Origin of the sequence: Rhodococcus artemisiae, assembly GCF_036327795.1 — a bacterium.
GTDB lineage: Bacteria > Actinomycetota > Actinomycetes > Mycobacteriales > Mycobacteriaceae > Rhodococcus > Rhodococcus artemisiae.
Genome location: NZ_JAUTXY010000013.1, coordinates 57,672 through 171,992 on the forward strand (window position 1 = coordinate 57,672; position 114,321 = coordinate 171,992).

112 protein-coding genes, 1 pseudogene and 1 riboswitch are annotated in these 114,321 nt (G+C 65.8%); of the genes and pseudogenes, 47 read left to right on the forward strand and 66 right to left on the reverse strand.

Annotated elements, in window-relative coordinates; translation table 11 throughout:
- Window positions 1-55: 55 nt before the first annotated feature.
- The 6 genes from Q7514_RS23485 to Q7514_RS23510 form a co-directional block, all read right to left on the reverse strand.
- A complete protein-coding gene (locus Q7514_RS23485) occupies window positions 56-1,432 on the reverse strand; it encodes an MFS transporter (RefSeq protein ID WP_330135673.1) in 1,377 nt (458 codons plus the stop codon).
- Window positions 1,433-1,468: 36 nt separating this feature from the next.
- On the reverse strand, window positions 1,469-3,025 hold the full coding sequence (locus tag Q7514_RS23490; protein ID WP_330135674.1) for a class I adenylate-forming enzyme family protein: 1,557 nt from the start codon (window positions 3,023-3,025) through the stop codon (window positions 1,469-1,471).
- A gap of 259 nt (window positions 3,026-3,284) precedes the next feature.
- The gene (locus tag Q7514_RS23495; protein ID WP_330135675.1) at window positions 3,285-4,472 is read right to left on the reverse strand and encodes a CaiB/BaiF CoA transferase family protein; all 1,188 of its coding nucleotides are present in this window, start codon (window positions 4,470-4,472) and stop codon (window positions 3,285-3,287) included.
- A complete protein-coding gene (locus Q7514_RS23500) occupies window positions 4,469-5,131 on the reverse strand; it encodes a PaaI family thioesterase (RefSeq protein ID WP_330135676.1) in 663 nt (220 codons plus the stop codon). Before Q7514_RS23500 ends, Q7514_RS23495 begins: the two co-directional genes overlap by 4 nt.
- A gap of 10 nt (window positions 5,132-5,141) precedes the next feature.
- Window positions 5,142-5,909, reverse strand: a complete 768-nt coding sequence (locus Q7514_RS23505) for an enoyl-CoA hydratase/isomerase family protein (protein WP_330135677.1) — start codon at window positions 5,907-5,909, stop codon at window positions 5,142-5,144.
- The gene (locus Q7514_RS23510) at window positions 5,906-7,090 is read right to left on the reverse strand and encodes an aromatic ring-hydroxylating oxygenase subunit alpha (protein WP_330135678.1); all 1,185 of its coding nucleotides are present in this window, start codon (window positions 7,088-7,090) and stop codon (window positions 5,906-5,908) included. Before Q7514_RS23510 ends, Q7514_RS23505 begins: the two co-directional genes overlap by 4 nt.
- Before the next feature lie 72 nt (window positions 7,091-7,162).
- On the opposite strand from Q7514_RS23510, the gene Q7514_RS23515 reads away from it, so the two are divergent.
- Window positions 7,163-7,774, forward strand: coding sequence for a TetR/AcrR family transcriptional regulator (locus tag Q7514_RS23515; RefSeq protein ID WP_330135679.1), 612 nt, complete (start codon window positions 7,163-7,165; stop codon window positions 7,772-7,774).
- Between the two features lie 33 nt (window positions 7,775-7,807).
- Window positions 7,808-9,313 (forward strand): carboxyl transferase domain-containing protein, encoded by a 1,506-nt coding sequence (locus Q7514_RS23520; protein ID WP_330135680.1) that lies wholly within the window; start codon window positions 7,808-7,810, stop codon window positions 9,311-9,313.
- A gap of 10 nt (window positions 9,314-9,323) precedes the next feature.
- Here Q7514_RS23520 and Q7514_RS23525 read toward each other — a convergent pair whose 3' ends face one another.
- On the reverse strand, window positions 9,324-9,992 hold the full coding sequence (locus tag Q7514_RS23525; RefSeq protein WP_330135681.1) for a GOLPH3/VPS74 family protein: 669 nt from the start codon (window positions 9,990-9,992) through the stop codon (window positions 9,324-9,326).
- 132 nt (window positions 9,993-10,124) lie between these two features.
- Here Q7514_RS23525 and Q7514_RS23530 point away from each other — a divergent pair, with 132 nt between their 5' ends.
- The gene (locus Q7514_RS23530; RefSeq protein ID WP_330135682.1) at window positions 10,125-12,017 is read left to right on the forward strand and encodes a propionyl-CoA synthetase; all 1,893 of its coding nucleotides are present in this window, start codon (window positions 10,125-10,127) and stop codon (window positions 12,015-12,017) included.
- Window positions 12,018-12,028: 11 nt separating this feature from the next.
- Here Q7514_RS23530 and Q7514_RS23535 read toward each other — a convergent pair whose 3' ends face one another.
- The 3 genes from Q7514_RS23535 to Q7514_RS23545 are packed head-to-tail and all read right to left on the reverse strand — an operon-like array spanning window position 12,029 to window position 13,793.
- On the reverse strand, window positions 12,029-12,286 hold the full coding sequence (locus tag Q7514_RS23535; protein WP_330135683.1) for a DUF3618 domain-containing protein: 258 nt from the start codon (window positions 12,284-12,286) through the stop codon (window positions 12,029-12,031).
- A complete protein-coding gene (locus Q7514_RS23540) occupies window positions 12,283-12,708 on the reverse strand; it encodes a phage holin family protein (protein WP_330135684.1) in 426 nt (141 codons plus the stop codon). Before Q7514_RS23540 ends, Q7514_RS23535 begins: the two co-directional genes overlap by 4 nt.
- Window positions 12,705-13,793, reverse strand: a complete 1,089-nt coding sequence (locus Q7514_RS23545) for a YihY/virulence factor BrkB family protein (protein WP_330135685.1) — start codon at window positions 13,791-13,793, stop codon at window positions 12,705-12,707. The genes Q7514_RS23540 and Q7514_RS23545 overlap by 4 nt, the downstream gene beginning before the upstream one ends.
- 73 nt (window positions 13,794-13,866) lie before the next feature.
- On the opposite strand from Q7514_RS23545, the gene Q7514_RS23550 reads away from it, so the two are divergent.
- The 5 genes from Q7514_RS23550 (at window position 13,867) to Q7514_RS23570 (ending at window position 16,955) form a co-directional block, all read left to right on the forward strand.
- Complete coding sequence (locus tag Q7514_RS23550; RefSeq protein WP_330135686.1) at window positions 13,867-14,373, forward strand: flavin reductase family protein; 507 nt, start codon at window positions 13,867-13,869, stop codon at window positions 14,371-14,373.
- 33 nt (window positions 14,374-14,406) lie between these two features.
- On the forward strand, window positions 14,407-15,171 hold the full coding sequence (locus Q7514_RS23555; protein WP_330135687.1) for a pyrimidine reductase family protein: 765 nt from the start codon (window positions 14,407-14,409) through the stop codon (window positions 15,169-15,171).
- Window positions 15,172-15,283: 112 nt separating this feature from the next.
- Window positions 15,284-15,856, forward strand: a complete 573-nt coding sequence (locus tag Q7514_RS23560) for a dihydrofolate reductase family protein (RefSeq protein ID WP_330135688.1) — start codon at window positions 15,284-15,286, stop codon at window positions 15,854-15,856.
- Between the two features lie 33 nt (window positions 15,857-15,889).
- Window positions 15,890-16,384 carry a CinA family protein gene (locus Q7514_RS23565; protein WP_330135689.1) on the forward strand — a complete coding sequence of 165 codons (495 nt, stop codon included), beginning with the start codon at window positions 15,890-15,892 and terminating at the stop codon, window positions 16,382-16,384.
- Window positions 16,385-16,466: 82 nt separating this feature from the next.
- Complete coding sequence (locus Q7514_RS23570; RefSeq protein WP_330135690.1) at window positions 16,467-16,955, forward strand: hypothetical protein; 489 nt, start codon at window positions 16,467-16,469, stop codon at window positions 16,953-16,955.
- Between the two features lie 19 nt (window positions 16,956-16,974).
- Here Q7514_RS23570 and Q7514_RS23575 read toward each other — a convergent pair whose 3' ends face one another.
- Window positions 16,975-18,774, reverse strand: coding sequence for an acyl-CoA dehydrogenase (locus Q7514_RS23575; RefSeq protein WP_330135691.1), 1,800 nt, complete (start codon window positions 18,772-18,774; stop codon window positions 16,975-16,977).
- Window positions 18,775-18,913: 139 nt separating this feature from the next.
- Here Q7514_RS23575 and Q7514_RS23580 point away from each other — a divergent pair, with 139 nt between their 5' ends.
- Window positions 18,914-19,387, forward strand: a complete 474-nt coding sequence (locus Q7514_RS23580; RefSeq protein ID WP_330135829.1) for a hypothetical protein — start codon at window positions 18,914-18,916, stop codon at window positions 19,385-19,387.
- Window positions 19,388-19,423: 36 nt separating this feature from the next.
- Here the strand turns inward: Q7514_RS23580 and tnpA are convergent, their stop codons facing one another.
- Window positions 19,424-19,840 carry an IS200/IS605 family transposase gene (tnpA, locus tag Q7514_RS23585; RefSeq protein WP_330135692.1) on the reverse strand — a complete coding sequence of 139 codons (417 nt, stop codon included), beginning with the start codon at window positions 19,838-19,840 and terminating at the stop codon, window positions 19,424-19,426.
- 23 nt (window positions 19,841-19,863) lie between these two features.
- Between tnpA and Q7514_RS23590 the strand changes: the two genes are divergently transcribed.
- Window positions 19,864-21,114 carry an RNA-guided endonuclease InsQ/TnpB family protein gene (locus tag Q7514_RS23590; protein WP_330135693.1) on the forward strand — a complete coding sequence of 417 codons (1,251 nt, stop codon included), beginning with the start codon at window positions 19,864-19,866 and terminating at the stop codon, window positions 21,112-21,114.
- Window positions 21,115-21,163: 49 nt separating this feature from the next.
- On the opposite strand, the gene Q7514_RS23595 is transcribed toward Q7514_RS23590, so the two are convergent.
- Window positions 21,164-21,787, reverse strand: coding sequence for a class I SAM-dependent methyltransferase (locus tag Q7514_RS23595; RefSeq protein ID WP_330135694.1), 624 nt, complete (start codon window positions 21,785-21,787; stop codon window positions 21,164-21,166).
- Window positions 21,788-21,915: 128 nt separating this feature from the next.
- Between Q7514_RS23595 and Q7514_RS23600 the strand changes: the two genes are divergently transcribed.
- Window positions 21,916-22,221, forward strand: coding sequence for a hypothetical protein (locus Q7514_RS23600; RefSeq protein ID WP_330135695.1), 306 nt, complete (start codon window positions 21,916-21,918; stop codon window positions 22,219-22,221).
- A gap of 108 nt (window positions 22,222-22,329) precedes the next feature.
- On the opposite strand, the gene Q7514_RS23605 is transcribed toward Q7514_RS23600, so the two are convergent.
- From Q7514_RS23605 to bla, 5 genes and pseudogenes are all read right to left on the reverse strand, one after another.
- Window positions 22,330-22,695, reverse strand: coding sequence for an FKBP-type peptidyl-prolyl cis-trans isomerase (locus tag Q7514_RS23605; protein WP_330135830.1), 366 nt, complete (start codon window positions 22,693-22,695; stop codon window positions 22,330-22,332).
- Between the two features lie 9 nt (window positions 22,696-22,704).
- Window positions 22,705-23,052: pseudogene (locus Q7514_RS23610) on the reverse strand (FKBP-type peptidyl-prolyl cis-trans isomerase); the annotation flags it as partial.
- 54 nt (window positions 23,053-23,106) lie between these two features.
- Entirely contained in the window at window positions 23,107-24,405 is a 1,299-nt protein-coding gene (locus tag Q7514_RS23615) for a citrate synthase (protein WP_132472328.1), read from the reverse strand.
- 220 nt (window positions 24,406-24,625) lie between these two features.
- Window positions 24,626-25,579, reverse strand: coding sequence for an aldose epimerase family protein (locus Q7514_RS23620; protein ID WP_330135696.1), 954 nt, complete (start codon window positions 25,577-25,579; stop codon window positions 24,626-24,628).
- Window positions 25,580-25,661: 82 nt separating this feature from the next.
- Complete coding sequence (gene bla, locus Q7514_RS23625; protein ID WP_330135697.1) at window positions 25,662-26,624, reverse strand: class A beta-lactamase; 963 nt, start codon at window positions 26,622-26,624, stop codon at window positions 25,662-25,664.
- 164 nt (window positions 26,625-26,788) lie between these two features.
- Here bla and Q7514_RS23630 point away from each other — a divergent pair, with 164 nt between their 5' ends.
- On the forward strand, window positions 26,789-27,664 hold the full coding sequence (locus Q7514_RS23630; protein ID WP_330135698.1) for a LysR family transcriptional regulator: 876 nt from the start codon (window positions 26,789-26,791) through the stop codon (window positions 27,662-27,664).
- On the forward strand, window positions 27,661-28,557 hold the full coding sequence (locus tag Q7514_RS23635) for a serine hydrolase (RefSeq protein ID WP_330135699.1): 897 nt from the start codon (window positions 27,661-27,663) through the stop codon (window positions 28,555-28,557). The genes Q7514_RS23630 and Q7514_RS23635 overlap by 4 nt, the downstream gene beginning before the upstream one ends.
- 9 nt (window positions 28,558-28,566) lie before the next feature.
- Here Q7514_RS23635 and Q7514_RS23640 read toward each other — a convergent pair whose 3' ends face one another.
- Genes Q7514_RS23640 through Q7514_RS23650 form a run of 3 tightly spaced genes read right to left on the reverse strand, consistent with a single transcriptional unit; the run spans window position 28,567 to window position 30,979 of the window.
- On the reverse strand, window positions 28,567-29,844 hold the full coding sequence (locus tag Q7514_RS23640; protein WP_330135831.1) for an MFS transporter: 1,278 nt from the start codon (window positions 29,842-29,844) through the stop codon (window positions 28,567-28,569).
- A complete protein-coding gene (gene pdxH, locus Q7514_RS23645; RefSeq protein ID WP_330135832.1) occupies window positions 29,841-30,491 on the reverse strand; it encodes a pyridoxamine 5'-phosphate oxidase in 651 nt (216 codons plus the stop codon). Before pdxH ends, Q7514_RS23640 begins: the two co-directional genes overlap by 4 nt.
- A 41-nt stretch (window positions 30,492-30,532) precedes the next feature.
- Window positions 30,533-30,979, reverse strand: coding sequence for a hypothetical protein (locus tag Q7514_RS23650; RefSeq protein ID WP_408016171.1), 447 nt, complete (start codon window positions 30,977-30,979; stop codon window positions 30,533-30,535).
- Between the two features lie 166 nt (window positions 30,980-31,145).
- Between Q7514_RS23650 and Q7514_RS23655 the strand changes: the two genes are divergently transcribed.
- From Q7514_RS23655 to Q7514_RS23670, 4 genes are all read left to right on the forward strand, one after another.
- Entirely contained in the window at window positions 31,146-32,273 is a 1,128-nt protein-coding gene (locus Q7514_RS23655; RefSeq protein WP_330135700.1) for a citrate synthase 2, read from the forward strand.
- 66 nt (window positions 32,274-32,339) lie between these two features.
- Window positions 32,340-33,461, forward strand: coding sequence for a phosphoserine transaminase (gene serC / locus Q7514_RS23660; protein ID WP_330135701.1), 1,122 nt, complete (start codon window positions 32,340-32,342; stop codon window positions 33,459-33,461).
- Between the two features lie 251 nt (window positions 33,462-33,712).
- Window positions 33,713-34,621 (forward strand): septation protein SepH, encoded by a 909-nt coding sequence (sepH, locus tag Q7514_RS23665; RefSeq protein ID WP_330135702.1) that lies wholly within the window; start codon window positions 33,713-33,715, stop codon window positions 34,619-34,621.
- 12 nt (window positions 34,622-34,633) lie between these two features.
- Entirely contained in the window at window positions 34,634-35,362 is a 729-nt protein-coding gene (locus tag Q7514_RS23670) for a DUF6928 family protein (protein WP_330135703.1), read from the forward strand.
- Window positions 35,363-35,374: 12 nt separating this feature from the next.
- On the opposite strand, the gene Q7514_RS23675 is transcribed toward Q7514_RS23670, so the two are convergent.
- From Q7514_RS23675 to Q7514_RS23690, 4 genes are read right to left on the reverse strand one after another with little or no spacing between them, the layout of a single operon-like run.
- Complete coding sequence (locus Q7514_RS23675; RefSeq protein ID WP_330135704.1) at window positions 35,375-35,647, reverse strand: DUF2537 domain-containing protein; 273 nt, start codon at window positions 35,645-35,647, stop codon at window positions 35,375-35,377.
- Entirely contained in the window at window positions 35,644-36,471 is an 828-nt protein-coding gene (locus Q7514_RS23680; protein ID WP_330135705.1) for a TrmH family RNA methyltransferase, read from the reverse strand. Before Q7514_RS23680 ends, Q7514_RS23675 begins: the two co-directional genes overlap by 4 nt.
- A 46-nt stretch (window positions 36,472-36,517) precedes the next feature.
- On the reverse strand, window positions 36,518-36,949 hold the full coding sequence (locus Q7514_RS23685; protein ID WP_330135706.1) for a MarR family winged helix-turn-helix transcriptional regulator: 432 nt from the start codon (window positions 36,947-36,949) through the stop codon (window positions 36,518-36,520).
- A gap of 46 nt (window positions 36,950-36,995) precedes the next feature.
- Complete coding sequence (locus Q7514_RS23690; protein ID WP_330135707.1) at window positions 36,996-38,465, reverse strand: NCS2 family permease; 1,470 nt, start codon at window positions 38,463-38,465, stop codon at window positions 36,996-36,998.
- A gap of 81 nt (window positions 38,466-38,546) precedes the next feature.
- Between Q7514_RS23690 and Q7514_RS23695 the strand changes: the two genes are divergently transcribed.
- Window positions 38,547-38,795 (forward strand): DUF2530 domain-containing protein, encoded by a 249-nt coding sequence (locus Q7514_RS23695; protein ID WP_330135708.1) that lies wholly within the window; start codon window positions 38,547-38,549, stop codon window positions 38,793-38,795.
- Window positions 38,796-38,821: 26 nt separating this feature from the next.
- Here Q7514_RS23695 and Q7514_RS23700 read toward each other — a convergent pair whose 3' ends face one another.
- The 3 genes from Q7514_RS23700 to Q7514_RS23710 are packed head-to-tail and all read right to left on the reverse strand — an operon-like array spanning window position 38,822 to window position 43,006.
- Window positions 38,822-39,370: a phosphatase PAP2 family protein gene (locus Q7514_RS23700; RefSeq protein ID WP_330135709.1), complete on the reverse strand. Its 549-nt coding sequence runs from the start codon at window positions 39,368-39,370 to the stop codon at window positions 38,822-38,824.
- Window positions 39,367-42,129, reverse strand: a complete 2,763-nt coding sequence (locus Q7514_RS23705; RefSeq protein WP_330135710.1) for a sacsin N-terminal ATP-binding-like domain-containing protein — start codon at window positions 42,127-42,129, stop codon at window positions 39,367-39,369. The genes Q7514_RS23700 and Q7514_RS23705 overlap by 4 nt, the downstream gene beginning before the upstream one ends.
- A gap of 1 nt (window position 42,130) precedes the next feature.
- A complete protein-coding gene (locus Q7514_RS23710) occupies window positions 42,131-43,006 on the reverse strand; it encodes a DUF3027 domain-containing protein (protein ID WP_330135711.1) in 876 nt (291 codons plus the stop codon).
- A gap of 95 nt (window positions 43,007-43,101) precedes the next feature.
- Here Q7514_RS23710 and Q7514_RS23715 point away from each other — a divergent pair, with 95 nt between their 5' ends.
- From Q7514_RS23715 to Q7514_RS23725, 3 genes are all read left to right on the forward strand, one after another.
- A complete protein-coding gene (locus tag Q7514_RS23715; protein ID WP_330135712.1) occupies window positions 43,102-43,893 on the forward strand; it encodes a glutaminyl-peptide cyclotransferase in 792 nt (263 codons plus the stop codon).
- A gap of 118 nt (window positions 43,894-44,011) precedes the next feature.
- Window positions 44,012-45,763 (forward strand): MFS transporter, encoded by a 1,752-nt coding sequence (locus tag Q7514_RS23720; RefSeq protein ID WP_330135713.1) that lies wholly within the window; start codon window positions 44,012-44,014, stop codon window positions 45,761-45,763.
- Window positions 45,760-46,254 (forward strand): DUF2771 domain-containing protein, encoded by a 495-nt coding sequence (locus tag Q7514_RS23725; RefSeq protein WP_330135714.1) that lies wholly within the window; start codon window positions 45,760-45,762, stop codon window positions 46,252-46,254. Before Q7514_RS23720 ends, Q7514_RS23725 begins: the two co-directional genes overlap by 4 nt.
- Before the next feature lie 98 nt (window positions 46,255-46,352).
- Here the strand turns inward: Q7514_RS23725 and Q7514_RS23730 are convergent, their stop codons facing one another.
- Window positions 46,353-46,763 carry a cold-shock protein gene (locus Q7514_RS23730; protein ID WP_330135834.1) on the reverse strand — a complete coding sequence of 137 codons (411 nt, stop codon included), beginning with the start codon at window positions 46,761-46,763 and terminating at the stop codon, window positions 46,353-46,355.
- A gap of 154 nt (window positions 46,764-46,917) precedes the next feature.
- Here Q7514_RS23730 and Q7514_RS23735 point away from each other — a divergent pair, with 154 nt between their 5' ends.
- The 3 genes from Q7514_RS23735 (at window position 46,918) to Q7514_RS23745 (ending at window position 48,606) form a co-directional block, all read left to right on the forward strand.
- Window positions 46,918-47,160 (forward strand): hypothetical protein, encoded by a 243-nt coding sequence (locus tag Q7514_RS23735; RefSeq protein WP_330135715.1) that lies wholly within the window; start codon window positions 46,918-46,920, stop codon window positions 47,158-47,160.
- Window positions 47,157-47,549 (forward strand): YccF domain-containing protein, encoded by a 393-nt coding sequence (locus tag Q7514_RS23740; protein ID WP_330135716.1) that lies wholly within the window; start codon window positions 47,157-47,159, stop codon window positions 47,547-47,549. The genes Q7514_RS23735 and Q7514_RS23740 overlap by 4 nt, the downstream gene beginning before the upstream one ends.
- A gap of 218 nt (window positions 47,550-47,767) precedes the next feature.
- A riboswitch (cyclic di-AMP (ydaO/yuaA leader) is annotated at window positions 47,768-48,009 on the forward strand.
- Between the two features lie 9 nt (window positions 48,010-48,018).
- Complete coding sequence (locus tag Q7514_RS23745) at window positions 48,019-48,606, forward strand: transglycosylase family protein (RefSeq protein WP_330135717.1); 588 nt, start codon at window positions 48,019-48,021, stop codon at window positions 48,604-48,606.
- Window positions 48,607-48,705: 99 nt separating this feature from the next.
- Here Q7514_RS23745 and Q7514_RS23750 read toward each other — a convergent pair whose 3' ends face one another.
- A complete protein-coding gene (locus Q7514_RS23750; RefSeq protein WP_132472358.1) occupies window positions 48,706-48,894 on the reverse strand; it encodes a hypothetical protein in 189 nt (62 codons plus the stop codon).
- A gap of 60 nt (window positions 48,895-48,954) precedes the next feature.
- Here Q7514_RS23750 and Q7514_RS23755 point away from each other — a divergent pair, with 60 nt between their 5' ends.
- Window positions 48,955-51,231: a helicase-associated domain-containing protein gene (locus Q7514_RS23755; protein ID WP_330135718.1), complete on the forward strand. Its 2,277-nt coding sequence runs from the start codon at window positions 48,955-48,957 to the stop codon at window positions 51,229-51,231.
- Window positions 51,232-51,246: 15 nt separating this feature from the next.
- Here the strand turns inward: Q7514_RS23755 and Q7514_RS23760 are convergent, their stop codons facing one another.
- From Q7514_RS23760 to Q7514_RS23775, 4 genes are read right to left on the reverse strand one after another with little or no spacing between them, the layout of a single operon-like run.
- Entirely contained in the window at window positions 51,247-52,614 is a 1,368-nt protein-coding gene (locus Q7514_RS23760) for an LLM class flavin-dependent oxidoreductase (protein WP_330135719.1), read from the reverse strand.
- On the reverse strand, window positions 52,614-53,351 hold the full coding sequence (locus Q7514_RS23765; RefSeq protein ID WP_330135835.1) for an ABC transporter ATP-binding protein: 738 nt from the start codon (window positions 53,349-53,351) through the stop codon (window positions 52,614-52,616). Before Q7514_RS23765 ends, Q7514_RS23760 begins: the two co-directional genes overlap by 1 nt.
- Window positions 53,327-54,187, reverse strand: coding sequence for an ABC transporter permease (locus Q7514_RS23770; protein WP_330135720.1), 861 nt, complete (start codon window positions 54,185-54,187; stop codon window positions 53,327-53,329). The genes Q7514_RS23765 and Q7514_RS23770 overlap by 25 nt, the downstream gene beginning before the upstream one ends.
- Window positions 54,184-55,251 (reverse strand): ABC transporter substrate-binding protein, encoded by a 1,068-nt coding sequence (locus Q7514_RS23775; protein ID WP_330135721.1) that lies wholly within the window; start codon window positions 55,249-55,251, stop codon window positions 54,184-54,186. Before Q7514_RS23775 ends, Q7514_RS23770 begins: the two co-directional genes overlap by 4 nt.
- Window positions 55,252-55,566: 315 nt before the next feature.
- On the opposite strand from Q7514_RS23775, the gene Q7514_RS23780 reads away from it, so the two are divergent.
- Entirely contained in the window at window positions 55,567-55,734 is a 168-nt protein-coding gene (locus Q7514_RS23780; protein WP_199233246.1) for a hypothetical protein, read from the forward strand.
- A 359-nt stretch (window positions 55,735-56,093) separates the two neighbouring features.
- Complete coding sequence (locus Q7514_RS23785; protein ID WP_330135722.1) at window positions 56,094-57,752, forward strand: DNA repair helicase XPB; 1,659 nt, start codon at window positions 56,094-56,096, stop codon at window positions 57,750-57,752.
- 10 nt (window positions 57,753-57,762) lie between these two features.
- On the opposite strand, the gene Q7514_RS23790 is transcribed toward Q7514_RS23785, so the two are convergent.
- From Q7514_RS23790 to Q7514_RS23800, 3 genes are read right to left on the reverse strand one after another with little or no spacing between them, the layout of a single operon-like run.
- Window positions 57,763-58,446 carry a response regulator transcription factor gene (locus Q7514_RS23790; protein ID WP_330135723.1) on the reverse strand — a complete coding sequence of 228 codons (684 nt, stop codon included), beginning with the start codon at window positions 58,444-58,446 and terminating at the stop codon, window positions 57,763-57,765.
- A complete protein-coding gene (locus Q7514_RS23795) occupies window positions 58,428-60,098 on the reverse strand; it encodes a sensor histidine kinase (protein WP_330135724.1) in 1,671 nt (556 codons plus the stop codon). The genes Q7514_RS23790 and Q7514_RS23795 overlap by 19 nt, the downstream gene beginning before the upstream one ends.
- A gap of 49 nt (window positions 60,099-60,147) precedes the next feature.
- Entirely contained in the window at window positions 60,148-61,575 is a 1,428-nt protein-coding gene (locus Q7514_RS23800) for a CitMHS family transporter (RefSeq protein ID WP_408016172.1), read from the reverse strand.
- Window positions 61,576-61,805: 230 nt separating this feature from the next.
- On the opposite strand from Q7514_RS23800, the gene Q7514_RS23805 reads away from it, so the two are divergent.
- Both Q7514_RS23805 and Q7514_RS23810 read left to right on the forward strand, forming a co-directional pair.
- Entirely contained in the window at window positions 61,806-62,474 is a 669-nt protein-coding gene (locus Q7514_RS23805) for a DUF3239 domain-containing protein (protein ID WP_330135726.1), read from the forward strand.
- Between the two features lies 1 nt (window position 62,475).
- Window positions 62,476-63,039, forward strand: coding sequence for a GNAT family N-acetyltransferase (locus Q7514_RS23810; RefSeq protein WP_330135727.1), 564 nt, complete (start codon window positions 62,476-62,478; stop codon window positions 63,037-63,039).
- A 4-nt stretch (window positions 63,040-63,043) separates the two neighbouring features.
- On the opposite strand, the gene Q7514_RS23815 is transcribed toward Q7514_RS23810, so the two are convergent.
- Genes Q7514_RS23815 through Q7514_RS23835 form a run of 5 tightly spaced genes read right to left on the reverse strand, consistent with a single transcriptional unit; the run spans window position 63,044 to window position 68,280 of the window.
- Complete coding sequence (locus Q7514_RS23815) at window positions 63,044-64,030, reverse strand: LLM class F420-dependent oxidoreductase (protein ID WP_330135728.1); 987 nt, start codon at window positions 64,028-64,030, stop codon at window positions 63,044-63,046.
- Between the two features lie 40 nt (window positions 64,031-64,070).
- Complete coding sequence (locus Q7514_RS23820) at window positions 64,071-65,417, reverse strand: LLM class flavin-dependent oxidoreductase (protein WP_330135729.1); 1,347 nt, start codon at window positions 65,415-65,417, stop codon at window positions 64,071-64,073.
- 43 nt (window positions 65,418-65,460) lie between these two features.
- A complete protein-coding gene (locus Q7514_RS23825; protein WP_330135730.1) occupies window positions 65,461-66,333 on the reverse strand; it encodes an ABC transporter permease in 873 nt (290 codons plus the stop codon).
- Window positions 66,320-67,192 carry an ABC transporter ATP-binding protein gene (locus tag Q7514_RS23830; RefSeq protein ID WP_330135731.1) on the reverse strand — a complete coding sequence of 291 codons (873 nt, stop codon included), beginning with the start codon at window positions 67,190-67,192 and terminating at the stop codon, window positions 66,320-66,322. The genes Q7514_RS23825 and Q7514_RS23830 overlap by 14 nt, the downstream gene beginning before the upstream one ends.
- Entirely contained in the window at window positions 67,189-68,280 is a 1,092-nt protein-coding gene (locus Q7514_RS23835) for an ABC transporter substrate-binding protein (protein WP_330135732.1), read from the reverse strand. The genes Q7514_RS23830 and Q7514_RS23835 overlap by 4 nt, the downstream gene beginning before the upstream one ends.
- A gap of 301 nt (window positions 68,281-68,581) precedes the next feature.
- Here Q7514_RS23835 and Q7514_RS23840 point away from each other — a divergent pair, with 301 nt between their 5' ends.
- Window positions 68,582-68,995, forward strand: a complete 414-nt coding sequence (locus tag Q7514_RS23840; RefSeq protein WP_330135733.1) for a VOC family protein — start codon at window positions 68,582-68,584, stop codon at window positions 68,993-68,995.
- A 103-nt stretch (window positions 68,996-69,098) separates the two neighbouring features.
- Here Q7514_RS23840 and Q7514_RS23845 read toward each other — a convergent pair whose 3' ends face one another.
- Together Q7514_RS23845 and Q7514_RS23850 are read right to left on the reverse strand one after the other, a co-directional pair.
- A complete protein-coding gene (locus Q7514_RS23845; protein ID WP_330135734.1) occupies window positions 69,099-69,590 on the reverse strand; it encodes an NUDIX domain-containing protein in 492 nt (163 codons plus the stop codon).
- Window positions 69,587-70,204 carry a GyrI-like domain-containing protein gene (locus Q7514_RS23850; protein WP_330135836.1) on the reverse strand — a complete coding sequence of 206 codons (618 nt, stop codon included), beginning with the start codon at window positions 70,202-70,204 and terminating at the stop codon, window positions 69,587-69,589. The genes Q7514_RS23845 and Q7514_RS23850 overlap by 4 nt, the downstream gene beginning before the upstream one ends.
- A 43-nt stretch (window positions 70,205-70,247) precedes the next feature.
- Between Q7514_RS23850 and Q7514_RS23855 the strand changes: the two genes are divergently transcribed.
- Window positions 70,248-71,171, forward strand: a complete 924-nt coding sequence (locus Q7514_RS23855; RefSeq protein WP_330135735.1) for a sigma-70 family RNA polymerase sigma factor — start codon at window positions 70,248-70,250, stop codon at window positions 71,169-71,171.
- Window positions 71,172-71,194: 23 nt separating this feature from the next.
- Here the strand turns inward: Q7514_RS23855 and Q7514_RS23860 are convergent, their stop codons facing one another.
- Window positions 71,195-71,860: a carboxymuconolactone decarboxylase family protein gene (locus tag Q7514_RS23860; protein ID WP_330135736.1), complete on the reverse strand. Its 666-nt coding sequence runs from the start codon at window positions 71,858-71,860 to the stop codon at window positions 71,195-71,197.
- Between the two features lie 108 nt (window positions 71,861-71,968).
- On the opposite strand from Q7514_RS23860, the gene Q7514_RS23865 reads away from it, so the two are divergent.
- Complete coding sequence (locus Q7514_RS23865; protein WP_330135737.1) at window positions 71,969-73,180, forward strand: pyridoxal phosphate-dependent aminotransferase; 1,212 nt, start codon at window positions 71,969-71,971, stop codon at window positions 73,178-73,180.
- A gap of 2 nt (window positions 73,181-73,182) precedes the next feature.
- The gene (locus Q7514_RS23870) at window positions 73,183-74,187 is read left to right on the forward strand and encodes an AraC family transcriptional regulator (RefSeq protein WP_330135738.1); all 1,005 of its coding nucleotides are present in this window, start codon (window positions 73,183-73,185) and stop codon (window positions 74,185-74,187) included.
- Between the two features lie 27 nt (window positions 74,188-74,214).
- On the opposite strand, the gene Q7514_RS23875 is transcribed toward Q7514_RS23870, so the two are convergent.
- Window positions 74,215-74,640, reverse strand: coding sequence for a VOC family protein (locus Q7514_RS23875; protein ID WP_330135739.1), 426 nt, complete (start codon window positions 74,638-74,640; stop codon window positions 74,215-74,217).
- Between the two features lie 166 nt (window positions 74,641-74,806).
- Between Q7514_RS23875 and thpD the strand changes: the two genes are divergently transcribed.
- Window positions 74,807-75,694 carry an ectoine hydroxylase gene (gene thpD, locus Q7514_RS23880; protein ID WP_330135740.1) on the forward strand — a complete coding sequence of 296 codons (888 nt, stop codon included), beginning with the start codon at window positions 74,807-74,809 and terminating at the stop codon, window positions 75,692-75,694.
- Here thpD and Q7514_RS23885 read toward each other — a convergent pair.
- The 4 genes from Q7514_RS23885 to Q7514_RS23900 form a co-directional block, all read right to left on the reverse strand.
- Window positions 75,678-76,538, reverse strand: coding sequence for a hypothetical protein (locus tag Q7514_RS23885; RefSeq protein WP_330135741.1), 861 nt, complete (start codon window positions 76,536-76,538; stop codon window positions 75,678-75,680). The two genes, thpD and Q7514_RS23885, sit on opposite strands and share 17 nt — an antisense overlap.
- Window positions 76,535-77,368, reverse strand: coding sequence for a MerR family transcriptional regulator (locus Q7514_RS23890; RefSeq protein ID WP_330135742.1), 834 nt, complete (start codon window positions 77,366-77,368; stop codon window positions 76,535-76,537). The genes Q7514_RS23885 and Q7514_RS23890 overlap by 4 nt, the downstream gene beginning before the upstream one ends.
- A 53-nt stretch (window positions 77,369-77,421) precedes the next feature.
- Window positions 77,422-78,507: a 3-deoxy-7-phosphoheptulonate synthase gene (locus tag Q7514_RS23895; protein ID WP_330135743.1), complete on the reverse strand. Its 1,086-nt coding sequence runs from the start codon at window positions 78,505-78,507 to the stop codon at window positions 77,422-77,424.
- 279 nt (window positions 78,508-78,786) lie between these two features.
- Window positions 78,787-80,160 carry an MFS transporter gene (locus Q7514_RS23900; RefSeq protein ID WP_330135744.1) on the reverse strand — a complete coding sequence of 458 codons (1,374 nt, stop codon included), beginning with the start codon at window positions 80,158-80,160 and terminating at the stop codon, window positions 78,787-78,789.
- A 329-nt stretch (window positions 80,161-80,489) separates the two neighbouring features.
- Here Q7514_RS23900 and Q7514_RS23905 point away from each other — a divergent pair, with 329 nt between their 5' ends.
- From Q7514_RS23905 to Q7514_RS23920, 4 genes are all read left to right on the forward strand, one after another.
- Window positions 80,490-81,182 carry a helix-turn-helix domain-containing protein gene (locus tag Q7514_RS23905; RefSeq protein WP_330135745.1) on the forward strand — a complete coding sequence of 231 codons (693 nt, stop codon included), beginning with the start codon at window positions 80,490-80,492 and terminating at the stop codon, window positions 81,180-81,182.
- 221 nt (window positions 81,183-81,403) lie between these two features.
- The gene (locus tag Q7514_RS23910) at window positions 81,404-83,140 is read left to right on the forward strand and encodes a bifunctional 3-(3-hydroxy-phenyl)propionate/3-hydroxycinnamic acid hydroxylase (RefSeq protein WP_330135746.1); all 1,737 of its coding nucleotides are present in this window, start codon (window positions 81,404-81,406) and stop codon (window positions 83,138-83,140) included.
- Window positions 83,141-83,165: 25 nt separating this feature from the next.
- Entirely contained in the window at window positions 83,166-84,038 is an 873-nt protein-coding gene (locus tag Q7514_RS23915) for an alpha/beta fold hydrolase (protein ID WP_330135747.1), read from the forward strand.
- Window positions 84,039-84,047: 9 nt separating this feature from the next.
- Entirely contained in the window at window positions 84,048-84,989 is a 942-nt protein-coding gene (locus tag Q7514_RS23920) for a 3-carboxyethylcatechol 2,3-dioxygenase (RefSeq protein WP_330135748.1), read from the forward strand.
- 13 nt (window positions 84,990-85,002) lie between these two features.
- On the opposite strand, the gene Q7514_RS23925 is transcribed toward Q7514_RS23920, so the two are convergent.
- From Q7514_RS23925 to Q7514_RS23950, 6 genes are all read right to left on the reverse strand, one after another.
- On the reverse strand, window positions 85,003-85,716 hold the full coding sequence (locus tag Q7514_RS23925) for a siderophore-interacting protein (protein ID WP_330135749.1): 714 nt from the start codon (window positions 85,714-85,716) through the stop codon (window positions 85,003-85,005).
- A gap of 100 nt (window positions 85,717-85,816) precedes the next feature.
- The gene (locus tag Q7514_RS23930; RefSeq protein ID WP_330135750.1) at window positions 85,817-86,185 is read right to left on the reverse strand and encodes a DUF6285 domain-containing protein; all 369 of its coding nucleotides are present in this window, start codon (window positions 86,183-86,185) and stop codon (window positions 85,817-85,819) included.
- Complete coding sequence (locus Q7514_RS23935; protein ID WP_330135751.1) at window positions 86,116-87,117, reverse strand: phosphotransferase family protein; 1,002 nt, start codon at window positions 87,115-87,117, stop codon at window positions 86,116-86,118. Before Q7514_RS23935 ends, Q7514_RS23930 begins: the two co-directional genes overlap by 70 nt.
- Window positions 87,108-88,292: an acyl-CoA dehydrogenase family protein gene (locus Q7514_RS23940; protein WP_330135752.1), complete on the reverse strand. Its 1,185-nt coding sequence runs from the start codon at window positions 88,290-88,292 to the stop codon at window positions 87,108-87,110. The genes Q7514_RS23935 and Q7514_RS23940 overlap by 10 nt, the downstream gene beginning before the upstream one ends.
- A gap of 293 nt (window positions 88,293-88,585) precedes the next feature.
- On the reverse strand, window positions 88,586-89,467 hold the full coding sequence (locus Q7514_RS23945) for a glycosyltransferase (protein WP_330135753.1): 882 nt from the start codon (window positions 89,465-89,467) through the stop codon (window positions 88,586-88,588).
- Window positions 89,468-89,559: 92 nt separating this feature from the next.
- A complete protein-coding gene (locus Q7514_RS23950) occupies window positions 89,560-91,986 on the reverse strand; it encodes an ATP-dependent Clp protease ATP-binding subunit (RefSeq protein WP_330135754.1) in 2,427 nt (808 codons plus the stop codon).
- A 130-nt stretch (window positions 91,987-92,116) separates the two neighbouring features.
- On the opposite strand from Q7514_RS23950, the gene Q7514_RS23955 reads away from it, so the two are divergent.
- The gene (locus Q7514_RS23955; protein ID WP_330135755.1) at window positions 92,117-94,417 is read left to right on the forward strand and encodes a DEAD/DEAH box helicase; all 2,301 of its coding nucleotides are present in this window, start codon (window positions 92,117-92,119) and stop codon (window positions 94,415-94,417) included.
- Between the two features lie 14 nt (window positions 94,418-94,431).
- Here Q7514_RS23955 and Q7514_RS23960 read toward each other — a convergent pair whose 3' ends face one another.
- The 4 genes from Q7514_RS23960 to Q7514_RS23975 all read right to left on the reverse strand — a co-directional run bounded on the left by Q7514_RS23960 (window position 94,432) and on the right by Q7514_RS23975 (window position 98,246).
- Window positions 94,432-95,322, reverse strand: a complete 891-nt coding sequence (locus Q7514_RS23960; RefSeq protein ID WP_330135756.1) for an oxidoreductase — start codon at window positions 95,320-95,322, stop codon at window positions 94,432-94,434.
- A gap of 64 nt (window positions 95,323-95,386) precedes the next feature.
- Entirely contained in the window at window positions 95,387-96,436 is a 1,050-nt protein-coding gene (locus Q7514_RS23965; protein WP_330135757.1) for a YeiH family protein, read from the reverse strand.
- Window positions 96,437-96,510: 74 nt separating this feature from the next.
- Window positions 96,511-97,194, reverse strand: a complete 684-nt coding sequence (locus Q7514_RS23970; RefSeq protein ID WP_330135758.1) for an ABC transporter ATP-binding protein — start codon at window positions 97,192-97,194, stop codon at window positions 96,511-96,513.
- Complete coding sequence (locus tag Q7514_RS23975; RefSeq protein ID WP_330135759.1) at window positions 97,191-98,246, reverse strand: ABC transporter permease; 1,056 nt, start codon at window positions 98,244-98,246, stop codon at window positions 97,191-97,193. The genes Q7514_RS23970 and Q7514_RS23975 overlap by 4 nt, the downstream gene beginning before the upstream one ends.
- 196 nt (window positions 98,247-98,442) lie before the next feature.
- Between Q7514_RS23975 and Q7514_RS23980 the strand changes: the two genes are divergently transcribed.
- The 3 genes from Q7514_RS23980 to Q7514_RS23990 all read left to right on the forward strand — a co-directional run bounded on the left by Q7514_RS23980 (window position 98,443) and on the right by Q7514_RS23990 (window position 101,499).
- Complete coding sequence (locus Q7514_RS23980; RefSeq protein ID WP_330135760.1) at window positions 98,443-99,636, forward strand: sensor histidine kinase; 1,194 nt, start codon at window positions 98,443-98,445, stop codon at window positions 99,634-99,636.
- Window positions 99,633-100,268: a response regulator transcription factor gene (locus Q7514_RS23985; protein ID WP_330135761.1), complete on the forward strand. Its 636-nt coding sequence runs from the start codon at window positions 99,633-99,635 to the stop codon at window positions 100,266-100,268. The genes Q7514_RS23980 and Q7514_RS23985 overlap by 4 nt, the downstream gene beginning before the upstream one ends.
- Before the next feature lie 94 nt (window positions 100,269-100,362).
- Window positions 100,363-101,499 carry an RNA polymerase sigma factor gene (locus Q7514_RS23990; RefSeq protein WP_330135762.1) on the forward strand — a complete coding sequence of 379 codons (1,137 nt, stop codon included), beginning with the start codon at window positions 100,363-100,365 and terminating at the stop codon, window positions 101,497-101,499.
- Between the two features lie 31 nt (window positions 101,500-101,530).
- Here Q7514_RS23990 and Q7514_RS23995 read toward each other — a convergent pair whose 3' ends face one another.
- Together Q7514_RS23995 and Q7514_RS24000 are read right to left on the reverse strand one after the other, a co-directional pair.
- Complete coding sequence (locus Q7514_RS23995) at window positions 101,531-102,400, reverse strand: oxidoreductase (protein ID WP_330135763.1); 870 nt, start codon at window positions 102,398-102,400, stop codon at window positions 101,531-101,533.
- Window positions 102,390-103,382, reverse strand: a complete 993-nt coding sequence (locus Q7514_RS24000) for an alpha/beta hydrolase (protein WP_330135764.1) — start codon at window positions 103,380-103,382, stop codon at window positions 102,390-102,392. The genes Q7514_RS23995 and Q7514_RS24000 overlap by 11 nt, the downstream gene beginning before the upstream one ends.
- Before the next feature lie 145 nt (window positions 103,383-103,527).
- Between Q7514_RS24000 and Q7514_RS24005 the strand changes: the two genes are divergently transcribed.
- Window positions 103,528-104,439, forward strand: coding sequence for a pseudouridine synthase (locus tag Q7514_RS24005; RefSeq protein WP_330135765.1), 912 nt, complete (start codon window positions 103,528-103,530; stop codon window positions 104,437-104,439).
- Window positions 104,440-104,477: 38 nt separating this feature from the next.
- Window positions 104,478-104,984: an SRPBCC family protein gene (locus tag Q7514_RS24010; protein ID WP_330135766.1), complete on the forward strand. Its 507-nt coding sequence runs from the start codon at window positions 104,478-104,480 to the stop codon at window positions 104,982-104,984.
- Window positions 104,985-105,005: 21 nt separating this feature from the next.
- On the opposite strand, the gene Q7514_RS24015 is transcribed toward Q7514_RS24010, so the two are convergent.
- Window positions 105,006-105,527 (reverse strand): flavodoxin domain-containing protein, encoded by a 522-nt coding sequence (locus Q7514_RS24015; protein WP_330135767.1) that lies wholly within the window; start codon window positions 105,525-105,527, stop codon window positions 105,006-105,008.
- Window positions 105,528-105,711: 184 nt separating this feature from the next.
- On the opposite strand from Q7514_RS24015, the gene Q7514_RS24020 reads away from it, so the two are divergent.
- Window positions 105,712-107,238: a CYTH and CHAD domain-containing protein gene (locus tag Q7514_RS24020; RefSeq protein WP_330135768.1), complete on the forward strand. Its 1,527-nt coding sequence runs from the start codon at window positions 105,712-105,714 to the stop codon at window positions 107,236-107,238.
- Between the two features lie 133 nt (window positions 107,239-107,371).
- Window positions 107,372-108,265 carry a universal stress protein gene (locus tag Q7514_RS24025; RefSeq protein WP_330135769.1) on the forward strand — a complete coding sequence of 298 codons (894 nt, stop codon included), beginning with the start codon at window positions 107,372-107,374 and terminating at the stop codon, window positions 108,263-108,265.
- A gap of 68 nt (window positions 108,266-108,333) precedes the next feature.
- Here Q7514_RS24025 and Q7514_RS24030 read toward each other — a convergent pair whose 3' ends face one another.
- Window positions 108,334-109,137 carry a VIT1/CCC1 transporter family protein gene (locus Q7514_RS24030; RefSeq protein WP_330135770.1) on the reverse strand — a complete coding sequence of 268 codons (804 nt, stop codon included), beginning with the start codon at window positions 109,135-109,137 and terminating at the stop codon, window positions 108,334-108,336.
- A gap of 53 nt (window positions 109,138-109,190) precedes the next feature.
- Window positions 109,191-110,633, reverse strand: a complete 1,443-nt coding sequence (locus Q7514_RS24035; RefSeq protein ID WP_408016173.1) for a bifunctional aminoglycoside phosphotransferase/ATP-binding protein — start codon at window positions 110,631-110,633, stop codon at window positions 109,191-109,193.
- Between the two features lie 192 nt (window positions 110,634-110,825).
- Between Q7514_RS24035 and Q7514_RS24040 the strand changes: the two genes are divergently transcribed.
- Window positions 110,826-113,249 carry a glycerol-3-phosphate 1-O-acyltransferase gene (locus tag Q7514_RS24040; protein ID WP_330135772.1) on the forward strand — a complete coding sequence of 808 codons (2,424 nt, stop codon included), beginning with the start codon at window positions 110,826-110,828 and terminating at the stop codon, window positions 113,247-113,249.
- On the opposite strand, the gene Q7514_RS24045 is transcribed toward Q7514_RS24040, so the two are convergent.
- Entirely contained in the window at window positions 113,250-114,275 is a 1,026-nt protein-coding gene (locus Q7514_RS24045; RefSeq protein WP_330135773.1) for an RNA-guided endonuclease InsQ/TnpB family protein, read from the reverse strand. It abuts the gene before it with no gap.
- Window positions 114,276-114,321: the final 46 nt, after the last annotated feature.

Consider the following 114,321-nt stretch of genomic DNA (forward strand, 5'->3'; position numbering starts at 1 on the left):
AAAACGGCTATTCACCGAGGGAGTGTCCGCGGTGAATAGCCGTTTACCGGACGGTCTATTCGGCTGCCGCCAAGGCCTGTGTTGCTGAGGCATCGTCGAGATCGGCACGCCGCGGGCGCTTTCCTCGCAGGGCCATCACACCGAGAATCACCACTGCCAGCAATGTCGGCACGATGGTCAGCAGGAAGATGTTCTGTGCCCCCAACCCGGCTGCAATCAGAACAGCCCCGATACTCGGGCCCGCGATCGATCCGATGCGTCCGATCCCCATCGCCCAGCCGACGCCTGTCGCACGCGCCGACACCGGGTACACCGTCGCTGCGATCGCAATGATGCCCGCCGAGCTGCCCGACATACCGAAACCGACTATGAACACTGCCACCAGAAGCAACCAGCCACTTCCGAGGAGGGCCGCCACCGCCGCGGTGAACACCGCGCCGAGTGTGTAGCCGGCCATCACCACCACGAAGCCGTTGCCGACCCGGTCGGTGATCCATCCGATTGTCAACGCACCCGTCATGCCGCCCAGATTGAACAACGCCGCAGCGACCAATGCCGTGGATGCACCCTGACCACCCTCACTGAACAGCGTCGGCATCCAGCTCAGCAGGAAGTAGATGACCAGGAAGTTGATCACGAACACAGCCCAGAGAAGTACGGTGTCGACCGCCTTGCCCTTTCGGAACAGTGCACCCACAGACGCCTTCGCCGAGGTCGCTGTTTCCAGCATGAATCCGGACACCGCAGTGACGGCCGCGCTCGGGGCGATCTCGTCGACGATTCGTGCCGCGCGTTCGTTCTCCCCGCGAGCTACCAGGAACTTCACGGATTCGGGAAGCCACCGGACCGCCACCGCGACCAGCAGCAGCGGCAACACGCCGCCGAGGACGAACAACGACTGCCACCCGAAGTGCGGAATGAGGAATGCTGCGGCGAAACCGCCGACGAACCCGCCGAGTGACATACCCGCAACTGTCACGGTCACTACTGTCGCGCGGATACGTGCGGGGCTGTATTCACTCACCATCGCAACAAGATTCGGTGTCACACCGCCGAGGCCGAGTCCTGCGATCACCCGGAGCACGATCAATGCGGTCATCGAAGTGACCAGGGCCGAGGCCAGTGTGAACACCGCGAAGATGACGGTACACACGATGATCATGCGGCGACGACCGTAGCGATCGGCCAGCGGTCCGAACACCAGACTGCCGACGACCATCGCACCCGTACTCAGCGCGAGTGCGTAGCCGAAGGATGCGGGCGAGACACCCCAGTCCTCGGACATCGCGGGAATGACGAATCCGATGAGTTGTGCGTCGATACCGTCCAGGATCGCGAGGCCGAGACATAGGGCGATGACGCGCTTCTGTAGTCGCGACAGCGGTGACGTATCGATGAGTTCGGTGATGTCCACATCGCGAGTAGCGCTCACGGTGGGTGTCCTCTCGGAGAAGGGAAGGAAATGTGACTAGGACGCGGAATTGACCGAGGGCACGCTACGAGGAACAGGGATTGCATCAGCCGGTGGAACCTGGAATCGCTCGCGCAGAGAAGCTTTTGCGAGCTTTCCCGAGAATGTGCGAGGTAGCGGCTCGTCGAGGGCAACCGCGTGCACCGGACGCTTGAACTTGGCAAGGCTTGCCGCCGAAACCGCCGTGATGTCGCCGACGATCTCCTCCGCCGGTCGTTGGCTGTGGAATACAACCATCGGAACCTCACCCCACCGGTCGTCCTTGACGCCGATCACCGCGAGGTCGACCAGCCCGTCGATCCCGTGGAGCGCATTCTCGATCTCGGCAGGATAGACATTCAGCCCGCCGGAGATGAGCAGGTCCTTACGCCGATCGACCACCTTGAGGAAACCACCCTCGTCCTGCAGGCCCAGATCGCCGGTTCGAAGCCACCCGTCGACGAAAGCGTCGGCCGTCGCCTCGGGCTTGTTCCAGTACTCCCGCATGACGTGCTCTCCCCGCACGAGGATCTCTCCGACCTCGTTCGGTCCCGCGAACCCACCATCGATGTCACCGATACGCAACTGAGTTCCGGCAAGCGCCAGACCCGCGAACCCCGGACGAGTACGCGCATCGCCATAGACCAGAGTCGAGGCCATGCCCGAGGCCTCGGTCAACCCATAGCATTGAACCATCGGCACACCACGACTGTTGTAGAAGTCGAGCAGGTCCAGGCTGATCGGCGCACCACCTGTACCTGCGAATGTGAACGCGGCGAGCTTGCGCCTGCCGAAATCGGGGAGTTGTGTCATGCGCTCCCAGATGACCGGGACGGTGGTTGTCGCGGTGATCTGCTCACGCTCGAACGTGTCGAGAGCAATGGCGGGGTCGAATTCGCGGAGCAGAACCATCGTTGCACCCGGCAATACCACGAGCTGCGCAAAGATCGACAACACCGAGCCGGTGTATACGAGCGGTGCAGAACACATGACACGGTCACGGCCGGAGATTCCGAAGTTGAGAACCTGGGCGATACCCGGGGCAAGCGCACTGCGATGGGTTATCAGCGCACCCTTCTGGACGCCCGTGGTGCCCGATGTGTAACAGATGAATGCGGGATCCGAGGCCTCGACGTGAACGTCGGGCGCCTCGCCGGGGTCGATCAGCGTCTCGTAGGCGCGGTGATCGCTGCCGCCGATCGCAAAGATCTCGAACTCGGTCTGGGCTGCAGCCACTTCGAGCAGAGAGGCAAGCTCGTTCTCCACGACCACAACCCGCGGAGCCGAGTCAGCGAGCATCGGGGCGAGCTCCTTGCCGATCAGCCGAAAGTTCAGCGGGACACTGATCGCGCCGAGCTTGAGTGTCGCCAGAATGATGTGCGCCAGTTCAGGGCGGTTGAGCATCATCACCCCGACACGGTCGCCCTTACGGACGCCACGCGCCGCAAGTCCCCGCGCCAACGAGTCGGTGATGGCATCCACTTCGGCCCAGGTCTGGGAGGTGTCACCGAAGACGATCGCTTGCTGCTCGGGGCGGTTCTTGCCCCAGTATCGAACCAGGTCGGCCAGATTCATTGTGGTCTCCTCGAGTTAGCCGTGGCGGCAGAGCCGGCTCTCATTCACGACGTCGAAAGGGTGCGTGCCCGCATTGTGCGGTGCGACCACCGCGGGCGAATCGCATTCATCGGGGGTGTGATCGCCGTCACGAGAGTCCCCTTGAATCTAACATCAATAGGTATTGGACACAAGAATATTCTGGAGGATCGAAACGCTCGCTATGCTGCTACCGCAACAATCGACGAAGTGCGACATCTGCACCGGCAGCAAGCCGAATTCACCGGCGAACAGCTACTTCCCGGAGAACATCATCCGTATCGGCACCGAGCTCCGGAGGTAATGCGGGAGCGAACTTCTCGCCGGCCACCCGCACAGGACTTGCGACGAACTCGAGCTCTCCGACACCCTCATAGTCGACGCGATACGTGCTGGCGCGGCTCGCGAAGTGAGGATCGGCGATCATGTCGCCGACGGAATTGACCGGCCCGCCTGCGACCTCGTTGTCGAGGAAGAGCGTAACCCATTCTGTACGGGTGCGTTGCAGGAAGATCTCCCGAAGCTCGCGATACACGAGGTCGGCCCGTGCGGGAGCTTCGGCATCCGTACCGGCGAGATCGATGTCGAGCAGATCCGGACGATCCACTGCGACACAGAAATTGCGCCAGAACTTGTCGACGTGCGACCCGAACAGCATGGCTTCGCCATCCTTGGTCCGATACGCCTCGAGGCGAGGCCAGTCGGGCAAGCGCCCGTCCGGCAACCATGTTGGGCGCGCGATCGAGCGATCCTTGTTGAGTTCGGCGTCCACCAGGTCGGGCATCCACGCCGCGGCCACATCGATTCCCGCAACCTCGAGTTGGCAGCCCTGACCTGTGCGACCGGCACGATGCACCGCCGCGAGCAAACCCATTGCGCCGTACGCACCGAGTGCATACATCGCCGCCGGTGGTGTTGTACCACCGGCAATGCCGTCGGTCGGAGGTTCCTCCGGCGTGCGAACATCGCGAAGTCCCGCATACGCGTCGAACACGGGACCCCCGGTGCCGAGTGTGCTGTACGGGCCGCCCGAACCCATTCCCGAAACCGTGCAGAAAACGATCCTCGGATTCGCCTCTCGCAGTTGGTCGTACCCGACCCCGAGCCACTCGAGGTAGCCGCCGCGCATGCCTTCGACGATCGCGTCGCAGGTGCGGGCAAGCTCGACGAACGCGCGCCTGTCTTCCTCGACACGAAGGTCGAGCGCGACGCTCTTCTTCCCTCGGTTCCATCGCAGGTGCATGAACGAGGGCCCGTCCTCGCCGCCGATCGCGCGGCTGCCCCCGATACGCACCGGATCTCCGAGCGGCCCTGATTCGACCTTGATCACTTCTGCCCCCAAATCGGCGAGATGCCCGCCGACGGATGCGGGCGCCAATTGCGCGACCTCGAGAATGCGCATGCCTTCGAGCAACGAGTAACCGCTCATACTTTTCTTCCTTCTGAAATATTCAGTGTCTGTTCCGCTTTGAGTTCGATCCAGAGACCGTCGGCATCAGCGACCAGCACATCGCCGTGATACATAGCACCCGTCATGAACCGTTTGCGGCCGTCCCGTCTCAGGTACTGGGCCTCGACGCGGAGTTCGACGTCGAGCGGAGCGGGTGCCCGGAAGTTCACAGTGAGATACGCCGTTCGTGCCCACGCGCGCCCGGAGTCGTTGGCAAGCCTTGCCATGATTTCGTCGAAGATCAACGGTGTGACACCACCGTTCATCGCGTACCGCCCTGCATGGAAGCGTCCGACGGTCACCCTGCCGCGCGCAGTCGTGTCCGTCACCTCGTCGATATGCAGCGGGGGCGCCAACGCCTGCCCCCTGCCGGCCAGATCCCAACGGTGTCCCGCGATCTGGTCGTCCTCCCCGACTTCGTATTTCCCCAGACTTCTCGCAACAGAACGAAGTTGCTCTGCGATGCTCCGCGCAGCGGCAGGATCGGTTCGCGACCGCGTGAAGGCTTCCTGCACCGCACGTACGGCGTCGACCAACTCGGCGAACTCGTCTCCGGCCTCGGCTGTCGGATCGAAGGGATCGTTCCAATCCGGATGCCAGATATCGACGGGCGCGCTCGAGTGCACCGTTGTGTCCATGATTCCTCTCTCAGTCGGTCCCCACGCGGGCACCGAAGAATTCCGTGAATATCTCACCTACGGCGCGAGTCCGCAGGGTGGTACGCGCGACCGTGTTCTCGCGGTCGTAGCGGCTGCGAAGGTCGTTGCCGTGCCCGGCGAGCAGAAGTGTCTTGATCTCCCGGATCGCCTCCGGCGGTTGCGCTGCGATCTGCCTCGCCGCCCCCAGCGCAGCCTCGAGAACGTCACCATCACCCGCGTATCGGGTGAGCAGACCCATGCGATGGGCCTCCTCACCAGGGACTACACGCGATGTCATGAGGAGATCCCGAGTCTGTCCGGAGCCGATCAGGGTGTCGAGAATCCAGGTGAGGTTCGCACCCCCGTACTTTGCTGCGGTGACGGTGAACTGTGTCGACGCCCCGCCGACCCGCAGGTCGGAGCACGCAGCGAGCAGTGTTCCCGCTCCGTACGACACACCGTCTACCGCCGCGATGGTCGGCTTCGCGAACTGGAGGTATCGCCAGAGCAGTTCCTCACGCTCGAGCATCGCCTCCAGGTTTGCCTCCGGCGACAAGGCCGAAAGTTCGTGCAGGTCGTATCCCGCCGAAAAAGCGCGATTGCCCGCCCCCGTGAGCACCACGACCCGCACATCGTCATCTTCCGCCGTGCGAGCGAGACACCGGTCGAGCGCTCGCTGCAGCGACAGTGAGATCGCGTTGTGCATGGCGGGACGATTCAATGTCAGGAGTAACACGCCTTGCGCGGGTGACGACTCGAGCAGCTCACTCGCGGTCATGTCGTCGCGGCGGCTTTCTTCCGCCGCTCCTCCGCGATTGCGGCGGCGTCGCGCGTGATCATTTTATGGAACACTTGTCCCGGCAATTCATTTCGTCCATACACGAGTTCGTCGACCTGCCCGTGTGCGACGTTGTCGGTGATCGTCTTCGTGACGAACCAATCTTCCTTGTGGAGGGTCTCCATCAGGAGTTCCCAATTCTTCTCGAGGATCCGCACCTCGCGTGGTGTGGTGGGCTCGGTCGGGGACAGTAACCTGATCGTGCAGTGCGACACGTTCGGATCGTCGACGTCGGGGACGATGGTCCAGACCTCGAAGTGATTCGGCTCGGTGACCAGCATCGTGCCGGGGTAGATCGTGTAATTCGCGAGGGAATAGTCGCGGACGTCGAACGAGTCGGGATCTGCGTCACGAACCTCCGTGATCGATTTGCGCGCCACGACGATTCGCCAGGACCTGTCGACCACGTCGAGTGCAGTGATGTTGCCTTCGAGGAAGTTGCACACCGTCTTGGTGTGCAACTGACACAGGTGGTAGGAGTCCTGCACGCCGTCGACCGCGATCTTCCAGTTCATGTCGAGTTTCCAGGTCTCCTTGCGGACCTGGAACGACGTGGCCATACCGGTGTCGGTGACCTCGGCGTCGTGTTTTTCGCCGAGAACCTGCGCAATGTCGAGTTCGGTGTCGACGGTCGGCACGACCCAGACGAGTCCGTGTCGCACTTCGCAGGGGAACTCGACGAGCCCGTACTGCGATCGGTCCAGCCCGTCGAACCCTTCCGAGTGCGGCATCCCGCGAAGCGCGCCGTCTCGGCCGTAGGCCCAGTTGTGGTACGGGCAGCTGAAGATGCGCTTGCATCCGGATTCGTCGAACTCGACCTTGGCACCACGGTGCCGGCACACGTTGGAGAACGCCTTGACGCTGCCGTCGCGCTGTCTGACCACCAACAACGGCGTGCCGATGAGTTCGGTGGTGACGAAATCGCCGGCATTCTTCAGCTCGTCGATATGCGCCACGATGTGCGGGAACCGACGCACCACGTCGCGTTCGAGGCTTGCCAGTTCAGAGTCGTTGAACACCGAGAACGGCACACGCAACATTTCGTCGGCGTAGTCGGTGCTGTTGTTGTCGACATGCGCGATCAGGCGCCGGGTGAGTTCGATCTTGTCTTCGCGCTGCATGAACCCAGAATGGCACATGAGACATATTGCGTCTAGTGTCTTAGTGGAGTTACCCGGCGGTATGGTTTGTGCGTGGCACAGAAGACCGAAGCAGAGACTGTCGACGTGAGCTCGGCAATCCTCGTCGCCGCCGAATCGTGTTTCGAGCAGTTCGGCATCGCGAAGACGACGATGGCCGACGTAGCCCGGGCAGCGAACATGTCCCGCGCCACGGTCTACAGATATTTCTCGGACCGCGAATCGCTCATCACGGCATCGATCGTTCGTCGGGCACGAATGAACATGGAGCCATGGCGGACGCGTATCCGGAAGTACCCGACATTCCGAGAGCGGGTCGTCGAAGGCCTGTGTGCCAACATCCGCAGGGGGCTTCGCGACCCGATGATCCACCTGCTCGTCTCGCCCGCCGAGGCAACACTTGCCACAACACTTCTCTCCACCTCCGGCAAGGCAGTCGAGCTGACCCGTGAACTGTGGGAACCGCTCCTCCACGAAGCACAAGAAGCCGGCGAACTGCGCCGCGACATCGACCTGGATCTGCTGTGCGAGTGGTTGTCCGAGCTGGAAATGCACTACATCAGCGCTCTCGGCGCCGATGCGGGATCGCTCGACCGGTTGCGCGACAAGCTGCGCATCTTCGTAGTGCCGTCCCTCATCCCCTGCGCACAACCACGCAACTCGTAGAGTCTCCCGTGGACTTGCAGACAAGGAGGCGATGTGGCCGGCAGCAGGATCTCGGCACAGCAGTTCATCGATGCGGTGCTCGACGAGGGCAGTTTCGTCTCGTGGGACGAAACCCCGGTCGACGTCCACCCCGACGACTCCTACCGCGCCGAGCTCGAACGTGCCGCTGAGAAGTCCGGGGTCGACGAGTCGGTACTCACAGGAGTCGGCACCGTCCACGGACGCCGGGTGGCGCTGATCGCCTGCGAGTTCGCCTTCCTCGCCGGATCGATCGGTGTCGCGGCATCCGAACGCATCGTCTCGGCGATCGAGCGCGCGACCACGGAACGACTCCCCCTACTCGCGTCTCCCACGTCGGGCGGCACGAGAATGCAGGAAGGCACGCTCGCGTTCGTGCAGATGGTCAAGATCGCCGCGGCCGTGGCAGCGCACAAGGCGGCGCATCTCGGCTACCTCGTCTACCTGCGCAACCCCACGACGGGTGGGGTGTTCGCGTCGTGGGGGTCGCTCGGGCATGTCACCGCAGCCGAACCGGGTGCGCTCGTCGGTTTCCTCGGACCGCGCGTCTACAAGGCCCTGTACCAGGAGGACTTCCCCGAAGGGGTTCAGACCGCGGAGAATCTCCATCGGCGCGGCGTGATCGACGGAGTGATCCCGCTCGAGGGCATCCGGCAGGTGGTGCACAGGCTGTTGCGCGTTCTCGTCGAACCGAATCACCCCGACACCACTGCCGAGCCGGCTCTCACCGATGTCGACGAGGTTCCCGACATTCCGGCCTGGCAGTCGGTGATCCTCACCCGCCGCCCCGAGCGCCCCGGGATCCGCCAACTGCTGCGACATGCGGCATCGGCGCAGGTGCCGTTGTCCGGTACCGGGGAGGGTGAAACCGACTCCACTGTGATGTTGTCGCTCGCACGCTTCCGCGGTGTGTCGTGTGTGCTGTTCGGCCAGGATCGCAACGGCCAATCGGCCGCAGCGCCCATGGGGCCCGGCGCGCTGCGAGAGGCACGACGCGCGATGCGTCTCGCCGACGAACTGCGGCTTCCACTCGTCCTCGTCATCGATACGCTCGGTGCAGCGTTGTCGAAGGAAGCCGAGGAACGTGGTCTCGCACCCGAGATCGCCCGCTGCCTAGCAGATCTCGTGACATTGCAGACCCCGACCGTGTCGGTGCTGCTCGGCCAGGGCACCGGAGGCGGCGCCCTCGCGTTGCTTCCTGCGGATCGTGTGCTGTGCGCGCAGCACGGCTGGCTCGCACCGCTTCCTCCCGAAGGTGCAAGCGCCATTGTGCACCGCGACACCACCCACGCCCCTCAGATGGCCGCAGCGCAGGGGATTCGGTCGAGGGACCTGTTGCGCGACAGGATCATCGATGGTGTCATTCCTGAACGCCACGATGCCGCAGACGATCCGATCGGGTTCCTCAAACGCGTGGGCGCCGCGGTCGCGCGCGAATTGTCCTCCCTCGCGGATGAGTCCGCCGACGATCGTTACCGCCGACGGATCGCCCGCTTCCGCAATCTGGGACTACCCACCTGACCTCGGGCGCTCAGCTGCTCGCCACCACCGCGGGTACGGTGACGGCGACGATGATCGCGGTGTTCACCGCATCGACCGCCTGACGAACTGCCTTACCCGCCCATTCTCCCTCTGATATTTCCTTGGCGCGCTCCGTAATCCGCTTCTTGTCCACGTCCGGGAAGACCTTCGGTGCCAGTTTCGTGGCCGAGAGCAACGAGATCAGCGCTGCCGTATGCGGCGACGGCGTCACCCCGTCGACCAGTACGGAATACAGCTCGCTGCGCACCTGCCGTTCATGACTCTCGTCGACGGCAGGCCAGCGCCGCGTCGGGAACAGCCCGAGGACCTTGCCGCGTTCCTCGCGAACCCACCCGTTCGCCACGACACGCTCCAGCATGATGTCCCGCAGGTTCTTACTCAGCTTCTCGATCGCTGCTGCCGGCTTCATCGGCTTCCGGCCACCGAGAAGCGCCACCGAATCGGCCAACAACGGGTCGGCAGGCGCAGTACCGCCGACCACCACTCGGCCCTTCCTGCCCTTCACTCCCCCTTCATCGAGGAGGACGGCGCCCGCGAGCGCCAATTCGAGGAGCACGGCGCCCGCGAGCGCACGGGGCAGGGTGATGCTGTCGACGATCGCCTTTCCGGACTCATCATCGAGCGCAAGAAGCAACAGATCTTCCGCAAGCAGAGGCATGGCCACACGGTACGTCCGTTCGCCGATCGATCGATACCACCCACCGCAGATGCTCCCATCCGGCCCCGTGCAGCGGACGGCGTCGAATAGGGTGGTCGCGGTCACGTCGATGTCGAGGAAGGACACGAACCGATGAGCTCGTACCAGGACGCGTTCCGGCAGAGCGTGGACGATCCGGAGTCGTTCTGGCTCGCAGCCGCGCAGGATGTCGAATGGGACACCGCCCCGACCCGCGCCCTCGACGACACGCAGGCCCCGTCGTACAAGTGGTTCCCCGACGGAACCCTCAACACGAGCGTCAACGCCCTCGACCGGCATGTCCACGCCGGTCACGGCGACCGGCCGGCGCTGATCTGGGATTCGGCGATGGTGCCTGCGAAGCGCACCTACACGTATGCGGAACTACTCGACGAGGTGGCCACGTTCGCGGGAGTCCTGCGCGACCAGGGTGTGGTTGCCGGCGATCGCGTCATCATCTACATGCCGATGATTCCCGAGGCCGCCATCGCGATGCTCGCGTGCGCCCGCATCGGAGCAGTGCATTCGGTGGTGTTCGGCGGTTTTGCGGCGAAGGAACTCGCCACCCGCATCGACGACGCGCAGCCGGTGCTGCTGGTGACGGCGTCCGGCGGTCTCGAGCCGGGCCGCACCATCGAGTACCTGCCGATCGTCGAGCAGGCACTGACGTTGTCGCAGACGCCGCCGCACACCGTGGTCGTGAAAAACCGCGAGCAGATTCCCGGTTCGGCAGCCGACTACAAGGCATCCTCGGCCGCATGGTTCGACTGGAACGCACTCGCCGCCGATGCCTCCCCGGCCGAGCCGGTGAGTGTGGCAGCGACCGATCCGCTCTACATCCTGTACACCTCGGGCACCACCGGGAAACCGAAGGGCGTCGTCCGCGACAACGGCGGCCACGCCGTGGCACTCACGTGGTCGATGCGCAACATCTACGACATCGCCGCCGGCGACGTCTGGTGGACCGCCTCCGACGTCGGCTGGGTGGTCGGTCACTCGTACATCGTGTACGGACCACTGCTGGCCGGAGCGACCACGGTCATGTACGAGGGGAAACCCGTCGGTACTCCCGATGCCGGCGCGTTCTGGCGGATCATCTCCGAGTACGGAGTCAAGGCACTGTTCACCGCCCCCACTGCCATCCGGGCGGTGCGCAAGGCCGATCCCGACGCCGAGGAATTGAAGAAGTACTCTGTCGACTCCCTGAACACGCTCTTCGCTGCCGGCGAGCGCCTCGACCCCGACACGTATGAATGGGCGACGAAGGTGCTGGGTCGTCCGGTTGTCGACCACTGGTGGCAGACGGAGACGGGCTGGGCGATAGCGGCGAATCTGCGCGGTCTCGATCCGATGCCGCTCAAGGCAGGCTCCCCCACCGTCCCGGTTCCGGGTTATCGCGTCGAGATCGTCGACGGCGAAGGCAAGCGGGTCGAGGCCGACACCGAGGGCAATATCGTCGTGAGATTACCGTTGCCCCCCGGCACCCTCACCGGGCTGTGGCGCGACGACGACCGCTACCGCCGCTCGTACCTCGATACCTTCCCCGGCTACTACCTCACGGGCGACTCGGGCTTCATCGACGACGACGGGTACGTGTTCGTACTCGGCCGCTCCGACGACGTCATCAACGTCGCCGGACACCGTCTGTCCACCGGCAGCATGGAAGCCGTGGTGGCCTCGCATCCGGCGGTCGCCGAGTGTGCCGTCGTCGGGATCCGCGACGAACTCAAGGGTCAGCGCCCTTCCGGCTACGTCGTACTCAAGGCCGGTGTCGACATCGACCCCGAAACACTTCGTCAGGAACTGGTGGCAATGGTCCGCGACCAGATCGGCGCCGTCGCGACGTTCCGCGACGTGACCGTTGTGGAGGCGCTGCCGAAGACCCGATCCGGAAAGATACTGCGGAAGACCATGCGGCAGATCGCCGATCACGAGCAGTACACCGTGCCATCGACGATCGAAGACCCGGCAGTGCTCGAAGCGCTCAGGGAGCAACTGGGCGGCTGACGGTCGGCCGGCTACGCTACCGATCCTCGCCGTCGTCGCCACACGACGACGGCGAGGGTCACGACGAGCGCCCCCGCAACCAACGCGACGAGGTCGGGCCGTTCACGGGCCGCTTCGACACGTTCGTCCGCCGCATGCTTGACACGGGTCGGTACGTCGAGCCGGTCGGTGAGTTCACCTACGGTAGCGGCAAGTTCGGCACGCTGTCGTTCGATGTCGGGCTCGGCCGCGCCGCTCGCCCCGTCCCCGTTCGTTGCGGACTCGCTCATCGCACTGCTCCCTTCGCTGCGGCGACATCGTCGCGGACACTGTCGATCGTGTGTTCAGGAACCGGCGGTGCAGCATTCTTCGCCTTGGACGCGCCGATCGCCGTGAGGATGCCACCGACAGCGAACACCACGACCGCAACGATCAATGCCGCCAGCCACGGATCGACCACCGTGGCGAGCCCCAGCACTCCCGCGGCAATCAGAGTTGCCACACCGAGATACAACAGGAGCGCCCCGGCACCGGAGATACCCACACCGACGCCGATCCGGGTGCCCTTCGATTTCACTTCGTCGAGTGCGTGGGTGACCTCGGTACGGACGAGCGTGGACACCTGGGCGGTGAGCCGCTCGGTGAGTTCTACGGTCGACAAATTCGCGGGTTGGTCCGCAACGGGGCGTGGATCGCCGGAATGCGTCGTCATGAGTGGGTTCCTTCCGTGTCGTCGTCGAGCTCCGGAGGGCCGTGCGCGGTGCGCAGGCGACGGCCGTGCTCGATGAACTCCTGGTGTTTCGCTTCGTTCTTCTCGATGACCCGGGTGTCTCGTTCGGGGAGCTGCAGCGATTTCTCGGCCTCGATGCCCGCCTGCAGTTGGCGTCCGCGTTCGAGCTCCGCGTCGAACTCCGCGCCGAACAACAAGGCCAGGTTGGTGATCCACAGCCAGAGCAGGAAGATCACCGCCCCGGCCAGCGAGCCGTAGGTCTTGTTGTAACTGCCGAAATTCGATACGTAGAGAGCGAAGACGACCGAGGCGACAATCCAGACGACGATCGCGATGAACGAGCCGACGCTGACCCATCGAAACTTCGGCTGGGCCACGTTGGGTGTCGCGTAGTACAGCACCGCGACGATCATGACGACGAGCGCCAGCATCACAGGCCATTTCGCGATGTTCCACACCGTCACCGCCGTGTCGCCGAGCCCGATCACGTCACCGATCGTGCGAGCCACCGGACCGCTGACCACCAGCATCAGCGCAGTCGCTCCCGCAGCGACGAGCGCCAGCGCGGTGACGAGCAACATCAACGGGCGCAGCTTCCAGACGGGGCGGCCTTCCTCGATCTCGTAGATGCGGTTCATCGCCCGGCCGAATGCGCCTACGTAACCCGATGCCGACCACAACGCACCGAGAACACCGATGACCAGCGCGAATCCTGCTGTCGGGGCCTGAACCAGCTGCTCGATGGGGCCGCGCAGGGTGTCGGCCGCCGAACTCGGACCGAGATCGTCGATCATCTGCAGGACGGTGTCGACCGTGGCCTGCCCCTGCCCGAACACGCCGAGCAGTGAGACCACCACCAGCAACGCAGGAAACAGTGACAGCACCGCGTAGTAGGTCAGGGCCGCCGCGAGGTCCGTGCACTGGTCTCGACCGAACTCACCGACCGTCCTTCGAAGCACATACTTCCACGACGGCTTCTCCAGATCCGTGGGCGAATCCGGTTTGCGCGGGTCGTCGGGTGCCACACTCGCATCCGCTGCAGCTTTCGACTCCGATTGGTCGGTCATGAACCCTCGGATACCGCATGAGGGGCGAATCAAACCCCGCATCGGGTCGATTTGTGCCACGTACGATGCGTGCATGGCTTCCGACAACAGCGGATCGACCGATGCTTTCACGGCAATCGTGGGCCGACTCGACTATCCGATGTTCGTCGTTACCGCCAGGGCAGTGAACGAGCGAAGCGGGTGTCTGGTCGGCTTCGCCACACAGGCCGCGATCGATCCGCCGAGGTTTCTGGTGGCGCTCTCCGACAAGAACCGCACGTTCCGAGTGGCGGGTGCTGCCGAGCATCTCGCGGTGCACATACTCGACCGGTCACAGTTGTCGCTGGCCACTCTGTTCGGCTCACAGACCGGCGACGACACGGACAAATTCGTGCAGTGCGGGTGGAGCGACGGACCACACGGGCTACCGATCCTCGACGATGCGGCAGCGTGGTTCACCGGTGCCATCGTGGGGAGGGTCGACCTCGGCGACCACGTCGGATTCCTGCTCGACCCGGATCGCGGTGAGCTCCGCTCGAATATCAGCGATCCGGTCATGTTCGACGACGTGCGAGACCTGGATCCCGGGCACGGCGCGTGACGGTGCGGCCACGGTCGTGATCTGATCGACGGTATGCGACGACTCGACGAACCCACAGTTCCCGGACGCGTCCTCGACGACACCGATCTGCGCGAGCTGTACGCCTATCCATCCGAGCTGACGACGCCGTGGCTGCGCGTGAACTTCGTGTCCTCGCTTGATGGCGCGGTCGCTGTCGACGGCCGTTCGGGTGGTCTCGGGACACCGGCGGACAAGAAGGTGTTCGGGCTGCTCCGCGAACTCGCCGACGTGATCCTCGTCGGTGCGGGGACCGCGCGCACCGAGAACTACGGGGGCGCGCGGACGACTGAGGCTCTGCGCGAACGTCGTGCAGCAACAGGATTGTCAGCGGTGCCACCGATTGCGGTGGTCACGGCATCGGGCAATCTCGACCCGGGGATGCGGCTGTTCACCGACACGTCCGTGCCGCCGATCGTGTTCACGAGCGGCGCGGTGCCCGAGAAGAAACGCCGCGCACTTGCCGACGCCGGCGCAGACGTACGCGTCATCGCCGACGACGACATCGGTGGCGAAGCCCTTGTCGAGGCCGCGGCCCGAGCGGGGTGGAACCGGGTTCTGTGTGAGGGAGGCCCCCGGCTGTTCGGGCGTATGATCGCCGACGGCGTCGTCGACGACCTGTGCCTGACCTGGGCACCCGTGCTCGCTGCCGGATCGGCGGACCGTATCGCTCACTCCCCTGGCTCCACTGTCACCGCGATGCGGCGCACCCATCTGGTGTGCGACGACGACGGCACGATCCTCACCCGATGGGTACGCGACACCGGCCCCGCGCAATGAGTGACAACTTTCCGGGGAAAACCGATCGAATGTGCTGGCTTCACCGGTGTACCCGTTCTAGCGTTGCAGTTCGATCAGGTCTCGGCCTGTACCCACTTTCGAGGAGGGTTGTGTGCGCACACTGACCTATTACGTTGCGACGACGCTCGACGGATTCATCGCCGACCCCTCGGGCGGCTTCGAATTCTTCCCCGTCGAGGGCGATCACATGTATCACCTGATGGAGGAGTACCCCGAGACGCTGCCGGTACACATTCGCGACCAGCTCGGAGTCACCTCACCTGGCAAGCATTTCGACGCGGTCGTGATGGGTAGACGCACGTGGGAGCCCTCACTGAGTGTCGGCCTCACCAGCGCATATCCGCATCTTCAGCAGTACGTCTTCTCGAAGACGCTGGCGCAGGCCCCGGACGACACCGTCACCCTCGTGGCGACCGATCCACTCGAGTACGTCCGCAACCTGAAGAAGCAGGACGGCAGGGGAATCTGGTTGTGCGGCGGCGCAACACTCGCGGGTGAGCTGCTCGCCGAGATCGACGAGCTCGTCCTCAAGGTCAACCCGATCATCGCCGGCAACGGTATTCCCTTGTTCCGAACCGGATTCGAGCCGCACTATTTCGAGCTGTCGGAAAGCCGGGTGTTCGACAGTGGCGTCGTCGTCAATCACCTCGCGGCGAAGCGGTGACGCCGGCAAGGGCGATTCGTAGGCGTGACACCGATGCTCCATGATGACGATGTCGTCGAGGGCACCGACCTCTCCGACGCACTGCTCGGCGAGCTGGGCGCCCTCGCATCCGACCGCAACCTCACCATCGGGTGCGCCGAATCGCTCACGGCGGGCACACTGGCAGCACGACTCGGAGCGGCGGAAGGCAGTTCCGAATGGTTCCGCGGCGCGATCGTGGCGTATTCGCGCTTCGTCAAGCACGGCTTGCTCGAGGTGCCCGAGGGCCCGGTCGTATGCGAGTCGGCGGCACGTGCGATGGCCGTGTCGACGGCCGGTCTCCTCGCCGCCGATATCGTCGTCGCCGTCACCGGTGCCGGCGGCCCCGACCCGCAGGACGGGCGACCGCCCGGCACGGTGTGTTTCGCGACGACCGGGCCGCGTGGGACACACTCCGAAGAACAACTTTTCGATGGGGATCCGGAAGATGTGTTGGCGCAGACGGTACGCCACGCACTACGGTTGCTGATCGAGGAGATCTCCGCATGACCCGGGCGAACAGACGCACTCCCGCGGAGCGGAGACGAAAACCAGGTGCACGTGTCGGCGCCCGTCGCCTATCCTGCACGGTATGCGCGTCGTATTCACGAAGGGCCCCGGCACAAGCTACGAGATAGCCGTGCACCGTGAGACCGGCGTGGCGCTCGCTCCTCGCAACGGCCCCGGCGGACATCCCTATCTCCCCCACGATCTACTGCACCTTCTCGTCGAGGTGGAGGCGAACATTCCGCTCGGGGTGTTCGGGCAGCTCGCCGCCGGCGACAACGGCCTGTTCTGGCCCGCCGACCCCACCGAACGCACCAAGGCCGCCCGCCGTCGAAAGACGAAGGGAACCAAGGTGTCCGATCAGGCGAAAGCCGACATGGCCCGCTCCGAGGAGTTGGTCGGGATGTCGCTACCCGTCTGGGAGTACCGGCGCGGCCACGCGCGGGAACTGCCGCCGTCGATGTCGGCAGACGCAATTCCCCCGCTGGTCGGGCGCATCGTCGAGCGATTCGACGATTACGCCGACCGCTGGCACGCCCAGCGGGTCGGCGAATCGCTCACCGTGACGTGGTGATGCCGACTTCGAGACCGGGTCAGAACGCGGCGGGCGAGACATCGAGTGTCGTACGGTCGAGGCTCGAGAGCAGATCGAACTGCGAACCCGTCTTCGGCAGCTCGAAACGGTAGAAGTATCGCGCAGCGGCACGCTTGCCATCGAAGAAGTCACCCTCCCGATCGCCCACGGCCAGCAGCTGCTCGAGCCAGATCCACGCCACCACGGTATGACCCACGGCTTCGAGGTATACTGTCGAATTCGCCAGCGCCACTGCGGGATCACCGGTCGACCATAACGCGGCCGTTGTCGCGGCGACGCGTTCGGTGGCAGCACGCAACTGCTGCGCATACTCGGCCACCTCGCCGCCCGCGGCGAGGGCCTTCTCCACGGTTGCGGAGATCGTCTCACCGAGCAACAGCAGTCCGGCACCGCCCTGCATCACGACCTTGCGCCCCAGCAGGTCCATACCCTGGATGCCGTGGGTGCCCTCGTGGATGGGGTTGAGCCGGTTGTCGCGGTAATACTGCTCGACATCGAATTCACGGGTGTAGCCGTAGCCACCGAGAACCTGGATCGCAAGACTGTTGGCCTCGAGGCACCACTGCGACGGCCAGGACTTCGCGATCGGGGTGAGCACGTCGAGGAGCAACCCGGCCTTGGCGCGCACGTCGTCGTCTGCCGCAGTGTTCTGTTCGTCGACGAGCTTCGAACAGTACAGCCCCAGGGCGAGCGCACCTTCGACGTAGGACTTCTGCGCGAGCAGCATCCGCCGGATATCGGTGTGCTCGATGAGCGGAACCTGCGGCGATGCAGGGTCTTTCGCTCCGAGCGGCCTCCCCTGGGTGCGAGTGCGTGCGTAGTCGAGCGACTGCAGGTAGCCCGCGTAGCCCAGCGAAGTCGCGAGGAACCCGACGCCGATACGCGCCTCGTTCATCATGTGGAACATGTACTGCAGGCCCTTGTGGGGTTCGCCGAGGAGGTACCCGACAGCGCCTGCATCCCCACCCGGCGTAAAGGCACCTTCCCCGAGGTTGAGCAGGGCGTTGGTGGTGCCACGGTTGCCCATCTTGTGGTTGAGGCCCACCAGCGCAACATCGTTGCGGTCGCCCAGCGTGCCCTCGTCGTCGACCAGGAACTTCGGCACGATGAACAGCGAGATGCCCTTGACCCCCGCGGGGCCGCCGGGAATCTTCGCGAGCACCAGGTGGACGATGTTCTCCGTGAGTTCGTGGTCTCCGCCGGAGATCCACATCTTGGTTCCGGTGATCCGGTAGGTGCCGTCGTCGGCCGGGACCGCCTTGGTGGTGATGTCGGCGAGCGACGACCCCGCTTGCGGTTCGGACAGGCACATCGTGCCGAAGAATCGGCCTTCGAGCATGGCCGGGACGAACTTCTCGATCTGCTCCTCGCTACCGTGCGTGACGAGCAGGCTCGCGTTGGCGGCGGTGAGGAACGGATACGACGACGTTCCGGCGTTGGCCGCCTGGAACCATGCCATCGATGCACGCAGCAGCGTCATGGGTAGCTGCATTCCACCGAGGGACTCGTCGAACCCGCCGGCGATGAGCCCGGCCTTGGCGAACAGGTCCAGCGCGGCCTTCACCTCGGGGATGATCTCGACGCGGCCGTCCTCCCCGATCCTCGGCTCCTGGGCGTCGGCCTTCTTGTTGTGTGTCGCGAAATGCTTGGAAGCAAGATCGGCGCTCAGATCGAGGACGGCGTCGAACGTGTCGCGCGAGTGCTCGGCGAAACGCTCCCGCGACGTCAGCGATTCGACATCGAGCCAGTCGTAGAGCAGGAAGTCGAGGTCGCGACGGGACAGGACGGGAGCGGGCACGGACGATCCTTTCAGGGGACACGATGTTCAGGGGGACACGATGTTCTCGATAACGAACCCAGTAGACCAACGAGAGATGCATGATGTCCAGCGAGACAACGTTCCTTCAAGACGCGATACAAAACCTATGAGCAAAGAGATCGTGGTCGAACACGAGTCGATCGTCGATGCACCGAATTCTGTGGTGTGGGCGCGCGTCACGAGCGCCGACGGCATCAACGACGAGCTCGCGCCGGTGCTCGCAATGCGTATGCCTCGGTGGGCACACACCCTCACCGAGGACACCGTTCCCATCGGGCAACCGCTCGCGCGGGTCCCTCTGCTCCTGTTCGGCGTGCTGCCGGTGGACTACGACCACCTGTCCATCGCCGCACTCGAACCCGGACGCCGCTTCCACGAGAAGTCGACGATGCTCCTCATGCGCCGCTGGGAGCACGAACGCACCCTGGATCCGCTCGAGGCAGACCGCACGTGGGTCCGCGATCGGCTCACATTCGAGCTGCGCGTGCCACTGTCGCGGATTCCTGGCGCGAGTGAGCTCGCGCGCCGTATCGTCGGTGCCCTGTTCGCGCACCGGCATCGACGGCTGGCCCAGTTCTACCTGTCTGGGTGAGAGTGCTCCATCGTTCACGGTGGAGGTGAATCACTATCACGCAGGCCGGCGTTGGGACTTCACGTACTCGGCGATCACGGACAGGGGCGCACCGCCGGCGGTGCCGCAGTAATACGACCGCGACCATAAATGCCCGCCCCACAGATACCGAGACAAATGCTCCGCATGGTCGCGGCGCAGGTGCCGCGAGGACACCCCCTTGAGCGAGTTCACCAGCTTCGACAACTGCACCGTCGCGGGGAAATCCACCAGCAAGTGCACGTGGTCGTCTTCACCATTGAACTCCCGCAGCTCGCACCCGAAGTCGGCGCACACCTTCCGCATGATCTGCTCGCAGTCCGTCAAGATCGGGCCGGTGAACGCGCCCCGTCGATACTTCGTGACGAACACCAAATGAGCGTGACAGTCCCATACAGCATGTCTGCCAAGACGAACATTGCTCCCATCATCCATGACACCAATGCTATCGTGTGGGGGTGTTGAAGCGATACCGATACCGCGCCTACCCGAGCGGGGAACAGCAGAAGTCGCTGTCCCAGCTGTTCGGGTGCTGCCGGGTCGTGTTCAACGACGCCCTCGCCGCCAGAGAATCTGCACGCAAAGCCGGCACCCCGATCCCCGGCAAGAGCGAGCTGTCCGCGGCGTTGACCGCAGCCAAAACCACTGCGGAGCGGGCATGGCTGGCCGAGGTGTCCTCGGTGCCGTTGCAACAGTCCCTCGCGGACCTGCACCGCGCATACGCGAACTTCTTCGACTCCCGCACCGGCAAACGCAAGGGCCGCAAGGTCGGCGCTCCCAGGTTCAAGAAGCGGTCCAGCCGGCAGTCCGCCCGGTTCACCCGCAACGCCGGGTTCGCAGTCCTCGAGCCGGGCGGCGGCATCGGGCTGGTGCGCCTGCCGAAGATCGGGCGGATCCGGTACGAGGCGTCGCGACCGTTGCCGGCGGGTCCGTCGAGTGTGACGGTGATCCGCGAGGCCGACGGCCGCCACTACGTGTCCTTCGTCGTCGACGAGCCCGTGCCCGCTGCGCTGGTGTCATCACCGGCGTCGGAGCGGTACGCGGGCATCGACGTCGGACTCGAGTCGCTCGCGGCGATCGTCTACGACGATGGGACCCGCGAGAAGATTGCCAATCCCCGCTGGCTGCGATCCAAGGAACGTCGGCTGGTCCGCGCCCAACAGGCCTACTCGCGCACCACGAAAGGATCGAAGAATCGGGACAAGGCCCGCCGAAAGGTTGCCGCGGCCCACCGCAAGGTGCGCGAGACGCGGTTGGATCACCACCACAAACTCGCTCTTCGGCTGATCCGCGAAAACCAAGCGGTCGCCCTCGAGGGATTGTCGGTGGCTGGGCTTGCCCGCACCCGCATGGGCAAGTCGGTGCACGACGCAGGCTGGTCGACCCTGACCCGCCTGATCGGCGAGAAGGCTGCCCAGCATGGCCGGACGGTGCACACGATCAGCCAGTGGGAACCGACCTCGCAGGTGTGCTCTGGGTGCGGGGTGCGGGACGGGAAGAAGCCGTTGGATGTGCGGGTGTGGGTGTGCCCGTCGTGCGGTATGCGGCTGGATCGGGATTACAACGCTGCTGTGAATGTGTTGCTCGCCGCCGGGCTGGTGGAGAGGGTAAACGCTTGTGGAGGGAGCGTAAGACGTGTGCTTGCATGCGCGGACCCGGTGAAGCAGGAACCCGCCGAACAGACCGCACCATGTGGTGCGGCTGCGTAGGAATCCTCCGTGTTCACGCGGAGGAGGAAGTCAAGAAAGGTCCTGATCCTTACACCGCTCGCCGCCGTGCCGTGATCGCGCCGTGCGGCCTGTGACCGCTCGCCGTTCGCGTGTGCGCTTCGATCACCTCGAAACCTGCCGCAGCGAGTTCCCTGCCGAGCTCGTCGACCGGCCATCGATACGCCGTGGTCACGGCATGGTCGAACGGCTCGACGGCCGGTCCTTCGAAGAAGCCCACCAACAATCCTCCGCCCGGCCGAATCACGCGCGCAAACTCTGCGAGCGGAGTCCCGATGTGCACAGGATCGTGGTGGATGAGCGTGTACCACGACAACACACCACCCAGTGATCCTGTCGCGACGTCCAATTCCTCGAAACGTCCGGTGTCGAACGAGAGTTCCGGATACCGGCTGCGAGCACGGTCGACGAACTCGGGCACCAGATCGATCCCGCTCACGGCCAGTCCGCACTGGGCCAAGAATTCCGTCCACTGCCCCGGTCCGCACCCGGCGTCGAGTACAGGGTCCGCCAGCGAGGTAGCCCAACCGGACACCAGAGCACGGTCGGATGGGTGAGTCGAGGTCATGGTGCCGAAGAGATCGACATACTCCTGCGATCTCGCCGAGTACGACTCCCGGACAGTATGGGCCGCTCGGCCACACGCGCTCTCCATACCGTCGATGATCGCCTATGGGGATCGACTCCGGGTGCAGCGATCCCATCCCTGGGGTGGGTTCGGCCGAGGCCACCCAGGGCGCAGTCTTGTATCAGTCATCACGCACCCCAGCCCAGGAGAATCGAATGTCCCAGTACCACAGAGTTTTCGCCGCCACTTTGATGATCGCAGCAGTCGCACTCGGCGGGGCCGTCACCGCCTCCGCAGAACCGAAGGTCGATCCGGTCAACGGGCCCGGAAGGGGCTGCCCGATCGTGCACGAGGACGACAACGGCAACGTCGTGAAGGTCGAGTACGCCTCACCCGGCACCCGGAACGGTGTCCTCGTGTGCGGCAGCGACGGCGAGTGGAGCTTCGGCAGGACGGCCGGCAACACCGGCGCGATTCAGGGTGGTATCACCAGCAACGGACATGCGACCGCGGCCTACTGACCACTCCGCTGCCCGCCACTCCCCAGAGCCGCGGGCAATGCGCGCAGGCCCCGCATCACGATGGATGCGGGGCCTGCGAACGTGAACTGGGTCAGCGCACTGCGCTGATCAGTTGGTGCCCATCAGGTCGATGACGAACACCAGGGTCTTGCCGGACAGCTGGTGCCCCGACCCTGCCGGACCGTAGGCGAGCTCCGGCGGCACCGTCAGCTTGCGACGTCCGCCGACCTTCATGCCGGGGATACCCTGCTGCCAGCCCGGGATCAGGCGAGCGAGCGGGAATGCAACCGACTGGCCGCGGCTCCACGACGAGTCGAACTCGTCGCCCGTGTCGAACTCGACACCCTTGTAGTGCACGTCGACGGTGGCGCCGGGCTGAGCCTCGGCGCCGTCGCCGACCTCGATGTCCTCGACAACCAACTCTGTCGGGGCCGGGCCTTCGGGCTTCTCGATCACCGGCGGCTCCGGCGGCACCTGGACGCCGAGCAGGTCGATGATGAACACCAGGGTCTTGCCGGACAGCTGGTGCCCCGACCCTGCCGGACCGTAGGCGAGCTCCGGCGGAATCGTCAGTTGTCGGCGGCCGCCGACCTTCATGCCGGGGATGCCTTCCTGCCAGCCGGCGATCAGACCGGCGAGCGGGAAGCGGATCGACTCACCTCGGCTCCACGACGAGTCGAACTCCTCGCCTGTGTCGTACTCGACGCCCACGTAGTGCACATCGACGATTGCACCCGCAACAGCCTCTGCTCCGTCGCCGACGGTGATGTCCTTGACCACCAGCTCGGTGGGGGCGGGCCCCTCCTGGAATTCGATCTCCGGTTTGGTCATAGGTCCAGCTCCCTCGTCGAACGGTCGATCGTCGAACTCATGGTCGATCGCACGTCAGCGTGCGTCGAGTCCCTTGTAGTCGCGCTCGGTGTACCCGGTGTAGATCTGACGCGGTCGGCCGATCTTCAGGGTCGGATCCGAGTGCATCTCACGCCAGTGCGCGATCCAGCCCGGCAGACGACCCAGCGCGAACAGCACGGTGAACATGCGGTCCGGGAAGCCCATCGCACGGTAGATCAGACCGGTGTAGAAGTCGACGTTCGGGTACAGCTTGCGCTCGATGAAGTACTCATCGGTCAGTGCGGCTTCCTCGAGCTTCATGGCGATCTCGAGCAGCTCGTCGCCGGCGCCGAGCTTGTTGAGGATCTTGTCCGCGGTCTTCTTCACGATCGCAGCACGCGGATCGTAGTTGCGGTAGACGCGGTGCCCGAAGCCCATGAGCTTCACGCCGTCTTCCTTGTTCTTGACCTTGCGGACGAACTCCGTGACGTCGCCGCCGGACTTCTGGATCTCGTCGAGCATCTCCAGAACGGCCTGGTTGGCGCCACCGTGCAGCGGACCCCAGAGGGCATTGATGCCACCGGAGATCGACGTGAACAGGTTCGCATCCGACGAACCGACCAGACGCACGGTCGACGTCGAGCAGTTCTGCTCGTGGTCGGCGTGCAGGATCAGCAGCATCTCGAGAGCCTGCGCGACCTCGGGATCGATCTGGTACGGCTCGGCCGGGAAACCGAACGTCATGCGCATGAAGTTCTCGACCAGCGACAGCGAGTTGTCCGGGTACAGGAACGGCTGACCGACCGACTTCTTGTAGGCGTAGGCCGCGATCGTCGGCAGCTTGGCCATCAGGCGGATCGTGGAGAGCTCGACCTGCTCCGGATCGTCGGGGTCGAGCGCGTCCTGGTAGTACGCGGACAGCGCATTGACGGCGCTGGAGACGACCGGCATCGGGTGCGCGTTGCGCGGGAAACCGTCGAAGAAGCGCTTGAGATCCTCGTGCAGCAGCGTGTGCCGACGGATCTGATCGGTGAAGACGTCCAGCTGCTCGGTGGTCGGCAGCTCACCGTAGATCAGCAGGTAACTGACCTCGATGAACGTCGACTTCTCCGCGAGCTGCTCGATGGGGTATCCGCGGTAGCGCAGGATTCCCTTCTCGCCATCGATGTATGTGATCGCCGACTTGGTGGAGGCGGTATTGACGAATCCGGGATCCAGGGTGGTGTACCCCGTGTCCGCAAGGAGCTTACCGAGCTCGATGCCGTCATTGCCTTCCGTCGCCTTGGCGATAGCCATTGTGTGCTCGCCACCGGGGTAGCTGAGGGTGGGCTGTGTGTCATTCTCAGCGGGCACGAAGGATCCCTCTCAAGCTCAGACCTACCAGAAACTTCCGAACATTCACGTAGAACCTAACGGTTCCGTGGCCGCAGCGCGGAGGCAGGGTCGGTCGAAAGTCCCCGAACGGTGTCTCACACCTACCGTCCACGGGCGCTCGACTGCGCCCTCCGAATCCCCGGCGGGACGTTGATACACGCCGCTCACCAGCATCGATCGTACGTGATGTGAGGCAGACTCATTCCTGGGAGTCGTATGCCCGCACGCCCCATCGTCCGCTCCATCGTTCCCCGGACTGCAGTACGAGCAGGTCGATGCCGAGATTGAACGCGTCGGGTGGACACGTCATCGGCGCGAGTACGAAAGCGCGGGTGTCGGCATCATCGATCGTCGTCGTCCGGAGCCATCCGAATGCCCGACCTGTCCAGAGTTCGACGCCTCGGCCGTCCCGTCCGCACAGTCGATGCCGGGCGTTACCGTCAAGATCCTCGTCGAGGGCGCTGAATGGAACATCGAGATGCACGCCCTCGAGCAACCTCGGCCTCGTGAAGTCGTATTCGGTGTCCGTGACGGACTGCGAGTACGTATCGGGCAGGCTCCGCGCGCGGTCGAGGGGCATTCTCGTCCCGGCCGCCACCTGCAATGTGCACTCGTCGAGCGGGGTGTCTCCCGCCCGGAGGAACGGGCACACTCCCAATCCGAACGGTGAGTGGTATCCGCCGACATTCGTCGCTGTGTGGGTGACGGTGAGACCGTCCGGGCCCAGTTCGTGCGCGACCGTCAATCGCAGTTGGTAGGGCCAGCCCTTGTGCAGTCCGACTTCCAGTGTCTGCTGGATCCTCGAGCCTGTGAGCGCTGTCACCTCCCAGCCCCGATGCCAAGCAAGGCCATTCACTGCAGCACCCCGCTCCGGATCGGTCAGCGCGAGCTGGTGCTCGATTCCGTCGAAGTAGAAGTGCCCGTCGCGGATGCCGCCCGGCCAGGGGGCGAGCACCGCGCCGCCGTACCCCAGTGGAGGTTCGCGACCGGCCGGGGTCTCGACCAGCCGGTATGGCTGCGCCGATCCCTGAGTGGCCGACCCCTGCTCCTCCGAATGATCGTCGTAGTCGAGCGCGAGCAGCGCAGCACCGGTACCGGACACCGCGGCTCGGTATCCGCCGCCCCGGATCGAGTGCTGGATCGGCTCGGACATGATCATCAGTGTGCCCGGCGGGCACCGACTCCACGGCGGATTCGGCCTGTCGATTCAGGGCACCACCTCAGGATCACTGCCATCAGGGCACGGCCCCCATCGCCGAGACCAGCGCAGCCGTCGTGTCCACGACCGGAGCGTTCTCGAACGGAGCATCGACATCACCGGTGGTGGTGTCCGAGAGAATCACCAGCACCAACGGCTCCCCATCAGGCGACCAGACCACCCCTGCGTCGTTCAGAGTGGCGAAATATCCCCCTCCGGACTTGTCTGCGGCGACCCAACCGGAGGGAAGTCCCGCGCGCATCCTCGCCTCGGACGTGGTGCTCGCGCGCATCCACGCCGTGAGAATCCGCTGACGTGCCGGATCCAGCGCCGAACCGAGCAGCAGCTCCCGGTATCCGCGGGCCAGCCCGGCCGCCGTGGTCGTGTCACGCTCGTCGCCGCGCGCGGCGTCGTTCAGTTCGGGTTCCCACCGGTCGAGGCGTGTCGCGTGGTCGTCGACCGAGCGCGCGAGCGTGGTCACCGCGTCCGGCCCGCCCAATCGCCGCAGCAGGAGGTTGCCCGCAGTGTTGTCGCTGCGTGTGAGTGCGGCTTCGCAGAGCTGCGCATAGGTCATCACCCTGCCCTGATTCTCGGAGGTGACCGGCGAGTTCACGACGATGTCGCCCGGATCGACGGCGACAGTGTCGTCGAGCCGCAGTCGCCCCTGGGATTCGAGTTGCAGGATGCCCGCGGCGGCGTACACCTTGAACGTCGAGCACATCGCGAACCGCTCGTCGCCGCGATGCGTATAGGTGCGTCCACTTCCCGGCGCATGTGCGAGCACTCCCAGGCGCACCGCATGCCGATTCTCGATCTCGGCGAGGCGCTCGTCGAGCGCCGTCAGGCGGACCTCCGTCTCGGGTGCCGCGCCATTCGATGTCGGCTCCGGAGCGGTCGCGATACTCGGTGCGCCACATGCTGCAGCGACGGGAACCGACGCCGCGACGAGCGTCGCGTTGAGAAACCATCTGCGGGACAATGCTGTTCGCTGCTGTGTCATGCCCTCACCACAGCACCCGAACGATCCGGGCCGCCAATATCCGCACGGTCCCGGACCGGGTCGCAAAAGGTATCACCACTGGTCGATGGCCTGGACGACGCGAATATCGAGCTTCCGATGGACCGATCCGCCGACCGCCCAGCAGTCGCTGGTTGAATGACGTCATGGATCTGATCCGTCACCTCCGCTTCTTCGTCACCGTCGCGGAAGAAGGGCACTTCGGGCGCGCAGCTGCGACCCTGAATATGACGCAACCTCCTCTGTCGCAAGGGCTTCGACGTCTCGAGCAGCACATCGGCACCGATCTCGTGCACCGCACGCAGCGGGGAGCCGTACTGACCACCGCCGGCGCCGCTCTGCTCCCCCGCGCACGGCTGCTCGTCGACGACTCCGAGCGATTCCTCACAGAAGCCGAGCGGGTCTCCGAAGCGCGGGGTGTGGTGCGCTGGGGCGCAACGGCCGCACTCCCCGACCGGATGCTCACCGCCTGCGCCGCAGCACTGCGCACCGGACCCGACGTGACGGTCTCGACCGAGGTGGCCGCAACCGTCGACCTGGTCGCCGCGGTCCGGTCGGGCATGTGCGACCTTGCGACTGTCGAGCACCCCGCACTACTCGACGGTGTCGAGGCGGGGCCGGTGACGAAGGTGCCCCGATGGGTGGTCGTACCGGCCGGGCACCGCAGTGCACGAGCAGAGCGACCCCGTTTCCCGATGCTCTCCGACCTGTCGTTCGCGACACCTCCGAGAGCCGGAAACCCGGCCGCCTTCGATGCCACACAAGACATTCTGCGAGAGCGAGGACTCGACGTCGGTGCAACGACCGTCGCGGACGACCGCACAGCCCTCGCCGCGGTGGCTGCCGGACTGCACTTCGGGATATCCACCGCACCACCGGGCTCGGTTCCCGGTGTCGCGTGGCTGACGCTCGCCCCGGACGCCATCGCTCTGCGCGTGCGCATCGTGTGGCGGCCCGGCGTCGACGTCGACCGGCACATCACAGCGATCGATCGTGTGCTGTTCCGGGAGCGCGTGAGATGAGCACGGCTACCGACCGTATCCGAGCAGTATTCGCCGACGCCGGATGCAGCGGCTGGTTGCACGCGCGCCGCTGCTCGGACGAGGAGGCCTCGTTGTCGGTGCACGGCGAGGAGCGGGTCGTGCTTGCGTCGGTGTACAAGCTGCCGCTGTTCCTCGCGTTCTGCGCAGAGGTGGACGCCGGCAGGATCGATCCGACGTCCGAACTGCGCATCGAGCCCTCCGAGTGCACACCGGGCTCCACAGGAATCGCGACACTGCGCGATCCGGTCACCATGAGCAGACGTGATATCGCCGCGTCGATGATGACCGTCTCCGACAATGCCGCCGCCGATGTGCTGCTCGGCGAGATCGGCACCGTCGCGGTCCACGACATGCTCGCCCGACTCGGCCTCGAGCACACGAACATTGTCGGTGGTACCGCAGACATGTACCGGCGACTGATCGAGGAGACGGACAGCCACACCACTGTCGAGGCGTTCAGGGCCCTCACCGACAACGACGCGGCGTGGTCGGTGTCGGCCTACGACCCGGCGTTCACGAGCGCCACCACCGCCGAGGAGATGACTCGACTCCTCGCCGCCGTGTGGGCCGGTGACGTGCTCTCCACCGAGCAGACCGGCTTCGTCCGACACGTGATGCGCAGCCAGATCTGGCCGCATCGCATCGCCGCGGCCTTCCCGTACCGCGGGGTGTCGGTGGCAGGGAAAACCGGCACGATCGGCATCATCCGCAACGAGGTCGCAGTCGTCGAGTTCCCCGGCGAGCATCCGGTGGCGGTCGCGGTCTTCACACGTGCCGCCCGTGCGGAACCGTCACTGCCCGTGGTGGATGCAGCGATCGGTGAGGCCGCGAGAATCGCAGTCACCGAACTGCGTGCACCGCTCCCTGTCTGACCTCCACCGTCACACCTCAGGTGTGCCGTCCTTACGCACGCGATACCTCACGAACGCGGGAAATACGAAGACGCACACCAGAGTTCCGACGACCACGAGGACGCCCCCGCCGGCCGCCGCAACGGCGGTTCCGACCGCTGCCGCCGCGGCACCGTGTAGTACGTCCCCGATCCGCGGGCCTCCCGCCACGACGACGATGAACACGCCCTGCAACCGGCCACGCATCTCGTCGGTCGCGACCGTCTGCAACATCGTCGACCGGAATGCCGCCGACACCATGTCGACCGCACCACCGAATGCGAGGAACGCGAGGGCCACCCACAGCAGCACCGCACTACCACCCGGCACCGCGAACCACACCGCGACACCGAAACCGATCATCGCGACACCCCACAGCGCGATGCACACCATCACTGCGAGACCTTGGCGCCGCACCCGCGGCAACCAACCGGAGAAGACGCCGCCGAGCACTGCGCCGACGGACATCGACGCGAACAGCAGTCCGAGTGCGAAACCGCCCGTGGCAGGGTCGCCGAACGATTCATGAGCGATCTGAGGGAACAGTGCGCGCGGCATGCCGAACACCATCGCGACGATGTCGACGAGGAACGACGCGAGGAGGATCTTCTGGGTCGACAGATACCGGAAGCCGTCGAGCACCGCGCGCAGTCCCGCCCGTGTCGTCTCGCCGAGCGGCGGTGTGGACGGCAGCCGGATCACCGCCCACAGCGTCGCGAGCAGGAAGATCGTGTCGAGCAGATACAGGGTCGACAGCCCGAGGACCGGGATCAGTGCCCCGGCAAGCAACGGTCCGGCAATCGCACCGAACTGCATCACCGTCATGTTCAGTGAGGTCGCTGCAGCGATCTGCCCGGTCGGCAGCAGGCGCGGGATGATGGCAGCACGTGTCGGCTGGTTGACGGCGAAGAATGCTTGTTGCAGCGAGAACAGGCCCAGCAGGATCCAGACGTTGTTCAGCCCCGCCGCGGCCTGGGCCCACAGCAGCAGCGACGTACCGCCGAGGCCTACCGACGTGATCGTCAGCAGTGTGCGGCGATCCATGACGTCGGCGAGCGCTCCGCCCCACAACCCGAACACGACGAGCGGTACCAGGCCGAACACACCGGTCAGGCCGACGTACGCCGAATTGCGGGTGATTTCGTAGATCTGCTGGGGAACCGCGACCACCGACAGTTGAGCACCGATCACCGTCACGACGCCGGCCCACCAGAGGCGGGCATAGTCCTTGTTCCGTAGCGGTGCGGTGTCGGCGAGGATCCGCCTCACGGTTGCAGCCGTTGCGTGTGCCACCGGCCGTCGACGAGCCGGGTCCGGACACGGTTGTGCATCCTGTTGGGCCGGCCCTGCCAGAACTCGACGAAGTCGGGAGAGATCCGGAATCCGCCCCAGAACGGGGGTACGGGAATGTCGTCGTCGACCCCGAACTTCTCGCCGGCCTCGACGAGCGCGTGATCCAGGTCAGCGCGCGAGGCTATGGGTTGTGATTGCTGAGACGCCCATGCACCCAGCTGAGAGCCACGCGGCCGGGTCCGCCAATAGGCTTCTGTCTCCTCGGCGGAGACACGGACGACGGGGCCGCGGATGCCGATCTGCCGATGCAGCGGAAGCCACACGAATGTTGCCGACGCGTACGGCACCGCGTCGAGGTGGCGTGCCTTGTCCGATCCGTAGTTGGTGAAGAAGGTGACGCCCTCGGCGTCGATTCCCTTGCACAACACGGTCCGGGTCGCGGGGTGCCCGTGTTCGTCGACGGTGCCGAGGACGATGGCGTTGGGCTCGGGTACACCCGCAGACACTGCGGCCGCCAGCCAGCGTCGAGCGTAGGGAAGCCAGCCTCCCTCGAGGTCTTCGGGACCGAGATCGATGTCCGAAGGCTCCTCCGCCGGGGCGGTAGGGATGTAGTTCACCCGCATCGACGCGAGTGGATTCTGCGGATCCTGCACGGATGTGGAGGTTACTCCGAGTTGTCGGGACGGTCCGTCCAGCCGAGCCTGGCGGCGATACCGCGGCCCGCCGATTCGAGTGCGCCCAAGGGTCGGGTCGCGATTTCTGCGATGTCGACGAGGGATTCGAGGCGGCCGGTCACCCGTTCGAGCCGTCCGACGACGTCGCCCATCTTGGTCACGGTGGCGTCGACCTGGTCGAGAGTTCTGTCGAAGCGGGCCAGCGTGACGCCCAGTCCGGCGATCGCGCCGTCCAGTCCGCTGATGGTGTTGTCCATGTTGCCGAGAGTTCTGTCCAGATCGCCGATGATCGTCTGCAGCTGGTCGACGGTCATGTCGGCGTTGAGGGCGGCCTGCGCGAGTTTGCGCAGGCGCTGCCGTTCCGGTTGCCGATCCCCTTGCTGCATACCCGCGATGCTGCTCGGGACGTCCTTGATTTCGTGCTCCGAGTCGACCATTCGCCGATTATCCACAAGCGAGTACCTCCCGGAGGTCGAAGAGGGTATCGGCGACTAGAGTCCTCTTCGACGACCGAATGAGTTGCCGATCACAAGACTGCCCACTCATTCCACCGGCAGTGCCGCCCGGATCGGGCCGCACGTGAACGAGGAGAGCCACACCGTCATGGCACCACACGCGTCCGTACCCGAGGATTTCGTTGCAGGACTCGAAGGCGTCGTCGCCTTCACCAGCGACATCGCCGAACCCGACAAAGACGGCGGCTCACTACGATACCGCGGCGTGGACATCGAAGAACTCGTCAGCAAAGGCGTGACCTTCGGCGACGTATGGGCACTGCTCGTCGACGGCGAGTTCGGCCGCGGACTACACCCCGCCGAACCGTTCCCACTCCCGATCCACACCGGCGACGTACGCGTCGACGTCCAAGCAGGACTCGCGATGCTCGCACCGATCTGGGGTTTCTCACCACTACTCGACATCGACGACGCAACCGCCCGCGACAACCTCGCACGCTCCGCAGTGATGGCCCTGTCCTACGTCGCCCAGTCCGCACGCGGCATCTACCAGCCCGCCGTCCCACAAAAGCGTGTCGACGAAGCACAGACCGTCACCGAACGCTTCATGGTGCGCTGGAAGGGCGAGCCCGACCCGAAACATGTCGAGGCCATCGACGCCTACTGGGTATCCGCCGCCGAGCACGGCATGAACGCCTCCACCTTCACCGCCCGCGTCATCGCCTCGACCGGAGCCGACGCCCCGGCCGCGCTGTCCGGCGCCGTCGGCGCGATGTCCGGCCCGCTGCACGGCGGCGCACCGGCCCGCGTGCTACCGATGATCGAAGAGACCGAACGCAGCGGCGATCCACGCGCCATGGTCAAAGGACTCCTCGACCGCAAGGAGAAGCTCATGGGCTTCGGTCACCGCGTGTACCGCGCGGAGGACCCCCGCGCCCGCGTGCTGCGCGCCACCGCCGAACGCCTCGACGCCCCCCGCTACGAGGCCGCCGCAGCCCTCGAACAGGCCGCACTCACCGAACTGCGTGAGCGTCGCCCCGACCGCGCCATCGAAACGAACGTCGAATTCTGGGCCGCGGTCATCCTGGACTTCGCGGAAGTGCCCGCCGCGATGATGCCCGCCATGTTCACGTGCGGGCGCACGGGCGGATGGTGCGCACACATTCTCGAACAGAAGAAGCTCGGCAAACTGGTGCGCCCCGCGGCCATCTACACCGGCCCCGACCCCCGTGCCGCCGAGACCGTCACGGGGTGGGATTCGATCACACATCGATGATCGCCGAAGCAGGGCGGTTTAGACTACTCCTGCACTTGTCCCTCGACGCTTAGGACACGCTTTCCGATGGCTGACGCTTCACCGATCATCCCCGCCGATCTCAAGCCCGCAGACGGCCGCTTCGGCTGCGGCCCCTCCAAGGTCCGCCCCGAGCAGCTGCAGTCGCTGGTCGACGTCGGCGCTTCGGTGTTCGGCACCAGCCACCGCCAGAAGCCCGTCAAGGACGTCGTGGCTCGTGTTCGCTCCGGCCTGCGCGATCTCTTCTCGCTGCCCGAGGGCTACGAGGTCGTCCTCGGCAACGGCGGCACCACCGCGTTCTGGGATGCCGCAGCATTCGGCCTGGTCCGCGAGCGTTCGCAGCACTTCACCTACGGCGAGTTCTCGTCCAAGTTCGCGACGGTCACGAAGAACAACCCGTTCATCGGCGATCCGGTCGTCGTGAGCGCCGATCCGGGCTCGGCTCCCGAGATCGTCGCCGACTCGTCCGTCGACCTGATCGGCTGGGCACACAACGAGACCTCGACCGGTGTCGCTGTGCCGGTGTCGCGTCCCGCGGGCTCCGACAACGCGCTGATCGCGATCGACGCCACGTCGGGCGCGGGTGGCCTGCCCGTGAACATCACCGATGCCGACGTCTACTACTTCGCGCCGCAGAAGTGCTTCGCGGCCGACGGCGGCCTGTGGATCGCGCTGATGAGCCCGGCTGCGCTCGAGCGCGTCGCCGAGATCAAGGCGTCGGGCCGGTTCACGCCGGAGTTCCTGTCGCTGCCGATCGCCGTCGACAACAGCAGCAAGGACCAGACCTACAACACGCCGGCGCTGGCCACGCTGCTGCTGTTCGCCGATCAGATCGAGTGGATGAACCGCAACGGTGGGCTGGACTGGACGGTCGCGCGCACCAAGGATTCGTCGTCGCGTCTGTACGAGTGGGCCGAGGCGTCCGAGTTCGCCACGCCGTTCGTCACGGATCCGGCTCTGCGGTCGCAGGTCGTCGGTACGGTCGATTTCGCCGAGTCTGTCGATGCAGCACAGGTCGCGACGATCCTGCGGACCAACGGAATCGTCGACACCGAGCCCTACCGCAAGCTCGGCCGGAACCAGCTGCGCGTCGGCATGTTCCCGGCGATCGACCCCGAGGACATCACGCAGCTGACCAAGAGCATCGACTGGGTCGTCTCCCAGCTCTGACTCCCTCGCAGCTCTGATCGCTGTTCGCAGCGTTCGTTCGAGGGCCGGACCCACAGGGTCCGGCCCTCGAACCATCCGTTGAAACTCTCAACCATACATCGAGACATAATCGGCAAACCTAGGACGATAACGCCTCAGGCCGGAATTCTTGTGATTCGGCTCGGCGTGGCGCGGCGTGTCCACCTCCCGGATCGAGGACAACTCCGATAATCTCGGGCCAGTCGATCGCGAGCCGGCGCGAGGAGGTCAGTGTGCGAGAACTGAAGGTGGTGGGTCTCGAGCCGGATGCCAAGCATGTCGTGCTCGCGGATCCCACAACGGGGGACAAGTTCCGCATTCCGGTCGACGACACACTCCGCGCCGCATCGCGCGGCGACCTCGCCCGACTGGGGCAGATCCAGATCGAAACCGCCAGCACCCTCCGTCCGAGGGAGATCCAGGCCCGCATCCGGGCCGGCGCATCCGTCGAGCAGGTTGCCGAGGAAGCCGGCATCCCGATCTCGAAGGTCGAGCGATTCGCCTATCCGGTGCTGCTCGAGCGTTCCCGCGCGGCCGACATGGCGCAGAAGGGGCATCCGGTCCGCCCCGACGGCCCCACCGTGCAGACACTCCTCGAGATCGTCACGCAGGCGTTCCGCTCACGCGGACACAACCTCGACGACGCGACGTGGGATGCATGGCGCGACGACGACGGGCACTGGGTCGCCCAACTCGAGTGGCAGGCCGGTCGTTCCACCAATGCTGCACACTGGCGCTATCAGCCGGATGCGCACGGTGGCACCATCTCCGCGCTCGACGACATCGCCGCCGACCTAGTCGACCCGGATTGCGGTCGCCCCCTGCGTTACCTGACGCCGGTGTACTCGTCACGCGACACCGACGACACGGTGGAGACCGAGATCGAGACCGAACGGTTCGTCGCCGCACCGGCCGAGACGGTCGTCATCGACCGGCAACCGGAACCCGCCGACGACGAGACCGCCGCAGCAGAGACGGGCCGGACGATTCCCGCCGCCACCGAACCCGACACCGACGCACAGCGAGGCGCGGCCGCGTCGGCCAAGTCGGCCGCGAACCCGAGCAAGGACAAGCGCGGCAAGCCCGCGCTGCCGTCGTGGGACGACGTACTGCTGGGCGTCCGCAGCAACGGACGCGCCTGAGGGCCGACGCCGATGGCGGCGGTCGTGTCGACGCTCTGGTACGTCGACGCCCCGGATCCTGCTGCAGTACTGCGTAATTCGACCCCCGACCGCGACACAGCGCACGCGCTGCTCGCGCGGCTGTACCCCGATCGACATGCCACTGTGGGCGGCCGCGCGACACTCGCGCAGGTGGCTGCAGGAATGGGGCCGGACGACGCGGAGTTCGACGACAACACAGTCTTCGTCGGCAGCTTCCCCGGTGTCACCGTGGTGTGCAGCCGCGACCTCGTCCACCGCCGTCCCTCGGCGGTGGGTGAGGACTGGCTGCACACACTCGCGTCCGAGAACACCTACCTGATCGTGTCCGACGCCGCCGGAGGGTGGGGGTCGTTCGGGGCGTGGGAGCGCGGCACACTCCGACGCGCGTTCGGGGCTGGCGCTATCGAGTTCTACGAAGACGAGGGCATTCCGTTCGTATGGGAACGTCCGTACTGGTCGGGCCAGCATCCCATGCGGTGGCCGGCGGGCTCCGTTCCGCATCCGGAAGCGCTGCCGTTCCATCCACGCCGCCTCGTCGAAGCCGCAAACGCCGCGTGGCTCGGGTTCCGGTATGTCGGTCGCGCCGGCGACGAACCCGAAGCGGGCGACATCGACGTGTGGAGTTTCACCCTGCACCCACCGGGAGAACCCGCACCGACTGCCGCACCGACCGCGCAGCAGACCACCCGCCCCTGGTGGCGTCGCGCGGTGGGCCTGTAGGTCAGGCCACGCTCATCCGAACAACAGCACAGCCCACGCCACAGGCACAGCGGTAGCTATGCCCAGCGCCACCCACCGCCACACCGCTCGCCGTCGCCATACCAGAAGGGTCGGCGCGGCTCCCGCGACGGCCACGATATTGACGAGCACCGCCACCGCGGGATGAATGTCGGCGAGGACCTCCCCGATCGCGACGAACGCGACTGTAGTCATCGCAAAGACGAATGCGGCCAGCGACAGCCCCGTCGACCACGGGGTCGGCGAGGGCACGGACGTCGCACTCATCCGGGAATCCGCACTCGCTCGTAGAACGCCATCGCCGCAGCCGTCGCCACGTTGAGCGAATCGGTGCCCGGCGCCATCGGTATTCGGGCGCGTACATCGGTGGCGCGCATGGCCTGCTCGGTCAGCCCCGGTCCTTCCGCACCGAGCAGCAACGCCACCTTCTCCCCCGTCATCGCCTCGGCGAGCGGCATCGCCTCCGGATTCGGAGTCAGCGAAATCAGCTGGAATCCACGGTCACGCAGCGTATCGAGGTCGTGGGGCCACTGGTCCGCGTGCGCGAACGGGACGCGCAGGACATGCCCCATCGACACCCGTACAGCGCGCCGATACAGCGGATCGGCGCAGCCCTTACCGAACAGCACTGCGTCGACACCGAGCCCTGCCGCATTGCGGAACATCGAACCGATGTTCTCGTGATCGTTGACTCCTTCGAGCACCGCAACGGTGGTGGCCTTCTCGATCACCTCGACGACGTCGAGCGGCTCGGGCCGATACGCGACCCCGAGCACGCCGCGGTTGAGGTGGAAGCCGACCACCTCTGCCATGACGTCCGCGTCGGTCCGGTAGTACGGCACGTCCGGCGACAATCCCGCCCACCCGGTGTCGCGCAGGTCGTCGGCGAGTTCACCGAGACGGCGATCGACACCGAGCATGGCATGCAACGGGAATCGGGAGTCGAGCATGCGCTGCACGACCAGCACGCCCTCGGCGACCACCAGCCCCTTTCCACCGGGAAGATCAGGACGCCGATCCGAGGAGTTGAGGTCGCGGAAGTCGTCCAGCCTGGGATCGGCGGGATCGTCGATGTCGATGACGTGAACCACGGCAACATTCTCCCAGCCGGAGACACGATCGCCGCATCGGACTCGACTAGTCTTCCTCGGCCACCAGCTCCGTCAGGATGACGACCGCCTCGCGCAAGGTGGCGATGGCGTCGTCGTCGAGTTTCGTGAGTCGTTCGGTCAACCACTCTTCGCGCGCCTGGTGCTCGTCGGCGAGCAGGCTGTCTCCCGCGGACGACAACTTGACGATGATCTGCCTGCCGTCGGTGGGGTGCGGAGTGCGCTCCACCAGGCCGAGTTCGTTCAGCGATGCGATCACACGGGTCATCGACGGGGGCTGAACCCGTTCGCGGGACGCGAGCCCGCCGGGGGTCATCGCTCCTTCCGTCCGCAACGTCTGCATGGCCGACAGTTGTGTCAGAGTGACTCGGGAATGGCTGCGCTGTCCCCGTAGATGACGCGTCAAACGCACCACAGCAAGCGCGAGGTCGCCTGCGAGTGCCCGTGTGTCCGAGATCATGGCGAGCACAATACGGGACAGACCGGACCTTCGACCCAGCGCTGTGTCAGGTGAGCAGTTCTGTGAGCGGGTCGACGGAGAAATACAGCGCGAACAGCGCCGCCACGACCCACAGCAACGGATGGACGGTGCGCGCCTTGCCGCTCACCGCATGGAGGACGACCCAGGTGATGAAGCCGACGCCGATGCCGTTGGCGATCGAGTAGGTGAACGGCATGGCCATGATCGTCAGGAACGCGGGGAGAGCGACCTCGAACTTCTTGAAGTCGATGTCGCGGACCTGACCGATCATGAGCGCACCGACAACGACGAGCGCGGGTGCCGCAGCCTCGATCGGCACGACCTCGTAGAGCGGCGTCAGGAACATCGCAAGCAGGAACATCAGTCCGGTGACGACGTTGGCGAGGCCGGTGCGGGCCCCTTCCGCGATGCCCGACGCGGACTCGACGAACACAGTGTTCGACGATGCGGAAGCTCCACCACCGACGATGGCGCCGGCGCCTTCGACGACGAGGGCCTTGCCGATTCCCGGCAGGTTGCCGTCCTTGTCGGTGAGGTCGGCTTCCTTGCCGAGGCCCGTCATGGTGCCCATGGCATCGAAGAAGTTGGCGAGCACGAGAGTGAACACGAGCAGCGACGCGGCGATCACGCCGATGCGGGTGAACGCGCCGAACAGGTTCACATCACCCACCAACGCCAGGTCGGGGATGCCGATGAAGGATTCGGGTGCTGCGGGCAGGCCGAGATTCCAGCCCTTCGGGTTGGTGCCCTGCGACGGCCCGACCTCCGCGACGGCCTCGACGATCATCGCGAGGATCGTGGTGGCGACGATGCCGATGAGCAGGCCACCCCGCACCTTCCGAACCACGAGAACACCCATGAGCAGCACACCGACGACGAAGACGAAGGTCGGCCACGACGCGATGGAACCGTCGATGCCCAGTCCGACGGGGACGGTGGTGCCGGCCGCGTCGGGGATGCGCCGCACGAATCCGGCGTCGACCATGCCGATGAACGCGATGAACGCGCCGATACCGGCAGCGATCGCCGCCTTGAGCTCCCGCGGGATCGCGTTGAACACGGCGGTGCGGAAACCCGTGAGGGCGAGCACCACGATGATGATGCCGTCGATCACGACCAGGCCCATCGCCTCGGGCCACGTAACCTGAGGAGCGATCGTCACCGCGAGCAGGCTGTTGATTCCCAGGCCGGCGGCGATCGCGAACGGGTAGTTCGCGACCACACCGAAGATGATGCTCATCAGACCGGCCACGAGTGCGGTGACCGCGGCAACCTGGTTGACCGGCAGGATGTTGCCCAGGACGTCGATCTTCGCGGTCGCGTCGTCGGCGGAGAAACTGCCGAGAATCAGGGGGTTGAGGACCACGATGTACGACATCGCGAAGAACGTGACGAGTCCGCCACGCACCTCCCGCGAGACCGTCGAACCTCGTTCGCTGATCTTGAAATACGCATCCAGGAAGGATGATCTCTTGGAATCGGTTCCTACGGCCATGTCCACTTTTTCCGCTCGTCGAGTACGGTGCGTCGCAACGGGTGAAGATTATTGCAGCGGCGACGATCTAATCTGCAATTCGTGAGAGACACCGAATCCATCACCGAGCGGATCCGCCTGTTGGCCGATCCGCGGCCCGTACTTGCAATCGGGACTGCGTTCTGGGCGATCGCCGCGCTCGTTGTCCTGCTCGTCGGCGACCGATGGTCGGATGTACTGCCCGTGTGTATCGCCGGAATCATCGTGGGACTCTTGGGAACTACGCTGTTCCTGGTTCAGAGGTCGGCGGCGCGCCGCGGGAGGCGGGGAGCCCAGGTGGGCCTGGACTGAGCACAGCGGTTCGTCACGCAACGGAGCTAGGGGCGTGCCCGCCTGCCTTGTATCCACGTGATCAACCACACCCACAGCAACGCCCAGCCGACACCGAGAACCCACCCGGCGAGGACATCGGTCAACCAGTGCGCCGCGAGGTACACGCGGCTCAGCCCCACCGATACCGTGTAGGCACCGAGGCCGACAATTGCAGCGGTTCTCCGACGGTCGCCCCGGGGCCAGGTCCGCATCGCGACGGCCGCGAGGGTCGTCGCGATCACCGCGCTCATCATCGCGTGCCCCGACGGGAACGACCACGTGGCGAGGTCCATCAGTCGATCGGGCTCGGGCGGGCGCGTCCGAACGGCGAGATTCTTGATCGCCGTCATCACGGGCCATCCCGTGGCCACCGCTCCCCCGACGAGTAACGCGTCGGCCGGCCTGGATGCGCGCAACAGGAACACCACCGCAATCGTGGCGATCACCGCGTTCGCGACCCCGCCACCGGTGTGAGTGATCACCGTGATCGCCGTGGTGAGCTCCGGACTGCGAATGCCGACGACCCAGTCGAGCGTCGCTTCGTCGACCGTCACGAGTTTCGGGACAACCCGGCGAGTGCGTCCAGCAGACCGAGACGCGTGGAATGAACGGTGCCGGACGCATCGATCCACCACGGCACCTCGCGGTCGCCGGTGATCGCGCCGGTGCAGCGCACTGTGAGCTGCTCGTGCACCACCAGTGGCTGCCCCGGCAGCGGCAGCCCCGACGTCACCGAAGCGAGGACCGCGTCCGGTTCACGCCGCCAGGTCGTAGCCCGGCCCGGCCCGGTCGGCTCGCCGGCTATCACGGCCGACGCCGCGGCGATGTCGAGGAGTTCGGCGAGCGCGGCCGCGGCGGCGTGGTCGACGACGACCAGCCGGTCGGCCGGGATCACCGAAGCGAACCAGGGCAGATCCGGCACGAGTGCGTCTGTGGCATCGACGACGGCCCCCGCCAGGCTGCGGACCCCGGCGGGCAGGATCACGCTGTCGAGATCGACGGTGCCGGCGGCGTAGGAACGCGCGAGTGCGGTGTGCGCGGCGACGACGGCGGCCGGGTCGGGGCGACGCCCCGGGTCTGCGAGCCGATCGAGCAGGATCTCGGCGAGGTGGGCGTCGTCGATCCCGGTTCCGGCCAGGCACGTGCGGAACGCTCCCGCGTCGGGATGTGTGCACGGATCGAGCAGGCCCTCGAAAGCGACGTCATCCACGTACCGCAGGTGACCGAGCGGCTGATCGCCCAGGACGGCGTAGTTGCGCAGCCACCACGCGGTGTAGCCGTCGCGGTCGGTGAGTGTCGCGGCGGTGTCGGGTTCCACGGCCAGCAACGCGAGGGCCCGGTCCCAGCGGGTCTCGTCGACGAGGTCGAGATCGCGCACCGCGACGAGCGTCTCGGGATCGGTGCCGACGGTCTGCCACCAGGTGTCCTCATCGGGCAGGTCATGGTCGGGGCCGGTCGGTAGCTCGGCGCGCAGCACGGTGAAACCCCACCCGACCCCGATCGCGCGCAGGGCATCCGCGCCGTACTTCTCGACGAGATCCGTGTCCACGGTGCCGAACGGCGAATCCTCGACGAGGACCTCCGCGAGAGGCGCGCCCGGGAGAAGCAGCTCGTCTGCGGGGACGAGTTCACCGCCCGTGTCGGGCAACAGCAGCATCCCGAGTTCACGGGGCACAGCCGCGGCAGGGACCTTCGCGACGAGCGTCAACACGACGGCGGCGAGGTCCTCCGCCGCCTGGTCGTCGGGATCGTGGTGCACATCGTCGATGGCTGCGGCGAGCGCCGGATCGCCGAGCAGGTCTTCGGCGGTCACGGAGCCGGCGCCGAGTCGGGTCAGCAACGGGTGTGCCGCGTCGGGATGCACAAGACGGACCCACGGCAACGCGACGGAGCCGAGGTCGTGCAGGACCGTGGTCCGAGGACCGGTCACGGTCCGTCCATCGGACAGAGGCACGGGGAGCGCCGCGAGCTCCTCCGCGGTGACGGCATCGACGACCAGCGGGGTCAGCGCCTCGTACAGCCGGTGCCACCAGGCCGGTTCCCGCGAGTGTCCGGCGAGCAGATCGGCGACCCGAGCGAGGCCGATACGATGCACGTCGACGGAAGCGAGCGTCGCCGCATGGCGCGGTGAACACAGCGTCGGGGAGATGAGGCCAGGAACGACCTCGTCGAGTGCTTCGGCCAGGGCATCGTCGAGTCCGGTCAGCGCCGCCGCGCGGTCCGGCGCCAGGTCGTCTCCGCCGTCGGCCGCAGGGAGCCACCGATTGCGCCGTAGCTCCTCGAACAGCGCTTCCCGGATGCGGCCGTCGACCTCGCTACGCGCGAAACCCGGTGTCGGCACCAGCGCGAGTCGCTGATCGCTGGGCAATGCCGCGACGAAGTCGGCGTATCCCTGAACGAGATGCTCGACCGGCGCGCCCGGCAGCATCCGCCGGCGGTCCGGTTGCATCGGAACGTCGGCGACGACGAGCACCGGCAACGACAGTTCCTCGTCCGACCGGGTGGGTGCGCGGAGCACGTCATCGCCGACCGGCCGGACCACGCCGCCCAGGACAGGCACGAGCCATCGGGCCGAAGGTCCGCGATGCTCCCACCAGCAGTGATCTCCGATGCGTAGTTCCCTCAGCCCGGACTCGAGAACGCGTTCGGCACGGACGAACTCGTCCTCGTCGATCACGATCGTCTGCAATGCGGGCAATTCGAGCAGCAGATCGATCGCCTCACGGCGGAAATCATCGAGCAGCGTCTCGGCGTCGATTCCGAAACGGACATCGAGCACTACCTCGGTGTCGTTCCCCACGGACGGCGGGGTCGTGCTCGGCCATGCCAGGCGCAGTGTCGGCACACTGCCGTCGGGTACGGCCAATCCGTGTTCGTCCAGGACATTGCGGGTCTGTGCAGCGGAGAACCTGATCGACCCGGTGCGCGACCGCACCTCCACCTCGTCGGAAATTGCGAGGACCGCGGTGAATCCGACACCGAATCTCCCCACGCCACCGGTCTTGCTCGACGCACGCAACGCGGTCAGTGCCTGGACACCGGTTTCGTCGAGGGGCGCTCCGGTGTTGGCGATGTGCAGGCAGGTTCCGACCCGCCACACCCGCAGCGTGCCCGGAATTCCGGCACGACTCGCAGCATCGGCCGCGTTCTGCGCCAGCTCGGTCAGAACCCGGTCGCGGTATCCGGTGCGGACGAGATCCGCTTCGGTGGCGACGTCCTCGCGCAGGCGCGTCGGTGACGATCGCCACGCGGCCACGAGACCGTCACGTAGCGCCGCGGTACCGAACGGATCCGCGGTGTCCGAGACGTGCACGTCAGTCGGTCTGTTCCGACTGTGCGTTCTCGGTTGCGGCAGCACTCTCGGTCTGCTCCAGAGTGGCGTTCTCGGTCTGCTCCGCGGTGGCGGCAGGAAGCTCGACGATCTCGACAGCCCCATCGTCGTACGCATCGAACTGCGGCGAACCCGCACCGGTGGGCAGGGTGGTATCGGAGTGCGCACCGCAACCGAATTCGGCGTGCACGACATGACCGTCGGCGGCGAATTCGTTTCCGCACACACCGAACGCTGCCCGCAGCGATCCCGCCAGCGGCAGATAGAACCCGCACAGCATGCACGTCGACGGTGCCGACTTGGCCATCTCCGAGTGGGGCCCGTACTCGCCGTCGAACCACCGCTGCGCTGCGTCGAGCCGGCCTTCGAGGCTCATCACCTGCTTGCGGCCGAGCCCGATCTCACCGGCAGTCTCGTCGACGTCGGGATCGCCGGAGGCGGTGTATCCCGGCACGAGCCGCTCGTCGTCCGGTGCGGGAGCCAGCAGGTCGCCGGGGCCCAGGTCGCCGGGCCGGATCCGTTCGTTCCACGGCACCCATTCGGGCGCGACCAACGACTCGGGGCCCGGCAGCAATACGAGTTCACTGACGGTGACGTGGTCGGATTCGGGCGCCGCGGCCACCACTACGGCCCACTGCCAGCCGTGATATCCGGCCAGGTCGGCCGCGAAGCGGTGTGTTGCTGCGCATTCGTCCTCGGCGGTGACGCCCAGATAGGCGCCGACGACACCCTCCCCGAGCTCGTTCAGGGCAGCCCGAGCGACCTCGACGGCCTCAGCGAGCACCGATCGGACGGCCGGATCCACCGAAGGAACCGTTCCGAGGGCAACGGCAGAAGATACAACGCTCACGAGCACCATTGTGCCGGACCGATGCCCCGGCGTGGTGCCCGGCCATGAGAAGACACATGAGACGGCTGAGAAGAAACAGTCGAAGACAACAGGAAGATGGACCCATGAAGCGTCGACCGGCCACCTTCGCGCTCGCCCTCACCCTCCTGACCGCGGGTTGCGGCGACACCGTTGTCGACGAACCCGGGCCACCGGCAGACGAACTACGCGTCGAGATCGTCGCGGAGCATCCCCACGATCCGTCGGCGTTCACCCAGGGCCTCGAACTGGACGACGGTGAACTGTTCGAGGGCACCGGGCGCGAGGGGTCGTCGTGGGTGTCGGCTCGCCCGCTCGACGCACCCACCGAACGCACCCGGGTGCCACTCCCCGACGACATGTTCGGCGAGGGCATCACCGTTACCGACGGGGTGGTGTGGCAGCTCACATGGAAAGACGGCGTGGCGTTCGTCCGCGACCGCGACAGCCTCACGGAGCGGCGACGGATCGACTACGACGGTGAGGGCTGGGGTCTGTGCGACCAGCCCGACCGCCTGGTGATGAGCGACGGCTCCGCAGACCTGACGTTCCGAGACCGCGACACCTTCACCGAGCTGGGGCGGGTCACCGTCCACCGCAACGGTCGTGCGATGTCGAACCTGAACGAGCTCGAATGCACCGACGACGGCGCCGTCTACGCGAATGTGTGGAAGACCGAGGAGATCGTACGGATCGACCCCGAGACCGGTCGGGTCGGCGCAACGATCGACGCGTCCGCGCTGCTCGACCGGCTCTCCGACGCCGATCGGAACGATGTCGACGTCTTGAACGGGATCGCCCACATCCCGGGCACGGATCGTTTCCTCGTGACGGGCAAGTTGTGGCCGACGCTGTTCGAAGTCCGGTTCGTCCCCTGACGATGGCACGCACCGCGTGCGCGACGATGGCACGCACCGCGTGCGCGACTCGGCACAGCGAGCAACACGACAACCGGCCCGACTCCACAACCACTGCGCAGTGGTGAAGAATCGAAGGGTGACCGAACGGGAAGAGCGACCTGCCGACAAGGCGGATGATCGTGCCCCGGGCTCTCGGCATCCGGGGTACAGCAACTATCCGCCGCCTCGCCGTGTCTCAGCGCGCCGCACACCGTTGCCTCCATTGCATCCGATAGACGAGTCGCAGCGCTCGGGCCCGGAAGGCACGGACGCACCCGCGGCAGCGAAGGGCTCCGGGCCGTCGAAGGATTCGTCCGACCCCAAGGACGACCGGTCGGGCGACAGCAGCCGGTCGAGTGACAACAGTCGGCCCAGTGACCACCGGGGGCCCAGGGCACCGCGGATGCCCCGCAAGCTGACGGTGACGCGGGTCGCGGCATTTCGAAGCCGGGAGCTCACCCACAAGGGCATCGCCACTTTCCGTCGCGCCGCGACCGCCGATGGCGCCGACAAGTCCGGTCTCACGGCACTGACGTACGCGACCATGGCGAACTTCGCCGCCGACGCCGCGATGGCGGTGGCGTTGGCGAACACCCTGTTCTTCTCGGCCGCGACCGGTGAGGACAAGACGAAGGTCGCGCTGTATCTCCTCATCACGATCGCGCCGTTCGCCGTCATCGCTCCGTTGATCGGTCCGCTCCTGGATCGGCTCCAGCACGGCCGTCGCGTGGCACTGGCGACGTCGTTCGGGTTGCGGACCGTCCTCGCTGTCATCTTGATCTTCAACTTCGACAGTTGGGCGTTGTATCCCGCGGCGCTGGCGATGATGGTGCTCAGTAAATCCTTCGCGGTACTCAAATCCGCGGTCACGCCTCGTGTGCTGCCACCTGAGATCGACCTCGTGCGTGTCAACTCCAGACTCACCGTGTTCGGCCTGGTCGGAGGCACACTCGGTGCCGGCGCGATTGCCGGCGCGGCGGCATGGGCGTTCGATTCGGCCGGTGCGCTGTGGCTGTGCGCCGCGATCACCGTCTTCGGCGCGTACCTGAGCATGCGGATCCCGGCATGGGTCGAGGTCACCGAGGGCGAAGTGCCCGCGACACTGTCGTACCACGGATCCGATGCCCGCACCGAGATGCTCGATACCAAGACCGAGGTGATCACCACCAACGGCAAGAGTCGGTATCCACTCGGTCGCACGGTCGTCACTGGACTGTGGGGCAACGGCACCATCCGGGTACTCACCGGCTTCCTCACCCTGTTCATCGCGTTCGTGGCGAAGAGCGCCACCGAGCAATCGCCGCTCATGCAGGCGGCGATGCTGGGTCTCGTCGGCGCGGCCGCCGCGATCGGAAACTTCGCGGGGAACGCGACCGGTGCGCGGATGGCTCTGGGTCGGCCCGCTCTCATCATCGTCAGATGTGCTGCTGCCGCGGTCATCGTGGCGGCGATCGTCGCCGCGACCGACAACGTGCTCGCCGCCGCGTTCGCCGCCTTGGTCGCCGCATGCGCCAGTGCGCTGGCGAAAGTGTCGCTGGATGCCTCGCTACAGCAGGATCTGCCCGAGGAATCCATCGCATCCGGATTCGGCCGGTCGGAAACCGTCCTTCAGCTGAGCTGGGTTCTGGGCGGCGCCATGGGGGTTCTGCTGCCCACCGAGCTGTGGATCGGATTCTCGGTGGTGACGGTGGTACTGGTTCTCGGTTTCACCCAGACCCTGCTCACCTACCGTGGAAAGACGTTGCTGCCCGGCCTGGGCGGCAGGAGGCCCGAGCATGCCTCCACCGAAACTGCCGACGAGCGCCGAAAGCGCGCGGACGGGCAGCCGACACGAAATGGGAGCCGATGAATCTGCAAGCCCGGACGAAGAAGGCGATCGCGCTGATCGTGGTAGTCCTGGTGGTGGTCGCCGTGGGTATCGGCGCAGTGGTGTGGGCACTCGTCGACTCGGCCGAGCCGCGACTGCCCGAGATCACCGCCTACGGAGACGGCAACTCGGTCACGGTCTCCCCGACACAGCACTGCAACGTGAACCTGGAGGACTGCGTCGAGAACCCCATCACCCAGCTCTCCGTCCGCGCCGGATATCCGCTTCAGTTGTCGCTGCCGTCGGAGATCTCCGATGCACCGTGGCGTCTGATCGCCGTGTACGGCGATCTTCAGACGGGTGAGACGTTCCTCGACGGCATCATGGTCGAGCCGGGCCAGCGGAGCGCGATCACCGTGCCGAGCGATCCCAACCTGCAGTTGCTCGGCGTGGAGGTCCAGCTGCCCTCCGCGGTGGTAGACGAAGCGGGCGAGCCGATCGCTCACGCCGTGTGGGCCGTCCAGACGTTCTGAGCCCACTCCCCCGCGGCCCTCGCACCGAGGTCGACAATGCGGAATGCCGTATCCGATTCGATCGGATACGGCATTCCGCTTTGTCCTGGTGGACTGTCTCAGTGATCGAGCTCGCGGGCGATAGCGCGCATGACTTCGGAGATCCGCTGCCCCGCCTTGCGGTCCGGGTAGCGCCCACGCTGCAGGTCGGGCTGAACCGCGACCTCGAGGAGCTTGATCATGTCCTCGACCATGCCGTGCAACTCGTCGGGTGAGCGTCGCTCACGCGCCGGTGCCTCACGCCGCCCGGCCTGCTGCCGCAGCGACGGCTTCTCGAGCAACTCGACCTTGAGAGCCTGGGGTCCGCGACGACCGACGGCCATCCCGAATTCGACGCGCTGGCCCGCTTTGAGGCTCTCGATGCCCTCGGGGAGGGCCGACGCGCGCACGTAGACGTCCTCGCCTTCATCCTGAGACAGGAAGCCGAAGCCCTTCTCGACGTCGTACCATTTCACCTTGCCGGTCGGCACCGCGCTCACCTGCTCCTGGACGGCCGTGCCCGAGGGCACGATATGGACATGCAAAACAACGCGCCCCAAACTCATCGAGCGGGACGCGCAGACGAGTTTCAGTGTACCCCGACGCACATACCGTCCCCGACCGCCGGCGGCTACCGTAGACGCCGTGGGTAACTCTTCTTCCGATTCTGCTCGTGCACCCCGCAAGGGCCTGCTCAACGCCGCTATCGTGTGCTTCGCCGTAGGCATCGCGGCGGTGGTCGCGATCTTCCTGACGCCGGCCCTCACCGACGGTAAGCCGGGTCTCGCCCTGTTCCTGCTCACTCTCGCGTGGCCGCTCGGTTTCGCGCTGGCCATCGCGTTCGCCTTGCAATCGGGTCGACGCTCGAAGGGCGGTAACGGCTCATGAGGGTAGTTCTCAACATCATCTGGCTGATTTTCGGCGGCCTGTGGCTGGCCCTCGGATACTTCCTCGCCGGCATCATCTGCTGCATCCTCATCATCACGATCCCGTTCGGCATCGCCTCGTTCCGGATCGGCGTCTACGCACTGTGGCCGTTCGGGAAGACAACGGTCGACAAGCCGACCGCTGGGGCGGGTTCACTGATCGGAAACGTGATCTGGATCGTGGTCGCCGGCATCTGGCTGGCCCTCGGACACATCACGACAGCGATCGCCATGGCGATCACGATCATCGGCATTCCGCTCGCGATCGCGAACCTGAAGATGATCCCGATCTCCCTTATGCCGCTCGGGAAAGACATCGTTCCTGTCGACGCGCGCCCGACATGCATGTGACCTTAATCACGTAACGAGCTGATAACAGCGGTGGCTCGAAACGGCTTTGAGGGTCGACTCGCGCGACTACCAGCGAGTTCGCTGTGACATAGCCCCAGCACAGCCCCGAGTCCGCAAACGGTCGCGCGTTATCAATTGGTGACACTCGCCCATCCGAACCGTTACCGTCGTCATCGGTCGGACCGCCTGGTCCAACCAACCCGGGCCCGCCGCGCCAAATTCCTGTCCCGCGGAAGTCCGGTTATCCCGACAAACGATCCACGAGGGACAGGAAACGGGGGACCCAACCGGTCTCCCTCGGAAGCACCCGGCCCCGCCGGTCGCTTCCTCGGAGGCCCGGCCGGCCGCCCACGCGACAGGCCTTGGGGTGAAGCCGGAACGCTCGACGAGCGCAACGGCCGGACTACCTCTTCAGTCCGAACCCGACAGCTGACCTCGTAGGCGCGTGCGGAGAGGAAACGGAACCGACATGAGCGGACGCCATCGCAAGCCCACCAACACCGGCCGGACCGTCGCGAAGTTCGCGCTGACCGGCGCCGTCCTCGGCGTCACGGGTGTTGCCTTCAGCGGCACCGCCGCCGCAGCCCCCGACTCCGATTGGGACCGCCTCGCACAGTGCGAGTCCGGCGGAAACTGGGCCATTGCCACCGGCAACGGCTACCACGGCGGCCTGCAGTTCTCGCCGAGCACCTGGAACGCCTACGGCGGCCAGGAGTACGCACCCACCGCCAACCAGGCCAGCCGCGACCAGCAGATCGCCGTCGCCGAGCGTGTCCTCGCAGGCCAGGGCTGGGGCGCATGGCCGTCCTGCTCCTCGAGCCTGGGGCTGTCCAGCGCTCCGACCCAGCGTGACGCCCCGAGCGCTCCCGCTCAGTCCACGCCCGCGCCGGTCACCGAGAACCGTCAGGTTCCGCAGCTCCCCGAGACTCCGGCGCTGCCCGCCGAGGCCCAGGGCATCATCGAAGGCTTCGAGCAGGGCGTCGACGCACTGCAGGCCGCCGGTATCGCGCTCGACCCCGCCGTCCTCGACGCGGTCCGCGCAGTTCTGCCCCAGTAGGCAGCACACCCAGCTACAGCAAGAACCCCGCACCGGATTCGGTGCGGGGTTCTTGTTGTCGGGAGTGCGACAGTCGAGGAAGACTCGATGTCGAGGAACTCAGCGGTTGATGACGGTGCGCGGGTGCGTGTACGGAAGCTCGTCCGCCGGGACCGGGAACACGGCGTCCTCGCCGTACGGGGAGAGCGGACCCGAACGTGTCGACGACAGTTCGGTGACCGCATGGTCGCCGTCTGCCAACTCCGGCCATCCGCGATCGACGTAGAGGTTCTTCGATTTGTCAGCCATGACGCTCATTTTGGCAGGTGAGTTCGTCTCAGGCCATCTCAGGTCTCTAATCTGGACCGGATGACACCCACCACGCCCGCCCCCGACACCGGATCGGACTCGCTCGCCCGGTGGCTGTCCGATCGCCGCGACACGGAACTCGTCGCTCTCCTGCGCTCGAGACCCGATCTGGTGGTGCCCCCACCCGCGACGATGAGCGTGCTTGCGAATCGCGCGCGCCAACGCGCGTCGGTGTTCCGCGCCGCGAACGACTTCACCACCGCCGAGTTCGGGATCATCGAGGCATTGGCCCGTCTCGGGGCCGTCGACGACGGGGTAGCGAGGAAGACACTCGTCGACGATCTGCGGGGACGCATCACCGCCAGGGCTGTCGATCGGATTCTCGACCGGCTGCGCTCCGTCCTCCTGGTGTGGGACACCCCCGACGGTCTGCGTCTCGTCGCGGCCGCCGTGGAAGCCGTGCCGTGGCGGGTCGGACGCACACCCGAGACGGACGCGTTCACCCGCGAGGAGCTCGATGTGGTCCTCGCCGCTCTCGACCCCGCACAGCGCAGCATTCTCGACACCCTGGCACGTACATCGCCGATCGGGCGCACCCGCGACGCCGCGCCGGGCTCCGACGAGACTCGTCCCGTCCAGAAGCTCCTGGCAGCCGGCCTGCTCACCCGCATCGACGACGAGACCGTCGAGCTTCCCCACCGGGTCGGGCAAGCCCTGCGCGGCGAAGCACCGTTCGATCCGGCGTCGCTGACTCCGCCGAGTTTCAAGGCGAGCACCAAGGCTGCCCCGGATACCAACAGCACCGCTGCCGGCGCCGCCCTGGAGCTGCTGCGCCACTGCGAGGACCTGATCACCGCGCTGGGCCGGCAGCCCGCCCCCGCGCTGCGCTCCGGCGGCCTGGGGGTCCGCGAACTCCACCGGCTCGCGAAATCCCTCGACCTCACCGACGACCACACCGCATTACTTGTCGAGGTGCTCGCGGCGGCGGGACTCATCGCGCGCGGAAATCCCGACCCCGCCCCACCCGGCGACATCGACGACTACTGGGCTCCCACCACCTCGGCCGACGGATGGCTCACCGCGCACACCGCGCATCGCTGGGCGGTGCTCGCCGGCGCGTGGCTCGACGCACCACGTCGACCGTGGCTGATCGGGCGCCGTGACCAGAACGACAAGCCGATCGCAGCGCTGTCCGACGAGGTGAACTCTCCTACCGCGGCCTACGACCGCAGACTGCTCCTCGAGGTCCTGACCGACCACGTCGCGCCGTCCACAGCCGAAGTGCAGGCCATCGTGGCATGGCGGCGGCCCCGGTCGGCCGGCCACTTCGGCCACGAGACGGTGACCGAGACGATCCGCGAGGCCACCGCACTCGCGCTCGTCGCCCACGACAACCTCAGCTCCCCCGGTAAAGCCCTGATCCACGGCGGCGACGCCGACACCGAGATGGCGAACGCGCTCCCCGAGCCAGTCGACTACGTCCTCGTCCAGGCGGACCTCACCGTCGTCGCCCCCGGCCCCCTCGTCCCGGAACTGGCCGGGCGGGTTGCACTGGTCGCCGACGTCGAATCGGCCGGCGCCGCCACGGTCTACCGGATCAGCGAGGGCAGCGTGCGCCGCGCGCTCGACGCGGGCGTCGGCGCAGGCGAACTGCACGCGCTGTTCTCGGCTCACTCGCGCACCCCGGTCCCCCAATCACTGACGTACTTGATCGACGACGTGGCGCGCCGACACGGTCGCCTGCGCGCCGGTATCGCGTCGTCGTTCGTGCGCGCCGACGATCCGGCGCTGCTCGCGGAGGTGCTTGCGGCGCCGGTCGCCGCAACGTTGGCGTTGCGTGCGGTCGCGCCGACGGTCGCCATCTCACAGGCACCCCTCGCAGAGGTGCTCACCTCGCTGAGGGAAGCGGGCTTCGCACCGGCGGGAGAGGATGCGTCGGGTGCAGTACTGGATCTGCGCCCGCGCGGCGCGCGGCTGGTCGTACCGCGGTCGCGTCCCCGATACACCGGTCCCCTGCCACCCAACGACGAACAGCTCGAGACGCTCGTACGCACCCTGCGTGCGGGCGATCGTGCCGCCTCCGCCCCGGCGAGCACACCGGTACGCGGAGACGGCAGCCGCACGGGCGGAGCCGCCACGATGGCGCTGCTGCAGCTGGCAGTGCACGCCAAGCGCAGCGTGACCCTCGGTTACGTAGATGCGCAGGGCACCGCGACCCGGCGCATCGTCGATCCGGTCAGTGTCGCGGGCGGGCAGCTCGAAGCATTCGATCCCGCGACCGGCTCGGTCCGCAGTTTCGTGCTCCACCGCGTCTCGTCGGTCGCGCTCGTGGACTGAACCCGTCGCTCGTTGTCACGTGGCAGACGCCGCCACTCGTATGTTCGCGTCGACCACGAACTGGTTGTCGGGGCGCGGTAGTCCGTAGTGGCCACGCAGGGTCGTCTCGGTGTAGTCGGTACGGAACAGTCCGCGCTCCTGCAGGATCGGCACCACGCGGTCGACGAAGAGCTCGAGCCCGGACGGCAACACCGCCGGCATGATGTTGAATCCGTCGGCGGCGCCGCTGCGGAACCAGTGCTCGATCGTGTCGGCGACCTGCTCGGCGGTGCCGGCGAAGGTGCGGTGCCCTCGACCGCCACCGAGGCGCGCGATCAGCTCGCGCACCGTCAGATTCTCGCGGCGGGCGAGCTGCACGATCAGCGTGTAGCGGCTCTTTGCCCCCTCGATCTCGTCCTCCGACGGAAGGTCCTCCGGCAGTTCCCGGTCGAGATCGAGTTCCTCGGGCGCGAGCCCGAAACGCTCTGCGAGCTGGGCTCGCGCGTACTCCGGTGAGATGAGCCGTGCAAGTTCGGCATCGAGCTCGCGAGCGTGCTCCTCCGTGTCGCCGATGACGGGCACGATGCCCGGGAGGATGAGCACCTGGTCGGGATTGCGTCCCACCTTCGCGACCCGGTCCTTGACGTCGTCGTAGAAGGCCTTGCCTTCCTCGAAAGTGGGCTGTGCCGTGAAGATCGCCTCCGAGTAGAGCGCGGCGAAGTCCTTACCGTTCTCCGATGATCCGGCCTGCACGAGCAGCGGGTATCCCTGCGGCGACCGGGGAACATTGAGCGGCCCTGCGACCTTGAAGAACTCCCCGTCGTGGTCGAACCGATGGACCTTCGCCGAATCGGAGTGGACCGCAGATTCCTTGTCGGCGACGATCGCGTCGTCCTCCCAGCTGTCCCACAGCTTCGTGGAGACCTCGACGAACTCCGCGGCGCGCTGGTAGCGGGTCTTGTGGGCGGGCACACCATCGAGGCCGAAGTTGCGGGCCGCGTCGTCACCCGCGGTGGTGACGATGTTCCAGCCGGCCCGTCCCCCGCTCACGATGTCGAGGGACGCGAAGCGGCGCGCGAGGTTGTAGGGCTCGTTGTAGCTCGTCGATGCCGTTGCGATCAAACCGATCTTCGACGTCGCTGCTCCGATGGCCGTCAGGATGATCGTCGGTTCGAGCTTGCCGGAGGGGCGCCGCTCGGGAACCCCCATCAGAACGGGGCTGTCGGCGAGGAACACCGAGTCGAACTTCCCGCGCTCGGCAGTCTGGGCAAGCGAGATGTAATGGCCGATATCGAGGTTCGCGTTCGGGTCGCTCTCGGGAAGTCGCCACGCGGCCTCGTGATGCCCGATCGGCATCAGGAAGGCATTGAGGTGAAGGGTACGGTCCTCAGGCGTATTTGTCATCAATTCTCCTGTTGTGAAAGGGTTTCGACGCCTAGAGCGCCGAGGAGGGTGTCTCTGATCTGACGGAAACCGGGATCGTCGAATGATCGGGGCTTCGGAAGGTCGATGATCCTGTCGACCTCGATTCGCCCCTCGTGCAGTACCACGACGCGGTCGGCGAGCACGATCGCTTCGTCCACATCATGGGTGACGAGCAGGACGGTGGGCCGGTGCCTTTCGATCAGTTGGTCGAGGAGGCCGTGCATCTTGATGCGCGTCAGCGCGTCCAGGGCGCCGAACGGCTCGTCGGCAAGCAGAAGCCTGGGATCTCGCACGAGTGCGCGGGCCAACGCAACCCGCTGTTGCTCACCGCCCGACAGGTCGAGCGGCCACGCATCCTCGCGACCGGCCAGACCCACTTCGGCGAGAAGCGCACTTCCCTTCTCCCGGTCCTTGTGGCCGAGCCCGAGTGTCACGTTGTCGAGCACGCGGAGCCACGGAAGCAGTCTCGAATCCTGGAAGGCGACCGAAATCTCTTCGGGAACAGAAAGAGTTCCACCATGGACCTCGACGTCGTAGTCGAGGCCCGCAAGTGCGCGAAGCAACGTGGACTTGCCGGACCCGCTCTTGCCGAGCAATGCCACGAACTGTCCGTCGGGAATGTCGAGGTCGAGTTCGTCGAGGACATGCCTGTCGCCGAAACCGCGGATCAGACCACGGATCTGTACCGCGCTCATCCGCCGAGCGTCTTCCGCCAGGCGAGCGCACGCCGCTCGAGTGCGCGCAATCCGGCATCGGAGAGCAATCCGAACACGGCGTAGACGACGAGACCGACGAGGATGACGTCGGACTGACCGTAGTTCTGCGCGTTGTACATCATCTTGCCCAGGCCGGTGACGGCGTTGATGCCCTCGACCACGATGAGCGTGAGCCACGCCCCCGTGACGGACAGCCGAAGTCCGAGAAAGAACCCCGGCAGGGCACCGGGCAACACGACCTTGCGGATGAATGCGGCGCGGGAGAGCCTCAGGACCTCGGACAGTTCGACGTACCGCTGGTCGATGGCGGTCAGCGAGTTGTGCGTCTGGATGTACATGTGCACGACGACACCCAACGCGATGATCGTGATCTTGAAGGTCTCACCGATGCCGAGCCACAGGATCAGCAGCGGAATCAGACCGAGTGTCGGAATTGCACGTTTGACCTGGACGGGCCCGTCGATCAGCGCTTCGCCCGTGCGGGTGAGGCCGGACGCCAGGGCAAGAGCGGTACCGATCACCGCACCGATCACGAAGCCGAGACCGGCTCTGCCCAACGAGGTCAGGACGTGCTGTTGCAGGACACCGTCGGAGATGAGTTCGACTGCCGTGGACACGACCGTCCACGGAGCCGACAGTTTGCGTTCGTCGATCAATCCCGCAGCCGATCCGATCGCCCAGACTGCGAGCAGAACGACCACACCGGTCATACGGGAGAACGGGAATGCTTTGCGAAGACCCAGTCTTCGGATCGGTCGGATTCCGCCGACCGCCACGGGTTCGTGTGCGACCGTGTCTGGTCGGATGCCCGGCGGCTTGATCAGTGTTTCGGTCATGAATCCGCTCCTACGCGGTAGATTTCCGGAACAGATTCGTAGGCAACGGTTTCGAACCTGCGGTCGAACAGATCTTCAGCATCGATCTCGGAGAACCAGCCGCCCTCGGCGAGAATGTCTGCGGTTTCCTGTGTCCACTGGATGGCGTGGTCCCACGACGAGGGATACCGCGGCTCCTGACCGACCGAGTCGATGATGCGCTTGCCGTCCTCGAACGACACGCCTTCGGAATCGACGTAGTACGCCTGGATCCACTCGTCGGGGTTCTCCCAGGCCCACACCTCGCCCTGCGCCCATAGCGGGATGAACGACTTGATCGCGGCGGCCTTCGCGGGATCTTCGAGCACCGAGACCGGGGCCCAGAGCACCGACAGCGCATCCACCTCCGGTGTGACGATGCCACGCGCGCCCTCGTCGCCGTACTCGTCGAGGTACTTGGTCAGCGACGGCTCGCTCAGGGGCGCCACGTCGACCTGCCCGGATTGGAGCGCGGTGAGGAACTGAGTGCTGGGCAGCTCGACGATCTCCACTTCGTCGAATCCGATCCCGAGAGTCTTCAATGTCCGGAGCACGACGACGCCCTGCGCTTGCCCGGGCGAGACCGCGATCTTCCTACCTCGCAGATCGTCGAGCGACTCCACATCCGAACCGGGCGACGTCGCGAGCTCGTACTGAGCCTTGTCCTTCTCTTTTACCGCGACGATCTTGGCATCGAAGCCGGTGGCGGCGGCCTGGATCGGGGGCACTGCGGCGTTGGTCGCGAGATCGATCGCGTCACCGCGGAACCCCTGGATGACGTCGGGGCCCGCTGTGACTGTCGGCCAGTCCGACACAGTGAATCCCAGCTCGTCGATCAGACCGGAGGCCTCCAGTTGTGCCTTGGCGACCCTGGTGGCGACACTCAACGAGGTACCGGCAGGTACGTCGTCAGGAATCGGTGCATCTGCCGCGAGGCCGCCCCCTCCCGAGTCGGTGGCGCAGCCGGCGAGCACAAGGCCCGCTACCGCGGCAACCGCGAGTGCGTCCCGCGCTTTTCGAGCGCGGCCGAGTACAGCAGATGACATCTGGTCCCCCGAAGGTCGGTGTGTGGATCGTGTGACGGGCACGCTAACCGCGAGGATCGCTCCGGAACCATGGATAGGCGCTGCGTGAACTTAAGTCCCCTTTTCGCAAACTGGATTTTTCTGGAATTTGACGTATGGTGTGGTGCTGTTGAGTAATTGCCACTTCGAAACGAGGAGCGACAATGGCCGACAAGGGAAAAACACTCAAGAAACCGGCGCAGTCCGCGAAGGAACGTCGGGCAGAAAAACGACAGAAGGCCGCGGAGGCCGGAGAATTCATCCGCAAGCGGAAGCGGAGTTGAGACGGCGAACGCCATGAACACCGAGACTGCAGTGCTCGAGGCGCTGTACGAAAAGATCCGCGACCTCCCGATTCATTCTGTCGGTACCGATGCGCAAGGCAACGGATATCGAGCCGCCCTGGCCCGCGCACGAGTGTTCGTTCTCGACGAACGAGCCGGAGTGATCAGAGCACCGGCATGAGATAAGAAGACGGTATGAAATGAAAAGGACGCTGCATGCCCTGGACAGAATTCAGGAAAGGCTCGAAGGGGAATTGGATTCCGTAACGGTCTCCTCGGAAAAAGAAGTCGGATATCGATCCGGAATTTCGGAGGCACTCGTGTGCGTGATGGAGGTGCGCCGATCGCTGACGAACTGACCGAGCGGTGTATCGACACTGCTGTGGTGTCGACACTGCCGTGGTGTCGACACGGCTGTGGTGTCGACACGGCTGGGGTCGGAACTGGTGATGTCCGGACGCATGGGCGGCGCGCAGGTGGCGCGCCGCCCTCCGCATCTGGACAATGGAAGAGTTCTACTTTCTCTCACCAGGAGGCTTCGTGGCCGACGGACCGCTCATCGTCCAGTCCGACAAGACCGTGCTGCTCGAGGTCGACCACGAGCAGGCGAATGCAGCCCGGCAGGCCATCGCTCCCTTCGCGGAACTCGAACGTGCGCCCGAGCACGTCCACACCTACCGGGTCACGCCGCTGGCGCTGTGGAACGCACGCGCAGCCGGCCACGACGCCGAGCAGGTCGTCGATGCACTGGTCACCTATTCCCGCTTCGCCGTACCGCAGCCGCTGCTCGTCGACATCGTCGACACCATGGGCCGGTACGGACGCCTGCAACTGGTGAAGAATCCCGCCCACGGGCTCACGCTGGTCAGCTTCGACAATGCGGTGCTCGCCGAGGTGATGCGCAACAAGAAGATCGCCCCCATGCTCGGCGCACGCATCGACGACGACACCGTGATCGTGCATCCCAGCGAACGCGGTCGCCTCAAGCAGATGCTGCTCAAGGTGGGCTGGCCCGCCGAGGACCTCGCCGGGTACGTCGACGGCGAGGCGCACAGCATCGCCCTCGACTTCGAGACACGTCCGTGGCACCTGCGCGACTACCAGGAAATGGCCGCGAGCTCCTTCTGGGACGGCGGTTCGGGTGTCGTCGTACTCCCCTGCGGTGCCGGCAAGACGATGGTGGGCGCGGCCGCGATGGCGAAGGCCGGTGCCACCACTTTGATCCTCGTGACGAACACCGTCGCCGGACGGCAGTGGAAGCGCGAACTGATCGCCCGCACCTCGCTCACCGAAGAGGAGATCGGCGAGTACTCGGGTGAGAAGAAGGAGATCCGCCCGGTCACCATCGCCACCTACCAGGTGATCACCCGCAAGACGAAGGGCGAGTACCGCAACCTCGAGCTGTTCGACTCCCGCGACTGGGGGCTGATGATCTATGACGAGGTGCACCTGCTTCCGGCCCCCGTATTCCGGATGACCGCCGACCTGCAGTCCCGACGTCGTCTCGGCCTCACTGCCACGCTGGTCCGCGAGGACGGATGTGAAGGCGACGTGTTCTCACTCATCGGTCCCAAGCGGTACGACGCGCCGTGGAAGGACATCGAGGCGCAGGGCTGGATAGCCCCGGCCGACTGCGTGGAGGTGCGCGTGACGCTCACCGATGCCGAGCGAATGGCGTACGCGGTGGCCGAGCCGGAGGAACGCTACAAGCTGTGCTCGACCGCGCGCACCAAGAACGCAGTGGTCAAGTCGATCCTCGCCCGTCACCCCAACTCCCCCGCGCTCGTCATCGGCGCCTACATCGACCAGCTCGACGAGCTCGGTGAGGCCCTCGACGCCCCGGTCATCAAGGGCTCGACGCGCAGCAAGGAACGCGAGGTGTTGTTCGATCGCTTCCGCAACGGTGAGCTCGACGTCCTCGTCGTGTCGAAGGTCGCGAACTTCTCGATCGACCTGCCGGAGGCGTCGGTCGCGGTGCAGGTGTCGGGCACGTTCGGGTCGCGACAGGAAGAGGCACAGCGGCTCGGACGTCTGCTACGCCCGAAGCAGGACGGTGGGCAGGCGCACTTCTACTCCGTGGTCTCCCGCGACACCCTCGACGCCGAGTACGCCGCGCATCGTCAGCGCTTCCTGGCCGAGCAGGGCTATGCGTATCGGATCACCGACGCCGACGACCTGCTGGGTCCGCAGATCGGCTGACTGCACCGCTTCAGGTTCCGCTGCTGCGGACGAGTCGATACTCCTGTTCGGGACGTCCGGTACTGCCGTATCTCAGCTGCATCCGCAGTTGCCCTTTCGCAACGAGGGCTGCCAGGTAGCGCTGTGCGGTCGCGCGCGACACCCCTGTCGCCATCGCGACCTCGCCCGCCGACATCGGTTGCTCCGACTCCCGAAGTGCTTTCATCACAAGCTCTTTGGTGACCGACCGCGCGGCCGGCGCGGTGGCGCCGGAGGTCGGCAACACGGGTCTCAATGCTGCCAGTGCCGTGTCGATCTCGGTCTGGGTGAGCTCCGGGGACTCCACGATGCGGCGGTACTGTGCATACGCCGCGAGCCTGCGCGCCAATTCGGTGTTGGCGAACGGTTTGACGAGATACACCAGTGTCCCGGCGGCCATCGCGCGCCGCACCGTGCCGCCCTCGCCGGCCGCACCCAGGACGAAAGTGTCACAGTCCAGTTCACGGATCAGGTCGATCCCTGATCCATCCGGCAGATAGACATCGACGAGTGCCAGATCGACCGGAGTCTCACGGACCACGTCCCGCGCGGCAGCGACGCTACCCACCACGTCCGCGACAGCGAAGCCGGTAACGCTCGACACCACCTGTGCGTGCAGTTCCGCGACCCTGAAATCGTCGTCGACGACGAGCACCGTCAGATCTGATCCGCCCACCGCGTGTCTCCTTCGTCGAGAACTCCGACGAGGGTAGCGAGGAACACCGCGCCTCCTGTCGGGTTGTCCGGGGTCCGGTGGCCACCGCGATCGACGAGGAGCACGTCTCCGCCGTGATCACGCGCGATCTGCTGGGCCAGGGCCAGTCCCATGCCTCGTCCGCCCGGCACACCACTGTCGGTATGGGTGGTGACCCCCTCCTGAAACACATCGGAAATCTCTTCGGCAACACCGTTTCCGGTGTCGGCGACCGTGATGTGGAGATCCTGGCCGTCCTCGACGAGTTCCACTTCCACTTCTGCCGGACGACGACCGCTCTCCCGGGCCGCCTCGACGGCGTTGTCGAGGAGGTTTCCGAGAATCGTCGTGACATCCACGGGAACTCGCAGTACACCATGCACCCACGTGTTCTCGCCCAGAACGAGACGGACCCCGCTCTCGCGAGCATGAGCCGCTTTCGCAGTGAGGAAAGCGTGCAGATACGGATCTGCCACGGCGTCGGCACCCTCGAGTTGCTGTCCGAGGGGCCCCGACCCGATGATCTGCCCGATGAACTCGGCCGCCTGCTCGGTACGACCCCGCTGGAGAAGCCCGTTCAGAAGGTGCAGGCGATTGGCGAACTCGTGCCGTTGAGCACGCAGGGCCGTGGTGAGGGACTGCACTGCGCCCAGTTCGCGCGTGAGGTTCTCGATGTCGGTGCGGTCGCGCACCGACATCACGGTGCCCAGATCCTTCCGGTCATGCACCACCCGCCTTGCCACGGCGACGACGACCTTGTCCCCGGCCGTTGCAGCTATCGGTATGGACTGCGCTTCATCCATGATGTCCAACAAGCGCGGACTGATCCCGATCGCGTCGACCGGATCGCCGGCTCCTCCGTGCAGATTCAGCAACCTTCGCGCTTCGGCGTTGACCACGGTGACAGTGCCGCTCGTGTCCGTGGCCACCACACCGTCGGAGATCCCGCGCAGCACCACTTCCTGCTCGCGGACGAGCTCTGCCAGCTGATCGGGTTCGAGACCGAGTGTGAGCGTCTTCCATCGGTTGGCGAGCAGAATCGACCCGACGGTCCCGAATGCCAAGGCGCCGAGTGCGACGAGCGCGGCATAGCCGAGGTCGCTGCGCAGATCGGAGTGGACACGGTCGGTGGAGATCCCCACGCTCACCTCCCCGACGACACGGTCCGATGCGGGGTCCGTCACCGGCACCTTCGCCCGGACGGACTGCCCGAGGGTCCCGGACTCGCTGACCACTACCTCACGCCCGGCAAGCGCCTCGGCCGGATCCGTGCTCACCCGGAGGCCGAGCAGCCCCGGGTCCGGATGCGCGAGCCGAAGGCCCATCTCATCGGTGATGACCACGAACAGTGCCCCGGTAGCGGCCCGTACGGATTCGGCATCATTCTGCAGGTCCCCTCCGGCGAGTTCCGGATTGTCGGGGCCGACCACGCCGTCGTCGGCCGCCGCAAGCCTGGCCACCTCGCTGCGCACGGCCTCGTCTGCGGCGACGGTCCTCGCGATCGCAAGCGCACGCTGTCCATGTTCGTCGGTGACCCGGTTCTCCGTGGTCGTGGCGAACACCGCGAATCCGATGCCGAGCGTGACCGCCACGACCGCGGATTGGAGCAACAGCACCTGCGTGCGGAGCTTCACAGTGTCCTCGGATTCCTCAGCACATGCCCAGTGTGGACCGTGACGTGGCTCAGCCGATCGGAATCTGCCCGATGAGCACTCCGGTCACCAGCATCGCAAGCGACACGAGCACCGCGCGCCACAGCACCTTCTTGTGGTGGTCGGCGAGCTGCACACCGGCGAGGGTGACGAGGAGCAGGATCGCCGGGACCAGCGGGCTCTGCATGTGCACGGGTTGGCCCGTGATCGACGCTCGTGCCATCTCGACAGGTTCGATCCCGTACTGGGCCGCGGTTTCGGCGAGAACCGGCAGCACACCGAAGTAGAACGCGTCGTTGGTCATGAAGAAGGTCATCGGAATGCTGAGTACTCCGGTGATGACGGCGAGGAACGGGCCGAGCGAGTCCGGGATCACTCCGGTCAGCCACAACGCCATGGCCTCGACCATTCCGGTGCCCTGGAACACGCCTGTCAGGACCGCCGCGGCGAACACCATGGCAACCACCGACACGATGCTCGACGAGTGTCGCACGATCGCCGCGGACTGATCGACGATCCGGGGGAAGTTCACGGCCAACGCGAGACCGGCGGCAATCATGAACAGCACAGGAATAGGCAGCACGTCCAGGCCGAGCACCACGAGCAGGGCCACGGTGAGGGCCGCGTTGAACGGCAGCAGCCGCGGACGGAGAGTCGGCCGGTTCGGGTCGAGGCCGTCCACGAATCCGTCCGTGCTGCCGGCCGAGTCGTCGTCACCACCGGAACCAGCACTGCCGCCGGAACCAGCACTGCCGCCGGAACCACCCTCGCTGCCTGAACCGGCATTGCCGCCGGAACCGCCCGATCCGACACGCGCCGGGATGCGTTCGGACGTGAGCACGAGTGTGCCGATCCGTCGCCGCTCCATGAGTCCGAGGTGGAACGAGAAGCCGAGTACGACGATCAGACCCACCACGAGCGACGGGATCATAGGAACGAACACGTCCGACGGCGACAGTCCCAGCGCACTCGCGGCACGCACGGTCGGTCCTCCCCACGGAATGATGTTCATCGTGGCATTCGCCAGGCCCGCAACCACAGTGAGGACGACAGGGCTCACCTTCAGTTTCATGTAGAGGGGAAGCATGGCGGACACCGTGATGATGAACGTCGTGGAGCCGTCACCGTCGAGCGACACCACCATCGCGAGTACAGCGGTACCCACGACGAGACGCGCCGGATCGTCGCGCACCAGCCTGAGGATGAGCCGCACGAGCGGATCGAACAGCCCGACGTCGATCATGATGCCGAAGAAGATGATCGCGAAGAACAGCAGGGCTGCGGTCGGGGCAAGGGATTCGATTCCTCCCACGATCATGTCGCCGATGTCGGTTCCGGCACCCGCGATCAGGCCGAACGCGATGGGAACGAGGATCAGTCCCACGACGGGAGTCGCCCGTTTCGACAGTACGAGATACATGAAGACGGCGACCATGAGGAAGCCGAGGCCTACCAGCATCGGGGGCACCCACTTTCTTGCGATCCGGATGCGGTGGGCACACGCCGTCCGTGAGCGCCTACGCGATCGGGGCGGGTGCGGGTCTCGGGAACCGAGGATCCATCCGGTTGTGACATCAACTGGAGCAAGTGTGGGGTGCGTCACGCGGGAGCGTCACGCTTGAGTGCGATAGTCCCGTTGTGCGCATTGTGCTCGAGTTCGGGTCCACCCGCGTCCCATAAGCTGAGTGGGTGCGCCGATTCGAGTTCCCCATCGACCTGCCCCATGCCAAGAGCGTGAACCAGACGCTCGCCGAGGTCCGCAGCCTGCGGCGATCCGGTGTGATCGTCGCGGTGTTGTGCGCTGCGGCAGCCGCATGGCTGATCTATCTCGGCAGGCCGTGGTCGTATGTGTTGGGTGCAGTGCTGGTGGTCGCGTCCATCACGTCACTGTGGGTGGCGCTCTGGGCGCCGCGCAAGATCGGCACCATCGAGGAGCTCTACCACGACAGCCCCCTGGTCCCGGCGGTCGTCGCGACCACACGTGCTCGCGGAATGACTCTGCTTGCGCTCATCGATATCGCGAAGCCGGAGGCCGGCGCTAGCCACTACGCGCTGGTCACTCGCGACGTCCAGGCCATTCCCGGACACCGCGCACGTGTGGGCGAGCAGGTGCCGTCGGTGGCGGTGCTGTCCGACCGCACGACGAACAACAAGGCCGACGTGTGGCAGATGGCCAGCCCGATGCCGCTCGCATGGGGCACCCGCGACACGAAGGTTCTGGCCGAGGCCGCGGGCGCAATCGACAATGCCGAATGGCGACTGCTCGCGAACAAGCTGAAGCTCGTCGACGAGGTCAACGCCACGAACGAGCGTCGCCTGGAGCTCGCAAGCCAGGACCTCCCGCCGGAGCTGCGCTGACATGGAAGCACGGGTCCTCAGCGACGGGCGGGTGACTCTGTCACCGCCCGCACCGGGAGACATCGACGCCATCACCGCGGCCTGTCAGGATCCCGCGATCACGGAGTGGACCACCATGCCCGCTCCATACGTGCGGTCCGACGCCGTCCGATTCGTCGGCGACATCGTCCCCGCGAAATGGGCACGCGGATATCCGGATTGGGCGATCCGTACGAGTGAGGGCGGGCGTCTGTGCGGCATGGTCGGGTTCGTTGCCCGTGGCGATGCCGGACCCGAGATCGGATACTGGGTGGCTCCCGACGCGCGGCAGCGAGGACTGGCAGTCGCGGCGGTGCGGCTCGCGTGCGACTTCGCCTTCAGCCCGGAGGGCATGGGCGCGTGGCGGATCGAGTGGCGCGCATTTGTCGGCAATGCGCCGTCGGCGTCGGTTGCTCGGCGTTCCGGATTCCGGTTCGAGGGTGTCGCGCGACACGGGCTGATTCAGCGAGACACTCCGCGCGACGTGTGGGTCGCCGGACTGTTGCCCGACGACCCTCGCACGTCTACCGGAACCTGGCCGATCTGAGCAATCACGCGAGGTGCGGAAGAACTTCCTTCTCGAGCATTTCGAGACCCGACGTGTCGTACGCGGCTTCGGGTACGTAGAAGATCGCGTACTCGAGTCCCTGCTTCTTCAGGGCCGTGAGGTTCTCGACGATCTGCTCGGGCGTGCCCACCGCGGGCATCCCCCGGAACGCATTCAGCGCGCCGTCCGCCTTGTCCGCGCCGACGATCGGTTCGAGCCGGCTACGAAGTCGTTCGAGCCGATCCTGTACTTCCTTCTCGGTCCGGCCGATCGCGACGTTGTAGTTCGCCGAGCGCACGATCGCGTCGAAGTCGGTGCCGACGTCGGCGCAGTGCCCACGCAGGATCTCCGACTTGTGTGCGAAACCTTCGGGCGTGCCGTCGAAGTTGGTGTACTGCGCGTACTTCGCGGCGATCTTCAACGTGACCTTCTCGCCGCCGCCCGCGATCCACAGCGGGATTCCGCCGTCCTGCAGCGGCAGGGGCCGGCTGATCGCACCGTCGACCTGGTAGTACTTGCCCTCGAGGGTCGCGACACCGTTGGTCCAGGCCTGCTTGAAGATCTGCACACCTTCGTCGAGGCGGCCGAGCCGCTCCCCTGCCGACGGGAACCCGTAGCCGTATGCGCGCCACTCGTGCTCGTACCAGCCTCCACCGATACCCATCTCGATGCGTCCGCCCGAGATGATGTCGGCAGTGGCCGCGACCTTCGCAAGGTACGCGGGGTTACGGTAGGCCATCGCGGTGCACATCTGCCCGATACGCGCACGCTCCGTGACGGCCGCGAAGGCCGACACGAGCGACCATGCCTCGTGGGTCGCTTCCTCCGAAGGTGCGGGAACCGTGTGGAAGTGGTCGTACACCCAGATCGACTCCCACGGCCCCGTGTCGGCTCGTTGCGCGAGATCGCGCATGACCTGCCACTGATCGGCAGGTTCGATACCGACGAGGTCGAGTCGCCAGCCCTGGGGAACGAAGTATCCGAAGCGCATGAAAATCCTCTCCGACGATGATCGGTGCGGCGCAGCCGGGTCAGGCAGTTGCTGCGTGCCGACGATCAGCGTACCGACTTTCCGGGCGGTCGAGCCCGTAGTGCCCGCGCAGCGTCGTCGCGGTGTAGTCGGTCCGGAACAGACCTCGTGCCTGCAGGATCGGCACGACCAGCGCCGTGAAGTCCTCGAGCCCACCGGGCAGGTACGGCGGCATGACATTGAACCCGTCGGCCGCATCGTTTTCGAACCACAACTGGATCTCGTCGGCGATCTGCTCGGGTGTGCCGGCGAACGTGCGATGCCCGCGCCCGCCACCGAGCTTGGCAATCAGTTGCCGCACGGTGAGCCCCTCGTTCTCGGCGAGATCCTTCACCAGCTGATAGCGGCTCTTGTTGCCCTGGATCTCGTCGATCGGAGGTAACGGTGGCAGCGGCGCGTCGAGTGAGTGCTCGGTGAGGTCGACACCGACCATCCGAGAAAGCTGGCGCAGCGAATATGCAGGCGAGATGAGATCGGTGAACTCCTGCTCGAGTGCCTTCGCCTCGTCTTCCGTCGCTCCGATGAACGGGACGATCCCGGGAAGGATCTTCAGCGACTGCGGGTCGCGCCCGGCCTTGATCACGCGGGCCTTCAGATCCCGGTAGAAGTCCTGTCCCTCGGCCAGGGTGCGCTGCGCGGTGAACACCGCTTCCGCATACGCGGCGGCGAAGTTCTTACCGCTTTCGGACGATCCCGCCTGCACCAGCACCGGACGCCCCTGCGCCGAACGCGGCGCGTTGAGCGGACCCCGGACCCGGAACCGTTCACCCTCGTGATCGACCGTGTGGACCTTCGACGGATCGGCGAAACGTCCCGTCTCGGAGTCGAGCTCGAGTGCGTCGTCTTCCCAGCTGTCCCACAGCGACACAGCCACGTCGACGAACTCGGCGGCCCGGTCGTAACGGCCGGCGTGGTCGGGGGTCTCGTCGTAGCCGAAGTTGCGGGCTTCGTCCTCGCCACCCGATGTGACGATGTTCCAGCCTGCCCGACCGCCACTGATGTGGTCGAGGGAGGCGAACTTACGAGCCAGGTTGTACGGCTCGTTGTATCCGGTGGATGCGGTCGCGATGAGCCCGACGTGCTCGGTCACCACAGCCATCGCGGTCAGCAGCGTGATGGGCTCGAAGATCGCCTGCGTGTTGTGTTCGACGCGGGGCCCGATCGCGAGACCGTCGGCGAAGAACACCGAGTCGAGCTTGCCGCGTTCGGCGATCTGCGCGAGTTCCTGGAAGTGCTTCACCTCGAGGACTCGGTGGGCCTCGGTGCGCGGGTGCCGCCACGCTGCTTCGTGATGTCCGACTCCCATCAGGAATGCGTTGAGGTTGAGTTGCTTCGGAGACTGGGTCATGACCACCTAATCGATGACGAGAACGGAACGGGCGACCACGCGATCACTGCGATACGCGCCAGCGTGAGAGCCGACGCTCGATCGTGACCAGGATCCCGTTGAAGACGAGACCGACGATCGAGATCGCGATGATCCCGGCATACATGTTCGGAATCTGAAAGTTGAGCTGCGACGCAGTGATCAGGTATCCCAGGCCGGCCTTGGCACCGACCATCTCAGCGGCGATGAGCACGAGGATCGACGAGGCTGCCGCCATGCGGATGCCCGTGAAAATTGTCGGCACCGCGGCGGGGAGAATCACCTTCTGGAACAGCCGGTACGAGGGAAGCCCCAGCGACCGTGCGGATTTGACCAGAAGCGGATCCACAGTACGGACACCGGAGATCGTGTTGAGCAGGATCGGGAAGGCGCTCGCATATATCACCAGGGCGATCTTCGAGGTCTCACCGATCCCGAGGATCAGGACGAACACGGGCAACAGCGCGAGTGCCGCCGTGTTGCGGAAGATCTCGAGAATCGGATTGAGTGACTCGGCGACGGGCTTGTACCAGCCGATCGCGACCCCCAGCGGAACCGCCAACACGAGCGCGATCGCGAATCCGGTGAGCGCCCGAGACAGGCTCGCCCCCAGATGCTCTGCGAGCTGACCGTTGGCGACCAACTCCCGGAACGCCTCCAGCACGGTGGTGAGCGGAGGAAGGAACACCTCGTCGACCAGACCCACACGGGGCGCGATCTCCCAGAGCGCGAAGAACGCAACGATGGCGACGGCCGGCTTGAAGATTCTCCAGGCCACTGCACGGAGGCGATCCACCACGCTCGGGGCGGAGCCGACGTTCGGCGTGTCCACCTTCCGTTCGACGACGGGCGCAGGCGAGTCGACCGGCCTGGTCAGTGTGGCACTAGTGCTGGACATGCTTCACCTTCTCCGTTGTGATGGTCGGTACCACTGCGCCTGCTCCCTGTACCGCGGCGGTGTCGATGGCCTGTCCACGCTCCACCTCGGAGTGCAGTTCGCTCCAGATGTCATGGCGGTGGCGACGGAATGCGTCACCGGACCTGACGTCGTCGACAGTGCGGTCGATCTCGATGTCGACGATCGTCTTGATCCGTCCGGGTCGCGACGTCAGCACTGCGACACGCTGCCCGAGGTAGACGGCTTCGTCGATGCCGTGAGTGATGAACAGAATCGTCTTTCCGGTTTCCCGCCAGATCCTCAGGAGCTCGTCCTGCAGGGATTCGCGGGTCTGCGCGTCGAGCGCGGCGAACGGCTCGTCCATCAGCAGCACTTCGGGGTCGAACGCGAGGCTGCGCGCGATGGCCACACGTTGCTTCATGCCGCCCGAGAGTTCGTGGGGATAGCGGTCGCCGAAACCGTGCAGGCCGACGAGTTCGAGGTAGTGCTCGGCGAGTTCACGTCGCGTCTTCTTCGGAAGGCCTTTGGCTTCGAGACCGAACTCGATGTTCGAACGCGCGGTGCGCCACGGCAGCAGGGCGTACTGCTGGAAGACGATGCCGCGGTCGAGTCCCGGCCCGGAGATCTCGCGTCCGTCCAGAAGGATTCGTCCCGATGTCGGTTCGCTCAGTCCGCCGAGAAGGTCGAGCAACGTCGACTTACCGCAACCGCTGGGTCCGACGAGGACGAGGAATTCGCCCTCCTCGAGATCGATGCTGATGTCGTCGATCGCGGTGAATCGATCATTGGTACCGCGAACGTCGAACTGTTTGGTCACGTGCTCCAGTCGGAGCTTCGGGGTCGTCTGCGGGGTCGTCACTGCACTGCCTCCTCGACGGGTTCACCGTTCGGGCCGCTGTTCGGGTCGTAAGTGCCGTTGGCGTAGGGGTTGAATTCGTTGGTGTAGACGTCGGAGGTCGTGAACGCGCCCCCCTCGAGCTCGCCGTTGCGGGTGAGCCAGTCCAGCCAGGTCTGGATTTCCTGCTCGGTGACCACGCCACCGGGGCCCGCGATTCCGGGACTCTTCCAGTACCCCACGAGTTCGGTGTTCTCGTTCCGACCGCGGGCGTCGATGATTTCTTCGAACTTGGCGACCACTTCGTCACGAGGGGTGGTCTGTGTCCAGCGGATCGCGCGGGCGGTGCCTTGCACGAAGTCCTCGACGGCGTCGCGGTTCTTCGCGATGAAGTCGTCGCGGAACACGTAGGTGCCGTAGCTGAAGGACCCGAAGAGCGACTCGTCGGTGAACAGCGGCCGGATTCCGCCGCGCTCGAGGGCGGTCTCTCGGAAGATGCTCCCGAGCGTCCCGACGTCGATCTGGCCTTCGCGCAATGCCTGCTCGGTGTTGACGGGGGGCACCACGGTGAGCTGGACCTGTGCGATCTCTTCGGGTGTCAGCCCCTCCTGCGCGAGCCATTCGCGGGTCAGGAACTCATGGTGTGCGCCCAGGGTGTTCATGCCGACCTTCTTGCCGATCAGGTCGCGCGCCGTACGGATCGGGCTGTCTTCGAGCACGTAGTACCCGGTGAAGCTCGCCTTGTCCGATCCGTAGGAGGCCAGCACTCCGGTCAGTGGGGCACCACCGGTCTGCGCCTTGATGACGGCACCGTTGAACGCGGAGCCGAACTCGATCTGGTTGGTCGCCGTGTTCTGCAGAGACTGCGGCCCGTTGCCGTTGTCGCCGATCCATTCGAGCTCGACGTCCTCGTAGTAGCCGAGCGTTTCGGCGAGCTCGGGAAAGCCGACCTGTGCCGGCGAGCCTTCGTACCGCAGGACGGTCTTGCCGTCGGCGGTCACGGTCGAATCCGAACTCGAGGAGCATGCGGCCGTGACGGAGGTCAGAGTGAGAAGTGCTGCGGCTGCGGCAACGGCGGTCGTGAGGCGTCGGCGCAGCGTGGAGTGAGACATCGTGTCGAAGTGTCCTTGTGTCGGCCCGCATGTGCGGGCACCGGTTTCGAGAATGCGGTTGCGGTTGTCAGCGGCAATGTTTCAGCGACAACACGGACAGCTACACACGACGGTTCCCTTTCGGCTCGACGACAGTTCGGCTCGATGACAGCTCAGCTCGATGACAACCAGGCAAGCATCGCGACCGGAGGCCCATCCGACAATGGTTCGACGCACGGTGAGCAGAAGGCACAGGCATCATCGACCTGCGGTTTTCTCGTTTCCACTATCGGGCCGGGTCGGCTCCGATAACATCACGACCGTGCAACCAGTGGCAGTGGTCGTGTGTCTCCCCGTCGAGGACCCCGAACTGTCACTTCGCTTCTACCGAGACGGACTGGGATTGTCGACCACCGGCGTCGAGGACGGCATCGTCGCCTTCGAACTGCCGAACCTGTCGTTGTTCCTGATCGAGCGACGCGAGTACGCGCGGTACATCGAACGCGCAGGACTCACACGACCCCCTTCGGCCCCCGGTGCAGTGGTCATCTCGTGCGCGATCGGTACCAAGGACGAACTGGACGACACCCTCGGTCGCGCTGCAGCCGCAGGTGGGTCGGTTGCCCGACCCGCCGCCACACTCGACGGCTCTTACACCGGATACTTCAGCGATCCCGACGGGCACCTCTGGGAACTCGTGTTCAACTCCCGCACCGAATCGGCAGCGACACGGTGAAAATTCTTCATCGGCCCCACCAGCCCGAACATGAACAGTCGTGTCCGTTCTGAAGCAGCACTTCTCGCCGGTGCTGCTCGCTCGGCCGGTCATTCAGTACTGATCATTCCGTGCGATAGCGACTGCCGACATTGTCGAGGTGTGCTCGAAGTCCCTCGAGGATCGGGCGCTGTCCTTTGTGGAGCTTGACCTCGGCCTCGGGCAGCGACCACCATTGCGCGGCGTCGACCTCCGGGAACTGCTGAACAATCGCCGATCTCGGGGGCCATTCGAGGTCGAACATGTTGCTGGAGGAGAACTGCAGGTCGGTCGTGGTCGCGCCGGTGTACACGCTCACGATCTTCCCCGACGGCTGCTTGTAGCGGCCGAGCAGAGTCAACGGCACGTCGGGCGCAGCGAATCCACACTCTTCCTCGAACTCACGCAGGGCGACGTCGCGCGGTTCCTCCTCGTCGCCGTACTCGCCTTTTGGTACCGACCAGGCGGCGTCGTCCTTGCCGGCCCAATAGGGCCCACCCGGATGCACGAGCCACACCTCCAGAAGGCCCGTGTCGTCGATGCGATACAGCAGCAGACCCGCGCTCGTGACAGTCATGCGCTGGTAACCGGCTGACGAAGAACGGTTTTCAGCTTCTCCGGCGCGACCCGCCGTGGATCACTCAGATAGATCTCGTGGTGTTTGCCGTTGAAGACCAGGCCCCACTCGGGAATCACACGATGATGGAGCGTCTCGAGAGTCGGTCCTTCATCGTCGTAGGACCCGATATGCAGGATCTGCACGCACCGTCCCTCGGTCCACCTCATCGAATACAACTTCGGCAACGCCACCGGACTCCGCTTCGCGGCCACAGCAGACTTCGCCGATTCGATCATGTCGTCGGTGATCCACGGAGGCTGGTTGATCATCATCGTCCACTTCCATGCCTGCTTGTCGCGGGTGACGAAGGTCGACATGTCGTCTGCCCACCACAGGCCTTCCAACGGACCCACGACTGCATCACGCCCGAGTTCCTGTTTCGACGCGAACTTGAGGGCGTACGACACGCTGTAGAGAGCCTCGACAGCCTCCCCGTACGCCGCACTCCGGTTCGGGTCGCCGCTCCCCTCGATCGCGAGATACCGGAACTCGGGAACGTCCACCTCCGTAAACTCCTTGGACGACGGCGAATACAAGTCCTTGTGCGCGCGTTTGACGTCGTACTTCTCCATACGCCCCTCGTCCCGTACCGTGTCGCGTCGTAGCATCGAGGATATGCGCGCACCTGCCCTCGCGGAATCGTTCGAGGAACACCGCAGCCACCTGTTGTCGGTCGCGTACCGGCTCACGGGAAGCGTTGCCGACGCCGAGGACGCGGTGCAGGATGCCTGGCTTCGGCTCGACGGCGCAGACGCCGACAGCATCGATGATCTGCGGGCATGGTTGACCACCGTGGTGGGCCATCTCTGCCTCGACAAACTGAAATCGGCCGCGGTTCGCCGTGAGAAGTACGTGGGGCAGTGGCTTCCCGAGCCGATCGTCACACCGATCGCGGGCGCGACGCCTCCCGATCCGCTGGAGCAGGTGGTACGCAATGAGGACAACCGCCTGGCAGCGCTGGTCGTGCTCGATACCCTCACACCCACACAGCGGATCGCATTCGTGCTGCACGACGGGTTCGGTGTCCCCTTCGACGAGGTAGCACGCATTCTGGACATCGAAGTTCCGGCGGCACGGCAACTCGCATCGCGTGGTCGGCGTGCCGCCGCCGACGCCCCGCCGCCCCCATCCGCGAGCGAACACGAACACGCGGTACAGCAGCTCATGGCGGCCATCGCCACCGGCGACCTCGACACGGTGATCGCAGCCCTCCACCCGGACGCTCGCATGATCGGCGACGCGGGCGGCACCACCCGCACATCGATCAACGTCATCGCCGGCCCCGACAAGTTCGCCCGGTTCTTCCTGGGGCTCGTCCATCTCTACGGCGAGCAGGCGCTCATGTCGCTCGAGCCGGCCCTCGTCAACGGCGAGCTGGGGTTCCTCAATCACGGTTCTGCCGGGGATGACACCCATCAGGGCTTTCCCGGTCGCGTCCTCGGCGTCACTGTCCGCGACGGTCGTGTATGGGCCGCCTACGACATGGCCAACCCCGCAAAACTCGGTGGCGTGCGATTGCCCACCGAGCCGCGGGAGTGAACGCGAATAGTCGGCTACCCAGGTTATTTCGCAGATCCCGACGGCTTCGGCGGGGAAGTGGCATTCGACCCGGGCGTGATCGCCGATATCGCGCTGCCCGGAGCGTCATCCGCTGACCGCTCATCCGCCCACGGCACGCGGCACGCATCGGTGCTGAAGCCCTGGTCGTGGATACCGAGCGCCGAGTTCATGCGGGCACGCATGTTCTCGAGCCCGATCTGGTACGTCAGTTCCACAACACCCGCACGACCGAATCGCCGCTCGAGATCGGCGACCTGCTCGTCGGTCACGTCGTTCGCCACGTCGCCGGTCATCGCGTCCGCATACGCGATCACAGCCTTCTCGTCGTCGCTGTAGAGGTCCGAGGTCGCGTACTCGGCGATGTGCTCGAGTCGATCGGTATCTAGACCGTCGAGTCGCTGCAGCATCGTCCCGAAATCCACGCACCACGAGCAGCCCACCGTCCACGCGGTGCGGTAGACCGCAATTTCCCGCACGTTCTTCGGCAGCACCTTCGAAGCTCGATCGGCGAGCATTTCGTGCAGACCGCTCGCACGCAGCAATCCGGGGTGGTAGGCCACCACGGTGAACGGCTCAGGGATCTGATCGAACATGCGACCCGCGACCTTGTACATCGCCTTCGTCGTCAGTCCCGCCTGGTCAGGCGTCAACGGTGGAATCCGTGTCATGATCTGCCTCCTCGGTCGTTGTGATCCTTCTCTTGTTGGACGAGACAGCACAACAAGATGTGACACGGTTGGAGAACGTTGCACACATGCACCGGCTACCCTGCAGAAATGCCAGAATCGCCGAACTCGGGACAGGCCCGTACCGTCGCCCGGCTGCGACCGTTCGCCTCCACGATCTTCGCCGAGATGACCTCGCTCGCGGTCGAGCACGGCGCGATCAACCTCGGGCAGGGGTTCCCCGACACCGATGGACCACCCGAGATGCTCGAGGTGGCCCGACGGGCAATCGCCGACGGGGTCAACCAATACCCGCCCGGGCCCGGGATGCCGACGCTGAGGGCGGCGATCTCAGCCGACCGGTCTGCGCGGTACGGCCTCGAACACGATCCCGACACCGAGGTGCTGGTGACGGTCGGCGCTACCGAGGCCATCAGCGCGGCGCTGCTCGGTCTCGTAGAGCCCGGCGACGAAGTGCTGCTCACCGAGCCGTACTACGACTCCTACGCGGCCGCTGTGGCATTGGCCGGCGCGACCCGGCGGACCGTGCCGTTGACCCGGTCGGGCAACGAGTTCGTCCTCGATGTCGATGCTCTCAGGGCGGCGGTTACCGACCGCACGCGCATGCTCGTCGTCAACACGCCGCACAACCCGACCGGCACCGTCTACGACGATGGCAGCCTGGCGGCGATCGCCGAGCTCGCGTGCGAACGCGATCTCCTGGTGTTGTCCGACGAGGTCTACGAGCACCTGGTCTTCGACAGCCGACGCCACATTCCCCTTGCCTCCCTACCCGGGATGGCCGAGCGCACGATCACGGTGTCGAGCGCTGCGAAGACCTTCAACGTCACCGGCTGGAAGATCGGGTGGGCGATCGGCCCCCGCACATTGATCGACGGTGTGCGCGCGGCCAAGCAGTTCATGACGTTCGTCGGCGGTGCGCCGTTCCAGCCCGCAATCGCGCACGCTCTGACCCACGAACAATCGTGGGTGGCCTCGATGCGTGACGATCTGCAGCGCAAGCGGACCCTGTTGTCGGGTGCGCTCACCGAGGCCGGATTCGACGTGCTCGATTCTGCGGGAACGTACTTCGTCTGCGCGGACATCACACCGCTCGGCTTCCTCGACGGTGTGGAGTTCTGCCGGATGCTGCCGGAGAAGGTGGGTGTCGCAGCGGTGCCGGTGAGTGTGTTCGTCGACCACCCTGTGTCATGGAATCATCTGGTGCGCTTCGCCTTCTGCAAACGCGACGACGTTCTCGCCGAAGCAGCCCAGCGCCTGCACGAAGTCCCGCGAGTCCACAAAATCGGAAAGGCTCCATAGGCGTGTCGGCACCGACGATCCCCTCCGATTTCGTCAGTCGAGCGGTGAGTGTGGCGGCGGCCGACGGCATCGACCTCACCCCTGCGCTCGACGCAAGCAGGATCAGCCGAGCGGTACTCGCCCAGCCGCACGCGCGGCTGACTCCCGAACAGGTCAGTCTGTTCACACGAGCGGTATGGCAGATCACCGGCGACGAGTTGTTCGGTCTCGGCACAGGTCCTGTGCCGCGCGGTTCGTTCCGGATCATGACGCTGACGCTGATCCACTGTCCGGATCTCGCGCATGCCCTCACGCGCATGATCGAGGTCAACCGGGTCCTTCAAGGGCTTCCGACCCTGAGCCTGACCATCGGCGAGACAAGCACCCACCTGGATGTGCGCCTTCCCGAGGAGGTAACGGAAAAGACCCGTGTGACAGTCGATTTCCTGTTGATGCTCCTACACCGTTTCGCAGCGTGGCTCGTCGGCGGCCGGGTGCCGTTGGTGTCGGTGTCGCTGCCCTACACGGAGCCCGATCCGATCCTCGCCCGCAGTTACGACGCGATCTTCGGAATTCCCGTCACCTTCGACGCAGGACGCGCAGCGCTCGAGATGGACAATTCGGCCATGCGGTCGCCGATCATCCGGACCGAAGAGTCGCTCGAAGAGTATCTCCGGGATTCCCCGAACCTGATGTTGTCGGAACGCGACTACGAATCGACGGTCTCCAGCCAGGTGCGCCGGATCTTCGAGTCGGGTATCCAGGGTCGCACCGCGACCACCGACGAGATCGCCGACATGCTCGCTGTGAGCCCACCACATCTCCGGCGGCTGCTGCGCCAGGAGGGCACCTCTCTCGGCCGACTCCGCGAGGAAGTGCTGTGCGACCTCGCAATCGCCGGACTGCGGCGGGGCGAACCGGTGGACGACCTGTCTGCGCGTCTCGGGTTCTCCGAGCCGAGTGCGTTCCGCCGCGCATTCAAGCGGTGGACGGGGAACACGCCGCGTGCCTACCGCGCACGCGGCTGAGCATCGCTGTCGAGCTGAGCATCGCCGTCAGCAGAGGCAGAACTCGTTGCCTTCCGGGTCGGCCATCGTAATCCACTCGTAGGGACCCTGACTTCCGCGATGCAGCATGGTGGCGCCCGCAGCGACCAGACGCTCGGCCACCGCATCACGGTTGTCTCCCGCCTGGATATCCAGGTGCACTCGGTTCTTCACGGTCTTTCCCTCCGGGACCCTCTGGAACAGCATTCTGGGTCGGAGTGGGTTGTCGGGGTCGGTGATCGCAGCCCCCGCGCGCCACACGAGTGTGCCGTCGAAGAGCTCGGTATCTTCGTCTCGCGCGTGACCGGCCTCCACGAGACCGCGAATGAAATTCTCGTCGCTGGGTTCGACGCGCCATTCGAGCGCTTCGGCCCACCATCGCGCCTGAATGTGCGGGTTGTTGCAATCGACCGTGACCTGAAATTCGTATCCCATGTCGCGACCCTACTGCGCATCTCCGACAGGGTCCCACGTTCGAGCCCCGAGGCGACGAGCAGGGCGTTCTCCGCCACGCGCCCTGTTTGCCAGGTTGCAAATCCGACCCGGTTCTGAGACGGTCGGGTAGAACCATCGTCTATCCTCGAGAGGGTGATTCGAAAGTATGCGCACGGTCGTGAAGGATGCTTATCCGACTCGCAACCGAATTGTTCCGGAATCCATCGCACGAATGGATCCTGTCGTCTGGGGTTCGTCCCCCGGACCACTCGATTCTTCCGCGGTCGATGCGTATGAGACGCGCGGATTCCACACTACAGAAGCACTTCTCGCCGCAAATGATGTCGGAAACCTTTTGGAAGAGACATCCCGACTCGGACGCGAACTCGGCAACGACGAACGTGTTGTCCGTGAGCATGCCGGCGGCGATGTACGTTCGATCTTCGATGTACATCGCCTGAGCGACCTGGTCGATTCGATCGTTCGACGCCCTGGAATTGCAGGTATCGCACGGCAATTGCTCGGTTCCGACGTGTATATCCACCAGTCCCGGCTCAACGTCAAACCGGGATTCCGCGGTGGCCCGTTCTATTGGCACTCGGACTTCGAGACATGGCACGCGGAGGACGGCATGCCGACCCCTCGCGCGTTGAGCATCTCGATCGCGTTGACCGAAAACTACGGCTACAACGGCGGACTGATGATCATGCCGGGTTCGCACAAGACGTTCGTCTCGTCCGCCGGTGAGACTCCGGACGACTACTACCGAGAATCGCTCGTGACCCACGTTCCGCCGACGGGGTCGCCCGACGAAGACACGCTGACCCGGATGTGCGCCGAATTCGGCATCACCACATTCCGCGGATCTGCAGGTTCTGCAACAGTTTTCGACTCGAACTGCATGCACGGATCGAACGGGAACATCACGCCGCTTCCCCGCTCCAATCTGTTCGTGGTGTTCAACAGCGTCGAGAACACGCCTGTCGAGCCGTTTGCCGCAAGCAAGCCTCGTCCGTCCTACCTCGGCAGTAGGGATTTCACGCCTCTGTCCTGAACTGCTCCGGCCGGGGCCGCGCTGCCCTGAACTGCGCTACCACCGCCTCGGGATCGTCGACCTGCAAAGACAGGCGCGATACCGAGGCGGTGGCGCGCTTGTGTTCGAAGAAGGCCGGTCGCGTGACGTCGACGGCTTCTGTCAGCACCAGATCGAGACAGGTGCCGTCCGGCCCGGGGAGGTACAGCGCGTCATCGTCCACGATCTGAGCCGTGTGCTCCCACCGCCGTCGCTCGAGCGCCCGTCCGACATCCTGCCGGTCCAATGTCACGATCACCTGATGCCCCGCCCGGATCGTCAGCCGACTGTCCGTCAGCAGATGCGGGTGCGTGATCCGACCTGCGAGGATTCCGAATATCTGGATGAGACCCCAGATCGAGAGTACGAGCAGTGCGTCGCGGATCGCCGGCCAGGGCACGAGCACGTGCACGACCACGGCTTCGATGACGCATGCGACGAGGAACGCCATCGGGATACCCATCGTGCCCTTCGTATATCCGAGCGGTACCACCCCGGGACCTCCGCCGTCGTAACGCCGGCGCACGAAGAGCCATATCGCGCGGTAGCCGCGCACCTCGAACCGAATGAGGTCTGCTGCGATCTTCCCGGTGATCTCGTCGAGGACCGCGTTCCACCCGAGTCCTTCGCGTCGCAAGGACCGGATGCGCAGCACTGTGATGATGCCGACCATGACGCCGAGCGGAATTTCGACCGCCAGCCACAGCCCGAACGCTGCTCCTGGGCTCAAAATCCCGAACGCCGCAAGACCCGCATTGACGAGAGCAACCAGGACCGTGATCACCAGCGTCACCATATGCAGTCGACGTGCGCCAGGACCGGTCATCGTTCTCCTCCGACCACTTCGGCGACCCGGGCGATGACCCGCATCGCAACCGCCCGTTGCGCGGGATCGGGCAGCACTTCGGACATCATCGCCTCACCGTGTGCCGCGTAGGTGGCAGCTGTCGCAACCCATTCCCCGAAAATGCCACCATCTCTCCGATCGGTGAACACGGTCAGGAATCCGGCCATCCCTTCGGCAACCGCCTCGATCTCGCCCGAGGCATCGGCGGGCCGATGGCCCGCCAGCGCGCCGAATCGGCGATACAGGGCGATCACGGCTTCCCGTTTCGCCGGGTCGGTGAGGATCCCGCTCACGGCATCGAGGAATTCCTGCGGTGCCTGTCCGGACAGAGCGACGAGTTCCCAACTGTCACGCTCGTGTTCGAAGACCTTCCGTGTCCGGGGATCATCTTCACCACTGATGAGCTCGTCGAATGCCCGAATGAGTGGTTCGGGAAGCGGTGAGATGGCTTGGCCGCGGCGATGTCCGTCGAGCATCATTGTCAGCGCGTGCCGTTTCCCCTCCAGTGCATTCAGCTGGGCATCGAGGTCGTCGATCAACGCTTCGAGATCTGCGGTGAGATCGTCTCGTGCTTCACCGTCGTCCCCTGCGTCGGATCCCGCTGCGCCGATCACCGTCGGGATCGCGCCGAGCGGTACACCGGCACCGGCGAGCCAGCGGATACGCATCAGACGCACGAGGTCCTCCATCGAGTACACGCGGTACCCGTTGGAGGACCTCGGTGGTTCCGGCAGCAACCCGAGCCGGTGGTAGTGCCGGATGGTGCGTACGGTCGTATCCGCGGCTGAGGCCAGTTCGCCGATTCTCATGACCCCAGCATCAACCCTGACGTTACGTCGGGGTCAAGTTCGCTGCGACTTTGCTAGGACCTGCGAGCGCGCACCGCTTCCGCGAGGCGGTCGAGCTGATCGACGGTGGTCGCCCAGTCGATGCACGCATCGGTGATCGACTTGCCGTATTCGAGCTCGTCCGCCTGACCGAGCGTGAGGTCCTGTCGTCCCGCTTCGATGAAGCTCTCGAGCATGAGACCGACGATTCCCTTCTCACCTGCAACGATGCGGTCGGCGATGTCGGTGACGACGTCGACCTGCTTCTCGTGGTTCTTGCTGCTGTTGCCGTGGCTCGCATCGATGACGACGCGCTCGGGCATCCCCGACTTGCGCAGGCGAGCCATAGTGTCGGCGACGGTCTCGGCATCGTAGTTCGGTCCCGCGCTGCCGCCGCGCAGGATGACGTGGCAGTCGGGGTTGCCGATCGTCTCGATCAGCGCGGCCTGTCCGTCGAGATCCGTTCCGGGGAACACGTGGCTTGCGGCGGCCGCACGTGTGCCGTCGACCGCGACCTGGACATCACCCTCGGTGGAGTTCTTGATGCCGACCGGCATCGACAGGGCGCTGCACAGCTGACGATGCACCTGGCTCGCGGCGGTGCGGGCACCGATCGCGCCGTAGGTGACCAGGTCGGCGTAGTACTGCGGGAGGATCGGGTCGAGGAACTCACAGCCGACGGGCAGACCGAGGCTCGACACGTCGAGGAGCAGCTTGCGGCCGATGCGCAGACCCGTGTTGATGTCGTACGTACCGTCGAGGTGCGGGTCGTTGAGCAGACCCTTCCAGCCGAGAGTGGTGCGGGGCTTCTCGAAGTACACGCGCATCACGATGTGCAGGTCATCGCGCAGTTCATCGGCCTTCGCGGCGAGCTTGCGAGCGTAGTCCATCGCGGCGGCCGGGTCATGGACCGAGCACGGGCCGACGATGACGACGAGGCGGTCATCGGTGCCGCTCAGAATGTCGACGGTGGCAGCACGGCCCGAACGCACGGTCGCGGCGGCAACTTCGTCGGGTGCGTGCTCGGCACGCACAACGGACGGTGCCGCAAGCGGGCTGATCCGCACGGTGCGCTGATCGTCGAGATTTGAGGTGGAGATGCTGTTGGTTCGGGTGCTCATCGGGTTTTCGGTTCCTGTTCTCAGGCCGACCCTCGAGGAAGCTGCGATATCCAGCGAGCCGGTCTGTAATCCGGCTCGTAGGTGGAAGAAGTCAGCGCGTGGTAACGCCGACCGGCCCACCCAGGGCCGGCCTGCTAAACCAGAAATATGCGCGCTGCATGACGACGAGCGTAACAGAAGGTTCCAACGAGAGGGTGTGTGACGGCCGCCTCACCCCCGGTCAAGATCCTGCCGCTCCGTTCGTTGCGTGTGGATCCGATTCGGTCGTCGCGGACGAGCTCAGCCGCGCGAGCCGACCGGTTCGAGGGCCAGGTGGTCGTCTGCGCTAGCCTCCGGCGTCTCCGGATTCTCACTACGCCCCCGGTATGTCCGGTCGAGAGCGAACACGAACAGCCCTGCAAGGACGAGAACACCGGCGAAGAGGTAGTAGAGACTCGTCGGCGCCCACCCTCCCGCAAGCAGATAACCCGTGAGGATCGGGGCCACGATCGACACGAGCCTGCCCACACCGATCATGAGCCCGACACCGGTCGCGCGCACTGCCGCCGGATACACGGACGGGCTGATCGCATAGAAGCCTGCCACTCCACCGTTTGCTGCCATACCCACAAGCACACTCAATGCCAGGCCGAGGGCAACGATCTCGAATCCACTTGCGTATGCGGCAAATACGATCGCTCCGGCGAACATGAGGAGGGTGTTGACCAGACGTGGGCGAATAACGATGGTCACCGCCGCAAACACCAGCGCACCGATGACGCCACCCACGTTGATCAGAACGCCGGCCACAGTGCCTTTGCCTGCGTCACCGGTGGCATCGGTGAGCAACTGCGGGGTCCAGGTATTGGCGAAGTAGAACGCAGCCATCAAGCAGGAGTAACCCAGCCACAGCAACACCGTGCGCTTCCCCATGATGCCGGTGAACAGCCCTCCCTTGATCCTACGAAACTGCTCGTCCGCACGCGGCTCCGGAAGTTGCTCCGCCTCCCCGTAACCGAGGTTCACCGCGATCTTGTTGTACTGCGCCAACGCGTTCTTCGGGCGCTTGTCGATGAGGTACTCGATCGATTCGGGGAGTGCACGGACGACAACCAGCAACAGGATCGCGGTGACGATGGCGCCGAACACGAACGGTGCACGCCAATCGAATTGAGCGATCAGGACACCTGAGATCGCACCGCCCACCGCGACACCCGCGGGAAGTCCGGCTCCGTAGATGCCGAGAGTCATCCCTCGTCGCTTCTCGTTGCTGTTCTCGGATACGAGGATATTCAAGCTCGCGACAAGACCACCGATACCCAGACCGGCGAACGCCCGAAACGCGATCAGTTGTTCGAGGTTCATCGCGACCGCGGACAGGGCCATGCCGATCGTCACGAGGACGAGGCACGCGATCGTCCCTCGCCGCCTTCCGATGCGGTCGGAAAGGGGCGACAGGAAGAACGCACCCGCTGCCATCCCGATCAGTCCCGCACTGAGCAGGTAGCCGACCTCGACGGAACCCAGATCCCAGGCCTTGCTCAGATGCGGCGCGACGAACGCCATGATCAGGATCTCGAATCCATCGACCATGCACAGCAGGAAGCAGATGACGATCGTCCGGATCTGGAACCTTTTCATGGGTTGGGTGCGAACAGCTTCGCGAATGTCCATGGGGCGAGCCTTCCGAGAGGTGGCGTCCAGGTGTGGGACAGCGGGTCGTCACCGGTTGCACTCGACAGACCGGTGACTCGGGGAGAAAACGTCGAAGTGAACTCGACACCTCGCATACACGGTGCGGCCGAGGGAACCTCGTGTAGACAACGGGTACCGACGCAATCAGGCGAAGGTGGGTTCTGCGAACGTCGAATGCGAGGCGGCGGCGGCGGGGCTTCCGGCGCACTCGCGGCAAGCACAGAGTGACAGCGCTCATCCCGATCTGTCAATCGCACCTGTAGCCGGCACAGGGACCGGCCGGATTCGGCGACGACCTACAGTGAGTTGTGGCTACTTCCGAAGCGACCCCTCCTCAGACCGGCACGAAGACGCTCGCGCGCGGCTTACAGGCGCTCGAACTGGTGGCTCACTCGCCGACGGGATTGACCATTCAGGAGGTCGCAGACCAACTCGGCGTCCATCGCAGTATCGCGACACGACTGCTCGCCACCATCGCGGAATATCAGCTGATCAGCCGTGGTCCCGACGGCCGTTACCGAGCTGCGGGCGGCCTCGCGGCACTTGCTCGGGAGGTGTACACCGGGTTCCGTGAACACGCGACCCCACTGATGCAGGATCTCGCAGACCGTATCGGAGCAAGTGTCGCGCTGTTCGTCGCGGAGGCGGAGGACGCCGTCGCCGTGACCGTGAGGGAGCCGTCGAACTCAGCGGTGCGTGTCTCGTTCCGACAGGGTGGACGTCACCCACTCGACCGAGGCGCGGCCGGATACGCATTGCTCGCAGCCGGCCCGCCACGCGACGGCGAGGACGCACGCGTGACCGAGGGCCGTCGCGTCGGCCACGTCCTCAGCTACGGCGAGGTGGAACGCGGCTATTGGGGTCTCGGAGTTCCACTGACGCGCTCCACGAATGGACCGCTGGGTTGTCTCACCGTCATCAGCGCGTCGAAGGAACTTCTCGAGAATTCCGTCGATGCCACAATGGTCACAGCCGCGCAACTCAGCATATATCGCGACTGAGCTGCGTTTTCATCCCGCGACCCGCACCGAATCTTCCGGTGCGGGTCGTTTGGTTTCGGCTCCGCATCGCACTCGGCCTCTTGACATCCGACGTGCGATTGAGGTCACATGGTCGAACGAACGTGCAATTAACGATTGTCACGTGCAAATATTGCACATGATCGACGTGTGTGGGTCACGGGGCGACCTCACTCACCTGAGCAATCTGGAGCAACGAAACGATGAACACCACCGAAGACTGTGACGTCGTCATCGTCGGAGCGGGGCCCGTCGGCCTCATGCTCGCGAACCTCCTCGGCATGTACGGCCACTCGGTCACCGTGCTCGAAGCACTCGACGACCTGATCGACTACCCGCGCGGAGTCGGCCTCGACGACGAATCGTTCCGGACCATCCAGACCGTCGGTCTCGTTGACGCAGTCCTCCCCCACACCAGCCCGCAACACATCATGCGGCTGGTCAACGGCGCTGGAAAAGTCATCCTTGTCAACAACCCGCAGACCGACGAGTTCGGGTGGGAACGTAAGCACAGCTTCATCCAGCCCGAAGTCGACCGCACCCTGTACGAAGGGCTTTCACGCCACCACAACGTCCAGGTTCTGTTCGGCCACCGGGTCGAGGACGTGGAGGAGGATGCCGAGTCGGTCACCGCGATCGCCGAGTCCGTAGACGCGGACGGACAGGTGGCCCTGCGTCGGATCCGTGCCCGGTATCTGGTGGGCTGCGAAGGCGGCAAATCTCCCACACGCAAGCGCCTCGGCGTGACGTTCGAAGGCGAATCCCCCTCCACCCGTTGGCTGGTCGTAGATGTGAACAACGATCCGCTCGGCACCCCGAATGTGTTCCTCGGAGCCGACCCCAAGCGCCCCTACGTCTCGATCGGCTTGCCCCACGCTGTCCGGCGCTGGGAGTTCATGCTCCACGACGACGAAACCGAGGAACAGGTCACCGCCCCGGAATTCGTCGACAATCTGCTCGCGGACCACGTACCGGATCCCTCGTCGCTCGACTTCATCCGGCGACGGGTGTTCACCCACCACGGGCGAGTCGCGTCGAACTTCCGGCGCGGCCGGCAGATCGTCGCGGGCGACGCCGCGCACCTGATGCCCGTGTGGATGGGTCAAGGATGGAACTCCGGCGTGCGTGACGCCACGAATCTCGGATGGAAGCTCGCCACGGTGCTGTCGGGGCAGGCAGACGACGCTTTGCTCGACACGTACACCTCGGAACGCAAGGAACACGCCGAAGCGATGGTGGAACTGTCGATGACATTCGGCCGCTTCATCAAGATCACGAATCCCGTCGCCGCGATGACGCGCGACGTCACCGCCCGTGCACTCAATATTTTCCCGCAGGTCAAGAACTACTTCGCCGACATGCGCTTCAAACCGATGCCGCGCTATCACAGCGGAGTTCTCGCAGATCCCACGACGAAGGCAAGCGGACGGGCGTCCTCGAGGATCACCAGCCGTCTCATCCCTGTCCGCACAGCCAACACCACGGTCTCCCCCGTCGGTGTCCAGTTCCCGCAGCCTCGGGTCAACACCCGCGACGCGCGGAATGTCCTCCTCGACGACGCAATCGGGAACTGGTGGTCGGTGCTCGTGTGGGGCAACGACCCGACCGACCTGCTGCCGCAGTCGTCCCTCGACAAGCTCGCCGCACTCGGCGCACGTCTCGTCGCGGTGGTACCCGAAACACAGCGGGAATGGCTGGAGCACTCCGCCGACCCGCGCATCCAGGTGGTCGGAGACCACACCGGCAGGTTGAAGAAGTGGTTCGACGACCGCCCGACGCCCCTCGTATTCGTCCGTCCTGATCGATTTGTCGCAGGGGCCTGCCTCGCTCAGGACGCACCCGCCACGCTCGACGCGATCCTCGAAGCGATGCACTTCACCCGTCGCACCGACGCATCCGACGAAGCGCCGGAACGCGTCCGCGAAGCCGTCGCCCTCTGATCTGCCACTACCAGGAGCACTTCCCATGACACACACCGTGACGATTCCCGACTACACAACCGACCGCTTCTTCGGACTCGAAGACCAATGGCTGCAGACCGCCGATGGCGAGCTGACCCACTACCACGAGGTGGGCGAGGGAACACCGATCCTGTTTCTGCACGGTTCCGGCACAGGGGTCACCGCAGCTGCGAACTGGTGGCTGAACCTCCCCGAGCTCAGCAAGCACGGCCGTTGCATCGCAATCGATTCCATCGGGTACGGCCAGTCCGTCGTCGCCGACGGCACCGAGTACGGAATCAAGGAATGGGTGCGCCATGCTGTGCGGACCCTCGACGCTCTCGGGATCGAGAAGACCTGGATCGTCGGCAATTCGCTCGGCGGCTGGCTGGCATTCCAGTTCGCGCTCGATTTTCCGGAACGCCTGCTCGGCATCGTCTCGATGGGCACGGGCGGTGCACAGCTCACCGGCGCGCTGAAGTCGCACTCGAACCCGACTCTCACCGAGGACGGCATCCGCAACACGCTCGAGATGTTCGTGGTCGACAAGACCCTCGTCACCGACGACCTCGTGTCGTTGCGATACAAGTCGGCTCTCAACGACACCGCGTCAGACCGGCTCGCCCAGGTCGTTGCCGCCCGAGACCGGGACCGCTACGCACTGCCGCTGGATTTCGATGCCCTCGGCCGTCTCGACATCCCCGTCCTGCTCATCCACGGCGTGCAGGACGTGGTGATCCCGGTATCGCGCACGTGGGATCTGCTCAACGTGATCCCCCACGCGGACGCGTACATCTTCAGCCAGTGCGGTCACTGGTCGCAGGTGGAACGAGCCGACGAGTTCAACTCGCTCGTCGGCGAGTACATCGACCGGCACGCCGCCGAGCGGCCCGAGTGAGGCACAGCTATGACCCAGGCACTTCTTTGCATGTCCCACAGCCCACTGCTCGAACACGCCACGCCGCCGGCCGAGACCGAGGCTGCGGTGCAGGCTGCGTTCGCACAGGCGAAGGCCTTCGTGAAGGAATTCGACCCCGAGCTGATCGTCAATTTCGGCCCGGACCACTTCAACGGCTTCTTCTACGATCTGATGCCACCGTTCTGCCTCGGCTACACGGCACACGGCACTGGTGACTACGATTCGTACGACGGCGCACTCGATGTCCCGACGGATTTGGCAGAGGATCTCGCCCAATTCGTGATCGACCGGGGTATCGACCTGGCGATCTCACGCCGCATGGAGGTCGACCACGGCGCCGTGCAGCCGATGGAGATCCTGTACGACGGCGACGTCGCTTCGAAGCCCGTGCTCCCGGTGTTCGTGAACTCGGTCGCACGCCCGTTCGTCCCGATGTCCCGGGTTCGAGCCTTCGGACACGCGATCGGCGAGTACTTCGCCGGCGTCGACCGGCGAGTCCTGTTCATCGGCTCCGGCGGACTGTCGCACGATCCGCCCGTCCCGCAGTTCGACACCGCGAACGCCGCCCAACGGGAATTTCTCACCGTGGGAAGGAATCCCACTCCGGAGTTTCGTGCAGCACGGCAGGCCAACACGATCGAGACAGCACGCAAGTTCGCGGCCGGCGAAGCCGACATCATGGATCTGAATCCCGAGTGGGATCGCGGTTTCCTCGATGTATGCGCTTCGGGCCGAGTCGAGGACTTCGATCGGTACACGGCCGACGGCATGGACGCGGTCGCCGGACACTCGTCCCATGAGGTCCGTACGTGGGTCGCGGCGTACTCCGCGCTACATGCTTGCGGGCCGTACCGGGTGGGGTACGAGTTCTACCGGCCGATCCGTGAGTACATTGCGGGGTTCGCGGTGACCACTGCGCTGCCGGCCTGATCGTGGACGGTCGCTACATCCAGTAGGCCTGCGATTTGATCTGCTTCTTCGGGATTCCGAAATCCCCCTTGAACGCGGCAGCGATCGCGCGGGTCCACTTCGATTCCGCTGCAACCCATCCGAAGTGGTCGTGCGCATCGAAAGGCTCGGCCTTCACTGCGTCGGCGAGACTCTTCCCCTCGTTCGCGCGCTGAATCCAGTTCACCGTGACGTTCGGACCCGCGTCGAGCGGGAGCGTGCGGTCCTTCTCGTGCACCCATTCGATCCACACCTTCGCGGGCACGTCACCGATCGAGGCGAGCAGAGAATTGATGGCGGGCAGTGAGGCGATGTCGCCGGCGATGAGGTACCCCGCGGGCGTCGCGTCGGGCACCTCGAACTTCGATCCCATCACGGTCGCGCCGATCTTCTCGCCGGGAGCCACCGTCTGCGCCCACCTCGCGGCGGATCCGTCGTGGATAGCGAAGTCGATGTCGAAGGTCCCCGCGTCGACGTCGATGTCGACGAGCGTGTAGCCCCGTTGGTGCACCTTGTCGCCGTCGGGAAACCACATGCGGATCCACATGGTGGGGTGCACCGGATGTTCCGCGAGCAGGCCGCCGTCGGTGAAGCCGATCCGCAGATAGTGCTCGGTGATCTCGGTGCGGCTCGTGACGGTCAGCTCGTAGTCGTCGGCGCGGAGCAGTTTGAGAACCGCACCTTGCCATCCGCGAGACTTCTCGGCCATACCGCCACCTACCCATCATCGGTCGCCGATCCCCCACCGGAATCGTCGACCTATCCTAACGCAGCGAAGATAGGTTTGCCTTACGTAACTTCTCCCCCGTTCAAGGCCGGAGGAGGTGCCTCGGGTTCGCGACACGCAGTCGCTGGACGACCGCACCGATTACCGCGGAGCGCACATCCGGGTCGGAGACATCGAGCACCCCGCTTCGGAGGCGAAGGGCCAACTCCGCTTCGTCGCGACAGCCCACACGGAAAAGGCGCCCAGCGTGCACTGCCCGTTGGCCGGAACCGAGCTGTTGTTCCCTCCGTGCGACCTGCAGGAGACTCGTGCAGATCTTCAAGCGATACGCCGCACCGGGATCGGTGAGCGACGGAGCGATACCACCGCCGAGTTCCTCGATCACCGCGTCGAGCAGATCGGAGACGCCGGGAAGTCCGTGCAGGTCGCCGTGGGGTTCGGCCTCAGGCACCGGGTCCGGGGGCAGCACCGCGCCGTCGACCGGCCCCAGGATGCGAAGCAGGTCCCATTCGGATTCGCACACCCGCCTACCGATGGTCCGAGCACGAGCCAACGCAGCGTGCCGAAGACCTCCCACCAGTGCAGATCCTCCGGGTCGGGACGCCACCCCGCGACACGTTCGTATCCGTCGAGCAGGTCGTCACGTGTACCGACCCCGGCCACCGGCGCGTCACCACCGAAACGCCATGCGCGCACGCACAGCCACCCCAGATCCTCGACCGGATCCCCGACATGTGCGAGTTCCCAATCGAGTACGGCTTCTGTGCCGTCGGGTCCGACCAGTAGGTTCCCGAGCCGGAAATCACCGTGCACCAGTGCTTTACCACGCATCGGTGGACGATGGTGATCGAGCCAGCGCAGGGCGATCTCGACGACGGGTCGCGGCTCGTCGAACGAGCGGTAGAGGTCCCGGATCACGTCGAGGGGGTCGCCGGTGCCGAGCATCGCAACCTCGGAGACGGGCACGGCATGGATACGAGCGAGTATCCCGCCCAGTTCCTCGGCCAGCCCCGCCCGAGCTTCGGAGAGCGTCTCGTCCCGGTGAATCCTCCTCGGAATGCTCTCGCCCGTTATGCGTTCCATGATGAGGAAAGGGGCGTCGAGTCCCGGTGCGGTGTCGGCCGCGACGACGACTTCCGGCACGGGTACTCCCGCCGCACGCGCCGCGCGCAGGCATGCGGCTTCGGCGCGCATCCGCAGTGCGTCGCCGTGGCCGGGCGGGTCGCGGCGTAACACGTAGCCGCTCGTGCCCTCACTGCGGACCGCGTCGAACGACCAGACCTGCCTGCTCGCTCCGCCGGTGAGCCGGCGCAGGCCGGTCACCGACACCGCCGTACACCAGTGCGCCGACAGGATGTCGGCGATGTCCGCCGCTACTTCCACGGCGCCGTCTCCCCGTCACGTAGGAGTCGTCGCGCGGTCGACATGCGGTGCACCTCGTCGGGCCCGTCGTAGATCCGCGCGTAACGAGCCTGGCGATACATCCTTTCGAGCGGTGTGTCGGCGGTCAGCCCGAGTGCGCCGTGCACCTGGATGGCCCGGTCGATGACGTTGTGGAGCATCCGAGCTCCCCAGAACTTCACGAGCCCGATCTGCACTCGCGCGTCTTCGCCGGCATCCATGACCCGGGCGGCGTCGAGGGTCATCAGCCTCGACGCGTGGATCTCCGCGGCCGATTCGGCCACATACCTTTGGATCTCGCCCTTCTCGGAGAGCAACGAGCCATGGGCGAATCGTTCGTCGGCGCGCGCACACATCAATTCGAACGCACGTTGCGCCTGCCCGAGCCAGCGCATGGCATGGAAGATCCGGCCCGGCCCGAGTCTGTCCTGGGCGACGACGAATCCGTTGCCGCGCGCGCCGAGCAGGTTCGTCGCAGGTACCCGCACATCGATGTAGCGGACCTCGTAGTGGTCGCTGGGATCGTGACCCATCGTCGGAATGGAGCGGACTATCTCGAAGCCGGGAGTGTCGGTGGGGACGATGATCGCGCTGATGCTGCGGTGCAACGCTGTCGACTCGGGTTCGGTGCGGGCGAACACAGTACAATAACCGGCCTCCCGGGCGCCAGTGGTGAACCACTTGTGTCCGTTGATGATCCAGTGATCTCCGTCGAGGGTTGCAGCGGTCCGGACGAGAATCGGATCGGATCCGGCGACCTCGGGTTCGGTCATTCCGACGGACGGGAGGATCTCTCCCGACACGAGCCCGGGGACCCAGCGGCGGCGTTGCTCGTCGGTGCCGTGGCGATGGAGCATCAGCGCGTCCTGCATCGACACCGAACCCACGGCAAGTTGCCCGAACTCGGAGCGGCCGATGATCTCGTTGAGATAGACGAAGTCGAGGAACGGCACTCCTCCCCCGCCGATCTCCTCGGGATGCCCGAGCGCCCACAACCCGAGGTCCTTCGCGCGGGATTTCAGTCGGGTGAGTGCCGCGGCCGCCTCGTCGTCATGCTGCGAGAGGACGGGCTCCCGGGGGACGACCTCGTCGTCGATGAAGGAGCGCATGCGAGTGCACAGCTCTGCCACCCGCCCCTCCGGCCGGTTCGCTGTCATGGCCGACAATCTATCGGCACACGCATGCGTTCACATGCATTTCGATCCGCCACGGGTCGGCGTGTGCGCTTCTGCGGCTCCGATCCAGCGCCCGATCGGCAGCGTCGAAACCTGGCCCTTGCGCATAAGGATTGCCTAACCTATATTCATCAGTGGGCCTGTTGAGGACCGAGCGGAGAGCTGAGGGCTGCAGCGAACTCCCGGTCCCCGCCTACGGCGGGTCCCGTCGCTTTCGAGCGCGGGACCCGCCGGTTCGTCTCCTCCACCTTCGCACAGTGCATCCGCACCCCGCACTACCTTGCTTCAGTACCCTCACTCACCGGCATCGCGCGGACCCGCGGCTTCCCGAGCAGTGCCCGGATCGAGAACCGGCCGAGTTCCGGGTCGTACGGCCTATGGGCGGCGTAGACGAGCACGTGGAACTTCTCGTGCAGCGCCAGGGCGCGACGGATCTCCGGCGTCAACCGCCCGTGCAACTCGAAGGTCTTCACGCCGGATTCGATATAGGACCGGAACTCCCGCGGCGGCGTCCACGCCCGCCTCGGCGAGACATCCACCCGCATGCCGCTGAGTTGGACGATGGGAACCTCTGCCGCGCCGAGACACAGAGCGAGATCGAGATCCTCGTGAATATCCGGTGCCACGCTCACGTGGTCGCGAACCCGGTCCCATGCCGTCCGCCGGATCGCCATGTTGGCTCCGTGCAAATTCCGGTAGGGGCGTTCTCCACCAAAAATTCCACGCTGGACCTGCTTTTCGACGTACCACCCCTTGAGTCGCCGATAGGGCGAATCGTACGAATTGTTCAGTCCGCTGATGGCACCGACCTCCTCCGTGTCGCCCCTCCCGAAGTAGTCACATACCACCCGAGCCCAGCGCGGACAGACACGCGTATCCGCATCGACCCGCCCGAGGATGTCGCCACCCGCGGCTTCGAATCCGGTATTTCTCGCATGTGCGACACCGGGTTTCGCCTCTTCCACCAGCTTGATCTTCGGGCATCTCCCCTGCGCATGCCGCACGACGTCGACGGTGGAATCGGTGCTGTTGTTGTCGACCACGACGATATCGACGAGGTCGTGCTGCTGCTCGATCAACGCGTCGAGGCACGGTCCGATATATCTCTCCTCGTTGTGGACGGGAACGATGACGGACAATCCGGCTCGTGTGACCATGACGCCCGATGCTACCGCCTACACAGCAGTCGGCCCGCCTCAGGTGTGTCACCCGAGGCGGGCCAATGCATCTCTTTACCAACCGTTTCCGGTTACCTGACGACCAGCTCTCCGTCCTCGACCGCCACGGTCACCGCGCCGCCCTCGACGAGTTCGTCGTCGAGCAGCAGATCCGCGATGCGATCATCGACCTCACGCTGGATCGCACGCCGCAGCGGACGCGCACCGAACTCGGGCTGGTGCCCACGATCGGCGAGCCATTCGACGGCCACACCATCGATGTCGAGATCGATACCCTTGTCCGCCAGCTTCTTCCGAGTGTCTTCGAGCAACAGATCGGTGATGCGCCGCAGCTGATCATCGTCGAGCTTGCGGAACAGCACGATCTCGTCGATCCGGTTGAGGAACTCGGGTCGCATCGTCTCGCGCAACCTAGCCATCACCCTGTCACGCAACGGCTTCTCTGCCGCCTCGGCATCACCGGTGGTGAAACCGAGCGCGCCACCGCGGCTCGAGATGATGTCCGATCCGAGGTTGCTCGTCATGATCACCACGGTGTTGCTGAAATCGACCGTGCGGCCTTCACCGTCGGTCAGGCGACCGTCGTCGAGGACCTGAAGCAGCGTGTTGAACACGTCCGGGTGTGCCTTCTCGATCTCGTCGAGCAGCACCACCGAGTACGGGTTGCGCCGCACCTTCTCGGTGAGCTGGCCGGCTTCGCCGTACCCGACATACCCGGGAGGGGCGCCGACGAGGCGACTGACCGTGTGCCGCTCACCGAACTCGCTCATGTCGACGCGCAGCATCGATCGCTCGTCTCCGAACAGTACCTCCGCCAAGGCTTTCGCCAGCTCGGTCTTGCCGACGCCGGTCGGCCCGAGGAAAAGGAAGCTGCCCACCGGTCGGCCCGGATCGCTCATCCCCGATCGACTACGCCGTACCGCGCGGGCCACTGCCCGGACGGCTTCGTCCTGCCCGACGACACGCTCGTGCAGTTCGCTCTCGAGGTTCCGGAGCCGATCCTTCTCACCACTTGTCATCCGGGTGACGGGAATACCCGTTGCGCGGGAGACGATCTCGGCGATCAGCTCCGTATCCACCACGGGGGCATCGGCGTCGTCGCTCGCGGGCGCACCCGAATCGATACGGGCCTGCACCTTGACGATCTCGTCGCGGATCCGCGACGCCTCCTCGTAGAGTTCGGCTGCAACGGCGGCATCCTTCTCCGCTTCGAGCGACACCACCTGTTCGCGGAGGGCATCGGTGTCGACCCGCGGAGACCGCAGCCGCAGCCGCGCTCCCGCCTGGTCGATCAGATCGATGGCCTTGTCGGGAAGGTGGCGGTCCGGCAGGTACCGTACCGACAGATCCACCGCTGCCTCGATCGCCTCGTCGGCATACCGGACACCGTGGAACTGTGCGTACCGGTCGCGGAGTCCGAGCAGGATGGTGACGGCATCGTCGTGCGACGGCTCGCCCACCGTGACGGGCTGGAATCGCCGCTCGAGCGCCGGGTCCTTTTCGATGTGTTTACGGTACTCGTCGAGCGTGGTCGCGCCGACGATGTGCAGTTCGCCGCGGGCAAGCTTGGGCTTGAGGATGTTGCTCGCATCCATCGAGCCCTCACTGCCCCCACCACCGGCACCGACGACGGTGTGCAGCTCGTCGATGAAGACGATCAGCGCACCTTTCTGCGCGGTGATCTCGTCGAGCACCGAGGTGAGTCGCTCCTCGAAGTCGCCGCGATAGCGGGTACCGGCCACCATCGAGGTCAGGTCCAGCTGGACGATGCGCTTGTCGCGCAGAGTGTCCGGGACGTCGCCGTCCACGATGCGCTGGGCCAGGCCCTCGACGATCGCGGTCTTGCCGACACCTGCTTCACCCACGAGCACCGGGTTGTTCTTGGTGCGACGCGAGAGGATCTCGACGGTCTGCTCGATCTCGTCGGCACGACCGATGACGGGGTCCACCCCACCTCTTCGAGCACGATCGGTCAGGTCGACGCCGTACTTGTCGAGGGTAGGCGTAGACGATTCCGTCTCCGCCGGTGCTGCAGGCACCGGCTGGAGCGCGGTCTGCAGCGACTGCGGGGTGACCCCCAGCGACGCGAGCAGACGCCCCGGAGCGCGGGTCTGGTCAGCAGCGAGCGTGAAGAACAGGTGTTCTGGATCGATATACGTGGATCCGAGGGCACGCGACAGCTGGTGAGCCTCGAGCAGAGCGGTCTTCACCGCGCCGCTGAGGGCAGGTGCAGTCGCACTGCTCCCGGGATCACCCTGGGGGAGTCGCTGCTCCACGGCCTTGATCACGTCGGCGGGATCAGCACCGGAGCGGGTCATGACCGTCCGGGCCGGGTCCTGCTCAGCCATTGCACGCAGAACGTGCAGGGCATCGAGATCTGCGTCGCCGCGTTCCGCTGCGAAACGCGCCGCATCAGCCATGAGCTCTTGCGTCCCGCGGCTCATGAAGCGCGAGATATCGATGCGGCCGGGGCCACCAGGCCCGAAGAATGACGGCATTCCGAAGCCTTTCTGTTGAACTTGAGTCGTACTTACTCAACTAACGTGTGCACCGCGGAATCAATTCCCCCAATCGAGTGATCCACGACACACCTTCGCGGCGGCCGGAACGTCCGCGTAGCGTGGACACGTGCACAAGCAGTACGGGCCGCAGCTCACGCTGTTCGCCACCGAACTCGACTTCGTTCTCGATGACTTCCAGATCCGCGCCTGCCGCTCACTCGAGAACCACCGCGACGTCCTGGTCTGCGCACCCACCGGCTCCGGGAAGACGGTCGTGGGCGAGTTCGCCGCCCATCTCGCCCTGCAGTCGAACGGGACGTGCTTCTACACCACACCGATCAAGGCACTGAGCAATCAGAAGTTCCACGACTTCGCCGAACGATTCGGTGACGACAGGGTAGGCCTGCTCACCGGCGACCTCACACACAATCCGGACGCACCGGTGGTCGTCATGACCACCGAAGTACTGCGGAGCATGCTGTACGGTCATTCCCCACTGCTGACCGGCCTGACCCACGTCGTCATGGACGAGGTGCACTATCTCGCCGACAGCGAGCGCGGAGCGGTGTGGGAGGAATCGATACTGCATCTCCCGACGTCCGTACGACTCGCGAGTCTCTCGGCAACGGTGAGCAACGCCGAGGAATTCGGCGAGTGGATCGCTCGCGTCCGCGGCGAGACGACCGTGGTCGTCGAGGAGACCCGCCCGGTGCCGCTCACTCAGCACATGCTCGCGGGAGGTCGCCTGTTCGACCTGCTGTCGCCGGTCGACGGGAATATCGACGACAGCCTCGACCGCTACATCGCGCATCGACGCCTCGTCGAGGCGGCTCCGCCACCGGCCTCCGGGCGCGGACGCCGCGTGCGACGCAGCCACCGGCCCGAGCCGGCCGGAGCCGACCGACCCGAGATCGTCGCACGCCTGGAAGCCGAACAGCTGCTGCCGGCCATCTGGTTCCGTTTCAGCCGCGCCGGGTGTGACGCCGCCGTCACCGAATGCATCGAGGGCTCGGTGCGGCTCACCGACGGATCCGACCTGGCCGAGATCCGGTCCATCGCGGAGAAACACACCGCCACACTGCCTCCCGCCGATCTCGATGCGCTGGGTTACGCCGACTGGATCGACGGTCTGGAACGCGGTTTCGCCGCGCACCACGCGGGCCTCGTCCCCGCATTCCGGCACACCGTCGAAGAACTGTTCGCCCGCAACCTGGTGAAGGTGGTCTTCGCGACAGAGACGCTCGCGGTGGGCGTGAACATGCCGGCCCGGACGGTCGTGCTGGAACGTCTCGTCAAACCGACGGCCGACGGGCCGGTACGACTGACTGCCGGCGAGTACACCCAGTTGACCGGCCGCGCCGGCCGGCGCGGCATCGACGAACAGGGACACGCCGTGGTGCTGTGGAGTCCCGACATCGCCCCCGCAACGGTCGCCGGACTCGCCTCCACCCGCACCTACCCCCTGCACAGTTCGCTGCGCGTCGGTTACAACACGGCGGTCAATCTCATCGACGATCTCGGCGTGGACGGTGCTCGCGCGCTGCTCGGGCGCTCGTTCGCCCAGTTCCAGGCGCAGAACTCCGTCTCCGCGCTGGCCGAGGCCGCCCGGGTCAACACCGCGACCCTCGCGGCGCTCGATGCGCAGCTCAGCGAGGCCGACGGATTCGCCGAATACCGGAGCCTGTGCGACCGGCTCACCATCGCCCGCAGCACCGCACCGGCCGACACGGTCTCCGTCCTTGCGCGGGCGGTCCGCTCTCATCCCGGGCACCGCCGAGGCGACCGCGACCGTCTGCTCACACTCGCCGCCCGGCGCAGTACTCTGCACGCCGACACCGAACTGCTACTCGCACAGGTTCATACGGTCTCGGCGCGGCTCGTCGAGACGTTCGACCGCACCCTTGCACTGCTCGACGAACGCGGCCATGTCCTGCACGACCCCCTCAGTGGACACGCGCACGTCACCGACGACGGGCATCGACTCAGTCGGATCTATTGCCGCAGTGATCTTCTCGTATCCGAGTGCCTGCGCACCGGGGCCTGGTCCGGTCTCGAACCCGCCGAGTTGGCCGCGGTTGCGTCGAGCGTACTCGGCGAGAATCGCCGACGCACAGCCACAACCGCGGGGCGGACGACCCCCGCGGTCGACGAGGCGCTGCGTGCGACAGCCCGGTTGTGGGGCGAACTCGCCGCCGCCGAGGAACGGCACGGTCTGACGGTGAGCCCCGAGCCCGATCCGGCTCCGGTTGCTGCGATCTACCGGTGGGCGCGGGACGACGGACTCGCCGCGGCACTGCAGGCCGCCTCCGATTCGGGGCACTCGGGAGGCGATCTGGTCCGCCACTACCTGCGGACACTCGACCTCGTGGACCAGACCCGGCTGTGCCGCCGGGACGCACTACCGCGCGTGCCGTCCACGCTACGGTGAACGATCCGCCTGCTTCATTCCGACAGCATCTCCACCCCGCACAGCTTCTCCGACAGTGTCCACAGCCTCGATGCAACGTCTTCGTCCTTGGAACGGGCACTCGACTGCACCCGCTTCGGATGCCCACGCATCTCGAAGAACGAGTCGGGACCGTAGAAGCCACCCGGCTCGACGCCGGGGACCGTCGCCGCATACAGCGACGGCAACGCGCCCATTGCGGGTGACTGCCCGATGATCGGCGTCGAGAGCTCCATGAGCTTTCCGTACAGGGTCTCGCTGCGGAACTGCAGATTGGTCGACGAGTACCCCGGGTGCACGACCAGTGAGCGCACCGGCGACTCGCGTCCGGTCAGGCGTCGTTGCAGTTCGTACGCGAACAACAGGTTGGCGAGCTTCGACTGTCCGTACGCGAGCCAGCGGTCGTATCGCCGATGCTCCCAATTGAGATCGTCGAGATCGATCCGTCCGATCCGATGCATCGCGCTGCTCACCGTCACGACCCGGTCGGTGATGCGTCCGAGCAGCAGTGCAGTGAGCGCGAAATGCCCGAGGTGGTTGGTGCCGATCTGCATCTCGAAGCCGTCAGCGGTCCGCCGCAGCGGTACTGCCATCACACCCGCATTGTTGATCAGGACGTCGACCACTTCGTGCGACGCGGCGAGGCCGTCGACGAACTCGCGCACCGAGTCCAGATCGGCCAGGTCCAGCCGGCGCACCTGAACGCCGTCACCGAGTTCGGCCGCGACCTTCTCGCCCTTCGCGACGTCGCGGCACGCGAGCACCACGCGCGCACCCGCCGCAGCCAGGGCCCGTGTCGTTTCGGCGCCCAGTCCGCTGTTCGCGCCCGTCACGACGAACGTCCGGCCGGTCTGATCGGGGATGTCCTGCGCAGTCCATGCCACCATGACGGTCAGACTACGGGTGACGGAGCGTGCGGAACAGATATCGGGGCTGCCGGAGCAGCAGCGGTCAGGACCCGAGACCCGCGAGGAACACCCCGGCCAGCGCGATCGACGCGACCCACACGGTCGAGATCGCGGCAAGGACGAAGGGTCGCGCACCCACCTTCTTGATGGTCGCTACGTGTACACCGGCACCGAGGGCAAACATCGCCGCGGTGAGCAGCGCGGTCTGCACGACGGACGCCACGTCGAGTGCAACGTCCGGAACCAGCCCGCTTGCTCGCACCGCAACGCACACGAGAAACGCTGCAACGAACAGCGGCACGAGCGGAGGACGGTGCGCGTCGGCTCCGGAGTCGGTAAGTCGACGACGCACACCGAGAATCGCAATCACCGGCGCAAGCATCAGTACCCGAGCCAGCTTCGTCACCGCGGCCACCCCGAGCGCCGCACCACCGATGACCCCGCCTGCCGCAACAACCTGAGCAACCTCGTGGATCGATCCTCCCGCCCACACACCGGCAGCCTCGTCGGACAGGCCGAGAGCCTGCGCCAGCAGAGGTACCGCGGGGATCATCAACGTTCCGAAGATCACCACGAGCGCAACAGCAGTGAGCACCTCTTCCTCTTTCGCGTCGACGACACCGTCCACAGCGGCGACGGCTGCCGCACCGCAGATCGAGAATCCACACGCGATGAGGATGCGCTGGGTCCACGTGAGCCCGAGCAGTCCGCCGACGAACATCGTCCCCGTGATTCCGAGGGCGACCACGGCGATCACCACGACGATGACCTTCCAGCCGAGCCCGAGCACGTCCGCGAGGAGTAATTGCAGACCGAGCAGTGCGATGCCCACACGCAGCAGGCGCTTGGCCGAGAACGTCAGACCCGGGCGCACGCGCTGGGGAAGGTCGACCACGTTCGCAACGACCGCGCCGAGAACGATCGCGATCAGCAGCGGGCTGACGGTCGGGAGAAACGCGTTGATTCCCATCGCAGCCGCCGTTGCTGCCGCGCACAGCGCAAGTCCGGGCGCGAGGTCGGTTGCCGCCGACAGCCGGCTCGGGCCTCGGGTCGGAGCCGCTGATGGGGGCGCGCTGACGGTGGAAGTGTGCATAGGTCGACTCTGCGCTGCATCGGCACATGCCGATAGACGTCACTCGAGCATGGGCACATATCGAATCGATATGCCTAGCTCCTCGGGCATGCACCTATGACATGACCATCCGCCACCTCGACGACTTCGTCTACCGCAACGAGATGGGCACGATCGTGGGTGACCAGGACGGTCGCTGTGCCTTGCCGATGGGTGAGCCCGACGATGAGGTCGACGATCTCGGCGCCACGGTCGTGATCGAGCGCGCTCGTCGGCTCGTCGACGAGAAGCACCGGCGGCTCGTTCATCAACGCGCGCGCAATGTTGACGCGTTGACGCTGTCCTCCGGAGAGCTGATGCGGGCGACGTTCCGCCTGATCCGCCAGTCCCACGGTGTCGAGGAGAGCCAGGGCCCTGCTGCGGGCCGCGGATACGGAGCGCCCGTCGATCGCAGCGGTGACCTGGAGTTGCTCGACCGCGGTCAGCGACGGCAGAAGATTGGGCTGCTGGAACACGATGCCTATCTTCTTGCGACGCAGATCTGCCAGCGCACCGCGGGACATACCGGCCGTGGACGTCCCAGCGACGGTGACCGTACCGGAGTCCGGCGCGATCAAGGTCGCGGCGACGGCGAGCAGGCTCGACTTCCCGGAACCCGACGGGCCGACGACGGCGGTGACGTTGCCGGCCTCGACGTCGAGGGTGACGCGATCGAGAGCGACAAGACGCTCGTCGCCGTCGGGGTAGGTGAGAGTGACATCGGTCAGGTTCAGGCTCATCGGGCACTTCCCAGGGCGATCAGAGGGTCGACGGAGGTGACGCGGCGGACCGCGAGGGCTGCACCGGCAGCGCCCAGTGCGATCATCACCGCTGCGGGAATCAGGACTGTCGAGAGCGTCAACTCGAACGGGACGGAACCGGAGATCACCGCGCCGAGCGCAGCGGCAAGACCGGTGCCGACGAGAGTGCAGACCGTCAGCATGACCACCGCCTGCCCGAGGGCGTCGCGCAGCAGCACGGAGGTCGGCGCTCCGAGCGCTTTCAGCACGGCGATGTCGCCGCTGCGCTGGACCGTCCACACGGTGAAGAACGCGCCGACGACGAGAGCAGAGATGACGAACAGGAACACCTGCATCAACTGCAGTGACCCGTTCTCCGAGGTGTACGAGCCGATCGCGGACAGCGAGTCGCTCTTGGTGACGGTCTCCGTTCCGATACTGAGATCGGCTGCAGTGCTGTCGAATCCGTCGACGACATTCAGTGCGATCACCGTGCCCGCCGGTTCCGAAAGGGCGGTCCACACCACGGGGAGATGACCGAAGGAGTCGTCGCCGCGTACCGCCGTCACGGTCAGCTCGCGACCGTTCACCGCGACGCGGTCACCGACGTCGGCGGACAGGTCATCGGCAGCAGTTTCCGACAGCACCGCCGCCTCGGCAGTGACCTGCTCACCACCCGGAAGGAGGCCCGACCCGGCATCGACGGCGAACAGGGATACCGACGCGGTCACGGGACTGTTCGGCGTTCCTGCCGTCGCCCTCGCGGTGGAGATGTCGAGCAGCTCGGCACTCGCCACCCCGGGGGCGTCGTCCCACTGCCTCCACTGCTCACGGGTGAGGGTGGAGTTGGTGAACGACAGGTCCTCGCCGCCAGGATCGGAGAACACGAGGCGATCGACGGGCAGATCCGTGATGGCGGAGATGTTCTGGCGGGCGAGTCCGGCCGTCAGACCGGACAGCAACCCGACCAGTAGGGTGATCAGGACGATGACGGCCGCCATGAGGGCGAATCTGCCCTTGGCGAATCTCAGGTCTCTCCAGGCGACGAACACAGTGCGGCACACTCCTATGGCTGAATCGGACGGGCCGAATACGAACGGAGTCGGTATCGGACGTCATCCACTGTCGTCGCCGCAGCCCCTGTGATCATCTGGCGACCGTGGTGACTTTCCGGATCGAACTGAGGCGTTCGGCCTCCACCTTTCGACAGATGTCGATGCGGGGCGAAGTCCGTAAGCTGGCTCGACAGTGAATACTTCGACGACCGCCACCAAGGTCCTGGCCTGGTGCCTGCACCTGCTCGTGATCGGCCTGCTTGCCCTGACGGTCGTGCGCGTGGTGGCGGGCGACGCTCCCGATGCGGGCGCGGTGGCCACCGTGTCCGCCGTCCTTGCCCTGACCTACGCAGCAGGGCCGCTGCTGCCGGTCGTCGCACGGTCCACGCGCGCGGCTGCGCTCTGGCTCGTCGCAGTCGGCGTCGTCTGGCTGGTTCTGATGTCACTGTCCGCAGAAGGCGTGTGGCTGGCATTCCCCCTGTACTTCGTGCAGCTCCACTTGCTGCCGCGGCGCTACGGGCTGGTCGCGGTGGCCGTTACCGCGATCGGGGCCGTGGCGGGGTTCGCCCTCCACCAGGACACCGTGACACCCGCCGCGGTGATCGGTCCGACTCTGGGCGCCGCGGTCGCCGTCGCCGTCGTGTGGGGATACCAGACCCTGTACCGGGAGAGTGAACAGCGTCGGATGCTGATCGACGAGCTGACCGCGACACGCGCCGACTTGGCGGCAGCGCAGCACCGCGCGGGTGTCCTGCAGGAACGCGAGCGCCTGGCGCGCGAAATCCACGACACTCTCGCTCAGGGCCTGTCGAGCATCCAATTGCTGCTGCGCGCCGCCGAACGTGCGCTGCCGGATCGCACCGATGCCGCTGCGGACCTCGTCGTGCAGGCCCGGACCGCCGCTGTGGACAATCTGGCCGAGGCTCGGCGGTTCGTCGCTGCCCTGACTCCCCCGGCACTCGAGGGCACGACCCTCGCCGACGCACTCGATCGCCTCTGCGCAACCGCATCGGCGCGGCACGGCCTCGATGCCCGGTTCGACCTGACCGGGACGCCGGTGCCCCTACCCACCGCCCACGAGGTGGCGTTGTTACGTGTCGCGCAGTCTGCGCTCGCGAACACCGTGAGCCACGCCGACGCCACGACAGTGAAGATCACCCTCAGTTTCCTCGACGACCAGGTCGCTGTGGACATCGTCGACGACGGGCGTGGATTCGACCCCTCCTCGGTACGCCCTCCGGGGCCGGACGGCGACGGGTTCGGGTTGGCTGCTATGCGTGCACGGATACTCGATCTCCGGGGCACGTTCACCCTCGAGTCCGAACCCGGGTCGGGCACCGCCCTCGCCGCTCGTCTTCCGCTCCCCACGATCGAGGTGGATCCGTGACAGGTGAACCGATCCGGCTGCTGCTCGCCGACGATCATCCCGTCGTCCGTGCCGGGTTACGCGCCGTGCTCGAGACCGAGCCGGGTATGACCGTGGTCGCGGAGGCCGCGACCGCAGAGGAAGCCGTTGCTCGCGCGGCGGAGGGCGACATCGACGTCGTCGTCATGGACCTACGGTTCGGTGGTGGCATGACCGGCGCGGAGGCCACCGCCGCGATCACCGCCCGCCCCGACGCGCCGCGGATCCTGGTCGTGACGACCTACGGCACCGACGCCGACACGCTGCCCGCGATCGAGGCCGGCGCGACCGGATACCTGCTCAAGGACGCTCCTCCCGAAGAGCTCGCCGCGGGGATCCGCACGGCTGCGGCCGGACGCACCACTCTGGCGCCCGCCGTGGCCGATCGACTGGTCACCCGGTTGCGCAATCCGGGTACTGCGCTGACCCGACGCGAGGTCGAGGTCCTCACGCTCGTCGCCGAGGGTCTGTCCAACCAGCGGATCGGACGGCAATTGCATCTGACCGAGGGCACCGTCAAGTCGCATCTCGCGCACATCTACACCAAGCTCGGCGTCGACTCCCGCACCGCAGCGGTCGCGAAGGCCACCGCACTCGGTTACATCCGCCGCTGACGGACCCCCGTAGGTCCGGGCGGCCGGCGCGCCGATTCCCTCGTAGACTGCGCCGAACGACACGATCGATTCCAACACGCGGAAGGTTCGACGATTGAGCCGGCATTCGGGAGGGACAGATCGTTCGCTCGTCTCGGCGCTGCGCGCGAAGGTCGGCGACGCAGCCGCCGACGTCTACGACCTGCACGCCGAGAGACTGTACGGGTACGTGCGCGGGTTCCTCGATCCGTCCACCGCCTCCGACGTGGTGCACGATGCGGTGTGGATCGCGATCGAACGGATCCGGACGCTGCGTGATCCCGACATGTTCCGGCCGTGGCTGTACGCGATCGCGCGGTCGGAGTGCGTGCGCGCCTCCAGCGGTTCTGCGCTGGGTTACGTTCCCGCCGGCCCCGAAGCGGACGTCGATTCCGAGACCACTGTCCTCGCGCCTGTGCACGCACTGGATCCGACAGATCTCGAGGCGGTCGACCTCACCGTGCGGCACGGGTTCACCGACCGTCAGGTCGCCGCGATCATCGGCCGGGGATTCGATGTCGCCGCCGCGCTCGAACACGCGAGCGCTGCCTCCACCGACCCGGCCGGGCAACTCGACCGACTGCCCACGGCCCCGCCGCCGCCCTATCTGCGCAACCGGGTGCTCACGGCGCCGCCGTCCGCCGCAGAACGCACCGCAATGGGGCGCCGGATCGACCCGGTCGATCGCACAGGTTTTCCGGCGCCCGGGCGACCACGACGCGCTATCGTCGCGTGGGGCGCGTCCGCAGCCGGGGTCGCAGCATTGGTCGCCGTCGCGGTGTTCGCCTTCGTCGATCGTGCGCCCGCCGAGCAGAGCGTGCCGAGTCCGAGCGGCGCGACGCTGCGCGTGGACTTCGGGGACTATCCGGAGGGCACCACCGCCCCTGTCACGACTAGACCGACCACCGCGTCCCCGGAGACGAGCACGTCGACCGTTGTCCCGGCCCCGGTCACGACGACCGAGGTGACCGACGCCGCGACGGAGACATCCTCGCCGCAGACCTCCATCGATCCGTCACCCACGACCGAGTCCTCCCCCACGACCACCGAGACCGGGTGGACGTCTCGACGCGACCGGTCCCGCAACAACGACTCCGACGACGAATCCGATCGCTCGGAAACCGACGGAAGTACCGGTGGGGGCTCGACGAATACGGCACCACCGGTGTTCACGTTCGAACCCGGGGTGCCTTCTGGACTGTCGGAGGAATAGGCCGGCCGTGCGCGTGACCACGGCACGAACGTCACGACAGGGGGAACGTCACGCCGGTGAACTTCTCCGACAGCTCCCACAGCCTGCGGGCGACGTCGCGGTCGCGCGCCCTGCGGGCGATCCGGGCCTGGTGCGGTGAGCCGTACAACAGCATGTCCGGTCCGATCAGGCCACCGGTCATCGACGGATCCGCCGCCGCGCACACCACCGATTCGGCCCCCTGAGCGGAGGTGCGCTGCAGGACCCTCTTGCCGAAACCGAAGAGTCCGTCGAACCACGTGCCGGTGTTGCTCCCGACCTCCGTCGCGGCATACCCGGGGTGGGCAGCGATCGCACGCAACGGCGAACGGGCCTCCGCGAGGCGCCGTTCGAGTTCCAGGCTGAACACCAGGTTCGCGAGTTTGGACTGCGCGTAGGCACCCGCCCTGCTGTAGCGGCGGTGCTCCCAGTTGAGATCGTCGAGATTCAACCGGCCGAGAAGGTGGGCAGCGCTGGACACTGTGACGACGCGCGTGGTGATGCGGTCGAGCAACAACCCGGTCAGCGCGAAGTGCCCCAGGTGATTCGTGCCGAACTGCATCTCGAACCCATCCGGCGTCCGGGTCAGCGGCAATGCCATGACTCCGGCATTGTTCACGAGTACGTCGATCGTGCGCTTACCGAGGTCGGCGGAGAACTCGTGGACCGAATCGAGGTCGGCCAGATCGAGCCGGTGCATCGACGCGTTCGGGCCGATCTCCGATGCGATGCGTTCGCCCGCGACAGTGTTGCGTCCTGCAAGCAGGACCGTTGCCCCGGCTGCACCGAGTGAACGAGCAGTTGCCTCCCCCACACCACTGGTAGCGCCGGTCACCAAGAAGGTGACCGGCGCTACCGATGATGCAGTGGACTCAGGCGCCAATCGACGCCTTCATCATCGGGAGCATCTCCCAGAGCTCGTCCTGCCAGTAGCCCCACGTGTGGGTACCCGTGGCGGGGAAGGAGAAGTGTGCGGAGTCGATACCGAGCGTGGCCAGGCGGACCTGGAATGCGCGGTTCTGTGCGAGCGCGAGTGCTTCGAGTCCCATCGCGTTGGCGGTGTTGAACACGCCGATCGCGGAGTTGGGACGGTCGTGCTCACCGGGCAGGCCACTCGAGGCGGCGATCCACATCGGCAGACCACGCAGATTCGGTGCCGCGACGAACGGGTCGTGGCGCAACCACGCGGAATCCCACGGCGGGCCCCACATGGCGTCGGAGTTGTAGCCTCCGGCGTCGAGCATCGCGATGCGAATCGCTTCGCGCATTCCGGGTGCGGACAGGTTCAGGTATCCGGACAGCGAACCGGCGAAGCCGAACTGGTCGCGATGGTAGGCGGCGAGGATCAGTGCGGCGTTTCCACCCATCGACAGCCCGACGACCGCATTGTTGCTTCGGGAGATGCCGTAGGCGGCGGCGAGGTGATCAGGGAGGTTCTGGGTGAGGAACGATTCCCACTTGTAGGTGTACTGCTGGCCGTTGATGTTGCTCGGCGCGTACCAGTCGGCGTAGAAGCTCGACTGTCCGCCCACCGGCATCACGACGTTGATGCCGTTGTCGGCAAGCCATGCGGCGTTGGTCTCGTGCTCCCAGCCGCTGACATCGTCGGTGGCGCGCAGGCCGTCGAGCAGATACACGGCCTTGTTGCTGCCGTTGTTCGCGTGCCAGATGCGCACCTTGATCTGACCGACGCCGCCGGGTGCTGCGACCCAGTCCTCGGAGAAGCGGGTGTACGGATCTGCCGACGCGGTTCCGGCGCCGAAACCTGCGAAGACGAGCGCGAGCGGAACCACGATCGCTGCCACGAGCAGCCGCACCAGGGCGCGCGTTCCCCGTCGCGTTCCGTTTTCGGACGAATTCGTCACACCAAGCTCTCCTTAAACGTCTTCCCCAGAAATCACTCTCGTCACACGATATAAGTGGACGCGAGACTTAAGCAGGCTTGCACACAATCGTTATCCTGCAAAGCCGAAACCGAAATCGATGCCTCGGCGACTACCGTATCTTCACGTGCCCGACGCTCCCCTGCCCGTCCGAGACGGACTGAATCCCACCCGTCTGCGGCTCCCGGAAAACTGCACGTCAGAGACGGTAGCGGAGTATCTGCGCGCTCGCTTCCCCGGCGACGCCGCACGGATCGACGAGAAGATCGAATCCGGCGAGGTCCTGGCCGGAGACGGAACTGTGATCTCGCAGACCAGTCCATACGTTCCACGCACGTTCGTGTTCCTCTATCGTGATCCGCCCACCGAGACACGCGTGCCGTTCGAAATCGACATTCTCCACCGTGACGACAATCTGCTCGTCGTCGACAAACCTCACTTTCTTCCCACCACGCCCCGAGGATCGTGGGTGGCGGAAACCGCGCTCGTGCGATTACGCCGCGAATTCGACCTTCCCGAACTCACACCCGCACACCGACTCGACCGCCTCACCGCCGGAGTGCTCGTCTTCACGGTTCGCCGCGAGGCACGCCGCGCCTACCAGATGCTCTTCGACGCCCGGACGGTCGCGAAGGAGTACGAAGCGGTCGCGCCGGCTGCGCCGCACCTCCGGTTCCCTCTCGACGTGCAGAGTCGCATCGAGAAGGAACGCGGGGTGCTCCAGGCGCATGAAGTTCCCGGCGAGGCCAACGCCGTCACCCGCATCGACGTGCACGACGTCCGCGGCGAACGTGCGTTGTACCGGCTGTTACCGACGACCGGGAAAACACATCAATTACGCGTACACATGAACTCCGCGGGCATTCCCATCGTGGGCGATCCTCTTTATCCACACGTGTACGACGTTGCACGTGACGACTATTCGTCACCGCTCCAACTGCTTGCGCGCGCGATCGAATTCGACGATCCGATCACGGGTCGGTGGACTCGCTTCACAAGCCGCAGAAACCTGGCAGCATGGGGACACAGCACCCCATGACCCCGTTGACGGCACGGGCTTCTTGTCTTGGAGGACCCATGAATCTCGGCAGTATTTCTCGTACGTATGACGGCCGAGTGGCCCTGCGCTTCGAACGCGCTTTCCCCCATGCACCGGAGAAAGTGTGGAGTGTCATCACAAATCCCGAGTACCTCGACGCCTGGTTCCCCGCGGCAGTCGAATGGGACCTCACTCCGGGCGCGCAACTCCAGTTCCGCACCACCGACGAACAGGTACGCCGCTTCGGTCTTCCAGCCGGGCACACCGCAAGCGGTTCGGTCCTCGTCGTGCACCCCGGACAGATACTCGAGCTGATGTGGGACTCCGATGTCCTGCATTGGGAGCTGGCACCCGACGGATCCGGCGGATGTTGGCTCACCCTCACCCACACCACGGACACCGAGGACGACGCGTACGCCCACGGCGCGGGTTGGCATGCCGGGTTCGAAGTCGTCGAGGCCCAGCTCGATGGCAGGCCGATCGATTGGTCCATGTGGGAACGTGCGGAGGAACTGGCCGAGCACTACCGCGGCCCCGGCAGCTGACGCGGCCCGGCGACCGGGCCGTCAGGTGTGCTCGGTGGGCACTCGCCGCCCGGTACGGTCCGTCACCCGAGCGACGATCTCCGACGCCCACGAACCGATCTCATCCCAATCGCGGAAGTCGCCGAGCCGAGCCCCCGTCATCCGGACGACAACACGCTCACCGGCGCTGAGTACAGCGGGATCGATCTTGCCGGCGAACGTCCGGTGCTCGCGAGCACCGGTACGTGCCATTGCGGGCGCGACATCGTAATGATTGTTCACGGGACGCCCCTGCTCCGCGATCGGCCCGGACGAGAAGAGGAAGACCTCGCGTCTTCGCAGCGGCCCGGCGTACTCGTCGAGGAAATCTCTGGCCTCACGCAGCCACCGATTGCGGTAGACAGCACTGCCCACGATCACGACGTCGTAACCGGCGACGCTCGATACTGCGCCGGGCGCGCGGACATCGACGTCGGCGCCGTGATGACGCAAGCCCGCAGCCAAGGCCGTTGCGAGTTCCGCGGTGGAGCCATGCTTGCTCGCCACCGCCACCAAAATCCTCATTCTCACCCTCCGGAGGCCCGCGTTTCCCCATGATCACCCGGATATCGGCAGAAGACCAGAGCACAAGTGCCCATCTCCCGAACTTCTGTTGTCGTTCACATCCCGCACTCGCGACATATCGGGAACTCGATGGCACAGTTGCACTCCAGGGAGCACTCGGTGCACACCACCGGACAGGAGGATCATGACGCCTGCGAGATCGACCACATCGACGTCCGAGGAGACCGAACGCAAGTACACGGCGACACCCGACCAGAATCTGCCCGATCTGGCGGGTATTGCGGGAGTCACGTCGATCGACGTCGACACGGTCGACCTGTCCGCTCAATACTTCGACACACCCGACCTGCAGTTGCTGCGGTCGAAGATCACCCTTCGCCGTCGCGAAGGCGGCGACGACGCCGGCTGGCATTCGAAACTTCCCGCTGGTGGCGACAGCCGGACCGAGCTGCATCACCCGTTCACGGCCGACGATCCCACCGACGTGGTGCCCGATGCACTGCTCGCGCTGCTCCGTGGCGTCCGGCGGGACCGCCCTGTGGCTCTCGCCGCGCTTCTGAACACACGACGCCACCGGCATCGGCTCCGCGGGACCGACGGTGCACTGCTCGCCGAAGTGGTCGTCGACGATGTGACCGCGATCCGTAGCGTCGACGACGCCGAACCGCAGTGGCGGGAGATCGAGGTCGAACTGGGGCCGGAGGCCGACCTCTCGATCCTGGATGCCGTCGAGGAGCTCCTCGTCGCGGAGGGCATCACACGCTCTCCCAGCCCGTCGAAGGTGCACCGGGTGCTCGGCGATCTCATCCCGGCCCCCGAGCACCTTCGAGGTACCGCTGGATATCTGCGCGACTATCTCGCGCATGAACGACAGACGCTGCTGATGTCCGACATCGCCGTACGCCGCGATGCACCCGATGCCGTGCACAGCATGCGCAAAGCGGCCCGCCGACTCCGCAGCGCGCTGCAGACCTACGCGGACGATTTCGCGATCGACACCGCACTCGTCGAGGAACTGCGCTGGCTCGGAAGGTGTCTGAGCCCGTCCCGCGACCTCGAGGTCCAGCACGAACGTCTCGTCGACCGGGTCGCGGAGATCAGCGTCGAGCAGTATCGCGAGGCCACACGTGCGCGCATCGACGAGTACTTCACAGCCAAATCGGTTGCGGCACGCTCCGAAGCGATCATCACCCTCGACTCCGATCGGTATCTGGTGCTGATCGACAGTCTCGACACGCTGATCGGCGAACTGTCCTCCGCACCGAAAGAACGGGACAAGCAACACCGGCCCAAGCCCGCAAAACTCGCCGGGTCGATCGAGAAACTCGCCAAGAAGGTGTCGAAGCGTGTGAACCGGGTGGCCGAGGCCCCCGACGACGCCGAGCGCGACGAACGGATGCATCGCGCACGCAAGGGATCGAAGCGGCTGCGCTACGCGATCGAGGTGATCGCGCCGCTGCACCCGAAACGCGCCGAGCACGCCCTCGACCGGTTCGACGAGTTCCAGGATTTGCTGGGTGAGTTCCAGGACTCGGTGGTCGCCCGCGACCATCTGCTCGACATCGTGTCCGAGCAAGGGCACTCCGCCGAGTCCAGTTTCGGCCTCGGTGTTCTGCACCAGCTCGAAGCGGAGATCGGCGCGCAACAGGCCGTACACCTCGAGTCGGCATGGAAGAAGGCTTACAAGTCCGCCCGCACGTTGTGGCGCTGAATCGGGACCTACGACCCTGCCACGAAGCGCCGACATTCCCGGGTATGCACCGGATTCGCATGGCGTAACGTGACATCCGTAGCCGATCGGTCGCCCGTCCCCACAGGTCGCCGTACAAGTGAAGGAGACATCGATGAGCACACCGAGCACAAGCAAGGCCGTCGTTGCAGGCGTCGACGGTTCCGAGACCGCTGCGGCAGCCGCCCGGTGGGCAGGCGCCCTGGCCGCGCGCCTCGACGCGCCCCTCGAGCTCGTTCATTCGCTGCCCAGCGAAGGGATCTTCTACAGCGAAGCTGCTGTGCTGATCCAGTCCCAGATGATCGACCAGCTCGAGAAGGACGGTAAGCAGGTCCTCTCCGACGTCGCCGATCTCGTTCGCGCCGACAACCCCGGCCTCGAGGTGCAGAGCTTCATCGGCCCCGGGCCCGCCGCCACCTCCCTTCTCGAGGCCGCCGAAGACGCTCGCGTCCTCGTCATGGGCGCCACGGGAGCGGGCAAGGTCGAGAACTTCCTGCTCGGCTCGACGGTCGTACGCGTCTCCAACCACGCACCGTGCCCGGTGGTGGTGTGGCGGGGCGACACCACCGATCCGCTTCCCAGCACCAAGCCCATCGTCGTGGGCGTGGATGGAAGCGAACTCTCCGCTGCGGCAGTGGAATACGCGTTCGAGTACGCACAGACCCTCGGCGCACCGCTCTCGGCCGTGCACTCGTGGATCGGCGACGCCGCACTCGGTGTCGGTGCCACCGCCGCGCTGGTCGACTGGAAGGCCGTGGAGGAGTCGGAGTCGGCCGTGCTCGCCGAGTCCCTCGCGGGACTGCACGAGAAATATCCGGACGTCGAGGTCAGTCGCGTCATCGATCGCGGACCGGCCGCGAAGGTACTGCTGAACCACCTGCAGGATGCGCAACTCGCCGTCGTCGGCAGCCACGGTCGGGGCCAGTTCGCCGCCGCCCTGCTCGGCTCCACCAGCCAGAACCTTCTGCACAACGCGCCCTGCCCCGTTCTGGTTGCACGCAGGCCCTGACCGAGCACCGAAGGAAGACGATCAGGCCCACGCCCCACTGCGGGGCGTGGGCCTGATGCGCGCATCGTTCAGAGTGCAACGCCGAATGCAATGCCGAGCCCGTAGGTCACCGCCATGGCGAGTGCACCTCCGAGCACGACGCGCACCACCGCGCGTCCCGGTCGCGCACCTCCGAGCCAGGCACCGACCGAGCCGGTCGCGGCGAGCGCGAACAACACCGCCACGAACGTCACTGGAATCCGGACAGATTCGGCCACGAACACGATCATCAGAAGCGGCGCCAACGCACCTGTCGTGAACGCGACCGCAGACGACAGGGCCGCGACCCACGGGTTCGCGAGCTCGGTCGGATCTATCCCCAGCTCGATCTCCGCGTGGGCGCGCAGGGCGTTGCGGGCGGTCAGTTCCTCTGCGGCCGAATGCGCAGTAGCTCTCGACAGCCCCTTGCTCTCGAGCAATCCGGTCAGTTCTTCGAGTTCCGCTTCAGGCATCGCCTCGAGCTCGCGGCGTTCGGTCCGCAACGCGGCTCGTTCGGTGTCGCGCTGCGCACTCACCGACACGTACTCCCCCAACGCCATCGAGACCGCGCCGGCGGCCAGCCCTGCCACACCGGCAACGAGAATCGTCGACCGGTCTGTGGTGGCTGCGGCAATGCCGACGACGAGGCCCGCCGTGGAGACGATTCCGTCGTTCGCCCCGAGCACCCCGGCCCGCAACCAGTTCAGTTTGGTGGCGAGACCACTGGTGTGCGGCTCCGCGGCATGGTCGGACACCTGCGGCTCCGCCGCATCGTCGGACACCTGCGGCTCCGCCGCATCGTCGGACACCTGCGGCTCCGCCGCATCGTCGGACACTGACTCCGGTATCGACATGATCGCCAGAGTAGAACTCGCAGGCAGCTTCCGATAGCACGGTCAGGCTCACCTCACCAGGGCGCGCGGCCGAGTTCCCGTTCGAGCCAGTCGGTGTCGGGCGATCCGCCCGCGGTCGTGTCGAGGACCACAGCATCCGACCACTCGTCGCGCCGGCGCAGCTGTTCGTCGAGCACCGCGGGCGTCGCATCGGACGCATCGTCTCCGCGTGCGGTACGAGATTCGATGCGCTGCACCAGCACCTCCGGGTCGGCTGTGCATTCGATCTCGATCAGATCTGCAGTCGTCGAAGCCGCGACCTCCCGCGCAGCGCGACGATGTTCCTCCGCCAGCCACGTCGCGTCGAGCACTACCGACTCACCCCGTGCAAGCAACTCGACGGCGCGGCGGCACAGTTCCCGGTAGGTCGCCTCGGTGTTCGCCTCCGAGTACAGACCCGAGCCGATTCCGTCCCCGGTGCGTTCGGTCGGGGCCATCCCTGCGAGTTCCTTACGAATCACGTCACTTCGAAGGACCGTCGCCCGGAGGTGGTGTCCGATCGTCCGCGCCGACGTCGACTTTCCGGTTGCAGCAACACCACCGACGAGCACCAGCCGCACCCGCCCGCGGTCCAGATTGCGGGCGACCTGCGCGAGGAAACCGAGGGCCACTTCGCGTGAGTCAGGGTCCCCCTGTTCGTGACGCAACGCAGTCACCTTGGCTCGCACCAATGCCCGGTAGGCGATGTAATGGTGCACCAACGATGCAGGAGGGTGATCGTCCGTATGCGTGGCGTACGTATCGAGCAACGTGCGCGCCGCACCGAGATCCCCAAGGCGTTCGAAATCCATTGCGAGAAAGGCAAGGTCGAGGGTCACGTCTCCGTATCGGAGTTCGTCGTCGAACTCGAGACAGTCGATGATGCGGGCGCCGTCGTCCATACAGAAGATGTCGTCGCAGAGCATGTCTCCGTGCCCGTCGACCGCCCGGCCATCCGCGATACGCTGCTCGAACAACGCCCTACGTCCCTGTAGGTAGCGCTCGGACGCAGCGCGGATCCGAGTGACGGTAGGTCCGGCCTCCCGACCTACCTGCAGACGGTCGAGATGATCGAGACTCAACCGCCAGAGGCCGGTGACGAAATCCGCAGTTGCACACCGATCGATGTCCGGATCGTGCGGCGACTCGGCATGCAGCGCGGCAACCTGCCGTGCCACGTCTTCGACGGCCGCACCGACGTCTTCACCCCGTTCGATCAATGCCGCCATACGTCGTTCATCGGGAAGTCTCGTCATGACGACGAAGTGCTCACAGACGTCCCCGCCCGGATCGTGCATGTCGGCCACGCCGAGATACACGTCCGGGGCCAGGCGCCGGTTGAGTTCCACCTCGCGGTGGCAGATCCACTCCCGCGCAGCGCGCGTGCGATTGTCGAGAAAGCCCAGATCGAGTGGCTTCTTCATCTTGTGCACTCGATCACCGACGAAGAACACCACCGAACTGTGGGTTTCCCGCATCGACGCGTATGAGGTCTCTGCTTGCCCGTTCACTGCGCACCTCTCGTGTCGTTCTGCAGTCTTCTCGTCCTACTGTGCCCGCATCTCGCGCGGTTCGTGCACCGGAGTCGCACAGTGACTTGCGCCGTTGCGCCTGAGCACTCCGCCCGAAAGCGGTAGTTTGCTGTCGAGTGGATATCGGACAGGGGAACAATGAGTATCGACAGGGAGTCCAGCGTCAGCGAGAACAACACCGCCGGGAAAGGCCGGGTCGTCATCCTGTCCGCAGCGAGGACGAAGATCGAACGTGAACTCCTGGACCGATGGTGCAACTCGGCGGAGGTACCCGCCGACTACCGCGCGTCCGGCCGCCCCGATGTCCTGGACCTCGACTCACGGGTCCTCGCCTCCACGCTCTCCGACCGAACCGACGATCCGCTCCTGCTCCCGGTCCGAGTCGTGTGGCTCCCCTCCGAACGCGACGGGGCCCGTCGCGCACGCTTCTCGGATGTGCTGGCGCTGACCAACCCCCGCAACCCCAACGTGCTGATCCAGAAGTGGCTGGTCGGCAGATCCTCCGACCGGTCTCGCATCGTCGTGGCAGCACCCGCGCGGCTCGAGGACCTTCGTGAGCAGCTTGCCGCCGAGGAACACGGCCGAGTCCCGGACGCGGCGTCCCTCGCGCGCTATGTGACCCGCCGCGCCGTGGTCGCGCTCGAGCGGGCCGAACGCGCCGTCATCGGCGACCGATACAAGGTGCCCCGGCTCGTTGCCGCACAGATCATGGATCAGCCGTCGTTCCGCCGACGTCTCGACACCATCGCCACCGACGAACACCTTTCCCGCGACGAAGTCGACGCACGAGCCCGCGACGCACTGGACGAGCTCGTGGCGGTGCAGTCACGCCTGGTCACAGACCTCTTCACACAGGCCATGCGGCCACTGCACACGTCGGCGTGGACGGTGCATGCCGACGACTCCGGGCTGGAGTCGCTGCGCGAGCTCAATCGCACGCATCCACTGGTGTTCCTGCCGTCCCACCGGTCGTACGCCGACGCGTTCGTCCTGGGCAGCATCCTGGCCGATCACGACTTCCCCGGTAATCACCTGATGGGCGGTGCCAACCTCACGTTCTGGCCCATCGGCCCCATCGCACGTCGCACCGGCACAGTGTTCATCCGGCGGAGTTTCGGGAACGACACGGTGTACAAGGCGGCGTTGGAGGAGTACTTCGCGTTCCTGCTGAGCAAGAGATTCAATCTCGAATGGTACTTCGAAGGAGGCCGCACCCGCACCGGCAAGCTCCGCAGACCGCGCTACGGCCTCCTCAACTACGTCGCGAACGCCATCCGTAGTGGTCGCGTCGACGACGCGATGCTGGTACCTGTGTCGATCACCTACGAGGGGCTCGCCGAGGTCGCGGCCGTGGCGGCCGAGCAGACCGGCGCCCCGAAGAAGCCCGAGGGTCTGAGGTGGCTGGCGAATTACGCCCGCAATCAGCAGCGCAGCGCCGGCAACGTCTACGTGCAGTTCGGCACGCCGTTGTCGATGAGAGCGCAGCTCGCGGCGGGCGGGGATCCGGACCTGTCGGATTCGCCGGCAGAGGAGGGCGCAGGTCCCGACCCCGCAGGCCAGGAGGGTACCGCGCCCGATCCGGCAGTCCGGGAGGGTCTGCAGCGCAAGGCCATGCAGAAGGTGGCATTCGAAGTGGCGGTGGGCATCAACCGCACCACGCCGGTCACCGTGAACAGCCTTGTCACCCTCGCCCTGCTCGGGGTCCGCGACCGGGCGCTCACACTCGACGAAGTGCGCGCCGTCGTCGCGCCGGTCCGCAGCTATCTGGACGCCCGCGGTGCCCCGCAGGGAGAGGTGGGGCTCCTCGATCACGAGGGTGGACTCGCCCAGGTCCTCGCGGCACTGACCGACGCCGGTGTCGTGACGACGTACTCCGGGGGCGACCAGGCCGTGTATTCGATCCAACCGGGTCAGCATCTCGTCGCCGCGTTCTACCGCAACAGCGGTATCCATTGGTTCGTCAACCGTTCGATCCTCGAACTCGCTGTGCTCTTCGTCCACGAACACCCGAGCGACAATCCGGTGCTTACGGCGTGGTACGAAGCGAAGAACCTGCGTGACCTGCTCAAGTTCGAGTTCTTCTTCCCCGACCGCGACACCTTCGAATCGGAGTTGCGCGCGGAAGTGGAGCTCCTGGTGCCCGAATGGGAGTGGGGAACGCCACTTCCTTCCGAGAGTCGGGCACTCAACGCGCTGATCGAGGGCGGACTGTTCATGTCGCACCGCACAGTGCGCTCGTTCTTCGACGCGCAGCTCGTCGTCGCCGAGCGGCTGGCGCGCAAGGATCCTACGCTCGAGGTCGATCGCGATGCATTTCTCGACGAGTGCGTCGCGGTGGGTCGGCAGATGCTGCTGCAAGGCCGGTTGCACGGTTCGGAGTCCGTATCCTCGGAACTGTTCGCAACAGCTTTGGAGCTGGCGCGCAACCGCGGGCTTCTCGACCGGGACGACGATTCGGTCGCGCAGAAGCGTCGTGCGTTCGCGTCACAGCTGCTGGCCGTCGGTGAGCGGGTCGTATTGGCCGAGTCACTGGACGTGTCGAACAGGAAGGCGGAGCGTTGACTACTCCCCGCCCTGAAGGACGGGGACTCTCGGACTCACATCCGGGAATTCCTGTTTCACCGGCGAATGCGGACGGGAAAACCCGTGCCGTCTGACATCGCCTCCGCAGGCGTTTGGTGTCTCCGCCAGCCCGGCGGCGACGAGGATGTTCTGCGCGGCATTGACGTCCCGATTCGCCAACCGACGGTTGCGGACCATATTGCGCGGGGCCAGGTCTTCGACGGCAATCGTGTCGAACCGCGCCACGAGATCCGTGCTGGTCTTGTGGAGGAAGTCACGTCGGGCATCGCGGACACGGGAGTGCTTGCGTGCCACCCTCGAACGTTGCTTGGCGCGGTTGTTCGAGCCCTTCTGCATCCGCGCCAGACGCCTCTGGTGGCGGCGCAGGCCACGTTCGTGCCGGGCCATGTGCCTCGGATTCCCGATCTTCTCCCCGGTCGAGAGGACCGCGAAGTCCTTGATCCCGAGGTCCACACCGACCGACTCGCCCGTATCCGGCAACGGAGCGGGATCGGTCGTGTCGACGGCGAACGTCACGAACCACCGCCCGTCCGCCTCGCGGGAGACGACCACCATCGTCGGGTCGAGCCTGGCAAGGTCGATGCCGGGCCAGGACCACGCCACCTTCATCGGCGCGGTGGTCTTCGCCAGCCACAGCCCGTCCGGTTTGATGCGGAACGCCGAGCGGGCGTAATGCGCGGACTGGCGAGAATGCCGGTTCTTGAACCGTGGGTACTCGGCGATGCCCTTGAAGAACGACTGGAACGCGGTGTGCTGGTGGCGCAGCGTCTGCTGCAGCGGCACCGAGGACACCTCGCCGAGGAACGCGAGCTCCTCGGTTTTCTTCCACTCGGACAGTGCGGCGTCGGTGTCCTTGTAGGGGGTCGGTTTCTGTTCGGTGGTGTAGCGGCGTTGCCGGTCGGCGAGGGTCTTGTTCCACACCACGCGCACGCAGCCGAACGTGCGGCGCAGCAGCGCCGACTGTTCGGGGTCCGGGTAGGCCCGGACCTTGTACGCGGTCCTCATCTGCCCATGACAACAGAAGGGTCCGACATGTCGAACGCCATTCCTG

Bases quoted from the DNA above. Each gene is read 5' to 3' on its own strand.
- Q7514_RS23850 (WP_330135836.1), bottom strand. From the start codon at position 70,204: ATGGAGAAGTACGACGTCAAACGCGCGCACAAGGACTTGTATTCGCCG.
- Q7514_RS24030 (WP_330135770.1), bottom strand. From the start codon at position 109,137: ATGTCGATACCGGAGTCAGTGTCCGACGATGCGGCGGAGCCGCAGGTG.
- Q7514_RS23755 (WP_330135718.1), top strand. From the start codon at position 48,955: ATGACACCCACCACGCCCGCCCCCGACACCGGATCGGACTCGCTCGCC.
- Q7514_RS23600 (WP_330135695.1), top strand. From the start codon at position 21,916: ATGTCCCAGTACCACAGAGTTTTCGCCGCCACTTTGATGATCGCAGCA.
- Q7514_RS24020 (WP_330135768.1), top strand. From the start codon at position 105,712: ATGACGCCTGCGAGATCGACCACATCGACGTCCGAGGAGACCGAACGC.
- Q7514_RS23855 (WP_330135735.1), top strand. From the start codon at position 70,248: ATGCGCGCACCTGCCCTCGCGGAATCGTTCGAGGAACACCGCAGCCAC.
- Q7514_RS23710 (WP_330135711.1), bottom strand. From the start codon at position 43,006: ATGGTGCTCGTGAGCGTTGTATCTTCTGCCGTTGCCCTCGGAACGGTT.
- Q7514_RS23690 (WP_330135707.1), bottom strand. From the start codon at position 38,465: ATGGCCGTAGGAACCGATTCCAAGAGATCATCCTTCCTGGATGCGTAT.
- Q7514_RS23825 (WP_330135730.1), bottom strand. From the start codon at position 66,333: ATGTCCAGCACTAGTGCCACACTGACCAGGCCGGTCGACTCGCCTGCG.
- Q7514_RS23630 (WP_330135698.1), top strand. From the start codon at position 26,789: ATGGATCTGATCCGTCACCTCCGCTTCTTCGTCACCGTCGCGGAAGAA.
- Q7514_RS23745 (WP_330135717.1), top strand. From the start codon at position 48,019: ATGAGCGGACGCCATCGCAAGCCCACCAACACCGGCCGGACCGTCGCG.
- Q7514_RS23895 (WP_330135743.1), bottom strand. From the start codon at position 78,507: ATGAGCACCCGAACCAACAGCATCTCCACCTCAAATCTCGACGATCAG.
- Q7514_RS24015 (WP_330135767.1), bottom strand. From the start codon at position 105,527: ATGAGGATTTTGGTGGCGGTGGCGAGCAAGCATGGCTCCACCGCGGAA.
- Q7514_RS23535 (WP_330135683.1), bottom strand. From the start codon at position 12,286: ATGAGCGAGTCCGCAACGAACGGGGACGGGGCGAGCGGCGCGGCCGAG.
- Q7514_RS24035 (WP_408016173.1), bottom strand. From the start codon at position 110,633: ATGCGGGAAACCCACAGTTCGGTGGTGTTCTTCGTCGGTGATCGAGTG.
- Q7514_RS23910 (WP_330135746.1), top strand. From the start codon at position 81,404: ATGAACACCACCGAAGACTGTGACGTCGTCATCGTCGGAGCGGGGCCC.
- Q7514_RS23565 (WP_330135689.1), top strand. From the start codon at position 15,890: ATGCTCCATGATGACGATGTCGTCGAGGGCACCGACCTCTCCGACGCA.
- Q7514_RS23715 (WP_330135712.1), top strand. From the start codon at position 43,102: ATGAAGCGTCGACCGGCCACCTTCGCGCTCGCCCTCACCCTCCTGACC.
- Q7514_RS23865 (WP_330135737.1), top strand. From the start codon at position 71,969: ATGCCAGAATCGCCGAACTCGGGACAGGCCCGTACCGTCGCCCGGCTG.
- Q7514_RS23965 (WP_330135757.1), bottom strand. From the start codon at position 96,436: ATGCACACTTCCACCGTCAGCGCGCCCCCATCAGCGGCTCCGACCCGA.
- Q7514_RS23540 (WP_330135684.1), bottom strand. From the start codon at position 12,708: ATGACGACGCATTCCGGCGATCCACGCCCCGTTGCGGACCAACCCGCG.
- Q7514_RS23525 (WP_330135681.1), bottom strand. From the start codon at position 9,992: ATGCCTCTGCTTGCGGAAGATCTGTTGCTTCTTGCGCTCGATGATGAG.
- Q7514_RS23530 (WP_330135682.1), top strand. From the start codon at position 10,125: ATGAGCTCGTACCAGGACGCGTTCCGGCAGAGCGTGGACGATCCGGAG.
- Q7514_RS23685 (WP_330135706.1), bottom strand. From the start codon at position 36,949: ATGATCTCGGACACACGGGCACTCGCAGGCGACCTCGCGCTTGCTGTG.
- Q7514_RS23775 (WP_330135721.1), bottom strand. From the start codon at position 55,251: ATGTCATCTGCTGTACTCGGCCGCGCTCGAAAAGCGCGGGACGCACTC.
- bla (WP_330135697.1), bottom strand. From the start codon at position 26,624: ATGACACAGCAGCGAACAGCATTGTCCCGCAGATGGTTTCTCAACGCG.
- Q7514_RS23750 (WP_132472358.1), bottom strand. From the start codon at position 48,894: ATGGCTGACAAATCGAAGAACCTCTACGTCGATCGCGGATGGCCGGAG.
- Q7514_RS23925 (WP_330135749.1), bottom strand. From the start codon at position 85,716: ATGGCCGAGAAGTCTCGCGGATGGCAAGGTGCGGTTCTCAAACTGCTC.
- Q7514_RS23550 (WP_330135686.1), top strand. From the start codon at position 13,867: ATGGCTTCCGACAACAGCGGATCGACCGATGCTTTCACGGCAATCGTG.
- Q7514_RS23655 (WP_330135700.1), top strand. From the start codon at position 31,146: ATGGCACCACACGCGTCCGTACCCGAGGATTTCGTTGCAGGACTCGAA.
- Q7514_RS23780 (WP_199233246.1), top strand. From the start codon at position 55,567: ATGAACACCGAGACTGCAGTGCTCGAGGCGCTGTACGAAAAGATCCGC.
- Q7514_RS23505 (WP_330135677.1), bottom strand. From the start codon at position 5,909: ATGACCGCGAGTGAGCTGCTCGAGTCGTCACCCGCGCAAGGCGTGTTA.
- Q7514_RS23915 (WP_330135747.1), top strand. From the start codon at position 83,166: ATGACACACACCGTGACGATTCCCGACTACACAACCGACCGCTTCTTC.
- Q7514_RS23835 (WP_330135732.1), bottom strand. From the start codon at position 68,280: ATGTCTCACTCCACGCTGCGCCGACGCCTCACGACCGCCGTTGCCGCA.
- Q7514_RS23555 (WP_330135687.1), top strand. From the start codon at position 14,407: ATGCGACGACTCGACGAACCCACAGTTCCCGGACGCGTCCTCGACGAC.
- thpD (WP_330135740.1), top strand. From the start codon at position 74,807: ATGCGCACGGTCGTGAAGGATGCTTATCCGACTCGCAACCGAATTGTT.
- Q7514_RS23800 (WP_408016172.1), bottom strand. From the start codon at position 61,575: ATGCTGGTAGGCCTCGGCTTCCTCATGGTCGCCGTCTTCATGTATCTC.
- Q7514_RS23950 (WP_330135754.1), bottom strand. From the start codon at position 91,986: ATGCCGTCATTCTTCGGGCCTGGTGGCCCCGGCCGCATCGATATCTCG.
- Q7514_RS23545 (WP_330135685.1), bottom strand. From the start codon at position 13,793: ATGACCGACCAATCGGAGTCGAAAGCTGCAGCGGATGCGAGTGTGGCA.
- tnpA (WP_330135692.1), bottom strand. From the start codon at position 19,840: ATGGATGATGGGAGCAATGTTCGTCTTGGCAGACATGCTGTATGGGAC.
- Q7514_RS23650 (WP_408016171.1), bottom strand. From the start codon at position 30,979: ATGGTCGACTCGGAGCACGAAATCAAGGACGTCCCGAGCAGCATCGCG.
- Q7514_RS23510 (WP_330135678.1), bottom strand. From the start codon at position 7,090: ATGCAGCGCGAAGACAAGATCGAACTCACCCGGCGCCTGATCGCGCAT.
- Q7514_RS24045 (WP_330135773.1), bottom strand. From the start codon at position 114,275: ATGAGGACCGCGTACAAGGTCCGGGCCTACCCGGACCCCGAACAGTCG.
- Q7514_RS23490 (WP_330135674.1), bottom strand. From the start codon at position 3,025: ATGAATCTGGCCGACCTGGTTCGATACTGGGGCAAGAACCGCCCCGAG.
- Q7514_RS23620 (WP_330135696.1), bottom strand. From the start codon at position 25,579: ATGTCCGAGCCGATCCAGCACTCGATCCGGGGCGGCGGATACCGAGCC.
- Q7514_RS23595 (WP_330135694.1), bottom strand. From the start codon at position 21,787: ATGGAGAGCGCGTGTGGCCGAGCGGCCCATACTGTCCGGGAGTCGTAC.
- Q7514_RS23885 (WP_330135741.1), bottom strand. From the start codon at position 76,538: ATGACCGGTCCTGGCGCACGTCGACTGCATATGGTGACGCTGGTGATC.
- pdxH (WP_330135832.1), bottom strand. From the start codon at position 30,491: ATGCGGGTGAACTACATCCCTACCGCCCCGGCGGAGGAGCCTTCGGAC.
- Q7514_RS23670 (WP_330135703.1), top strand. From the start codon at position 34,634: ATGGCGGCGGTCGTGTCGACGCTCTGGTACGTCGACGCCCCGGATCCT.
- Q7514_RS24025 (WP_330135769.1), top strand. From the start codon at position 107,372: ATGAGCACACCGAGCACAAGCAAGGCCGTCGTTGCAGGCGTCGACGGT.
- Q7514_RS23725 (WP_330135714.1), top strand. From the start codon at position 45,760: ATGAATCTGCAAGCCCGGACGAAGAAGGCGATCGCGCTGATCGTGGTA.
- Q7514_RS23495 (WP_330135675.1), bottom strand. From the start codon at position 4,472: ATGAGCGGTTACTCGTTGCTCGAAGGCATGCGCATTCTCGAGGTCGCG.
- Q7514_RS23940 (WP_330135752.1), bottom strand. From the start codon at position 88,292: ATGACAGCGAACCGGCCGGAGGGGCGGGTGGCAGAGCTGTGCACTCGC.
- Q7514_RS23810 (WP_330135727.1), top strand. From the start codon at position 62,476: ATGGAAGCACGGGTCCTCAGCGACGGGCGGGTGACTCTGTCACCGCCC.
- Q7514_RS23920 (WP_330135748.1), top strand. From the start codon at position 84,048: ATGACCCAGGCACTTCTTTGCATGTCCCACAGCCCACTGCTCGAACAC.
- Q7514_RS23570 (WP_330135690.1), top strand. From the start codon at position 16,467: ATGCGCGTCGTATTCACGAAGGGCCCCGGCACAAGCTACGAGATAGCC.
- Q7514_RS23760 (WP_330135719.1), bottom strand. From the start codon at position 52,614: ATGACAAATACGCCTGAGGACCGTACCCTTCACCTCAATGCCTTCCTG.
- Q7514_RS23675 (WP_330135704.1), bottom strand. From the start codon at position 35,647: ATGAGTGCGACGTCCGTGCCCTCGCCGACCCCGTGGTCGACGGGGCTG.
- Q7514_RS23635 (WP_330135699.1), top strand. From the start codon at position 27,661: ATGAGCACGGCTACCGACCGTATCCGAGCAGTATTCGCCGACGCCGGA.
- Q7514_RS23820 (WP_330135729.1), bottom strand. From the start codon at position 65,417: ATGACCCAGTCTCCGAAGCAACTCAACCTCAACGCATTCCTGATGGGA.
- Q7514_RS24010 (WP_330135766.1), top strand. From the start codon at position 104,478: ATGAATCTCGGCAGTATTTCTCGTACGTATGACGGCCGAGTGGCCCTG.
- Q7514_RS23815 (WP_330135728.1), bottom strand. From the start codon at position 64,030: ATGCGCTTCGGATACTTCGTTCCCCAGGGCTGGCGACTCGACCTCGTC.
- Q7514_RS23970 (WP_330135758.1), bottom strand. From the start codon at position 97,194: ATGAGCCTGAACCTGACCGATGTCACTCTCACCTACCCCGACGGCGAC.
- Q7514_RS23890 (WP_330135742.1), bottom strand. From the start codon at position 77,368: ATGAGAATCGGCGAACTGGCCTCAGCCGCGGATACGACCGTACGCACC.
- Q7514_RS23860 (WP_330135736.1), bottom strand. From the start codon at position 71,860: ATGACACGGATTCCACCGTTGACGCCTGACCAGGCGGGACTGACGACG.
- Q7514_RS23740 (WP_330135716.1), top strand. From the start codon at position 47,157: ATGAGGGTAGTTCTCAACATCATCTGGCTGATTTTCGGCGGCCTGTGG.
- Q7514_RS23900 (WP_330135744.1), bottom strand. From the start codon at position 80,160: ATGGACATTCGCGAAGCTGTTCGCACCCAACCCATGAAAAGGTTCCAG.
- Q7514_RS23945 (WP_330135753.1), bottom strand. From the start codon at position 89,467: ATGGTCACACGAGCCGGATTGTCCGTCATCGTTCCCGTCCACAACGAG.
- Q7514_RS23845 (WP_330135734.1), bottom strand. From the start codon at position 69,590: ATGACTGTCACGAGCGCGGGTCTGCTGCTGTATCGCATCGACGACACG.
- serC (WP_330135701.1), top strand. From the start codon at position 32,340: ATGGCTGACGCTTCACCGATCATCCCCGCCGATCTCAAGCCCGCAGAC.
- Q7514_RS23875 (WP_330135739.1), bottom strand. From the start codon at position 74,640: ATGGGATACGAATTTCAGGTCACGGTCGATTGCAACAACCCGCACATT.
- Q7514_RS23500 (WP_330135676.1), bottom strand. From the start codon at position 5,131: ATGGACACAACGGTGCACTCGAGCGCGCCCGTCGATATCTGGCATCCG.
- Q7514_RS23960 (WP_330135756.1), bottom strand. From the start codon at position 95,322: ATGGTGGCATGGACTGCGCAGGACATCCCCGATCAGACCGGCCGGACG.
- Q7514_RS24040 (WP_330135772.1), top strand. From the start codon at position 110,826: ATGAGTATCGACAGGGAGTCCAGCGTCAGCGAGAACAACACCGCCGGG.
- Q7514_RS23770 (WP_330135720.1), bottom strand. From the start codon at position 54,187: ATGACCGAAACACTGATCAAGCCGCCGGGCATCCGACCAGACACGGTC.